95 protein-coding genes, 2 tRNA genes and 1 pseudogene (2 of these 98 only partly in view) are annotated in these 115,071 nt (G+C 72.1%); 50 read left to right on the top strand and 48 right to left on the bottom strand.

Annotated elements, in window-relative coordinates; genetic code table 11:
- Together ACIP5K_RS23250 and ACIP5K_RS23245 are read left to right on the top strand one after the other, a co-directional pair.
- Window positions 1–830: the 3' portion of a TIGR03619 family F420-dependent LLM class oxidoreductase gene (locus ACIP5K_RS23250; protein ID WP_401412227.1), read on the top strand. The gene continues 7 nt to the left of window position 1, outside the view; only the last 830 of its 837 coding nucleotides appear in the window; its start codon lies off the left edge, out of view; its stop codon occupies window positions 828–830.
- An 83-nt stretch (window positions 831–913) separates the two neighbouring features.
- Window positions 914–3,523: a bifunctional FO biosynthesis protein CofGH gene (locus tag ACIP5K_RS23245; RefSeq protein WP_401412225.1), complete on the top strand. Its 2,610-nt coding sequence runs from the start codon at window positions 914–916 to the stop codon at window positions 3,521–3,523.
- 39 nt (window positions 3,524–3,562) lie between these two features.
- Here the strand turns inward: ACIP5K_RS23245 and ACIP5K_RS23240 are convergent, their stop codons facing one another.
- Window positions 3,563–4,654, bottom strand: coding sequence for a tyrosine-protein phosphatase (locus ACIP5K_RS23240; RefSeq protein WP_401412224.1), 1,092 nt, complete (start codon window positions 4,652–4,654; stop codon window positions 3,563–3,565).
- A 232-nt stretch (window positions 4,655–4,886) separates the two neighbouring features.
- Here ACIP5K_RS23240 and ACIP5K_RS23235 point away from each other — a divergent pair, with 232 nt between their 5' ends.
- The gene (locus ACIP5K_RS23235; RefSeq protein WP_401412222.1) at window positions 4,887–5,999 is read left to right on the top strand and encodes an ADP-ribosylglycohydrolase family protein; all 1,113 of its coding nucleotides are present in this window, start codon (window positions 4,887–4,889) and stop codon (window positions 5,997–5,999) included.
- 23 nt (window positions 6,000–6,022) lie between these two features.
- Here ACIP5K_RS23235 and ACIP5K_RS23230 read toward each other — a convergent pair whose 3' ends face one another.
- On the bottom strand, window positions 6,023–7,597 hold the full coding sequence (locus ACIP5K_RS23230; RefSeq protein WP_401412220.1) for a sodium:solute symporter family protein: 1,575 nt from the start codon (window positions 7,595–7,597) through the stop codon (window positions 6,023–6,025).
- A gap of 333 nt (window positions 7,598–7,930) precedes the next feature.
- Window positions 7,931–8,725, bottom strand: coding sequence for an SDR family oxidoreductase (locus ACIP5K_RS23225; RefSeq protein ID WP_401412304.1), 795 nt, complete (start codon window positions 8,723–8,725; stop codon window positions 7,931–7,933).
- 106 nt (window positions 8,726–8,831) lie between these two features.
- Here ACIP5K_RS23225 and ACIP5K_RS23220 point away from each other — a divergent pair, with 106 nt between their 5' ends.
- A complete protein-coding gene (locus tag ACIP5K_RS23220; RefSeq protein ID WP_401412219.1) occupies window positions 8,832–9,689 on the top strand; it encodes a hypothetical protein in 858 nt (285 codons plus the stop codon).
- Between the two features lie 162 nt (window positions 9,690–9,851).
- On the opposite strand, the gene ACIP5K_RS23215 is transcribed toward ACIP5K_RS23220, so the two are convergent.
- From ACIP5K_RS23215 to ACIP5K_RS23205, 3 genes are all read right to left on the bottom strand, one after another.
- The gene (locus tag ACIP5K_RS23215; protein ID WP_401412218.1) at window positions 9,852–10,052 is read right to left on the bottom strand and encodes a DUF397 domain-containing protein; all 201 of its coding nucleotides are present in this window, start codon (window positions 10,050–10,052) and stop codon (window positions 9,852–9,854) included.
- Window positions 10,053–10,289: 237 nt separating this feature from the next.
- Entirely contained in the window at window positions 10,290–11,147 is an 858-nt protein-coding gene (locus ACIP5K_RS23210) for a helix-turn-helix domain-containing protein (RefSeq protein ID WP_401412216.1), read from the bottom strand.
- A 356-nt stretch (window positions 11,148–11,503) separates the two neighbouring features.
- Window positions 11,504–12,241 carry a GPP34 family phosphoprotein gene (locus tag ACIP5K_RS23205; RefSeq protein WP_401412215.1) on the bottom strand — a complete coding sequence of 246 codons (738 nt, stop codon included), beginning with the start codon at window positions 12,239–12,241 and terminating at the stop codon, window positions 11,504–11,506.
- Window positions 12,242–12,550: 309 nt separating this feature from the next.
- Between ACIP5K_RS23205 and ACIP5K_RS23200 the strand changes: the two genes are divergently transcribed.
- Together ACIP5K_RS23200 and ACIP5K_RS23195 are read left to right on the top strand one after the other, a co-directional pair.
- The gene (locus ACIP5K_RS23200) at window positions 12,551–15,433 is read left to right on the top strand and encodes a D-alanyl-D-alanine carboxypeptidase (protein WP_401412213.1); all 2,883 of its coding nucleotides are present in this window, start codon (window positions 12,551–12,553) and stop codon (window positions 15,431–15,433) included.
- 138 nt (window positions 15,434–15,571) lie between these two features.
- Window positions 15,572–17,395 carry an MFS transporter gene (locus tag ACIP5K_RS23195; RefSeq protein WP_401412212.1) on the top strand — a complete coding sequence of 608 codons (1,824 nt, stop codon included), beginning with the start codon at window positions 15,572–15,574 and terminating at the stop codon, window positions 17,393–17,395.
- Between the two features lie 31 nt (window positions 17,396–17,426).
- Here ACIP5K_RS23195 and ACIP5K_RS23190 read toward each other — a convergent pair whose 3' ends face one another.
- Genes ACIP5K_RS23190 through ACIP5K_RS23180 form a run of 3 tightly spaced genes read right to left on the bottom strand, consistent with a single transcriptional unit; the run spans window position 17,427 to window position 19,718 of the window.
- On the bottom strand, window positions 17,427–18,056 hold the full coding sequence (locus ACIP5K_RS23190) for a bifunctional 4-hydroxy-2-oxoglutarate aldolase/2-dehydro-3-deoxy-phosphogluconate aldolase (RefSeq protein ID WP_401412211.1): 630 nt from the start codon (window positions 18,054–18,056) through the stop codon (window positions 17,427–17,429).
- Window positions 18,044–18,790 carry an IclR family transcriptional regulator gene (locus ACIP5K_RS23185; protein WP_401412210.1) on the bottom strand — a complete coding sequence of 249 codons (747 nt, stop codon included), beginning with the start codon at window positions 18,788–18,790 and terminating at the stop codon, window positions 18,044–18,046. The genes ACIP5K_RS23190 and ACIP5K_RS23185 overlap by 13 nt, the downstream gene beginning before the upstream one ends.
- 4 nt (window positions 18,791–18,794) lie before the next feature.
- The gene (locus tag ACIP5K_RS23180; RefSeq protein WP_401412208.1) at window positions 18,795–19,718 is read right to left on the bottom strand and encodes a sugar kinase; all 924 of its coding nucleotides are present in this window, start codon (window positions 19,716–19,718) and stop codon (window positions 18,795–18,797) included.
- A gap of 177 nt (window positions 19,719–19,895) precedes the next feature.
- On the opposite strand from ACIP5K_RS23180, the gene ACIP5K_RS23175 reads away from it, so the two are divergent.
- A complete protein-coding gene (locus ACIP5K_RS23175; RefSeq protein ID WP_401412206.1) occupies window positions 19,896–20,477 on the top strand; it encodes a GNAT family N-acetyltransferase in 582 nt (193 codons plus the stop codon).
- Window positions 20,478–20,555: 78 nt separating this feature from the next.
- Here ACIP5K_RS23175 and ACIP5K_RS23170 read toward each other — a convergent pair whose 3' ends face one another.
- The gene (locus tag ACIP5K_RS23170) at window positions 20,556–21,341 is read right to left on the bottom strand and encodes an SAM-dependent methyltransferase (RefSeq protein ID WP_401412302.1); all 786 of its coding nucleotides are present in this window, start codon (window positions 21,339–21,341) and stop codon (window positions 20,556–20,558) included.
- Window positions 21,342–21,579: 238 nt separating this feature from the next.
- On the opposite strand from ACIP5K_RS23170, the gene ACIP5K_RS23165 reads away from it, so the two are divergent.
- A complete protein-coding gene (locus ACIP5K_RS23165) occupies window positions 21,580–21,747 on the top strand; it encodes a hypothetical protein (protein WP_401412205.1) in 168 nt (55 codons plus the stop codon).
- Window positions 21,731–23,515: an RNA polymerase sigma factor gene (locus ACIP5K_RS23160; protein WP_401412203.1), complete on the top strand. Its 1,785-nt coding sequence runs from the start codon at window positions 21,731–21,733 to the stop codon at window positions 23,513–23,515. The genes ACIP5K_RS23165 and ACIP5K_RS23160 overlap by 17 nt, the downstream gene beginning before the upstream one ends.
- Before the next feature lie 213 nt (window positions 23,516–23,728).
- Here ACIP5K_RS23160 and ACIP5K_RS23155 read toward each other — a convergent pair whose 3' ends face one another.
- From ACIP5K_RS23155 to haaT, 8 genes are all read right to left on the bottom strand, one after another.
- Window positions 23,729–23,932, bottom strand: a complete 204-nt coding sequence (locus ACIP5K_RS23155) for a hypothetical protein (protein ID WP_401412202.1) — start codon at window positions 23,930–23,932, stop codon at window positions 23,729–23,731.
- A gap of 95 nt (window positions 23,933–24,027) precedes the next feature.
- Window positions 24,028–24,252 carry a cold-shock protein gene (locus tag ACIP5K_RS23150; protein ID WP_401412200.1) on the bottom strand — a complete coding sequence of 75 codons (225 nt, stop codon included), beginning with the start codon at window positions 24,250–24,252 and terminating at the stop codon, window positions 24,028–24,030.
- Window positions 24,253–24,712: 460 nt separating this feature from the next.
- Entirely contained in the window at window positions 24,713–25,156 is a 444-nt protein-coding gene (locus ACIP5K_RS23145) for a hypothetical protein (RefSeq protein WP_401412199.1), read from the bottom strand.
- 251 nt (window positions 25,157–25,407) lie between these two features.
- Window positions 25,408–25,480, bottom strand: a tRNA-Arg gene (locus tag ACIP5K_RS23140).
- Between the two features lie 1,169 nt (window positions 25,481–26,649).
- Window positions 26,650–27,123 (bottom strand): cyclophane-containing RiPP N-acetyltransferase HaaN, encoded by a 474-nt coding sequence (haaN, locus tag ACIP5K_RS23135; RefSeq protein ID WP_401412197.1) that lies wholly within the window; start codon window positions 27,121–27,123, stop codon window positions 26,650–26,652.
- A 74-nt stretch (window positions 27,124–27,197) separates the two neighbouring features.
- The gene (locus tag ACIP5K_RS23130; RefSeq protein ID WP_401412196.1) at window positions 27,198–28,352 is read right to left on the bottom strand and encodes an FxsB family cyclophane-forming radical SAM/SPASM peptide maturase; all 1,155 of its coding nucleotides are present in this window, start codon (window positions 28,350–28,352) and stop codon (window positions 27,198–27,200) included.
- Window positions 28,353–28,365: 13 nt separating this feature from the next.
- Window positions 28,366–28,557 carry a HaaA family cyclophane-containing RiPP peptide gene (gene haaA, locus ACIP5K_RS23125; protein ID WP_401412194.1) on the bottom strand — a complete coding sequence of 64 codons (192 nt, stop codon included), beginning with the start codon at window positions 28,555–28,557 and terminating at the stop codon, window positions 28,366–28,368.
- A gap of 107 nt (window positions 28,558–28,664) precedes the next feature.
- On the bottom strand, window positions 28,665–31,451 hold the full coding sequence (gene haaT / locus ACIP5K_RS23120) for a cyclophane-containing RiPP biosynthesis TPR protein HaaT (protein ID WP_401412192.1): 2,787 nt from the start codon (window positions 31,449–31,451) through the stop codon (window positions 28,665–28,667).
- Window positions 31,452–31,992: 541 nt separating this feature from the next.
- Between haaT and ACIP5K_RS23115 the strand changes: the two genes are divergently transcribed.
- Window positions 31,993–33,114 (top strand): EcsC family protein, encoded by a 1,122-nt coding sequence (locus ACIP5K_RS23115; protein ID WP_401412190.1) that lies wholly within the window; start codon window positions 31,993–31,995, stop codon window positions 33,112–33,114.
- Window positions 33,115–33,185: 71 nt separating this feature from the next.
- Here ACIP5K_RS23115 and ACIP5K_RS23110 read toward each other — a convergent pair whose 3' ends face one another.
- Window positions 33,186–35,309 carry an ATP-binding protein gene (locus ACIP5K_RS23110; protein WP_401412189.1) on the bottom strand — a complete coding sequence of 708 codons (2,124 nt, stop codon included), beginning with the start codon at window positions 35,307–35,309 and terminating at the stop codon, window positions 33,186–33,188.
- Window positions 35,310–35,541: 232 nt separating this feature from the next.
- Between ACIP5K_RS23110 and ACIP5K_RS23105 the strand changes: the two genes are divergently transcribed.
- Window positions 35,542–37,245 (top strand): class I adenylate-forming enzyme family protein, encoded by a 1,704-nt coding sequence (locus ACIP5K_RS23105; protein WP_401412188.1) that lies wholly within the window; start codon window positions 35,542–35,544, stop codon window positions 37,243–37,245.
- Window positions 37,246–37,679: 434 nt separating this feature from the next.
- Here the strand turns inward: ACIP5K_RS23105 and ACIP5K_RS23100 are convergent, their stop codons facing one another.
- Window positions 37,680–38,954 carry a M6 family metalloprotease domain-containing protein gene (locus ACIP5K_RS23100; protein ID WP_401412186.1) on the bottom strand — a complete coding sequence of 425 codons (1,275 nt, stop codon included), beginning with the start codon at window positions 38,952–38,954 and terminating at the stop codon, window positions 37,680–37,682.
- A 221-nt stretch (window positions 38,955–39,175) separates the two neighbouring features.
- On the opposite strand from ACIP5K_RS23100, the gene ACIP5K_RS23095 reads away from it, so the two are divergent.
- On the top strand, window positions 39,176–39,838 hold the full coding sequence (locus ACIP5K_RS23095; protein ID WP_401412184.1) for a TetR/AcrR family transcriptional regulator: 663 nt from the start codon (window positions 39,176–39,178) through the stop codon (window positions 39,836–39,838).
- A gap of 119 nt (window positions 39,839–39,957) precedes the next feature.
- Window positions 39,958–41,499: an MFS transporter gene (locus ACIP5K_RS23090; protein ID WP_401412182.1), complete on the top strand. Its 1,542-nt coding sequence runs from the start codon at window positions 39,958–39,960 to the stop codon at window positions 41,497–41,499.
- An 18-nt stretch (window positions 41,500–41,517) separates the two neighbouring features.
- Here ACIP5K_RS23090 and ACIP5K_RS23085 read toward each other — a convergent pair whose 3' ends face one another.
- Complete coding sequence (locus tag ACIP5K_RS23085) at window positions 41,518–42,048, bottom strand: MarR family winged helix-turn-helix transcriptional regulator (protein WP_401412300.1); 531 nt, start codon at window positions 42,046–42,048, stop codon at window positions 41,518–41,520.
- 118 nt (window positions 42,049–42,166) lie between these two features.
- Between ACIP5K_RS23085 and ACIP5K_RS23080 the strand changes: the two genes are divergently transcribed.
- From ACIP5K_RS23080 to ACIP5K_RS23070, 3 genes are all read left to right on the top strand, one after another.
- Window positions 42,167–42,928: a dioxygenase gene (locus tag ACIP5K_RS23080; protein ID WP_401412298.1), complete on the top strand. Its 762-nt coding sequence runs from the start codon at window positions 42,167–42,169 to the stop codon at window positions 42,926–42,928.
- 354 nt (window positions 42,929–43,282) lie between these two features.
- On the top strand, window positions 43,283–43,804 hold the full coding sequence (locus ACIP5K_RS23075) for a GNAT family N-acetyltransferase (RefSeq protein WP_401412180.1): 522 nt from the start codon (window positions 43,283–43,285) through the stop codon (window positions 43,802–43,804).
- A gap of 327 nt (window positions 43,805–44,131) precedes the next feature.
- The gene (locus tag ACIP5K_RS23070; protein ID WP_401412178.1) at window positions 44,132–45,151 is read left to right on the top strand and encodes an RNA polymerase sigma factor RpoD/SigA; all 1,020 of its coding nucleotides are present in this window, start codon (window positions 44,132–44,134) and stop codon (window positions 45,149–45,151) included.
- A 201-nt stretch (window positions 45,152–45,352) separates the two neighbouring features.
- On the opposite strand, the gene ACIP5K_RS23065 is transcribed toward ACIP5K_RS23070, so the two are convergent.
- A complete protein-coding gene (locus ACIP5K_RS23065) occupies window positions 45,353–46,348 on the bottom strand; it encodes a helix-turn-helix transcriptional regulator (RefSeq protein ID WP_401412177.1) in 996 nt (331 codons plus the stop codon).
- 41 nt (window positions 46,349–46,389) lie between these two features.
- Between ACIP5K_RS23065 and ACIP5K_RS23060 the strand changes: the two genes are divergently transcribed.
- Entirely contained in the window at window positions 46,390–47,931 is a 1,542-nt protein-coding gene (locus tag ACIP5K_RS23060; protein ID WP_401412175.1) for an MFS transporter, read from the top strand.
- A 13-nt stretch (window positions 47,932–47,944) separates the two neighbouring features.
- Here ACIP5K_RS23060 and ACIP5K_RS23055 read toward each other — a convergent pair whose 3' ends face one another.
- The gene (locus ACIP5K_RS23055; protein WP_401412174.1) at window positions 47,945–49,144 is read right to left on the bottom strand and encodes an extracellular solute-binding protein; all 1,200 of its coding nucleotides are present in this window, start codon (window positions 49,142–49,144) and stop codon (window positions 47,945–47,947) included.
- Between the two features lie 235 nt (window positions 49,145–49,379).
- Between ACIP5K_RS23055 and ACIP5K_RS23050 the strand changes: the two genes are divergently transcribed.
- From ACIP5K_RS23050 to ACIP5K_RS23030, 5 genes are all read left to right on the top strand, one after another.
- Window positions 49,380–50,144 carry a glucose 1-dehydrogenase gene (locus ACIP5K_RS23050; RefSeq protein ID WP_401412172.1) on the top strand — a complete coding sequence of 255 codons (765 nt, stop codon included), beginning with the start codon at window positions 49,380–49,382 and terminating at the stop codon, window positions 50,142–50,144.
- Window positions 50,145–50,347: 203 nt separating this feature from the next.
- Window positions 50,348–51,109, top strand: a complete 762-nt coding sequence (locus tag ACIP5K_RS23045; protein WP_401412170.1) for a DeoR/GlpR family DNA-binding transcription regulator — start codon at window positions 50,348–50,350, stop codon at window positions 51,107–51,109.
- Between the two features lie 52 nt (window positions 51,110–51,161).
- Complete coding sequence (pfkB, locus tag ACIP5K_RS23040; protein ID WP_401412168.1) at window positions 51,162–52,109, top strand: 1-phosphofructokinase; 948 nt, start codon at window positions 51,162–51,164, stop codon at window positions 52,107–52,109.
- Window positions 52,110–52,218: 109 nt separating this feature from the next.
- Entirely contained in the window at window positions 52,219–54,312 is a 2,094-nt protein-coding gene (locus ACIP5K_RS23035; RefSeq protein WP_401412167.1) for a fructose-specific PTS transporter subunit EIIC, read from the top strand.
- 119 nt (window positions 54,313–54,431) lie between these two features.
- Window positions 54,432–54,680 carry a hypothetical protein gene (locus ACIP5K_RS23030; RefSeq protein ID WP_401412166.1) on the top strand — a complete coding sequence of 83 codons (249 nt, stop codon included), beginning with the start codon at window positions 54,432–54,434 and terminating at the stop codon, window positions 54,678–54,680.
- A 65-nt stretch (window positions 54,681–54,745) separates the two neighbouring features.
- Here the strand turns inward: ACIP5K_RS23030 and ACIP5K_RS23025 are convergent, their stop codons facing one another.
- The 4 genes from ACIP5K_RS23025 to ACIP5K_RS23010 form a co-directional block, all read right to left on the bottom strand.
- Window positions 54,746–55,684: a DUF6227 family protein gene (locus ACIP5K_RS23025; RefSeq protein WP_401412164.1), complete on the bottom strand. Its 939-nt coding sequence runs from the start codon at window positions 55,682–55,684 to the stop codon at window positions 54,746–54,748.
- Between the two features lie 204 nt (window positions 55,685–55,888).
- A complete protein-coding gene (locus tag ACIP5K_RS23020; protein ID WP_401412163.1) occupies window positions 55,889–57,082 on the bottom strand; it encodes an Ig-like domain-containing protein in 1,194 nt (397 codons plus the stop codon).
- Window positions 57,083–57,237: 155 nt separating this feature from the next.
- Window positions 57,238–58,413, bottom strand: a complete 1,176-nt coding sequence (locus ACIP5K_RS23015; protein WP_401412161.1) for a P1 family peptidase — start codon at window positions 58,411–58,413, stop codon at window positions 57,238–57,240.
- A gap of 26 nt (window positions 58,414–58,439) precedes the next feature.
- Window positions 58,440–59,603, bottom strand: a complete 1,164-nt coding sequence (locus ACIP5K_RS23010; RefSeq protein WP_401412296.1) for a low temperature requirement protein A — start codon at window positions 59,601–59,603, stop codon at window positions 58,440–58,442.
- A gap of 397 nt (window positions 59,604–60,000) precedes the next feature.
- Here ACIP5K_RS23010 and ACIP5K_RS23005 point away from each other — a divergent pair, with 397 nt between their 5' ends.
- From ACIP5K_RS23005 to ACIP5K_RS22990, 4 genes are all read left to right on the top strand, one after another.
- Window positions 60,001–61,431 (top strand): MFS transporter, encoded by a 1,431-nt coding sequence (locus ACIP5K_RS23005; protein WP_401412159.1) that lies wholly within the window; start codon window positions 60,001–60,003, stop codon window positions 61,429–61,431.
- A gap of 219 nt (window positions 61,432–61,650) precedes the next feature.
- On the top strand, window positions 61,651–63,933 hold the full coding sequence (pflB, locus tag ACIP5K_RS23000) for a formate C-acetyltransferase (RefSeq protein WP_401412157.1): 2,283 nt from the start codon (window positions 61,651–61,653) through the stop codon (window positions 63,931–63,933).
- 96 nt (window positions 63,934–64,029) lie between these two features.
- Window positions 64,030–64,833 (top strand): pyruvate formate-lyase-activating protein, encoded by an 804-nt coding sequence (gene pflA / locus ACIP5K_RS22995; protein ID WP_401412156.1) that lies wholly within the window; start codon window positions 64,030–64,032, stop codon window positions 64,831–64,833.
- A 67-nt stretch (window positions 64,834–64,900) separates the two neighbouring features.
- Window positions 64,901–65,113: a hypothetical protein gene (locus tag ACIP5K_RS22990; protein ID WP_401412155.1), complete on the top strand. Its 213-nt coding sequence runs from the start codon at window positions 64,901–64,903 to the stop codon at window positions 65,111–65,113.
- A gap of 4 nt (window positions 65,114–65,117) precedes the next feature.
- Here ACIP5K_RS22990 and mscL read toward each other — a convergent pair whose 3' ends face one another.
- From mscL to ACIP5K_RS22960, 6 genes are all read right to left on the bottom strand, one after another.
- Window positions 65,118–65,597, bottom strand: coding sequence for a large conductance mechanosensitive channel protein MscL (gene mscL, locus ACIP5K_RS22985; protein WP_401412154.1), 480 nt, complete (start codon window positions 65,595–65,597; stop codon window positions 65,118–65,120).
- Between the two features lie 150 nt (window positions 65,598–65,747).
- The gene (locus ACIP5K_RS22980; protein WP_401412152.1) at window positions 65,748–66,275 is read right to left on the bottom strand and encodes a hypothetical protein; all 528 of its coding nucleotides are present in this window, start codon (window positions 66,273–66,275) and stop codon (window positions 65,748–65,750) included.
- Between the two features lie 322 nt (window positions 66,276–66,597).
- Window positions 66,598–67,452 carry an S-methyl-5'-thioadenosine phosphorylase gene (locus tag ACIP5K_RS22975; RefSeq protein ID WP_401412150.1) on the bottom strand — a complete coding sequence of 285 codons (855 nt, stop codon included), beginning with the start codon at window positions 67,450–67,452 and terminating at the stop codon, window positions 66,598–66,600.
- A gap of 85 nt (window positions 67,453–67,537) precedes the next feature.
- Window positions 67,538–67,891 carry an FmdB family zinc ribbon protein gene (locus tag ACIP5K_RS22970; protein ID WP_401412149.1) on the bottom strand — a complete coding sequence of 118 codons (354 nt, stop codon included), beginning with the start codon at window positions 67,889–67,891 and terminating at the stop codon, window positions 67,538–67,540.
- A gap of 69 nt (window positions 67,892–67,960) precedes the next feature.
- Window positions 67,961–69,253 carry an MFS transporter gene (locus ACIP5K_RS22965; RefSeq protein WP_401412147.1) on the bottom strand — a complete coding sequence of 431 codons (1,293 nt, stop codon included), beginning with the start codon at window positions 69,251–69,253 and terminating at the stop codon, window positions 67,961–67,963.
- A gap of 295 nt (window positions 69,254–69,548) precedes the next feature.
- Complete coding sequence (locus ACIP5K_RS22960; RefSeq protein ID WP_401412295.1) at window positions 69,549–71,051, bottom strand: potassium/proton antiporter; 1,503 nt, start codon at window positions 71,049–71,051, stop codon at window positions 69,549–69,551.
- A gap of 208 nt (window positions 71,052–71,259) precedes the next feature.
- Here ACIP5K_RS22960 and ACIP5K_RS22955 point away from each other — a divergent pair, with 208 nt between their 5' ends.
- On the top strand, window positions 71,260–74,076 hold the full coding sequence (locus ACIP5K_RS22955; protein WP_401412145.1) for a penicillin acylase family protein: 2,817 nt from the start codon (window positions 71,260–71,262) through the stop codon (window positions 74,074–74,076).
- An 82-nt stretch (window positions 74,077–74,158) separates the two neighbouring features.
- Here ACIP5K_RS22955 and ACIP5K_RS22950 read toward each other — a convergent pair whose 3' ends face one another.
- Complete coding sequence (locus ACIP5K_RS22950) at window positions 74,159–74,779, bottom strand: 5-formyltetrahydrofolate cyclo-ligase (RefSeq protein ID WP_401412143.1); 621 nt, start codon at window positions 74,777–74,779, stop codon at window positions 74,159–74,161.
- Between the two features lie 94 nt (window positions 74,780–74,873).
- Between ACIP5K_RS22950 and galU the strand changes: the two genes are divergently transcribed.
- The 7 genes from galU (at window position 74,874) to ACIP5K_RS22915 (ending at window position 80,517) form a co-directional block, all read left to right on the top strand.
- Window positions 74,874–75,776, top strand: a complete 903-nt coding sequence (galU, locus tag ACIP5K_RS22945; RefSeq protein ID WP_401412141.1) for a UTP--glucose-1-phosphate uridylyltransferase GalU — start codon at window positions 74,874–74,876, stop codon at window positions 75,774–75,776.
- Between the two features lie 64 nt (window positions 75,777–75,840).
- Window positions 75,841–77,190 (top strand): gephyrin-like molybdotransferase Glp, encoded by a 1,350-nt coding sequence (glp, locus tag ACIP5K_RS22940; protein WP_401412139.1) that lies wholly within the window; start codon window positions 75,841–75,843, stop codon window positions 77,188–77,190.
- Window positions 77,191–77,286: 96 nt separating this feature from the next.
- On the top strand, window positions 77,287–77,778 hold the full coding sequence (moaC, locus tag ACIP5K_RS22935; RefSeq protein ID WP_401412137.1) for a cyclic pyranopterin monophosphate synthase MoaC: 492 nt from the start codon (window positions 77,287–77,289) through the stop codon (window positions 77,776–77,778).
- The gene (locus ACIP5K_RS22930; protein ID WP_401412136.1) at window positions 77,775–78,335 is read left to right on the top strand and encodes a molybdenum cofactor biosynthesis protein B; all 561 of its coding nucleotides are present in this window, start codon (window positions 77,775–77,777) and stop codon (window positions 78,333–78,335) included. The genes moaC and ACIP5K_RS22930 overlap by 4 nt, the downstream gene beginning before the upstream one ends.
- Window positions 78,336–78,352: 17 nt before the next feature.
- Window positions 78,353–79,000, top strand: a complete 648-nt coding sequence (locus ACIP5K_RS22925) for a GNAT family N-acetyltransferase (protein WP_401412134.1) — start codon at window positions 78,353–78,355, stop codon at window positions 78,998–79,000.
- Between the two features lie 171 nt (window positions 79,001–79,171).
- Complete coding sequence (glpR, locus tag ACIP5K_RS22920) at window positions 79,172–80,374, top strand: gephyrin-like molybdotransferase receptor GlpR (RefSeq protein WP_401412132.1); 1,203 nt, start codon at window positions 79,172–79,174, stop codon at window positions 80,372–80,374.
- 69 nt (window positions 80,375–80,443) lie between these two features.
- Window positions 80,444–80,517: transfer RNA gene (locus ACIP5K_RS22915), tRNA-Ala, on the top strand.
- 235 nt (window positions 80,518–80,752) lie between these two features.
- Here ACIP5K_RS22915 and ACIP5K_RS22910 read toward each other — a convergent pair.
- The 7 genes from ACIP5K_RS22910 to ACIP5K_RS22880 form a co-directional block, all read right to left on the bottom strand.
- Window positions 80,753–82,378: a hypothetical protein gene (locus ACIP5K_RS22910; protein ID WP_401412131.1), complete on the bottom strand. Its 1,626-nt coding sequence runs from the start codon at window positions 82,376–82,378 to the stop codon at window positions 80,753–80,755.
- 191 nt (window positions 82,379–82,569) lie between these two features.
- Entirely contained in the window at window positions 82,570–83,877 is a 1,308-nt protein-coding gene (locus ACIP5K_RS22905; protein WP_401412129.1) for a hypothetical protein, read from the bottom strand.
- Window positions 83,878–84,094: 217 nt separating this feature from the next.
- Window positions 84,095–84,682: a hypothetical protein gene (locus ACIP5K_RS22900; RefSeq protein ID WP_401412128.1), complete on the bottom strand. Its 588-nt coding sequence runs from the start codon at window positions 84,680–84,682 to the stop codon at window positions 84,095–84,097.
- Between the two features lie 186 nt (window positions 84,683–84,868).
- Entirely contained in the window at window positions 84,869–86,104 is a 1,236-nt protein-coding gene (locus tag ACIP5K_RS22895; RefSeq protein WP_401412293.1) for a hypothetical protein, read from the bottom strand.
- Window positions 86,104–86,931 carry a YwqG family protein gene (locus tag ACIP5K_RS22890; RefSeq protein WP_401412126.1) on the bottom strand — a complete coding sequence of 276 codons (828 nt, stop codon included), beginning with the start codon at window positions 86,929–86,931 and terminating at the stop codon, window positions 86,104–86,106. Before ACIP5K_RS22890 ends, ACIP5K_RS22895 begins: the two co-directional genes overlap by 1 nt.
- A gap of 105 nt (window positions 86,932–87,036) precedes the next feature.
- Window positions 87,037–87,483 (bottom strand): DUF4265 domain-containing protein, encoded by a 447-nt coding sequence (locus ACIP5K_RS22885; protein WP_401412291.1) that lies wholly within the window; start codon window positions 87,481–87,483, stop codon window positions 87,037–87,039.
- Between the two features lie 100 nt (window positions 87,484–87,583).
- A complete protein-coding gene (locus ACIP5K_RS22880; RefSeq protein WP_401412125.1) occupies window positions 87,584–88,189 on the bottom strand; it encodes a DUF6461 domain-containing protein in 606 nt (201 codons plus the stop codon).
- A gap of 212 nt (window positions 88,190–88,401) precedes the next feature.
- Here ACIP5K_RS22880 and ACIP5K_RS22875 point away from each other — a divergent pair.
- From ACIP5K_RS22875 to ACIP5K_RS22860, 4 genes and pseudogenes are all read left to right on the top strand, one after another.
- A pseudogene (locus ACIP5K_RS22875) lies at window positions 88,402–88,827 on the top strand (DUF4259 domain-containing protein).
- A 41-nt stretch (window positions 88,828–88,868) separates the two neighbouring features.
- Window positions 88,869–89,282 (top strand): hypothetical protein, encoded by a 414-nt coding sequence (locus tag ACIP5K_RS22870; RefSeq protein WP_401412123.1) that lies wholly within the window; start codon window positions 88,869–88,871, stop codon window positions 89,280–89,282.
- A gap of 60 nt (window positions 89,283–89,342) precedes the next feature.
- Window positions 89,343–90,104 (top strand): DUF4253 domain-containing protein, encoded by a 762-nt coding sequence (locus ACIP5K_RS22865; RefSeq protein ID WP_401412122.1) that lies wholly within the window; start codon window positions 89,343–89,345, stop codon window positions 90,102–90,104.
- Window positions 90,105–90,341: 237 nt separating this feature from the next.
- A complete protein-coding gene (locus ACIP5K_RS22860) occupies window positions 90,342–92,375 on the top strand; it encodes a S9 family peptidase (RefSeq protein WP_401412120.1) in 2,034 nt (677 codons plus the stop codon).
- Between the two features lie 3 nt (window positions 92,376–92,378).
- Here the strand turns inward: ACIP5K_RS22860 and ACIP5K_RS22855 are convergent, their stop codons facing one another.
- Window positions 92,379–92,900 carry a GNAT family N-acetyltransferase gene (locus tag ACIP5K_RS22855; protein WP_401412118.1) on the bottom strand — a complete coding sequence of 174 codons (522 nt, stop codon included), beginning with the start codon at window positions 92,898–92,900 and terminating at the stop codon, window positions 92,379–92,381.
- Window positions 92,901–92,968: 68 nt separating this feature from the next.
- On the opposite strand from ACIP5K_RS22855, the gene ACIP5K_RS22850 reads away from it, so the two are divergent.
- Window positions 92,969–93,769: an exodeoxyribonuclease III gene (locus ACIP5K_RS22850; protein WP_401412117.1), complete on the top strand. Its 801-nt coding sequence runs from the start codon at window positions 92,969–92,971 to the stop codon at window positions 93,767–93,769.
- Here ACIP5K_RS22850 and ACIP5K_RS22845 read toward each other — a convergent pair.
- Entirely contained in the window at window positions 93,760–94,395 is a 636-nt protein-coding gene (locus tag ACIP5K_RS22845) for a MerR family transcriptional regulator (RefSeq protein ID WP_401412290.1), read from the bottom strand. The genes ACIP5K_RS22850 and ACIP5K_RS22845 overlap by 10 nt on opposite strands.
- 188 nt (window positions 94,396–94,583) lie before the next feature.
- Between ACIP5K_RS22845 and ACIP5K_RS22840 the strand changes: the two genes are divergently transcribed.
- The 4 genes from ACIP5K_RS22840 (at window position 94,584) to ACIP5K_RS22825 (ending at window position 98,252) form a co-directional block, all read left to right on the top strand.
- Entirely contained in the window at window positions 94,584–96,125 is a 1,542-nt protein-coding gene (locus ACIP5K_RS22840) for a flavin-containing monooxygenase (protein WP_401412115.1), read from the top strand.
- Window positions 96,122–97,063: an alpha/beta fold hydrolase gene (locus ACIP5K_RS22835; RefSeq protein ID WP_401412113.1), complete on the top strand. Its 942-nt coding sequence runs from the start codon at window positions 96,122–96,124 to the stop codon at window positions 97,061–97,063. The genes ACIP5K_RS22840 and ACIP5K_RS22835 overlap by 4 nt, the downstream gene beginning before the upstream one ends.
- A complete protein-coding gene (locus tag ACIP5K_RS22830) occupies window positions 97,060–97,935 on the top strand; it encodes an SDR family oxidoreductase (RefSeq protein ID WP_401412111.1) in 876 nt (291 codons plus the stop codon). The genes ACIP5K_RS22835 and ACIP5K_RS22830 overlap by 4 nt, the downstream gene beginning before the upstream one ends.
- 116 nt (window positions 97,936–98,051) lie before the next feature.
- Window positions 98,052–98,252: a hypothetical protein gene (locus tag ACIP5K_RS22825; RefSeq protein ID WP_401412109.1), complete on the top strand. Its 201-nt coding sequence runs from the start codon at window positions 98,052–98,054 to the stop codon at window positions 98,250–98,252.
- 87 nt (window positions 98,253–98,339) lie between these two features.
- Here the strand turns inward: ACIP5K_RS22825 and ACIP5K_RS22820 are convergent, their stop codons facing one another.
- Window positions 98,340–101,636 (bottom strand): S41 family peptidase, encoded by a 3,297-nt coding sequence (locus tag ACIP5K_RS22820; RefSeq protein ID WP_401412107.1) that lies wholly within the window; start codon window positions 101,634–101,636, stop codon window positions 98,340–98,342.
- A 143-nt stretch (window positions 101,637–101,779) separates the two neighbouring features.
- Here ACIP5K_RS22820 and ACIP5K_RS22815 point away from each other — a divergent pair, with 143 nt between their 5' ends.
- Both ACIP5K_RS22815 and ACIP5K_RS22810 read left to right on the top strand, forming a co-directional pair.
- Window positions 101,780–102,367 (top strand): TetR/AcrR family transcriptional regulator, encoded by a 588-nt coding sequence (locus ACIP5K_RS22815; protein ID WP_401412106.1) that lies wholly within the window; start codon window positions 101,780–101,782, stop codon window positions 102,365–102,367.
- A 119-nt stretch (window positions 102,368–102,486) separates the two neighbouring features.
- Window positions 102,487–104,700: an MMPL family transporter gene (locus ACIP5K_RS22810; protein ID WP_401412104.1), complete on the top strand. Its 2,214-nt coding sequence runs from the start codon at window positions 102,487–102,489 to the stop codon at window positions 104,698–104,700.
- A 12-nt stretch (window positions 104,701–104,712) separates the two neighbouring features.
- On the opposite strand, the gene ACIP5K_RS22805 is transcribed toward ACIP5K_RS22810, so the two are convergent.
- Window positions 104,713–105,069 carry an SsgA family sporulation/cell division regulator gene (locus tag ACIP5K_RS22805; RefSeq protein WP_401412103.1) on the bottom strand — a complete coding sequence of 119 codons (357 nt, stop codon included), beginning with the start codon at window positions 105,067–105,069 and terminating at the stop codon, window positions 104,713–104,715.
- Window positions 105,070–105,198: 129 nt separating this feature from the next.
- Between ACIP5K_RS22805 and ACIP5K_RS22800 the strand changes: the two genes are divergently transcribed.
- The 5 genes from ACIP5K_RS22800 to ACIP5K_RS22780 all read left to right on the top strand — a co-directional run bounded on the left by ACIP5K_RS22800 (window position 105,199) and on the right by ACIP5K_RS22780 (window position 109,892).
- Complete coding sequence (locus ACIP5K_RS22800) at window positions 105,199–106,293, top strand: energy-coupling factor ABC transporter permease (protein WP_401412100.1); 1,095 nt, start codon at window positions 105,199–105,201, stop codon at window positions 106,291–106,293.
- The gene (gene cbiQ / locus ACIP5K_RS22795; RefSeq protein ID WP_401412098.1) at window positions 106,293–107,054 is read left to right on the top strand and encodes a cobalt ECF transporter T component CbiQ; all 762 of its coding nucleotides are present in this window, start codon (window positions 106,293–106,295) and stop codon (window positions 107,052–107,054) included. The genes ACIP5K_RS22800 and cbiQ overlap by 1 nt, the downstream gene beginning before the upstream one ends.
- The gene (locus ACIP5K_RS22790; protein WP_401412096.1) at window positions 107,042–107,848 is read left to right on the top strand and encodes an energy-coupling factor ABC transporter ATP-binding protein; all 807 of its coding nucleotides are present in this window, start codon (window positions 107,042–107,044) and stop codon (window positions 107,846–107,848) included. Before cbiQ ends, ACIP5K_RS22790 begins: the two co-directional genes overlap by 13 nt.
- The gene (locus ACIP5K_RS22785) at window positions 107,845–109,014 is read left to right on the top strand and encodes a serine hydrolase domain-containing protein (RefSeq protein ID WP_401412094.1); all 1,170 of its coding nucleotides are present in this window, start codon (window positions 107,845–107,847) and stop codon (window positions 109,012–109,014) included. Before ACIP5K_RS22790 ends, ACIP5K_RS22785 begins: the two co-directional genes overlap by 4 nt.
- Window positions 109,015–109,118: 104 nt before the next feature.
- Window positions 109,119–109,892: an SDR family NAD(P)-dependent oxidoreductase gene (locus tag ACIP5K_RS22780; protein ID WP_401412092.1), complete on the top strand. Its 774-nt coding sequence runs from the start codon at window positions 109,119–109,121 to the stop codon at window positions 109,890–109,892.
- Between the two features lie 58 nt (window positions 109,893–109,950).
- Here ACIP5K_RS22780 and ACIP5K_RS22775 read toward each other — a convergent pair whose 3' ends face one another.
- The 3 genes from ACIP5K_RS22775 to ACIP5K_RS22765 all read right to left on the bottom strand — a co-directional run.
- Window positions 109,951–111,648, bottom strand: coding sequence for a penicillin-binding transpeptidase domain-containing protein (locus ACIP5K_RS22775; protein ID WP_401412091.1), 1,698 nt, complete (start codon window positions 111,646–111,648; stop codon window positions 109,951–109,953).
- 170 nt (window positions 111,649–111,818) lie between these two features.
- Window positions 111,819–113,471 carry a penicillin-binding transpeptidase domain-containing protein gene (locus tag ACIP5K_RS22770; protein WP_401412090.1) on the bottom strand — a complete coding sequence of 551 codons (1,653 nt, stop codon included), beginning with the start codon at window positions 113,469–113,471 and terminating at the stop codon, window positions 111,819–111,821.
- Window positions 113,472–113,597: 126 nt separating this feature from the next.
- A protein-coding gene (locus ACIP5K_RS22765; RefSeq protein WP_401412088.1) for a dolichyl-phosphate-mannose--protein mannosyltransferase crosses the window boundary here: on the bottom strand, window positions 113,598–115,071 show its 3' portion. The gene runs 317 nt beyond the window's last position; 1,474 of the gene's 1,791 nt are visible here — the last part of the coding sequence; the start codon falls outside the window, past its right edge; its stop codon occupies window positions 113,598–113,600.

Here is a 115,071-nt window from a genome sequence, read left to right as displayed (position 1 = left end):
TCTCGACCACGATCTTCCTGACCGACGAGACCATCACCCCCGTGCACCTCGCCCGCGAGCTCGAACAGCGCGGCTTCGCCGGGCTCTACCTGCCCGAGCACACCCACATCCCCGTCGAGCGCACCACCCCGTACCCCAACGGCGGTGACCTGCCCCGCGAGTACACCCGCACCCTCGACCCGTTCGTCGCGCTCGCGCAGGCCGCCGCCGTCACCGGACACCTCGCCCTCGGCACCGGCGTCGCCCTCCCCACGGAGCACGACCCGATCGCCCTGGCCAAGCAGGTCGCCACCCTCGACCACCTCTCCGGCGGCCGCTTCACGCTCGGCGTCGGCTTCGGCTGGAACCGCGAGGAGGCCGCCGACCACGGCGTCACCGAGTGGCGCACGCGCCGCGACCTCGTCCTGGAGCGGATGGGCGTGATGCGGGCCCTGTGGGCGGCCGAGCCCACCGCGCACCCGGGCGGCCACGGGCCCGGCGTCCGCGCCAGCCTCGCCTTCCCCAAGCCGGTGCGCGGCGGCGCGCCCCGGATCCTCGTCGGCGGCGCGGCCGGACCCCGGCTGTTCGCCCACATCTGCGCGTACGCCGACGGCTGGATGCCCATCGGCGGCGCGGGCCTGGGCCGGACCGTGCCCGAACTGCGGGAGCGCTGGCAGGAGGCCGGCCGCGACCCCGGCGCGCTGGAGATCGTGCCGTATGCGGTGCTGCCCACCCCCGGCAAGCTGGCGCACTACGCGGACCAGGGCATCGAGGAGGTCGTGCTGCAACTCCCGCCGGGCGACCCCGCGACCGTCCTGAAGGCGCTCGACGCCCACGGCCGCCACCTGTGAGGCCGAGTGCGCCCCCCCCGGAACGGCGCGGGTCACCCGACGCGCTCTCGAAGGGCCCGGGGCCCCGCTCGTATGCTCGATCCATGAGTGATCAGGACGCCGTACCCCAGACGCAGCAGACCGACGACCGTCCCACGGCCAACGCGATGCGCCGCGCGCTGAAACGGGCCAGGGACGGTGTCGCGCTCGACGTCACGGAGGCCGCCGTGCTGCTGCGGGCGCGCGGCGCCGACCTGGACGACCTCACGGCGTCGGCGGCCCGGGTGCGCGACGCGGGCCTCGCCGCCGCCGGGCGGCCCGGCGTCATCACGTACTCCAGGAGCGTCTTCGTGCCGCTCACCCGGCTGTGCCGCGACAAGTGCCACTACTGCACGTTCGTGACCGTCCCCGGCAAGCTGCGCCGCGCCGGGCACGGGATGTTCATGTCGCCGGACGAGGTCCTGGACGTCGCCCGCAAGGGCGCCGCACTCGGCTGCAAGGAAGCCCTGATCACCCTCGGCGACAAGCCGGAGGACCGCTGGCCCGAGGCCCGCGAGTGGCTGGACGCGCACGGCTACGACGACACCATCGCCTATGTGCGGGCCATATCCATCCGCATCCTGGAGGAGACCGGGCTGCTGCCGCACCTCAACCCGGGCGTCCTGTCCTGGACCGACTTCCAGCGGCTCAAGCCCGTCGCACCCAGCATGGGCATGATGCTGGAGACGACCGCCGAGCGGCTGTGGTCCGAGCCGGGCATGCCGCACCACGGCTCCCCGGACAAGGAACCGGCCGTGCGGCTGCGCGTCCTGGAGGACGCCGGCCGGTCCTCGGTCCCCTTCACCAGCGGGCTGCTCATCGGCATCGGCGAGACGTACGAGGAGCGCGCCGAGTCGCTGTTCGCGCTGCGCCGCACCGCACGCTCCTACCACGGCATCCAGGAACTGATCATCCAGAACTTCCGCGCCAAGCCGGACACGGCGATGCGCGGGATGCCCGACGCCGACCTCGACGACCTGGTCGCGACCGTCGCCGTCGCCCGCCACATCATGGGCCCGTCCGGCAACCTCCAGGCGCCGCCGAACCTCGTCGACGGCGAGTACGCCCGGCTCATCGGCGCGGGCATCGACGACTGGGGCGGGGTCTCCCCGGTCACCATCGACCACGTCAACCCCGAGAAGCCGTGGCCGCGCCTCGACGAGCTGGCCGCGCAGTCGGCGCTGGCCGGCTTCGAGCTGCGCGAACGGCTGTGCGTGTACCCGGAGTTCGTGACGCGCGGCGAGCCGTGGCTCGATCCGCGGCTGCTCCCGCACGTCCGCGCCCTCGCCGACCCGGACACCGGTCTCGCGGTCGCGGACGCGCCGGTCGTCGGCCGGCCGTGGCAGGAGCCCGACGAGGGGTACGTCGCCGCGTCCGGCCGCACCGACCTGCACCGCACCATCGACACCGAGGGCCGCACCACCGACCGCCGCGACGACTTCGACGAGGTGTACGGCGACTGGGAGGCGCTGCGCGAGCAGGCCGCGCCCGGCATGGTGCCCTCGCGCATCGACGGCGACGCGCGGGAGGCGCTGGCCGTCGCGGCGGACGACCCGACGCGGCTCACCGACGACCAGGCGCTCGCCCTCCTGCACGCGGACGGCCCGGCGCTCGACGCGCTCTGCCAGGTCGCCGACGACATCAGGAAGACGGTGAACGGCGACGACGTCACGTACATCGTCACCCGGAACATCAACTTCACGAACGTCTGCTACACCGGCTGCCGGTTCTGCGCCTTCGCCCAGCGGCGCACGGACGCCGACGCGTACACCCTCTCCCTCGACCAGGTCGCCGACCGCGCCCAGCAGGCGTGGGAGGTCGGCGCGGTCGAGGTCTGCATGCAGGGCGGCATCCACCCGGACCTGCCCGGCACCGCCTACTTCGACATCGCGAGGGCCGTGAAGGAGCGCGTGCCCGGCATGCACGTCCACGCCTTCTCGCCGATGGAGGTCGTCAACGGCGCGAGCCGCACGGGCCTGTCGATCCGCGAGTGGCTGACCGCCGCCAGGGAGGCGGGCCTCGACTCCATCCCCGGCACGGCCGCCGAGATCCTCGACGACGAGGTCCGCTGGATCCTCACCAAGGGCAAGCTGCCCACGGCGACCTGGATCGAGGTCGTCAGGACCGCCCACGAGCTGGGCATCCGCTCCTCGTCCACCATGATGTACGGGCATGTGGACCAGCCCCGCCACTGGCTCGGGCACCTGCGCACCCTGGCCGGCATCCAGCAGGAGACCGGCGGCTTCACGGAGTTCGTGACGCTGCCGTTCATCCACACCAACGCGCCGGTCTACCTCGCGGGCATCGCCCGCCCCGGCCCGACCACCCGCGACAACCGCGCGGTCACCGCGATGGCCCGCGTCCTGCTGCACCCGCACATCCCCAACATCCAGACCAGCTGGGTCAAGCTCGGCACGGAGGGCGCCGCCGAGATGCTCCGCTCCGGCGCCAACGACCTGGGCGGCACGCTGATGGAGGAGACCATCTCCCGGATGGCGGGCTCCTCGTACGGCTCGTACAAGTCGGTCAAGGACCTGGTCGCGGTCGCCGACGCGGCGGGCCGCCCGGCCAGGCCCCGCACGACGCTGTACGGCACCGTCCCGGAGGAGCGGGTGCGGGCCGCCGCCGCGTCGGACGGGCATCTGCCGGAGCTGCTGCCGGTGCTGGAGAACTGAGCGGGCCGGGGAGGGGCCGGCCCGGCCCCTCCCCGCGGCTCAGACCAGCAGGTCGCGCTTGAGGTCGCGCACGTCGCGCGCGCTGAGCCCGAGGCCCCGGCGCTCGTACCCGGCGAACGAGCCGTACGCGTCGCGGACCTCGGCGAAGCCGGAGTTCAGGTACGCCGTGCGGACGTCCAGCAGCGGCTTGTAGACCTTGGCCTGCTCCGGCGGCATCGAGGCGAGCGCCGCCGCGTTGGCCGCGGCGCGGTAGTCGTTCGAGGCGAGGTAGTCGGCCAGCACCGTCTCGCGGGGGACGCCGAGCGCGGTGAGCAGCGCGGCGTTCGCCCAGCCGGTGCGGTCCTTGCCGGCCGTGCAGTGGAACAGCACGCCGTCGCCGTCGGCGATGCCCGCGAACACCGTGCCGTAGGCGGCCTTCGCGGAGGCGCCGCTGACCATGTACTTCTCGCCGTCGGTCATCATCGCGACGGCCTCGGCCTCCGTCGTGGGCATCGCCGTGTGGGCGGGGGAGCCCGCGAGGACGTCCGCGACCACGTACGAGGTGCCGGCCGGGACGCGGTCCGGCGCGGCGGACCGCTCGGAGGCCATGCGCAGGTCGAAGTCCGTGCCGATGCCGAGCCGCTCCAGCTTCGCCAGGTCGGCGGGGGTCAGCCTGTCCAGCGCGTCCGAGCGGTAGATCTCGCCCATCTTCACCCAGTGGCCGTCGGCGGTGCGGTAGCCGCCCGCGTCGCGGAAGTTCACCGCGCCGTCGAGCTTGACGAGCCGGTCGGCCAGGTGCAGGCCGCGGCCGCGGTCGGGCACGAGGTCGAACCACTGCCGGTCGACGTGCGCGGGCAGGCCGGTGACCCGCACCGTGCCGGTGGCGCCGCCGCGCGCGACGGTGCGGCCGTCGGCCCGGACGCTGACGTGCCGGGTGCCGGGCGCCTTCCAGGAGATCTCGTAGGTGCCCGGGTCCGCGGCCGCCGTGACGACGGCCCGGGTGAAGGGGATCCGGGCGGACGGCGCGTGGTGCCCGGCGGGTGCGGGGTGCGCGGCGGCCGCGGGGGTCGCGAGGGCGGCCAGGAGGGCGGCGGCCGACAGCGCGGTGACCGTGCCCCTGACCCGCGTCGTCTGCTGCTTGGTGTGCGTCATGAGGCGGATGTTTCGGCCCGTCGGAGAGCGGGGCGCGTCGGCCCGGTGAACGGCGCGGGAACCTCGGGAAGCGGAATCCTCTGTACCTTCGCGAACTGGGCAAATGTGGCCCGATGTGACCACAAGGGCGTCTTGGCCCCTATCAGTTGAGGTCGCGTGGATCGCTGAAGCGAACGTTCCTGGTCGATTACAGTGCTGCGAGTCGAGGGCCGCAGGGCAGCGAAGGAGAGCCATGGGCGCACCACCCGCCGCCGGGGCCGTCTGGGGCCGCGCCGAACAGCAGGACTTCCGCAGCCGGGTGCGCGGCGCGCTGCTCGGCTCCGCGCTCGGGGACGCGCTGGGTGCCCCGCTCGACGAGAAGGCGCCGCCGGACGCCCCGGCGGCGCGCGGCGCCGAGCTGCTGCCCGCCTACGGCCGCGCGGGCGCCGTCACGGCCGCCACCCAGCTCGCGCTGTTCACCGTCGACGGGCTGATCCGCGCGCAGGTGCGCCGCGACACCGGCGCCTGGCATCCGCCCACCGATGTGCACCGGGCCTATCTGCGGTGGGCGGCCACCCAGCGCGACTGGGGGCCCGACGAGCGGCGCAAGGAGGACGGCTGGCTGGCTCGCGAGGAGTGGCTGTACTCGCGGCGCGGGGCCGCCTCCGCGTGTCTGCTGGGGCTCGGCAACGACGTCATGGGCACCCTGGACACGCCCAAGAACCCGGAGGCGGACGGGCCCGAGGCGGTGACGCGGTCGGCCGGGTTCGGGCTGCTGGTCGGCTGGGAGCCGCAGCTCGTGCTCCAGCTGGCCGTCGAGTGCGCGGTCCACACGCACGGGGCTCCGCAGGCGTATCTGTCGGCGGGCGCGTACGCCGTGGTCGTGCACGCCCTCGCGCGCGGGGAGTCCCTGGACGCGGCCGTGCAGCGCGCGCTGGCCCTGCTCGCCGCCCGGCCCGGCCATCCGCCGGTCGCCGACGCGCTCAAGCAGGCGCTGGGCGCCGTGCGGCAGGGGATGCCGAACGCGGCGCGGGTCGGGGAGCTGGTCGGGGACGGCGGGGCCGTCGGGGCGCTCGCCGCCGCCGTGTACTGCGCGCTGGTCGGGGAGGACATCCGGCACGGGCTCGGGCTCGCCGTGCACCACGACGGGCCCTCGGCGGCCGTCGGGGCGCTCTGCGGCGGGTTGCTGGGGGCCATGCACGGGGAGACCGCGCTGCCTCCGGCGTGGGTGGTGGAGCTGGAGGGGCGGCCCACCATTCTGGAGCTGGCGGACGACTTCGCCATGGAGATGACCCAGGGGGCCGCGCTGCACGGCCCCGCCGGGGCGTCCGAGGGGTGGCTGGCCCGGTATCCCCGGGGCGCCTGACCCCGGGGAACCGCGCCGGGGGGCTACCGCTGCCGGGCGTCGTCCTGGGCGCCGGCCGGGGCCGGGACCTGGGCGGCGGTCGAGCCGGCGCCGGGGCCGTCCCCGTCCGTGTTGATGCGCTCGATGATGTCGTCGCGCTCGGGGGTGTCCTCGGGCTTGACGAGGCCGATGACGATGTAGAGGACGAGCGAGACGGCCAGCGGGATCGAGACCTGGTACTGGAGCGGCACGCCCCCGTCGACGTTCCAGCTGATCGGGTAGTTGACCAGCCAGAAGGCCAGCAGTCCCAGCGCCCAGCTGGAGAGCGCGGCGGTCGGCCCGGACTTGCGGAACGTGCGCAGCAGCCCCAGCATCATCGGAATCGCGATCGGCCCCATCAGACCGGCGACCCACTTGATGACGACGGTGATGATGTCCTTGAACGTGGGCGAGTTGACCTGGGTGGCCACCGCCATGGACAGGGCGAGGAAGACGACGGTGGTGAGCCGGGCCGCGATCAGGCCCCGCCGCTCGTTCCAGGAGCGCGCCCTGGCGGAGAGCACCGGCGCGACGTCCCGGGTGAAGACGGCCGCGATGGCGTTGGCGTCGGAGGAGCACATGGCCATCGTGTGCGAGAAGAAGCCGACGATGACGAGGCCCAGCAGGCCGTGCGGCAGCAGCTGTTCGGTCATCAGGCCGTAGGAGTCGGAGCCGTCCGGCTTCTGCGCGTGGACGAGCAGCGGCGACATCCACATGGGGAAGAACAGCACCACGGGCCACACCAGCCACAGCACGGCGGAGAGCCGGGCCGAGCGGGTGGCCTCCTTGGCGGAGCCGGTGGCCATGTAGCGCTGGGCCTGGTTCAGCATGCCGCCGTTGTACTCGAAGAGCTTGATGAACAGGAACGCGAGCAGGAACACGGCGCCGTACTGGCCGACCAGCGGCTTGCCGTGGCCCTGGAGTTCGGGCTGGTTCCAGGCGTCGAGGAAGCCGATGTTTTTGTCGTCGAGCTTGACGACGACCGCGACGAACATCGAGACGCCGGCGAGCAGTTGGATGATGAACTGCCCCAGCTCGGTGAGGGCGTCGGCCCACAGTCCGCCGATGGTGCAGTAGACGGCGGTGATGGCGCCGGTGATCAGGATGCCCTGGTTGAGCGAGATGCCGGTGAACACGGAGAGCAGGGTGGCGATGGCCGCCCACTTCGCCGCCACGTCCACGATCTTCAGCAGCATGCCGGACCAGGCGAGGGCCTGCTGGGTCGGCAGGTTGTAGCGGTTCTTCAGGTATTCGAGGGGCGAGGCCACGTGCAGCCGGGAGCGCAGCCGGTTGACCCGGGGCGCGAACAGGGTGGCGCCGATGGCGATCCCGATCGCGATCGGGAAGGACCAGGTGACGAAGGACGTCACGCCGTACGTGTACGCGATGCCGGCGTATCCGGTGAACATCACCGCGCTGTAGCCGGACATGTGGTGCGAGATGCCCGACAGCCACCACGGCATCTTGCCGCCCGCGGTGAAGAAGTCGGAGACGTTGTCCACGCGTTTGTGGGACCAGACGCCGATCGCGACCATGATGCCGAAATAGCCGATGAGCACGACCCAGTCGAGACTGTTCATGTGCCCCCTCCAGGGGTCCGCCTTGTGAACGTTGCGGCTCTTCGTCAGTACGTCCGTTTCAGCGGGCGCCCCCGTACGGGTGTGGGGACTTCGGGGATTGAACCCCTTGCCCGGTGGGCCGGTCAAGAGCCTCTGCGGTCATGGATGTGAACCGAGATCAGCAAGGCGAACGATTTTGCACTTTCGTGACCGGGTGGGGAGTTGTCGTGAACGTGACCGGGGCCACACCATGAGCGGGCCCTTCGTCAGTAGCCGCACACGGTGCACGGACGCGAAGGACCGCACGGGATGCGGGTCCCGTGCGGTCGCGTGGAAGGAGTGGGTGAGGTCTGGTCAGTGCATGAGTTCGCCCGCATTCACCAGGAGTTGCTGGCCGGTGATCGCGCGGGCCCGGTCCGACGCGAAGAACACCGCCGCGTCCGCCACGTCGCCGTCCGTGGCGAGTTCGGGCAGGGCCATGCGCGCGGTGAGCCGCCCGAGGACCTCGTCCTCCGGCACCTTCTCGGTGTGCGCCGTGAACTGGACGAAGGCCTGCACCGGCGGGCCCCACATCCACCCCGGCAGCACCGTGTTCACCCGGATCCGGTGCGGCCCGAGCTCCCGCGCAAGCGAGTACATCGCGCTGGTCAGCGCGCCCTTCGACGCCGCGTACGCCGCCTGGCGGACCTGGGTCGGCGCGGCCACCGCCGACTGCGTCCCGATGATGACGACCGAGCCGCCGCGCTCCTTCAGGGCGGGCAGGCAGGCCCGGGTCATGCGCAGCGTGCCGAGCAGGTTCACGTCCAGCACGCCGCGCCAGGTCTCGAAGTCGGCGTCCTCCAGGCCGCCGAAGCAGCTGTCCCACGCCGCGACGTGGACCACCGCATCCACCCCGCCGAACCGCTCCCGGGCCAGCCCGGCGAGGGCCGCGCACTGCTCCTCGTCGGTGATGTCCGTGGCCCGGTACGCGGTCCGGGCGCCCGCCGGGTCCAGCTCGGCCGCCGCCTTGGCCAGATTGGCCTCCGTGCGCGCCCCGAGCACGGCGTTGCCGCCGTCGCGCAGCACGGCCGCGGCCACCTGGTGGCCGAGGCCCGCGCCGACCCCGGAGACGATCACGGTCTTCCCGGTGAGCGGTCCACCGCTGCCCATCCCGCTGTCCATCGGTTGCCTCCCGGCTCTGGCCTTCTATCTGACGGGGCGTCAGAGTAGGGGCGCGGTGCGCAAGTCGGAACCCTCGCGGCGAAAGGGCGGCGGCATGAGCGAGTTCCACGACCCCTACACCCCCCACGGCGACGCGTACGCCGAGCTGGCGGCCGTCGGGCCCTACGGGGTGCGGCCCGGGCACGCCCTGATCACCATGGTCGAGCCGCACCCGGGGCACGAGTACGCGTACAACCGCTGGTACGAGGACGACCACTACTACGCCGGCGCGATGGCGATGCCCTGGATGTACGCCGGGCGCCGCTGGGTCGCCACCCGCGACCTCCAGCTGCTGCGCGTCCCGGAGAAGTCGGCGGTGGCCGAGCCGGTCACGGCGGGCTGCTACCTCTCCACGTACTGGGTCACCGAGGGCCGCTACGACGAGCACATGCGGTGGACCGTCGGCATCAACCAGCGGCTCAACCGCGACGGCCGGGTCTACCAGGACCGCACGCACGTCTTCACGGCCTTCCAGGACCACGCGGCGACCGTCTACCGGGACGGCGCGGCGGGCCCCCGGGACTTCCACGCGCTCGACCACCCGTACGCCGGGCTGGTCCTGGAGGTCATCGACGTCGAGCGGCCCGAGCAGCGGCCCGAACTGCTGGAGTGGCTGCTCTCCCGGCACCTGCCCAAGGCCCTCAGGGGGTCGCCGGCGGCCATGGTCACGCTCTTCGGCCCGACCCCGCTGCCGGGCGACCGGATGACGTACGTGAAGCAGGTCGAGGGCGTCGGCACCCGGCTGACCCTGCTGTGGTTCCTGGAGGCGGACCCGCGCGCCTGCTGGCAGGAGCACTTCGCGGGGCTGGGGGAGCGGGTGGCGCAGGCCGGACTCGGGGCGCGCGTGGAGCTGCTGGCGCCGTTCGTCCCGACGGTGCCGGGGACCGACACCTACGTGGACCGGCTGCGCTGACACGGCCGAGCCCCCTCGGCCAGGACGGCGGACCAGTCGAGAGGGCTCTCACAGTGGTGCTAGACCGTGCGTACGCGGTGGTGGAACCGACCGCGGTGGAGCTGTACTTCGGTGGAGCTGTACTGCGTCGGCACCGGTGGTGCCGCGGACCTCTCGGTCCGGTCAGAACGTGCTCGTGCTCACTTCCTGCACGAACGCGGTCCACGAATCGGGTGCGAAGCCGATCGAGGGCCCTTCCAGGACCTTCGAGTCGCGCACCGCGATCGCGTGCGCGACGGGAGACTTGACCTCGACGCACGCGCCGTTGCCCGTGGAATACGAGGACTTGATCCAGGATTCCGTGGCGCCTTGCTGGATTGCCATGTTCGCTCCGGTTCAGCAGTGATCGACCAGTGGCCGAATGACGTCCCGCCCTGAGATCCAGAGCGGTTCTCGCCAACAGTGGTGTCCTGATGGCGTGATCGACGCTACTCGCCAACTCGCCCGCATGAAGCGGGCATTCACTCGACCGGATGGCATATTCCACCGGGGTCTTCCGTTAGCCGGAGACGAAGGTGTACCGTGCCGCGCCGTCGCGTTTCGCGAGGCCGCCGCGGGGCGTCAGCGGGCGTACTCCTTGGCGATCTCCGAGATGAACTGCCGCGACTGGTCCACGTTCAGCGCCTGGGCCCGCAGATGCTCGTACATGACACTGTATTTCTGTACGTCGTTGGCCTTCTCCAGGTACAGGTCGCTGGTGACGCCCTCGATGTAGACGACGCTGGAGTCCGCCGCGTCGGGGAACTCCAGGATCGCGTACTGCCCGTTGAGCCCGGGGTGCGCGCCCATCTCGAACGGGATCACCTGCACCGTCACGTGCGGCAGCTGCGACTGCTCGACCAGGTGCTCCAGCTGCTCGCGCATGATGCCCCGGCCGCCGACGGTGCGCCGCAGCGCCGCCTCGTCCAGCACCGTCCACAGGCGCAGCGGGTTCTCGGGCGCCTGGATGCGCTCCTGACGCCGCATGCGGACCTGCACGCGCTTGTCGATGTCCGACGGCGTGGTCTCCGGCAGCGCGCCGTTGATGAGCGACTCCGCGTAGCCGCGGGTCTGGAGCAGGCCGGGGACGACCTGGGGGTCGTAGACGCGCAGGCTCGCCGCGTCGGTCTCCAGGCCGATGTAGACGCTGTACGGGATGTCGCCGAAGGAGTGCCACCAGCCCTGCTGGCGCGAGTCCTTGGCCATCTGCATCAGCGAGTCCACGATGCGGTGGTCCTCGACCTCGTAGACCCCGCACAGGTCGCGCACGTCGCGCTGGCTGATGCTGCGCCGCCCGTTCTCCAGGCGGCTGATCTTCGACTGCGACACCAGCAGGCGCTCGGCGACCTCTTCGGCGGTCATGCCCTTGAGCTCCCGGAGCCTCCGCAGCTCCTGGCCCAACCGGCGTCGCCTGACGGTGGGATTGACGTTGGACGCCACGGGACGTGCACCTCCGGCTGCGTGCATTTTTTTGTACGTTGCGTATCTGCTGCTCAGCAGATTGCCACCAACGCGCCGTCAGCGCTGCCAAACAGCGGATATGTACGGGGCACGCAACCGGAACGCGACCGCGCGGGGCGATGCCCCGGGGTCCGCTCCGCAGGGCGGAGGTCGGACGTCCGGAGCATCACCCCGCGCGGTACAGCGGCTCCCGAACCGGGTCTTGGGGACTGCGGTGCGGCGCTGGTGCGGTTGGTGCGCTCGGTACGTTCACTGCGTTCGGTACGTTCCGGTACGGCGGGTGTCCGTGGTGCGCGGGGCACGTGTGGTGCTGTGCCGTCGGCCCCCGAGTCTCCTCAGTGGGCCGCCACGCGTGCCATGGAACCGTGGTGCTGCTGCATCGGAACGCCCCTCGCGGGCTCCGGTGCGCCCCGGCCCGCCGGAGCGGCGGGCGACCGGCGTGGCTGCGCGGCCACCCCGTTCTGGACGTCCATCACGGCGTGCGCCACGAGGCCGCCCATCGGGTCGTGCCTGATCAGGTCCCGCAGCCGGGAGCGGGACGATCGTCCCTCGTTCCCCGGGTACAGGTGCTTGCCGAGTCCGACCGCGTGGGCCAGTGCGGCGAGCGCCGCGGTCCGTGGGTCCGGCGGGACGCCGGTACGGATCGCACTGTCCAGCCGGGACCTGATCTCCCGGCTGATCGCCGTGTCCGTCGCCTGGTAGCGAGTCGTCGGCAGTACCCCGCACATCTGGCCGGCCACGGCATGCACCATGCCGCACCGCTCCAGGTGCGAGAGGTAGGTCTGGCGGAGCCCCAGTCGTGGCCCGCCAATCCAGTGGACTGCCCGCACGGGAGCGCCACGCCTTCGCAGCAACTCCAACGCGCAGTCCAGAGTCGGATCTCCGGTCGGCCGTGGTGCCACCACGGCGATACGATCCCCGTCTGGGGCTATCCGTCCGGCCAGCGCCAGCTCTACTAGCTGTGCTCCGGCCAGACCTAGGTCGAGCGACTGCGGCTGCGCTGTGGTACCCGTGGCCGGGTCCAGAGCGAGCAGCAGAAGCTCCTCCGGAATGGTTCTGCGGCTCCTGCCCATCCATGCCTCCCCGCGTGGATGAATGACAGGGTGACCCCTCTCACATTGGTCTGTCGAGAGTGCGTGGGGGCTTTGGGCGGGAACCAGTAGGTATGTCGTTCTCGTCTACCACGAGGGTGAAGCCCCCACACAGGACACTGGTACATGGTTCGGACAGCGCTGGTTTGCGTCGGCGTCTAGTGGTTAGCGGTCGAGGAGGCATCGGTGGCGGGGACCCCCGACAGGTCGGGAGAGCAGCAGGCGTCGGGAGGCCCGGGCTCGCAGGAGCGCGATCCGCGCCTTGCGGTGGCGCGGGAGACGGGCCCGGACGTGGATCGCGCTACGGCGGTCTTCTCGGTCCGTGACGCGGCGGGGACGGGGTCCGGTTCCGGATCCGGTGCCCCGGCCGGCGAGCGGGCCGGTGCGGACCCGGAGGCGGGGCCGGCCCCCGGGACCGGTTCCGGGCCGGCCGAGCCCGGCGACGCGCGGCTGCGCGCCGCCGTGGCCGCGTGGGTGAACGGCGGCGGTACCGGTCCGGGTGACGGTTCCGAGGAGCCGTCCGACGGCGAGCCCGCCGGGGACGGCGGGGCGGTCGCGGCGCGGGCCGCTGCCGGGTCCGGAGGTGGCAAGGGTTCTGGCGGTGCGGGTTCGGCCGATGGGCCTGCCGATGCCGATGCCGATGCCGAGCCGTCCGGCGCCGGGGCCGGCGCCCGGGAGGACGCCTCGTCCGGTGCGGCGGAGGCGGCGGCCGATGCGGCCGCGGCCAAGGTCGCTGCCGCCGAGGCGGTGGCCAGGAGCGCCGACGCGAAGGCCGACGAGGCGAGGAGCGCCGAGCCTCTCGCCGAGGACGCCGAGGATGCCGCTGTGAAGCCCGGGGGCAGCGAGTCGGCCGACTCGAAGGACACGGAAGCAAAGGTTCCGGACGCAAAGGTGGCGGACGCCAAGTCCACGGGCGGCAAGTCTGCCGACCCGCGAGCCGCCGATGCCGCGGCCACGGGCGCTGGTGCCGCGAGCGCGGGCGCGGGGTCCGTCGGAGCCGGGGCCGCCGGTGCGAGGGCCGGGGTCGACGAGCCTGCGGGCGCCGAGTCCGCCGGCGCGAAGACCAGGGGCGACGGGCCCGCGGGCGCCAAGCCCGCAGACGCCGCGCCCGCGGGTGCGAAGGCCGGGGCCGACGAGCCCTCGGACGCCAAGCCCGCAGATGCCACGCCCGCCGGTGCGAAGCCCTTGGGCGGTGAGCCCGCTGGTGCAAAGGCCGGGGTCGACGGGCCTGGGGGCGCCGAGTCCGCCGGTGCGAGTACCGCGAACACTAAGCCCGCTGGTGCGAAGCCCTCGGGCGACGAGCCGTCGGGCGCCACGCCCGCAGACGCCACGCCCGCCGGTGTGAAGGCCGGGGTCGACGAGCCTGCGGGCGCCGAGTCCGCCGGTGCGGAGCCCTCGGACGCCAAGCCCGCCGGTGCGAAGCCCGGTGGTGGTGGCCGTGTGGAGGGGGGGCCCGTCGATCCGAGGGGGGCCGGGGCGGCGGCCGCCGGGGCCGGTGGCGTCGGGGCCAAGGGGCGGGGCTCGAAGCCCGCCTGGGCGAAGGGCGCGGACGACGCGGCCCCCGCCGACGCGAAGCCCGCGAAGGCGAAGGCCGCCGACGAGGCCGAGCAGAAGGACAGGCCCGGCGCCGACGGCGGGCGGGCGGCCGTCGATCAGCCGACCTCCGTGTTCAAGGCCGTACCGCCGCCGGTCGACCAGCCGACCACCTCGCTGAAGTCCCCCGCCGCCGGGAAGCCCGGGAGCAAGGGCGAGAGCGAGGCCGAGCGGACCAGCCGGTTCGTGCCGCTGAAGCCGCTCGACGGGGCCACCGGCGCGGGCGCCGCGAAGGCGGAGACGCCCGCGGTCGCCGAGCCGGAGCGGACCCGTCAGCAGCCGCTGCCGCCGAAGCCGCCGCTGGACCTGCTCGCCGAACTGACCAACACCCCGCCCCCGCCGGAGACCCGCGTCCGCACCGCGGTGCGCCGGGTCAAGGTGTGGACGCCGATCGTCCTGCTCCTGATCGTCGCGTTCGCGATCGTGCAGGCCGTCCGCCCGCTGCCGACCCCGACGCTCGCCCTGACCGCCGACGACTCGTACTCCTTCGACGGCGACAGCACGAAGCTGCCGTGGCCGTCCGAGGGCCAGGGCTGGATGGACGTCCAGGGCATCGGCACCATGGACGACTTCGGCAAGCAGACGCCGGTCCCGATCGGCTCGGTCGCCAAGTCCATGACCGCGTACATCATCCTGCGCGACCACCCCCTGAAGGCGGGCACGGGCGGCCCCGAGATCACCGTCGACAAGACCGCCGAGAAGGAGGGCGGCTACGACGCCGACGGGCAGAACGAGTCGACGCTGAACACGGTCAAGGAGGGCGACAAGCTCACCGAGCAGGACGCGCTGTCCGCCGTCATGATCCCGTCGGCCAACAACATCGCGCGGCTGCTCGCGCGCTGGGACGCCGGTTCCGAGGAGGCGTTCGTCAAGAAGATGAACGCCACCGCCAAGAAGCTCGGCATGAAGAACACCACGTACACCGACCCCTCGGGCCTGAAGGAGACCACCGTCTCCACCGCCGAGGACCAGGTGAAGCTCGGCAACGAACTGGTGCAGATCAAGGCCCTGACGGACATCACCAAGCTGCCGGTGTGGAAGGACCCGTCGGGCAAGAAGTGGACCAACTACAACCGGCTCGTCCCCTACGACGGCGCCATCGGCATCAAGACGGGCACCACGACGAAGGCGGGCGGCAACCTGCTGTTCGCGGCCACCAAGGAGGTCGGCGGCGAGACCGTCACCGTCGTCGGCGCGATCCTCGGCCAGCACCGGTCGCCGATCATCGACACCGTCAACGCGGTCAGCAAGACCGCGATGATCGGCGCCCAGGACGCCCTGAAGTCGGCGACCATCCTCAAGAAGGGCGACGTCGTCGGATACGTGGACGACGGCCTCGGCGGGCACACCCCGGTGGTGCTGACCAAGAACGTCACCGCCGTCGGCTGGGCCGGCAAGACCGTCCGGCTGGAGATCGCCGACCAGAGCGGAAAAACCGTTCCGCACACCGCGAAGGCGGGCACCCCGGTCGGCGTGCTCAAGGTGGGCGACGGGGAGGGCGGGGCCGTCGAGGTGCCCGTCGCGCTCCAGAGCGACCTCGCCGAGCCCGGCTTCGGAGCGAAGATCAAGCGCATCGGCTGAGGCCCGCGCGGGAGGCCGGTGCCCACCGGCCTCCCGCGGCGCCCGGGCGCGGGCGCCGTGCTAGCGTCGCGAGACCGGGGCGTTCGGGACGTTCCCTCCGGTCGTTCGTCACAACGGTACGTACGGGGAGAGTCAGCAGTGGCCACAGCGGAGCCGACGCGCGCCGACGACGCGGACGCGGAGCCGGGCTCGGAGCGCGTACGAATACGGCCCGCGCAGCGCACACGCGACACCTTCTGGGCCGCGTCGGCACGGCGCGCCGCACGCCACCCCGTGCTGGTCGCCACGGCGACCGCCGGGATCCTCCACCTCATCTGGTTCTTCACGTTCGCGAACAGCGGCGGCGACCTCGCGGCCCAGGACGCCTGGGCCGAGTTCGTGGGCCGGCACCCCGACTCCGCGTACAACCTCGCCTGGTACGGCGGCATGCACCCGGTCTCGTACAGCGTGGTGTCGCCCTATCTGATGTCCGTGCTCGGCGTGCGGACCACCATGATGATCGCGGGCACGCTCTCCGCCGCCCTGCTCACCCTCCTGCTGATCCGCACCCGCGCCGTCGCCCGGCCGCTGTGGCCCGCGCTCGCCGGGGTCTTCGCGCTGCTGTGCAACGCCGCGTCGGGCCGCGTCACCTTCGGGCTCGGCATGATGTTCGGGCTCGGCGCCGTCGCCGCCGTCTTCTGCTGGCCCCACCGCTGGCGCTACAGGCGCTGGGCCAAGGCCGGCGTCGCCGCGCCGCTGGCCGGCATCGCGACCGCCTGTTCGCCGGTCGCCGGGCTCTTCGTGGGGCTCGTCGCCGTGGCGCTGTTCCTCCAGAAGAGACGGCCCGGAGCGTACGCGCTCGGCCTCGCGCCCGCCGTCGTGGTCGGCCTCTCGGCGTGGCTGTTCCCGTTCTCGGGGACGCAGCCGATGTCGTTCTGGTCGGCGCTGCTGCCCATGGTCTACGGCGTCCTCACCTACGCCCTCGTACCGAAGGAATGGCTGACGGTCCGGATCACGTCCGCCGTCTACACCCTCGCCGTGCTGCTGGTGTGGCTGATCAGCTCGCAGATCGGCTCCAACATCACGCGGCTGCCCATGCTGTTCGCGGGCGTCGCGCTGCTCGCCGCGCTGCCGTTCACGGTGCCGCGCTCCCGCAAGTGGTACGTCACCGTCATCGCGTTCGTCGGCTTCAACGTGTGGATCGGCTTCAAGTCCGTCGACGACGTCGTGCACACCACCCCCGCCGCCTCCTGGGCCCGCGAGCTGGCGCCGCTCGTCAACGAACTCCAGGAGGTCAGCGCCGAGCGCGGCCGCGTCGAGGTCGTGCCCGCCCGCTCGCACCGGGAGGCGTCCGCGCTCGCGCCGTACGTGAACCTGGCCCGCGGCTGGAACCGGCAGGCCGACATGGACCGCAACCCGCTCTTCTACGACGACACCCTCAACTCCGCGAACTATCACGAATGGCTGAAGCGCTGGGCCGTGCACTACGTGGTGCTGCCCAAGGGCGAGCCCGACGGCTCGGGCGGCGAGCGGGAGCGGGAGCTGGTGCAGCGCGGGCTGCCGTATCTCAAGCAGGTGTGGGGCGACGCGAACTGGCAGCTGTTCTCCGTCACCGACCCGACACCGCTCGCCGAGCCGCACGCCATGGTCGACGCCGCCGAGCAGGGGGAGCTGACCATCGAGGTGACGCAGCCCGGGCGGGTGCTGATCCGGATCCCGTACTCGCCGTGGCTGTCCGTCGTCGACGCCGACGGCAAGAGTCTCGGCACGCCCCAGGAGACCGGCGCGTCGAAGCGGGCGCGGGAGCGGGACGACAGCCTGCCTCGGGCGTTCGACAACGTGCACGGGTGCCTGATGGAGACCGACAAGGACGACTCCGGCGACCAGTGGACCGTCCTCCTCGCCCCGAAGCCCGGCACCTACCACCTGGCGGCCCCCTACCAGTGGTCCCGGGGCACCCCGTGCCCCGAGGAGCTCCGCTGACCGTCCGCCCGGCGCCGGCCGCGGCCCCGCCTCAGCGGCGCAGCAGCTCGGCGAGGCGGGGGAGCTGGGCGGGGTCCTCCAGGGCCGACCCGACGGCGACGACCCGGGCGCCCGCCGCCAGATAGGCGGCGGCGTTCCCGGCGTCCATCCCCCCGGTCGCCACGAACGGCACCTCGGGGAACGGCCCCCGCATCGCGCGGAACCACTCCACCCCCAGCACACTCGCCGGGAACGCCTTCAGCCAGTCGAGTCCGAGCCCCCGCGCGGCCTGCACGTCGGTGGGCGTCGCCACGCCGGGCAGATGCGGCAGCCCGGCGGTCGCGCTGGCCCGCACCACGGCCGCGTTCAGCCCCGGCGCCACCGTGAACGCCGCCCCCGCCGCCACCGCCCACCCCAGCCGCTCGGCGCTGGTGACGGTCCCGGCCCCCACCGGCTTCCCCCGCTCGGCACCGGCGGCGGCCACCGCCTCCAGCACCCGCGCGGCCCCGGCGCTCTGCACCGGCACCTCGACGCACTCGATGCCCAGGTCCCAGGCCCGCACGGCCAGCTCCACCGACCTCTCGGCGGACATCCCGCGCAGGATCGCCATCACCGGCACCCCGGCGAACAGCGTGTCGAAGGTGGTCGCGGCGGGGTTCTCGTCGGTTTTCACGGTCGCCATCCCAGCTCCTTGGAGATCGTCTCGGCGGTGGTCAGCAGATCGGGCAGGACGTCACGGATCAGCGCGTCGAGGCCGGCCCGCGCCTTGAGCGCGGTCACCGACACCGCCGCGACGACCTCGCCGCCGCAGTCCCGCACGGGGACGGCGACACAGTTCACGAAGGACTCGTACTCGCCGTCGTCGACGGCGAAGCCGCGGGCCCGCACGGTGGCGAGGGCGGCCCGGTAACCGGCCGGATCGGTCAGGGTGGTGCCGGTGCGCGGCGCGAAGTCGCAGTCGGCCAGCAGCGGTTCGGCCCGCTCGGACGGCAGGTGGGCGAGGATCGCCTTGGCGGCGCCGGCGGTGTGCAGCGGCACGGGCCGCCCGATCTCCGCATACAGCCGCGGCCCGTCCTCGGGGTCGGCCTTGTCGGCGTAGACGATCCGCTCGTCCTCCAGCGCGGCCAGGTGCACGGTGTGCCCGCACGCCGCACCGAGGGCCCGCAGCGGCCCGGCGGCGACGTCCCGCAGGCCGAACTGCTCCCGGGCCAGGTGGGCGAGTCCGGCGAGCCGGTATCCGACCGCGTACCGCCCGTCGGGCAGCCGGCGCGCGAGGCCGCCCGCGGTGAGCGACTCCAGGATGCGCAGCGCCGTCGAGCGGTGCACGCCCAGGTGGTCGCCGACCTCGGTCTGGGTGCGCGGGCTGCGGGCGACGTACTCCAGGATGTCGACGGCCCGCCGAACGGTCTGGGACACGGGCTCACCGGCTCTCTTCGGCGCTCGCGGGGACGTAGTCCTCGATGCTGCGCAGGGTGCGTGCGGCGAGCCGGTGGCCGAGGGCGAGCCGGTCGGCCTGCGCCGCCCCGGCGAGCAGCCCGCCCAGATATCCGGCCGCGAAGGCGTCCCCCGCGCCGACCGCCTCGACGACCTCGACGGCGGGCGCGGCCACGAACTCCCGTACCCCCGGGGCGAACGCGGTCGCGCCGACCGCGCCGTCCTTCACCACGAGCGTGCCGCGCGGCGCGAGCCACGCGTGCAGGGCGTCGGCGGTGGCGGGACCCCACAGCGCCTCGCCCTCGTCGCGCCCGACGAGCACCAGGTCCGCGCGCCGGGCCAGGCCGAGCAGCGTCCGCGCCGCGACCGCCTTCGCACTCCACAGGCCGGGCCGGTAGTTGACGTCGAAGGAGAACAGGGCGCCGTGCGCGGCGGCCCGCTCGGCGAGGACGCGCACGGCCTCGGCGCAGCCCGCGGACAGGGCCGGCGTGATCCCGGTCAGGTGCACGAGCCGTACGCCGTCCAGGGCGATCCGCTCCGCGTCGGCGGCCGTCATCCGGGAGGCGGCCGAGCCGCGCCGGTAGTAGTGGACGCGGGTGGTGCCGTCCGGGCCGGGATCCTTGAAGTAGACACCGGTCGGGGCGTCCTCGTCGACGGACACCTGCCCGACGTCCACACCGCGGCCCGCGACCGCCGCGACGATCCGCCGCCCGAACGGATCGTCGCCGACCCGGCTCGCCCAGGCCGCGCGGTGTCCCAGGTCGGCGAGGTACTGCGCCACGGTCGACTCGGCGCCCGCGACCGCGAGCCGCACCTGCCGACTGTGCTCCAGACCCGCACCGTCGGCCGGGGTCAGCTGCGCCATGGTCTCGCCGAGGCAGATCACCTCGGGGCGGTGCGGGGGCGGCACGGTCGGCTCCTGTCCTGTGACGTGCGGGGGCTGCGGGGCCCGGGCTGCGGGCTCGCTCCGCCCGACGCTAACAGCCGCTCCGCAACGGGCGTGCACATGCTGCAACAGCCCCCCGGCCGTCGCCGCTCGTCCCGGAAACCGGATGCGGCCGCCCGCCCCACCCGGCAGGCTGCGCCCATGCCCCTGCTGATCCAGCCCGCCATCGCGCCGGGCACCTTCTCCCGCACCCCGCAGCCGACCCTGCGCACGGCCGACGGCGAACTCGCCCTGCGCCCCTTCGTCCCCGGCGACGCGGCCGCCGTGCACGCCGCCTTCCAGGACCCGGTGCTCCAGTACTGGCACCTTCGCTCGATGGACTCCACGGAGGAGGCGGCGCAGTGGGTGGAGTCGGTGCGCGAGGACTGGCTGAAGGAGACCGGCGCCCAGTGGCTGGTGGTCCGGGCCGCCGACGGAGCGCCGCTCGGCCGGATGGCGCTGCGGCTGATGGACCTGGAGGAAGGGACCGCCGAGGTCGGCTACTGGGTCCTCGCGGACGCCCGGGGCCTCGGTGTGGCGCCCAGGGCGCTGACCGCGATGACGGACTGGGCGCTGGCGGCCGGATTCCACCGCGTCGACCTGGAGCACTCCACCGGCAACGAGCCCTCGTGCCGGGTCGCGGAGAAGGCCGGCTACCCGCTGGAGGGCACCCGGCGCAGCTCCGCCCTGCACCCCGACGGCTGGCACGACATGCACGTCCACGTCCGCATCCAGCAGACCTGAGCGGCGGGTCTGAGCGGCGGGCCTGAGCGGCGGATCTGAGCGGCGGGCCGGGGCCGGTTCCGGGGCCGGTTCCGGGGCTCAGGCCTTGCGGCCCACGCCTCCGTAGAACCCGATCCGCGCCGCGTCCGCGGGCGGCGGGGAGTCGGGCCGCCAGTAGGAGATCTGCGCGAGACCGGGCTCGACCAGCTCGAACCCCGCGAAGAACCGCTCCACCCGCTCCTTCGCCCGCAGGTTCAGCGAGGCGGAGGCCTTGCTGCTGTAGCCGGCCTCGGCGTTCCTGCGGTCGGCGAAGTCGCCCGTGGCGTGCGAGAGCACCAGATAGCTCCCGGCGGGCAGCGCGTCGCGCAGCTCGGCGGCGACGCGCTCCGGCTCGTCGGCGTCGGCGAGGAAGTGCAGCACCGCGACGAGCAGCAGCACCACCGGCTCGTCGAAGTCGATCAGCCGCCGCACGTCGGGATGCCCGGTGATGCTCCCCGGATCCCGTACGTCGCCCAGGACGATGCCCGTCGAGCCGGTGCGGCTGAGCAGGGCGTCTCCGTGCGCCTTCACGATCGGATCGTTGTCGACGTACGCGACGCGCACGCCCCCGGCGGCGACCGACTCCGCGATCTCGTGCACGTTCGGCGTGGTCGGCAGCCCCGTCCCGATGTCCAGGACCTGGCGCACCCCCTGGCCGACGGCGAACCGCACGGCGCGCTCCATGAACGCCCGGTTGGCCCGCACCCCGTCGCGCGCCTCGGGCGCCACGGCGATGAGGTCCTCGCCGGCCTGCCGGTCCACGTCGTAGTTGTTCTTGCCGCCCAGCAGGTAGTCGTAGATCCGAGCAGGGTGCGGCCTGCTGGTGTCGATCACCCCGGCCCGCATGTCGTCCTGCCGCACGGTGAGCTCCCTCCGCGATCAGATGCGGACAGCTTCGCACATCAACTGGTCAGGTGCGGATGCGGAGTTGGGTGCGCGGCAGAATCCCGACCGGTACGTCGGCCGGTACGTCGGCCGGTTCGCCGGTCGGTACGTCGGCCGGTTCGTCGTCGGGTACGTCAAGAGAACGGCGTGCTCGGCCCTCTCCTCTCTGAACGCCCGGCACATTCAAGGAGGTTGAACGTTGGAGCTGGCAGCCGCACTCCTCACCGTCATGGCCCCGCTGACCCCCGCGGTCAAGGACTGGCTCGACAGCGTCGCGTACCGCAATCGGGCCCTGGCCAGGGCCGAGGTCATCCGGGCCCGGCGCCCGCGGCACGAGGGCGGGAGCGGGCGTGAGGGACGTGCCTGAGCGGAATCCCGTACCCGAGCGGTACTCCGTGCCCGAGCGGAATCCCGTGCCCGAGGAGGGGACGACGGCCGCCGCGCTGGGGGCGCTCTATGCGAGTCACCGGGGCGCGTTCCTGGTGGCGGCGCGCAGGTCGCTCGCCGCCCACGGGGTGCCCGAGTCGGTCGCCTCGGCCGAGGACCTCGTGCAGGACGCCTTCGACAAGGCGCTGCGGAACCCCTCGGTCATCCGCCACCCGTCCGCCTACCTGCACCGGCTGATCCGCACCGACGCGGCCGGCCGGGCCCGCCGACAGGCGAACCGGCGCCGGCTGGACGCCGTCCGCGCCGCGGACCCCCTGCGCCGCGACCCGGTGCGGGTCGCCGACTTCTCCACCCTGGTCGTGAACCGCTGCGCCCTGCAACAGGCCATGGCGAGGCTGACGCCGTCGCAGCGCACCGCCGTGTGGACGACGAAGGCGATGGGCCGCACCCAGGCGGAGACGGCGGCCCTGATGGACAGGTCCCCGGGCACCGTGGCCACCCACGTCTCGCGCGGCATGGCGCTGCTGCGCGCGGGCCTCACCGCGGTGCTGGTGGCCGGCATCGCGTGGGCGGCGGCCGGACGGCACCTCGGGGGCCACCGGCGACGTACCGGCCCGGCCCGGTCCCCCGGCACGGGGGTCGACCTCCAGGCCCTGTGCGACCGCTGGCCGCTGCTCGCCCCCACGCTCGCGGTGTCGCTGCTCCTGGCGGCCGCGTACGGCACCACGGCCCGGCCCGGACGGCGCTTTCCGGCCGACGCCCTCGCGGCGACGGCGCTCGGCCGCCGGATCGCGCTGTGGCGCACGCGGCGGGCCTGGTCGAGGGCGACGGGAGAACTGGGCCTGCCCTTCCACGCCCGTACCCTCACCCGCGATTCGATCGTGTTCACGGCGCCCCGGGAGCTGGACCCCGACGCGGTCGCGCGGGGCGCGGAACAGCTCGCCGCGCACCTGCGGACGGCCCTGGGCCGCACGGTCCGCGTGACGGCGGCGCCGGCCCCATCCCGCGGCCCCCACCCCGCCGCCAACACCCGTCTCGCCGACGTCCTCGCCCGGTCCGGCTGGGCCAGGGGCGAACTGGCCGTCCTGATCAACCGCCGGGCGGCGGCTCTGGGCCACCCGCGGCTCGCGACGGACACCTCGCGGGTCCGGCGCTGGCTGGACCAGGGAGAGGTCCCGCGCGCCCCGGTGCCGGGCGTGCTGGCGGCGCTGTTCACGGAGCGGCTGGGCCGGACCGTGACGATCGAGGACCTGGGCCTGGCGCGCGGCGGGGGCTCGGGACACGGCGGGGGCACGGGAGGGGGCCATCGCCTCGCCGACCGCTCCGGCGACGGGCTGCCGTGGGCTCCGGAGCGTACGGCGGCCGTCCTCACCGAGTTCACGGGGATGGACCTGATGCTGAATCGCGCGGGGGCGGTGCGGGAGGCGTTCTCCACGGGGACGGCGACGGCGCTCTCCAAGGCGGCGCTCTCCAGGGCGGTGCCGAAGCGGGCGGTGGAGGGGGAGTCAGCGCGGCGGTCGGTCCGGGATTCGCTGCGCGTCCTGGAGGCGGTGTGCCGGGCCCCGAGCGGCCCCGTCACCGCGTCCCAACTGGCGGGCTCCCTGCCGGACATGGACCCGGTGCGCACCGAGCTGCTCCTCGCCGTGCTCGTGCGGGAGGGCCACCTGCACCGCCTACCCGGCTACAGGTACATGCTGGGCGGACGCCTGCCGACCGTGCCCACCTCGCCGCGCGGCCCGCGGCACTGAAGCGTGCCGCGTGCCGCGGCTGCCGCCTAGGGCGTGTCCGGCGGATCAGGTCGTAGTCGGGTGGCCCGCGTATTTCTGTGCTGGTGAGCGGGGTCTGGTGCGTCGGGATGCAAGGCGGAGGAGGGCGTCAACGCGGAGCGTTGGCAACCGACGACAACGCCGCAGGTCGGCGTGCCAGACCCCGCGCCCGCGACAAGATCCGCCGGACAGGCCCTAGTCCCGCCAGACGGCGACCAGCCGCGCCACGACGGCGAGCGCCACCGCCGCCACGATCAGATACATCCCGAGCCGTGCCTCGGGCACGTCCGGCGACCAGAACCGCCAGGGGGAGGGGTCGGGCCCGCTGTACACGGACCCGAAGACGGAGCCCGACAGGGTGGGTGCGGAACGGACATGACCGCGGACGCGCAGCAGCACGCCCAGGGCGCCGCAGGTCGCCGCGACCGTGTAGAGGACGGTGGCACCGCGAGAGCTCCGCCGGTCTGCGGGCCCACTCCCTTCCCCGCGCGCCGTCATGCCGTGCGGGGCACGATGGCGACCGCCCTGAACGGGTACCCGTCCTGCAGGAACCCCGGCGCCTCCCACTTCAGGTCCACCGTCTGACCGGGCGACAGCGTGCGAAAGCCCGGTCGCTGGATGTCGGAGTAGTGCCCCCAACACCCGCCGGGCGTCTCGGAGGAGTCGAGCACTCCCCACCCCTCCTCGTCCCACCACTCACGGACCGTCGCTGTCACCATGGGGCGAACAGTACGGGTTCTCGCTGGTCAGGCCCATAGGGTCGGGGAAGGCCAGCCGTCGGCTGAACCCGGCGCCGCGAGGCCGCCCCACAGCCGCGGCCCGCCCCCCTCCGCGCACCTCACCGATCACGAGATCGACGCCCGCCCCACCCGCCGGCAGCGCCGCCGCACCCCGGGCTCGTTCCTGCGGTGGATCGTGTCCAGGGAGGCGCCCACGGGCTCGTACGCGTCGAGCCTCGCCGTGAGCCCCCAGGGTCTATGACTAGTGATCGTCCCGCGAACCGTCACGCCTTGCCGAAGCTCACTCAGCGGCCGCGCCTCGCTCCTTCTGCCCTGCGGGGAGTCTGCCCTCACCGGGCGCTGTCAGCTTGGCCTAGCGTTTCCTACGTATCGCGCGCTTCTTAGCCTTGGCCTCCTCATGGCGAGGGATGCCGTCCCACTGCCGACCGCAGCTGGACACTCAGCGTGGTTCTTCCCTGCCGGCCTGGTCGGTTGACTGATTCCAGGCTCCGCGCTCGTGCAGCGCGACGAGTTCGCCCAGGTCATTGGAGACCATGACGCGAGCGAGCCGCCCTGCGACGGCCACGACCTCGGGCCACTGGGCCGACTGAAGATGCTGTTCGTCAGTGTCGTCGGGCGCCTGCGCCGCCGCCGCGTTGAGGGTAACGCCCAACTCGCGCATCAGAGTCACCTCTTCCTCGGTCCTGAGGCTGATGCCGAGGAACCGCTCGGGCTCGTCGGCATCACAGAAGTCGTCGAAGAGGGTGTGGAAGACGTGATCCAGGCTTTCGAACGTGGACGTGTCCAGCCATACGTCCCGTTGCCAGGGCGGGTTGGCCAGAGCCAGGACTGTCGGCACCACGTGGACTCGGCAGTTGGCCAAGAGTTGCGAATCCTCGTTCATGGGCCGAGCTTAGGCGCCTCAGCGGTGCGGACAGCGCTGCTTGAAGAGTGAGGGTGGGCGATCGGCGCGAGGAGGAAGGCGGGCCTCACGGTGGATGCCCACTCTCACGATCTTCGCCCCAGGGCAACACGCCGTGATCGCGAGATCGTCGACCCGCTCGGCTCGATGGTCCAGAAGGAGCACGGGACCGTAGATTCATGGCAAAGGGCCAGTTTCAGAAATCATGACTCCGAAACTGGCCCTCAGTGCTGTGCCCCCGGCAGGATTCGAACCTGCGACACCCGCTTTAGGAGAGCGGTGCTCTATCCCCTGAGCTACGAAGGCGGGGATCTGTCGGAACATGTGTAGGAAATTACGGCGGAAGCCGCAATCCCGGACACGTCGATCCGCTGATCCAGCGGTGCGCCAGTGGCCTGGCGCGCCGTCGCCAGTGTAGCGGGTGAGGGTGCGCAGGCGAGGGGGATGCCCGCCCGGCCCTGCGGTGACAGCTACCCGGCCGCCAGTCAGGCAGCGGCCTACCTGTGTGGCTCACCCACAGTGCAGAGGGCGATCGGAGGTAGATGAGCAGGGCTCCGGGGGCGCCATAGGCCGGCAGGCGCTGGTCTTGGTGGGAGTGGTCGGGGGTGCAGTCGGTGGACTCGCTGTCTTGGCGGAATCCCTTGAGGCGGTCCCCGAGGGCGGCGTTCGGCGAGATCTGGCGAAGGGGCTCGCACCAACAATTTGATTCGCGCCAGCACTGGCGGTGGGTTTTGCGTGTCATCTGCGCTGCGTTTGGACAGACCGCGCGAGGCGGCCGACCCAAGCGTGAGATGGAGCTCAGTCGCTAGTGAAAGATCACTAGAGATTCCTTTCCGGACCCGCTCCTCCAGGGGTGCTCCATCCGTGGCGTGCGTGAGATGGGTCCGCATTCCGACCAAAGGCTGAGCGCCAATGCCCTTGCTTGCAGGAACGGCGGCGATCGACAGGTGATCGCCTGATCCTGTGGCCCGATCACTTGCAGTGGCGCATTCCTACAGGCGGCGAGGCTCCGAGGGCTACAACGATGAGGCGGAAGAGGCATCCGCCGCAGGTTCGAGTGCACCGGACAGCGTGGGATGAGCGAGGCCGCCGGACTTTGGTCATGGCCGGTTGGGACGGGACGCCAGAGGGGAGCGTCGCAGCGCTGTCTGGCAATCCTTGCACCGCCGTACCGCCTGGCGTGCCGAATCGACCAGTCCCAGAGCTTGGCCGGTGGTGAGTGAATCCAGCCCCAGCGTGGCGGATGACCAGATCTTCGGGCAGGTGGCTGACGGCTCCGCGAAGGTGCGCGCACTGCGTGGGGGAGATCAGAACCGAGATCAGAACCGTGTCAGCAGAAAAGTGCTGCCGCGACAGTCGGGACGAGGTCGCTGTCCGCGCCCTTGGTGTGGACCCGTCGGGCGCCACGCACAGCCCAGACCGATGACGAAGTCACAGCGATCGGAGCATTCTTCCGACACGGAACTGCCCCACCCTCACCTCGCGTCGCTGTCCACGCGGTAGACGATCTTCCCGTCGAACTCCGTGAACCCCAATGACTTGTAGAAGGCCCGCGCCCCGGAGTTGTCGTGGTCCGTCATCCATTCGACCCGGCTGCATCCGGGACGTGCGGCGGCCAGGGCGCGGAGCTCGCCCATGAGCCGGGCGCCAACGCCCTGGCGGCGGAGGGTGTCCCGGACGTACAGCTCTTTCAGGAACAGGGAGTGGGAGGACCCGGCTGCCGGCCAGAGAAACGAGTAGGCGGCGAGCCCCACGAGAACGCCAACCTCATCCTCGACCACGAGTGCGGAGGCCAGCGGCGGGGAGCCGAAAAGTGCCTCCTCCACCTGGGAGCGGCGCTCTTCGAGGGGCTGGATCTCGGTCGATCCGTAGAACCGCTCGATTTCCTCGATCAGTTCGGCCAGAGCCTCGATGTCGCTCCTGCCGGCCGGGCGAATAGTCACGGTCACCGAGATCTCCTGTCGCTCTTCGCTTCGCTCGCTCGTTCCAACGCCTGATCCTGCTGTGACGGCACGGCTTGTGGCTACGGGGGCGTCACAGTATGCGGTGCCCAGCCGTGCTGGCGCAGAGAGCCCTGAACATGCCGAATGAGGTACTCCAGATCTGCGCAGTAGACGGAGGGATTCCGATAGCCGTGGTCGGTACTGAAGCGGTGAGGCAGGTAGCCTCCGCCGCACACCTCCACCAGAGGACAGCTCTGGCACTGTCCGGCGAGTGCGGCCTTCCCGCCTCGCCGGTGGAGGAGCTTCGGATGGTCAAGGACCTCGTCGAAGGACTGCCCGAACACATCGTGCCCCAGCCAGGAGGCACCCTCCTCGACCGACCTCAGGGTGTCCACGCCCTCGATCGTTCCGTCCGACTCCACCACGACGCTCGTCGACGGGGCCAGGCCGAGGGACTCCACCGAGCCGCGCACACCGGAGATCAGCCCCACGATGTCCTCCAGCATTCGCACGCTGTGCCGATTCTCAGGTCGGGTGAGCCAGACGTCATAGACGCGGCTCATCCACAGCCCGTACTCGGGCACGCGTGGATCGTCACGAGGCGGCGGCTCGTCGTGCGTTCCGTGCGGCAGACCGAAGTCGATCACCGGTGGCTCGAACGATGCCAGGTAGTCATGGACCTCGACCGGATCGTTGGCCAGGTCGACGACGGCGAGCAGCCCCGCGAACAGCTGCGGTCGGGACCGCAACAGTTCGATTCCGCGGACGGCCGAGGCGGCGCTCGACCGTGAGGTGCGAGTGAGCCGATGCCGGTCATTCGTGGCAGGCGGCCCGTCGAGACTGACGCCCACGACGACCTCGTACTGCTCGAAGAGGTCCAGCCACTGATTCGTGAGAAGGGTCCCGTTGGTCTGCAGTTCGAAACGGATAGCCACCCCTGCCGGCACACCTGCCCGTACGGCGCTGAGCAGGTCCGCCATGTGCCGGGGGCCAGTGAGCAGGGGTTCACCGCCGTGCAGCACGACATGCACGTCCCGCAGCCCGTGTGCTGCCGCATGCTCACCGATCCGTCGTCCCGCGGCCCGGGCCACGGCCGTACTCATCCGGGCGGGCAGATGCCGCCACGCCTGGTCCGCGGAGTTGAAGACGTAGCAGTAGTCGCAGTCGATGTTGCAGCGGTTGGCGACCTTGAGAATGAACGACCGGAAGGGAGCGATGTCCTCGCGAGGTGTCATCGCGGGGTAGGGCTCACAGAGGCCGGGTCCAGATCAGCGAAGCCTGGTGGCCACCCTCACCGACGCGGTTGGACGCGGACTGCTCGGCTGCCAGCCGTTGCCGTACGCGGACGGCGACACGGTCCAGGACGACCGATCCGTGCGCGGGTTCCGCGACGAGGGGTGCTGAGACGTCCTGCGCGGGAACCGGCGTGCGTGACGGCATTCGACGCTCCTCGGGGCAGTGCAGCGGCAACTGAGTGAGCAGACCAGCCCGCAACGTAGCAGCACCGGCAGTTTCGCCGGCATACCGGATCAGGCCACGTGCCCGGCTCACCCGGCGCGCGGTGCGAGTAGTCTCTCGACGGCATCTCCCGCCCCGCCCACGCCCAACCGCCGGTACACATCGAGTGCTTCACGCAGCGATTCCTCGGCCTGCGCCCGCTCGCCGGCCATCCAGTCGCAACGGCCGATCCCCTCCAGGGCCCGTGCCTCTTCCAGCGGGCAGCGGATGTCCCGGGCCAACTCCACCGCCTGTCCGAAGAGTTCGCGTGCGGCGGCCCAGTCGCCCGAGGACCGCAGCAGTGCCCCCCAGTGGTTCAGGACCTCCGCCTCACCGCACCGGTCGCTGAGCTCCCGCAGGATCTCCAGACTCCGCCGGAACGACTCGACGGCACCGTCCCGCTCTCCAGCGTCCCCTCGCGCCACACCGAGCTCGCCGAGCGAGGCGGCCTCCCCGCTACGGCTGCCGAGATCGCGGTACGAGCCCAAGGCGTCATCCAGCAGCTGGATCGCCTCGGTGACGTTCCCGTCCATGCGGTCCAGCACCCCGAGGTGGCGGATGCTGTTCGCGCACCCGAACCGTTCGCCGAGCTCAGAGAAGTACTCCAGTGCCCGGCTGTGGGCCTCGCGCGCTTCGGCGAGATCGCCGGTCAGGCGCCGCACCACTCCGAGCTCGTTGAGTGCGTACGCCTGGTGGGCCCGGTCGTCGAGCTCCCGGTAGATGTCGAACGCCTCACGATGGTGCTGCGCGGCCAGCCGGTACTCGCCCAGGAGGCAGTGCACGATTCCAAGGTCCCGCAGGGAGTTGGCCTCCCCGTATCGGTCTCCCAGCTCACGGTAGATCGACAGCGCTTCGGTCTGCGCTTCCACCGCCGCGTCGAAGCGGCTGGTCTGCCGGCGCACCATGCCGAGGTCCGCGAGAGCGTTCGCCTGGCCGAGCCGGTCGCCGAGCTCGCGGTAGAGCGCGAGGGAATCGATCTGGGCCCGTGCGGATGCTTCGTTGTCCGCGATCATGTACCAGACGATGCCCACCTGGTTGAGGGCGTCGGCCCTGCCCTGTTTCTCCCCGGCCATCTCGTACTCCGTCACCGCCTCGTTCAGTGCCTCGATGGCCTCGGGGTAGGCCGCCATGAAGCGCCGTACGACTCCGAGCTCGGCCAGCGCGTCCGCCAGGGCCCGTCGGTCTCCAGTGCGCCGAGCGGCTTCGGCGGCTGTTCGGTGGAGGCCGACGGCCTGGTCCCAGGGGCCGGCCTGGCGGAGGAAGGGTGCCATCGCCGCAGCCATGTGGATCACCAGCTCGTACAGCCCGAGGTCGTTCGCCCTCCGAATGGAGGCCAGCACGTTGGCCCGCTCGTCCTCCAGCCAGCGCAGGGCCGCTGTCCGCGACTCGACGGGCGGGGTTTCGACCGCGGTGGCGCCGCCCTGAGGCGCCTGAGGTGGTGGACAGGTCGCGCCACTGCGGCCGATGTGGCGGTTCGTGACAGCGAGGGTGGCCAGGTAGTAGGTGCACACGCGTCGAACGGCCTGAACGGCTTCCATGGTGCCTCCCTCGTCGGCGAGACCGCGGGCGTAGTCGCGTAGGAGATCGTGAAGCCGGAAGCGGCTCCCAGGGTGCTCATCGATCAGATGGGCGTCGTAGAGCCCGTCGAGTCGCTCGCGTGCCACCGCCACGGAAACCGAGCCGAGCGCGGCCCCGGAAAAGGCGTCGAGGTCGGTGCCGGGGTAGAGGCCGAGACACCGGAAGAAGTGTTGCCGCTCAGGTGTGAGGTCCTGGTAGGACAGGTTGAACGTTGCGGCGACCCCACGTTCCCCGGCCTGGAGTTCTCCCGGCCGGTCCCGGGTCGCGGCCAGGCGGGTACGCAGATCCTCGGCGCCCCACGACGGATGATGGCGCAGCCGCGCGGCGAGCAGTGACACCCCGAGTGGCAGGTATCCGCACAGCGCCACCAGCTGTTCCAGGACGTCGCGATCGAGTGAGGCCGCCGGCCGTCCACTGAGCCGTACGAACAAGTCGATCGCATGCTCCGGTGGGAGCGCCTCCACCGCCAGGACCACCTCTTCGTACGCGGCCAGTCGCTTCCGGCTGGTCACCAGCACGAGACAGCCGCTTCCGCCGGGGAGCAGGGGCTCCAACTGCCGGTAGCTGGTCGCGTTGTCGAGGATGAGCAGCGCTTTCTTGTCCGCGAGCTGGCTCCGCCACATGGCCGCCCGTGCCTCGGTGACCGCACCCAGATCGTCGCCGACGGGGATCCGCTGCGCCGGCACTCCGGACGCCGCCAGCAAGGAGGCCAGCGCCTCGGTGGCCTGGACGGGCGGCCGGCCCGTGGTGTGCCCGTTGAGGTTCACGAAGAGCTGGCCGTCGGGAAACCGCTCCGACAGCACATGCCCCGCGTGCACGGCGAACGTCGTCTTCCCCACCCCTGGCATTCCGTCGATCACATGCACAGGCAGCGCTTCGCCACTCTCCTGCGAGTTCTGTACGGACCGCACCAACGCCTCCAGCTCGGCGGTCCGATTGGTGAACGCGGTGGTATCGCGTGGCAGAGACCGCAGCACGAGCGCGGCATCCGGAGGCTCCGCGCCTTCCCCTGCTCGCGGCGCCGGATCAGCGGGACGTTCCGGTGTACCTGATTCCGACAGCGCCGCAAGAAGCACGGTCAGCCCGACCAGAGCGCCGCCCAGTACAGCGAACGAGAACCAGGCATGGTGCTGTAACCACCCCAGCCACCCTGGCCACTCCGACTCGGACACCGCATTCGTGACGAGACCGACCAGCAACGTCGTCACGGCTCCGCCGGCGGCCACGACGGCGACCGTGATCCCTCGCTGGAGCCTCATGCCCGGGTTGCCTTGCCGGAGCAGGAATTGCCGCGCCCTGGCTGGTCACCTGTGACACGGCATCGCCCAACCGTTGTGGATCTGGTCACGAAGGCAACCCCCGAATCCGACGCCTCGACGCGCACAAGCGGACCAGCTCTCGCGGAACCTGGTCAAGGTCGGCTCCCCGCCATACAGCGGCCCCTATCAGCCAATTCGTATGTGCCCGTGGATCGGGCGGGCTGACGCCGCATGCGGGGCGTCAGCCGGAAGAGACAGAGGAGGTGCTGCTGGTGGTGAACAGAGAGTGATCACCCGCCGCAGTTGTGTAGCTCGGACGTAGCTCGGACCCACGTACGACCAGGTGCGGGCCTGGCGGACCGAGGTCGACGCCCTCGTCCGCGAACTGATTCACTGACTGGTCGTCAATGTCTGGTCTTTGGCTGCTGTTTCACCGGGGTACGGCCGGTTCATGCTCCGTCGTCCCCGCTCGCCGGGCCGCGGTGAACCGGCGTATGACGTTTCCGCCCCGTGCTCGGGGGAGCGCCATTACGATCGCGGGATGGCGGATCCCTCGGACTACGAAATCGCCGCGTGGCGTGACATCCAGGCGTTCAGGGGGCGTCCTCTGTCCCGCGTGGTGAGGAGCGCCGGGGAGCAGGTGGCCGCCGGTGCCGCGCAGGTCGGCAAGCGGGCCACGAAGTACCTGGAGAACCATCCGCGGGCCCGGTCCGCGGTGGCGCGCGGGCAGGAGATCGCCGCCAAGGGTGCGCGCAAGGTCGGCGACGGGGCCCGCGGGGCCTCCGAGGCGCTGCCCGAGTGGAGCGGCACCGCCCTTCGGTCCGTGCGGCAGACCGTGGGGCGCGTCTCACGGGCGGGGCTGTCCTCCCGGCGCGTGGTGGCCCTGCACGAGCGGCGGGGGCACGGCGTCTCCCGGCTGTCCGATCTGCGCCGGCTCGACCTCGAGGAGATCGACGCCGTCCGCGGGCGGGCTTCGAGCTGGTACTACCCGGCCGCCGCGGCCCTGTCCGGTGCGGGCGCGGGGCTGGTGATCTCGGGCGGGCAGCTCGCCGTGGCCGCCTCCGCCGGCGCCGCGGCCGCGCCCTCGGGAGGCGCGATCGCCGGTGCGTTCACCGCCGACGCGGCGCTCGTCCTCGGCCTCGCGTCCCGTTCCGTGGGCCAGATCTCGCTGCTCTACGGCTACGACCCCGACGAGCCCGCCGAGAAGCTCTTCGTGATGTCTGTCGTCAATGCCGGAACGGCGACGTCGGCCAGTGCCAAGAGCGCCGCGATGGCCGACCTGTCCCGCCTCACCCAGGCGCTCGTGCGCGGCAGGACGTGGGAGGTCCTGAGCGAGTCCGTGATCACCAAGGTCTCCCAGCAGTTCGCCAAGGCGTTCGGCTTCCGCCTCACCAAGAAGGGGCTCGGCAAGGCCGTGCCCGCGTTCGGGATCGTCGTCGGAGGCGCCCTCAACTGGACCACCTTGGAGGGGATCGTCGACGCCGCCGACCTCGCGTACCGGCGGCGCTTCCTCCTGGAGAAGTACCCGCAGCTCGCCGCCGACGAGGAGGCCGGTGCGTTCCCCGACGTCGGCCCGGACACGTCGGACGCCCCGGACGGGAGCGACGAGGAGATCAGCCTGCTCGGCAAGCTCGCCGAAGCCGGCGGCCCCGACCTCCGCTGATCCGCCGGAGGGACCGGAGGGGCCGGAGGGGCCGGTGGGGCGGGGAGGTCCTGGTGGGTCCTGGAGGCTCGTCAGGGGGCGTCCAGTGTCTCCAGCAGGTCGGTGACGCCCCGGTGGATCGTCGGGGCGTCCGCGCCCTCGGTGTAGAGGGCGGTGAACGTCGTCGGCGACAGCGTCGTGCGCACCGCCGATTCGCAGGTGCGGCGGTGTTCGGTCATCTCCGGGGAGCCCAGGTGCGGGGTGCCCAGGACGTTCCAGGCGCGGTCGACCAGGCCGAAGATGCGGGCCGCCAGCTCCGGTCGGCTGTCGCCGGTGGCGGCGAGGGCGAGGGAGTCCAGGGTGACCGCGACTCCGTAGAGGTCGTCCAGGTGGCACTTGGCCTCCAGGGACGAGCACAGCGGGGCGATCGCCTCGGCGGGGCTGCCCTGGGCGATGCACTGGTTGCCCCACACGTAGTCGGCGTAGGCGCCCGCCCACCGCTCGCCGATCGGGGCCGTCAGCTCCTTGAGGCGGTCGACGCGGGCCCGCACGCCGTCGGCGTCGCCGAGCATCATGTGCGCGTAGCCCCACACGGGCAGCGAGATCAGCTCGATGATGCGCGGGCCGGTCCGCGCGGCCTGCTCGTGGGCCGCCGCGTAGAGGGGCAGGGCCCGGTCGGGGGCGCCCTGCAAGGTCAGCGCGCTGGCGTGCACGCACAGGGCGCCGGCCAGCGCGGGTTCGTCGGCGTACCGCTCGGCCAGCGCGCGGGCCTCCGCCGTCAGCCGGCTGGCGGCCTCCAGGTCGCCCTGGCCGACGGCGACCATGCCGCACGACCACAGCGCCCGCGCCGCCTCGCGCGGGCGGTCGGGGGTGAGCGCCAGGGCCGCCTCCGTGTAGTGCCGGCCCTCCCGCAGGTGCCCGCAGCAGAACCAGAAGTAGACGAGGTCGCTCGTCATCTCCAGGGCCGTGTCGGGCTCGGTGAGCAGGCAGGTGTCGAGGGCGGCCCGCAGGTTGGGCAGTTCGGTGACGGTGCGGGCCTGCCACTGCGCCTGGTCGGGGCCGATCCACTCCTGGTCGCCGCGGTGCGCCAGGTGCCGGTAGTAGTCCCGGTGGCGCAGCCGCAGCCGCTCGCTCTCGCCGAGCCGGTCGAGCCACTCGGCGCCGTACTCGCGCACGGTGTCGAGGAGCCGGTAGCGCGCGTCCTGCGGCGGGCCCTCCCGCAGCAGGACGGACTTGGCCACGAGGCCGTGCAGGACGTCGGTGAGCGCGCAGTCGGCGAGCGGTTCCGCGCTGCACACGAAGTCGACGGCCCGGGCGTCGAAGCTGCCGGGGAAGACGGAGAGCCGGGCCCACAGCAGCCGCTCCTGCGGGGTGCACCACTCGTGGCTCCAGCCGATCGTGGTGCGCAGGCCGCTGTGCCGGACGGGCCGCTGGACCGTCGGCGCCTCGCCGTCGAGGGTGACGTCGGGCGCGGGCGGCTCGGCCCCGGCGTTCGACGACAGGACGTTCATGCGTTCGTGCAGCCGGGTGACGAGATGGTCGACGGAGGTGGCCCGCAGCAGGCCGGCGGCCAGCTCGATGGCGAGCGGGACACCGTCCAGCAGGGTGCACAGCCGGGCCAGGTCGGCCGGGTCGATCCGGCCGCTCCCCTCGGGCGGGGCGCCGTCCGGCCAGGCGCGGGCGCGCAGCAGCGCCGGGGCCTCGCCCTGCGGGCCGGTGTCCATCGGGCCGACGGCGACGGGGTGCTCGTCGGGGATGTCGAGGGCCTGCCGGCTGGTGGCGAGGACGCGCAGGCCCGGGGCCGCCGCGAGCAGCGTCCGCACCAGCTCGGCGCACTCCTTGACCAGGTGCTCGCAGGTGTCGAGGACGAGGAGCAGGTCGCGCTCGCGCAGATAGGCGGAGAGGACGTCGACGAGGGGCCGGTTCGTCTGGTCGGCCACGCCGAGGACCCCGGCGACGGTGTGTTCCAGCAGGTCGGGGGAGAGGACCGGGGACAGCTCCACCAGCCAGGCGCCCTGGGCGAAGCCGGGCGCGGTCCGGGCGGCGGCCCGCAGCGCGATCCGGGTCTTGCCGATGCCTCCGGGGCCGGTGAGGGTGACGAGCCGGGAGGTGCCGAGCGCCTCCAGGACCTCGTCGGTCTGCCGGGAGCGGCCGATGAACGCCGTGGTCTCCAGGGGCAGGTTGCCGTGCTCGGGGTTGTTGCTCTGCGTGGCCATGGGGGGAACTCACCTCTCCCGGCGGGACTCCGGAGGACTCCACTGGTGGACCGGTTTCCAGACACGGAGCGTTGCACACCCCGACACCGCCTGTCACTCGAACGGGGGACACCTGTCGGATGTGCCCGGGAGGCGCCCGGAGGCACGCCCGCGCGGTGTGACGTTCCTTCCCGGAAAGGGCGCGGGCGCAGGCACCTTGACGCGGGCCGGGCCCGGGGACGTACCGTCCGGTATGGCCTCGTCACCGGAAGATCTGAGAGCCCTGGAAGCCCTGCTCACCGCCCCCGGCGCGCCCTTCGCCGTCGAACGCGACGAGGGCGGACGCCTGTCCTACGCCGAAGGGCCGCGCACGCTGCGGGAGTTCGCCGAGACGACCTGGGCGTTCGGCGACACGCCCTTCCTGATCGCCGACAGCGGCCGGCTCACGTACGGCGAGTTCTTCGCGGGGGCGTGCGCGCTGGCCCGCCGGTTCCTGGCCGCCGAGGACGAGGGCGGGTACGGGCTGCGGCCCGGCGACCGCGCCGTCATCGCCCTGCGCAACCATCCCGAGTGGCAGGTCGCCTTCTGGGCGGCCCAGTTGGCGGGGCTCGTCGCGGTGCCGCTGAACTCCTGGTGGACCGCCGCCGAGCTGGCCCACGCCCTGGACGACTGCCGCCCGCGCGTGCTGGTCGTCGACGGGGAGCGGTACGAGCGCGTCGCGCCCTGGCTGGCCGGCGCCGCGGCCGGTGCGCGGCCCTGGACGCTGGTCTGCCACGAGGAGGGGCGGGAGGTGGCCGGGCCGCGCGTCGAGCGGTACGCGGATCTGCCCGTCGCCGATCCGCTGCTCGGGCCGCCCGACGTCGAGGTCTCCCCGGACGCCGACGCCACGATCCTCTACACCTCCGGCACCACCGGCCGCCCCAAGGGCGCCGTCGCCACGCACCACGCGCACATGGCGGCCATCGCCAACCCCCGCTATTTCGCGGCCCTGTCGTCCCTCGGGCGGGGCGTGATCCCCGGCCAGGGGCCGCTCCTTCCCGGGCTGCTCACCTTCCCCTTCTTCCATGTCGCGGCCTTCACCGGGTTCTACGGGGCCATGGCGGCGGGCGGCACGCTCGTCCTGATGCGCAAGTGGGACACCGACGCCGCGCTCGCCCTGATCCGCGAGCACGGCATCGGCAGTTTCGGCGGGGTCCCGGCGACGGCGCTCCAACTCCTCGCCAGGGCCGACGAACTGGACGACGACCTGCCGACCCTGACCATGTTCAACACCGGCGGGGCCGCCGCGCCGCCGGAACTGGTGGCCCGGCTCACCGCCCGCTTCGGCGACCGGATCGAACCCCGCAACGGCTACGGACTCACCGAGACGCTCGGCGGCGTCAGCGCCAACTTCGGGGAGCAGTACCGGCGGGTGCCCGGCAGCGTGGGGCGGACCGCGCCCGCCGTCGAGGCGCGGGTCGTCGGTCCGGGCGGGGCGGTGCTCGGGGCGGGGGAGGTGGGGGAGCTGTGGTTGCGCGGGCAGAGTCTGATCCGGGGCTACTGGGGTGATCCGGGGGCGACGGCGGCCGCGTTCGGCGAGGACGGGTGGTTCAGGACCGGGGACCTCGCCGAGATCTCCGACGGGCTGATCAGCGTCGTCGACCGGATCAAGGACATGGTGATCCGGGGCGGGGAGAACGTGTACTGCGTCGAGGTCGAAGGGGTGCTGCACGGGCATCCCGACGTGCTGGAGGCGGCGGTGGTGGGGGTGCCGCATCCGGTGCTGGGGGAGACGGTCGCCGCCGTGGTGCGGGTGCGGGGTGGGTCGGGGCTCGATGCGGGTGGGGTGCGGGAGTTCGCTGCGGGGGCGCTGGCCGCTTTCAAGGTGCCGGAGCGGGTGGTGGTGCAGGGTGACGCGTTGCCGCGGAACGCCACGGGAAAGATCCTGAAACACAAGATCCGCCACACCCTCCTGTGACCCGCACTCCGCCTCGGGGTGATCTTTTACGCGCGCCACCGTGGGGGCTGGTCGCGCAGTTCCCCGCGCCCCTGGGTAGTTGTTCGTCTGCGGGCCGGTGGCCTCTTCTCGCGCAGTTCCCCGCGCCCCTGAGGCGTGCGCTGCGCGCAGCCTCCCCCTGAGGCTGCGCTTCGCGCGCCTCTCCGCCCGGGGGCGGGGGCGGGGGCGCGTCGCTCGCCCTTGGGGGTGCGCCTCTCTTGATGAGATGGCGCACGCAGTGCGCATCTCAGGGGCGCGGGGAACTGCGCGAGAAGAGGCCACCGGGCCGCGGACGAGATGCGACCTGGGGGACCAGCCACGACGGTGGCGTGGACGAGATGTGACCTGGGGGCGCGGGGAACTGCGCGATCAGCCCCCACCGGGCCGCGGGCGACGTGCGGCCCAGGGGACGGGGGTCAGTTGCGGGTGATCGTGATTCTGTAGTCGCCGGACGCGTCCACCCCGGTCACCGCGATACGCACCCCCGCCCCCCGATCCCGGAACACCTCGCCGGGCCGCCACGTGGCGTCGGAGAGTTCGGCGTGGACGTTGGGGCGGCGCGTGCAGCCCCCGGAGTCGGGCGTCGCGTCCTCCACGGTGACGGGTCCGTGCCCGGTGTCCACGTCGGCGTCGACCCGGTAGATCAGCGCCCCGGGCCGGCACACGGCCTCGTCGTTGCCGCCGGGGGTGCGCACCTCGACCGCGAACCCGGTCTTGGCGGTGAGCGGCACGAACGCCATCTTCGTCCCGCCGTCGCGCACGGACATCGGCGAGATCACGTGCTGGGTGGTGCCCGGCTGGGCGGCGCAGCGGATCTGGGAGTCGTCGAGCCAGCCCAGCTTCCACTTGTGCCAGCCGAGCAGATCGTTCCCCACGCCCCAGTCCTCGCTCATGATGTCCCAGTGCCCGACGGCGCCCCCGCCGTCCTGGGTGTAGAGGTCGGGCAGCCCGAAGACGTGCCCGTTCTCGTGCGGCAGCACCCGGTACCCGGTCTCCGCGTACGAGCCGGAGCCGTCGTCCTGCCGGGAGTACACGAAGGACGCGTTCGACAGCGGCACCCCGTCGGCGACCGGCGCCTCCTGGTTCCCGGCGAAGGTCACGGACAGCACGGTGTCCAGGGCGGACGGCCCGGCGTTCGGGGTGACGAGGATGTTCACGAGGTCGTAGTCGCGGAAGTCCACGTCGGGGTCGGCGGCCGCCACGATGTCGTCGACCAGCTCGCGGTAGCCGGGATCGAAGGGGGCGCCGCGCTCTATCCCGTACGCGCTGAACGCCTTCGGCATCCGCAGCCAGTGTCCGACGGGGGCCTCGGGCACGTAGTCGAGCCGGCCGTACGAGGCGGTGGCGAACCAGCGCTGGGTCTGCGGGAAGAACTCCGCGAGCCGGTCCGTGGCGCTGCCCTCGCCGGGGGCGTCGGGGAAGTCGACCATCAGGTTGAGCGCGTGGACGGTGCCGGTCGAGCGGGCGTAGCCGGTGGCGGTGGGGACGCCCTCGGACATCTGGACGCCGAGCGCGCCGCGGATCATGCAGGAGCCGAGGGAGGTGGACCGGGCCAGGGCGACCGGGCCCGCGGCGGTGGTCCGGCCCTCGACGGTCCGGCCGGTGCTGGCGGACATGGTCAGCGCGAGGGCCACCGCGGTGGCCCCGGCGAGCAGCGCGCCGCGCCGGCCCCTGCGTATCTGCTGCCGCATCCGATCCGCCTCACCGTCGTGGTCCGGGGTCCGTTTCGATCACCCTGTGACGAGGTGCGGCGGGTCGCGCGCTGGGTGCGCCGATCGTGGGTTTCTGCCTCCAGGAGGTGTGACTCAGGTCACATGGGATCGGGGAAATAACCGGGGACGCTTTCCCCGTTTGACCAGATGTCCCGCAAAGCGGGGACCAGATCCCCACTTCCCGTACCGAGGAGACCGCCGTGGCCACCGCCCCCGTGACCGAGCAGCCGCAGCGCCGCGTCCCGCGCCCGCGGGCCGACGCCGTGCGCAACCGGGAGCGGATCGTGGCCGCCGCGCGCGAGCTGCTCGTCGAGCACGGGACGGAGCTCCCGCTCGACGAGGTGGCCCGCCGCGCGGGGGTCGGCAACGCGACGCTCTACCGGAACTTCAAGGACCGGGGAGAGCTGCTGCACCACGTCGTCCTGTCGGTCACCGACCACGTGACGGACCACGCGGAGCGGGCACTCGCCGCCGAGGACGCCGGCGAGGACCCCTTCACCGTGCTGCGCGGCTTCGTGCACGCCGCCGCGGACGAGCGCATCGGCGCGCTGTGTCCGCTGCTCAACGCGACCTTCGACAAGGACCACCCCGAGGTGGTCGCCTCCCTGGACCGGCTCACCGCCGCCATCGAGGACCTCATCGGCCGCGCCCACGCGGCCGGGCGGCTGCGCCCCGACGTCGGCGTCGGGGACCTCATGGTCGCCCTCTCCCAGCTCACCAGGCCGCTGCCGGGCACGGCATGCCTCGGCTTCGACCGCTTCGTCCACCGTCATCTCCAGCTGTTCCTCGACGGCCTGATGACACCCGCCCGCTCGGAACTCCCGGGTGCGGCCGCGACCTTGGAGGACCTCCGCCAGGACTAGCTCCTCGCTCCCGGCTCCGCACCCGAGCCCCGCGTTTTCCGTACACCCCGGGCACACCCCGGGCACGTATGCACACGGCCGCCCGGCGCCCGTACGCACCCGAATTCTCACGCTTATTCATGACTTGGAGTCCCGCTGTGGGTACGCCCTTGCCTGTCACGGCACCCGACGCGCGACGCTGGAAGGCTCTCGTCTTCATCGCGCTCGCCCAGCTGATGGTGGTCCTCGACGCCACCATCGTGAACATCGCCCTGCCCGCCGCCCAGAGCGACCTGGGCATATCCGACGGCAACAAGCAGTGGGTCATCACGGCCTACGCGCTCGCCTTCGGCGGCCTGCTCCTGTTCGGCGGACGCATCGCCGACCTGTGGGGCCGCAAGCGCACCTTCGTCACCGGCCTGCTCGGCTTCGCCCTCGCCTCCGCGATCGGCGGCGCGGCGCAGAACGAGGCCATGATGTTCGGCGCCCGGGCCCTCCAGGGCCTCTTCGGCGCGCTGCTCGCGCCGGCCGCGCTGTCCCTGCTCGCCGTGATGTTCACGGACGCCAAGGAGCGCGCGAAGGCGTTCGGCATCTACGGTGCGATCGCCGGTGGCGGTGGCGCCGTCGGCCTGATCCTCGGCGGTTTCCTCACCGAGTACCTGAACTGGCGCTGGACCTTCTTCGTGAACATCCCGTTCGCGATCGTCGCCGCCGCCGGTGCCTACTTCGTGATCCGCGAGCCGGTCGGCAGCCGCAACCGCTCGCCGCTCGACATCCCCGGCGTGCTGCTGTCCACGCTCGGCCTGGTCTCGCTGGTCTACGGCTTCACGCGCGCCGAGGCCAACGGCTGGTCGGACGCCACCACCATCGGCCTGTTCGTCTCCTCGGCGGTGCTGCTGTTCGCCTTCGTCGCCGTCGAGGCCCGGGTCAAGCACCCGCTGCTGCCGCTGCGCGTCGTCGCCGACCGCAATCGCGGCGGTGTCTACGCCTCGCTCGGTCTCGCCGTCATCGGCATGTTCGGCCTGTTCCTCTTCCTGACCTACTACCTCCAGATCGTGAAGGGCTTCTCGCCGGTCAAGACCGGTTTCGCGTTCCTGCCGATGATCGCGGGCATGATCGCGGGCTCCACCCAGATCGGCGCCCGCCTGATGACCCGGGTGCCGCCGCGCCTGCTGATGGGCCCGGGCTTCCTGGTCGCCGCGCTCGGCATGGGCCTGCTGACCCAGCTGTCGGTCGACGCGTCCTACCCGGCGCTGGTCCTGCCGGCCCAGCTGCTGCTCGGCCTCGGCATGGGTACGGCATTCATGCCCGCCATGTCGCTCGCCACCATCGGCGTCGAGCCGCGGGACGCCGGTGTGGCCTCCGCGATGGTCAACACCTCGCAGCAGGTCGGCGGCGCCATCGGCACCGCGCTGCTGAACACGATCGCCGCCTCGGCCACCGCCTCGTACCTGGCGGACCACGCCGCGGGCGCCCGCAGCCAGAAGCTGCTCCAGGCGCAGGGCATGGTGAGCGGCTACACCCACGCCATCTGGTGGGCCGTCGGCATCCTGCTGGTCTCGGCGACGATCGCCTTCACCATGATCAACACCGGGGTCCCGGGTGTCGGCGCGGCCTCGGCCACGTCCGGCGACACGGACGGCGCCGAGGACGAGTTCAAGGTGCCGGTGATCGCGCACTGATCCGCGCCGCGGCGGACCTCACCTGAGCCAGGGGAGGTCCGCCCCGGCCGCCTCCGGCTGGAGTCCCTCGGCGACGATCCGCATGATCTCGCCGAGGGACTTCCGCTGTTCCGCGTCCAGCCGGTCGAAGAGCGCGTGCCGGACGGCGGCCACATGGCCCGGCGCGGTCCGCTCCAGGACGCCGAGGCCCTCCTCGGTGAGCACCGCGAACTGGCCCCGCTTGTCCGAGGGGCAGTCCTCGCGGCGCACCCAGCCGTTCGCCTCCAGGCGGGCGATCGCGTGCGAGAGGCGGGAGCGGGTGATCTTCGCGTCCCGCGCCAGCTCCGTCATCCGCAGCCGCCTGCGCGGCGACTCGCTCAGCTTGACCAGCAGCCCGAAGTAGACGTGCGGCATCTTCGCGTCGCGCTGGAGCTGGCGGTCCAGGTGGTCCTCCAGGAGCGTGGTGGCATGGAGGTACGCCCGCCAGACGCGCTGCTCGTCCTCGGTGAGCCACTCGGGCCCGGTGCTGTCGGGCCCGGTGCTGCTGTCCGCGCTGTTCTTCGGCTCCATGGCGTCCATCGTAGAGACCTCCTTCTTGAATATTAAACAATTGGCGCGTACTTTCGTGTACAGCAGCACTTGAATCTTCAAGGAGGTTGTCGTGACCGCCCCCCTCGCCCCCGAGCGCATGCCCGCGCTCTACCTCTCCCACGGCGCCCCGCCGCTCGCCGACGACGCGCTCTGGCCCGGCCAGCTCGCCGCCTGGTCGGCCGGTCTGCCCCGCCCCACGGCGATCCTGATCGTCTCGGCGCACTGGGAGGAGGCCCCGCTCGCGCTCGGTGCCGTCGAGACGGTCCCGCTGGTCTACGACTTCTGGGGCTTCCCCGAGCACTACTACCGAGTGACGTACGCGGCCCCGGGCGCGCCCGCGCTCGCCGCGTCCGTACGCAAGCTGCTGCGCGCTCCGGGGACGCCGGTGCAGGACGTGCCGGACCGCGGCCTCGACCACGGCGCGTACGTTCCGCTCGTCGAGATGTACCCGGACGCCGACATCCCCGTCCTCCAGGTCTCCATGCCGACGCTCGACCCGCGGAAGCTGATGGACATCGGGCGGCGGCTGGCGCCGCTGCGCGACGAGGGCGTGCTGATCGTCGGCTCCGGCTTCTTCACGCACAACCTCGCCGCGCTGCGGCAGGGCGGCGTCCCCTCCTGGTCGGCGGAGTTCGACGACTGGGGGCAGCGGGCGCTGGACGCCGGGGACGTGGACGCGCTCCTCGACTTCACGCGCAAGTCGCCGGCCGGTGCGCTGGCGCATCCGCGCACCGAGCACTTCGCTCCGTTGTTCGTGACGCTGGGCGTGGCCGAGGCCTCCGGTGAGCTGGCGGTGCAGCGCTCCGTGATCGACGGTTTCTGGATGGGCCTGGCCAAACGCTCCCTGCAATTCGGCTGACGCGCGGCCGGTGTCGGGGTTCCCCGCGCCTCGCTGGGTGAGTTCTTCGTCTGCGGCCCGGTGGGGGCTGGTCGCGCAGTTCCCCGCGCCCCTGGGTGGTTCTTCGTCTGCGGCCCGGTGGGGCTTCTCGCGCAGTTCCCCGCGCCCCTGAGATGCGCACTGCGTGCGCCATCTCATCAGGAGAGGCGCGCCCCCGTCCCGCCCCTCAGTGGAGGCGCGCGGAGCGCAGCCTCTGCGGGAGGCTGCGCGTCAGCGCATGCCTCAGGGGCGCGGGGAACTGCGCGGGAAGAGGCCACCGGCCCGCAGGTGAAGTGCGACCCAGGGGCGCGGGTGGTGGCGGCTTAAGGTTCGGGGATGGGTGATGTGGTGATCAGGGACGGGCGCGAGGCGGATCTCGGGGCGCTGACCCGGCTGTACAACGAGTACGTCCGCACGACCCCGATCACCTTCGACACCGAACCGTTCACCGAGGAAGCGCGACGCCCCTGGCTGCACGCGCACCCACCCCACGGCCCGCACCGCCTCCTGGTCGCCGAGGATGGAGACCGCATTCTCGGGTACGCGACCTCAAGCGCGTTCCGGCCGAAAGCGGCGTACTCCACATCCGTCGAGGTCACCGTCTACTGCGCCCCGGACGCAGGCGGACGCGGCATCGGAACCCGGCTGTACGAGGCGCTGTTCGAGGCGCTGAGCGGCGAGGACGTGCACCGGGCGTACGCGGGCGTGACCCAGCCCAACGAGGCGTCCGTGCGGCTGCACACCCGCTTCGGGTTCCGCCCGATCGGCACCTACCACGAGGTGGGGCGGAAGTTCGGCCGGTACCACGACGTCGCCTGGTTCGAGAAGGATCTCGGCGGCGCCGACTCCGACGGGTGACGAAAGGCCCTGGTTCTCGTGACCTTTGCGGGCGGCACGCCGGCCCGGAACAGGCAACCATCGGAGCACCAGGGTCGTCTCAGGTGACAGAGGCCCGCCGCCGACCGTGGGTGACGTCGCCCGCGCATCACGGCTTGACCTGCGTTTCTGTGGACCCCGGCGGTATCGCGCCGGCCTCCTCGCGCAGTGTGGCGCGACAGGGTACTGCATGATCACAAAAAAGATGGGCGGCTTGGGAATTCTGTCCGGATTCCAGGCGTTGATTCCTTCGGATGCAGGGCACCCGTGAAGGGCGACAAGCCGACCTACCACCGCAAGGGAGCACGCATGGCAACCCGTGCCGTAGCCCGTCGTAAGTCCGCCGCCTCCGGCGAGACTGATGCGGCACGCAGTGTTCGCGCCGTAGGCGGGGAGATCGCCGACCGCGACCTGGTCGGCATGTACCTCGACGAGATCGCGCGGACACCGCTGCTCGACGCCGCCAAGGAAGTAGAGCTCTCGCAGACCATCGAGGCGGGCGTGTACGCCCAGCAGATCCTCGACGGCCGGCTGGGCGATTTCGGCGACAGCGAAGCCGCGGGGAAGGCGTCCCGCGAGGAGCTGGAAGCGCTGGTCGCCGAGTCCGAGAAGGCCAAGGACATCTTCATCCGGTCGAACCTGCGGCTGGTGGTCGCGGTGGCCCGGCGCTACCCGCGCTCCGGCCTCCCCCTGCTCGACCTGATCCAGGAGGGGAACGCCGGCCTGGTCCGCGCCGTCGAGAAGTTCGACTACCGCAAGGGCTTCAAGTTCTCGACGTACGCGACGTGGTGGATCCGTCAGGCCATCACCCGTTCCATAGCCGACCAGTCCCGCACCATCCGCCTCCCCGTCCACCTGGTCGAGGAGCTGGGCCGGATCCGCCGGGTGCAGCGCGAGTTCAACCGCGAGCACGGGCGCGAGCCGGAGCCCGCGGAGATCGCCGCGCAGCTCGACAAGACGACGGCGGAGCGCGTCACCGACGTGCTGGACTGGGCCCGCGACCCGGTCTCGCTGAACATGTCGGTGGACGACGAGGGCGAGACGCAGTTCGGGGACCTGCTGGAGGACACCTCCGCGGTCTCCCCCGAGCAGTCGGTCCTGACCCTGCTGCGCAGCGAGGAGCTGGACGATCTGATCGGCCGGCTCGACCAGCGCACCGCGTCGATCATCAAGATGCGGTACGGGATCGAGGACGGGCGCGAGCGCACCCTCACCGAGGTCGGCAAGGAGCACGGGCTGACCCGCGAGCGCATCCGGCAGATCGAGAAGCACGCGCTGCTGGAGCTGAAGAAGCTGGCCCGCGACACCGGCTTCGACGCGGCCGCGTAGCCCCTCCGGGGACGGCGGGGGCACCCTCCTGGCCCCGCCGTCCCGATCGGCCCCGCCCCGCCCAGCCGCTTCCGACCAGTCGCCCGACCAGATGCTGAAGAGCCGCGGGCGCCCCCGCTCACGTACCGCGTACCGGGTACCGACCCGAGTACCGAGCACCCCGCACCCCATACGGAGTCACGGAGTCACGGAGTCACGGAGTCACGGAGCGGCCCGCACCAGGCGGCCCCCCAACTCCCGCACGGCGGAGATCAGTTCCTCGGGGCCCCGGACGCGGAAGTCGAACCCGGTCATCGCCAGGCGCACGGCCATCCACTCCACGGGGTCCGGCACGGACCCGCGCAGCCGGCACCCCCCGCCCGGCAGCGCGTCGAGCGTCCCCACCGCGCCGGGAATCCGTTCGGCGACCGCGTCCACCGGCGCCGAGAACTCCACGTCCAGCCGATAGGGGACCGCGCCCCGCGACGACACCGACCGCCGCACGAACGCGGCCGCGTCCCCGTCCGGAATCTCCCGCGGCGTGAACCGCGCCCCGGTGGCGAACGGCTCGGTGAGCCGGTCGACCCGGAACGTCCGCCAGGCGTCGCGATCGATGTCGTACGCCACGAGGTACCAGCGGCGCCCGGTGGAGACGAGCCGGCTCGGCTCGACCAGGCGGCGCGTCTCGGAGCCGTCGGCCGCCCGGTAGTGGAAGCGCAGCCGCTCGGTGCCGGCCGTCGCGGAGGCGATCACCGTCAGCGTCTCGGGCGCGATGGTGGCACCGTCCCCCGAGGTCAGCGGGATCGTCGCCGCCTGGAGGGTGGCCACCCGGTGCCGCAGCCGGCCCGGCAGCACCTGCTCCAGCTTGGCGAGCGCGCGCACCGACGCCTCCTCCACCCCCTCGACCGCGTGCCCGGCACCGGCGCGCAGCCCCACCGCGATGGCGACGGCCTCCTCGTCGTCGAGCACGAGCGGGGGCAGCGCCTTGCCCGCGACCAGCCGGTAGCCGCCATCGGCGCCCAGCGTCGCCTGGACCGGATAGCCCAGGTCGCGCAGCCGGTCGATGTCGCGGCGGATGGTGCGCCGCGAGACCCCCAGCCGCTCGGAGAGTTCGCCGCCGGGCCATTCGCGCGGGGTCTGCAACAGGGAGAGGAGGTGGAGGAGCCGGGCCGGAGTGTCCGTGCTGGGCGTCGTCATGTCCTCCAGGATGCCTGCCATCTAGGACACGCTCTGGCCTAGATGGGTCCTACCGTGGGGGCATGACCTCAAGCGCAGCAACCGCGGCCGGAGCGACGGCCGGTACGGACCACGGCGACCGGCGTCGCTGGTTCGCCCTCGCCATCGTGATGACGGCGGCGTTCATGGACCTGGTGGACGTCACGATCGTGAACGTCGCCCTGCCCACCATCCAGCACGACGAAGGCGCCACCTCCGGCCAGATCCAGTGGATCACCGCCGGGTACGCGCTCGCCTTCGCGGCCCTGCTCATCACGGGCGGCCGGCTCGGTGACGTGTTCGGCCGCAAGCGGCTGTTCCTGCTCGGCATAGGCGGCTTCACCGTCGCCTCCGCGCTGTGCGGGTTCGCCGTGGACCCGGAGATGCTGGTCGCCTCCCGGATCCTCCAGGGCGGCATGGCGGCGATGATGGTGCCGCAGGTCCTGTCGATCGTGCATGCCACGTTCCCCGCCCACGAGCGCGGCAAGGTGTTCGGCCTGTTCGGCGCCATCGTCGGACTCGGCGCGGTTACCGGCCCGCTGCTCGGCGCGCTGCTCACCGAGTGGAACATCGGCGGCCTGGAGTGGCGTCCGATCTTCCTCATCAACCTGCCCGTCGGCATCGCCGCGCTGGTCCTCGGCTCCCGCGTCATCACCGAGTCGAAGGCGTCCCGGGCGCTCAAGCTGGACCTGGTCGGCGTCGTCCTGGTCACCCTCGCGATGCTCGCGCTGGTCTATCCGCTGACCGAGGGCCACGAGAACGGCTGGCCGGTCTGGGGGTTCGTGATGATGGCGGCCTCCGTGCTGATCGTCGCCGCGCTCGTCGCGTACGAGAAGGCCAAGACCCGGCGCGACGGCTCCCCGCTCGTCGAGCTGTCCCTGTTCCGGGTGAAGAGCTTCGCGGCGGGCATCGCCGTGCAGACCGTCTTCGGCGTCACCACCGGCATCTTCTTCCTGACCTGGACGCTCTACATGCAGCTCGGCCTCGGCTGGAGCCCGCTGCGGGCCGGGCTGACCGGGGTGCCGTTCTCGATCGCGGTGTCGGTCGCCGCGGGGATGTCGGTGCAGAAGCTGGTGCCGCGCTTCGGCCGCAAGGTGCTCCAGGCGGGCGCTCTGCTGATGGCCGCCGGTGTGCTGATCTACGTGGGGGAGGCCGGGCACTACGGGCTCGGGATCGCCTCCTGGCAGATGGCGCTGCCGCTGGTCGTCATGGGTCTCGGCATGGGGCTGATCGTCGCGCCGCTCACCGACGCGGTGCTGTCCGAGGTGCCGCGCGAGCACGCCGGATCGGCGTCCGGGCTGATCAACACGGTGATGCAGATGGGCAACGCGCTGGGCCTGAGCCTGGTCTCGGTCGTCTTCTTCACGGTCGTCGAGGACCATGCCGCGCAGGGCGGCACGGCCTTCGTCGACGGGTTCCGCGGCGCCCTGCTGTGGGTGGCCGGGATCCTCGTCGGCATCTTCCTGCTGATGTTCGCCCTGCCGAAGCGGGCGGCCGCCGAGGGACCCAACGGACCCGAGGGACCGGAGGGGCCCGCCGGGTCGGCGGAGCCGGAGAGCGGGCGGGAGCTGGTCGCGGCCCCGTAGCGGCGCGCGGGCCTCAGGCGCTGGACCCCACCTGGTCCAGCGCCTGAAGCACGTGCGCGGGGCTCCCTCCGGGCGCCACGGCCTGCCCGATCCGCTGCCGGACGGCGGCGCGCACCGTGGCCCACGACCGCAGCCCGACCGGATGGAACTCGGCGTCCGGCAACTGCCGCACGAACGGCCACAGCTCCCGCTGCGCGCGGTCCTCCTGCAACTCCTCGGAGTCGCTGACCGTCGCGGGCAGGGTGCCGGTGTCCGAGCCGTAGGTGCGGGCGGCGTGCGAGGTGAACAGGAAGGTCAGGAAGGTCTTCGCCGCGTCCAGCCGCCCGTTGTCCTTGAACGCCATCAGCCAGTCGTTGAGGCCGACCGGCGGCGCGGCCCCACCGCCGTCCCGCTTCGGGAAGGGCGCGGTCGCGAACGCCAGGCCCGCCCGCGCGGCCGCGGGCAGCAGCACCGGGTGGGCCAGCAGCATGCCGGCCCGGCCCTTGAGGAACAGCGCGTACGCCTGGGTGCGGGTGAGCTTCGCCGGGTCGGGGCCCGCCAGGCCCGGGGCGACGAGCTTGTCGCGCAGCCAGGTCAGCGTCGCCACGTTCTCCGGCGCCGCGAAGTCGTACCCGGACAGCGAGGCGTAGCCGCCGTCGCCCGCGAGCAGCCAGGCGAGCAGTTCGTCCTCGGCGGCCTCGGGGCCGAAGGTGAGCGCGTACGGCGTGGCGACCCCGATCCGCCGGAGCGCGTCCGCGCACGAGCGCAGCTCGGCCCAGGACGTGGGGGCCGCGGTGAGCCCGGCCTGGGCGAACAGGGCCTTGTTGTAGAACAGGCGCGGGGCGCTGGCCTGCGTCGGGATGCCGTACTGGATGCCGTCGACCTTGCCCGCGGCGGCGAACGAGGTGATGAAGTTCGCCTGCACCGGCACGTCGAACAGCTGCTCGGCCCGGTAGAGCCTGCCCTCCTCGGCGTACGGCGCGAAGAAGTTGCCCTCGGAGATGTCGGGGGCGCGGCCGTCCTTGACCCGGCGGGCGAGCGTGGCGTCCAGCGTGAGGAAGGGGACGCGCTCGACCTTCACCGTGATCGCCGGGTGCTTCTTCTCGAAGGCCCGCACCGCGCCGGTCCAGCGCTTCTCGATGGACGTGCCGACCGTGCCGTCGTACCCGGCGAGCAGCAGCTCCAGCGTGACGGCGTCCCCGCCGCCGGCACCGCCCGGGCCGCAGCCGCTCATCGCCAGGGCGCCCGCCCCGCCCAGGCCCGCCGTGTGAAGCGTGTGAAGAAGGAACCGCCGTCGCCGCACTGCGCTTTCCCCGCTGTTCTGTTGTGAGTTCCCCAGGTCTTTCGTCCGTGGCACATTGTGCCACACGGGCATATCCTGACGGTGTGGCAGGCATGGCCGCCCGGCGGCCGTGCCGCCCCTCTCCGGTGCACCGCACCGGCACATCCCCAGCGAAGTGGAGCCTGTGATGAACGACCTGACCGGCAAGACCGTCCTCGTCTCCGGCGGAGCCCGCGGCATCGGCGCGGAGACGGCCCGCCACGTGGTGGCCGCGGGCGGCGCCGTCGTGATCGGCGACGTCCTGGCGGACGAGGGCCGCGCGCTCGCCGCCGAGCTGGGCGAGCGGGCGCGCTTCGTCCCCCTCGACGTGACCTCGGAGGAGGCGTGGCAGTCGGCCGTGGCGTACGCGGTCCAGGAGTTCGGCGCCGTCCACGGCCTCGTCAACAACGCGGGCGTCTCCACCGGGACGCCCCTGGAGCAGGAGAGCGTGGAGCACTTCCGCAAGGTCGTCGAGATCAACCTGGTCGGCGTCTTCGCGGGCATGCGGACCGCGATCCCGGCGATGAAGGAGGCGGGCGGCGGCTCCATCGTCAACATCTCCTCCGCCGCGGGCCTGATGGGACTCGCGCTCACCTCCTCGTACGGCGCCTCGAAGTGGGCCGTGCGCGGCCTCACCAAGATCGCGGCGGTGGAGCAGGGCACGGCGCGGATCCGCGTGAACTCCGTGCACCCCGGCATGACGTACACCCCGATGACCGCCCAGCTCGGCATCCCGCGCGGCGACGGCGGCTACCCCAACACCCCGATGGGCCGGGTCGGCGAGGCCGGGGAGATCGCCGCCGCCGTGGTGTTCCTGCTGTCGGACGACGCGGCGTACGTGACCGGCGCCGAGCTGGCCGTCGACGGCGGCTGGACCACGGGCCCGACGGTGAAGTACGTCATGGGCCAGTAGGACCGGAAGAACCCGCGGAGTCCGCGGAGTCCGCGGAGTCCGCGGAGCCTGCGGAGGTCCGTGGAGTGCTCAGGGCCCGCCTGGACGCCCGTTCATGTCTGCTTGATGCCCGAGTCTGTTTACTTTCTGGACATTTGGCCGTAGCCTGCCAGTGAAGCCACAGATTCGGGCACACTCGCAGGTGAAAGCACAGGTATACGGGCATGTACGCACCGGAGCGGCAGCAGGAGATCCTCCGACTGGCACGGGACGGGGGCCGGGTGGACGTGCTGTCGCTGGCCGAGGAGTTCCAGGTCACCGCCGAGACGATCCGGCGCGACCTGAAGGCACTGGACCGCGCCGGACTCCTGCGCCGGGTGCACGGCGGCGCCATCCCGGCCGGCCGCCTCGACTTCGAGCCCGACCTCGCCGAGCGCGAGTCCACCGCGGCCGACGAGAAGGACCGCATCGCCCGCGCCGCGCTCGCCGAGCTGCCGGGCGAGGGCAGCGTCGTCCTCGACGCGGGGTCCACGCTCGCCCGGGTCGCCGGCCTCCTGCCGCCGGAGTCGGGCCTGACCGTGGTCACGCACGCGCTGCCCGTCGCCGCCCGGCTCGCCGACCACCCCGGCATCCAGCTCCACCTCGTCGGCGGCCGGGTCCGCCACCGCACGCGCGCCGCCGTCGACGCCTGGGCGCTGCGGGCCTACGCCGAGATCCGCGCGGACGTCGCCCTGATCGCGGCCAACGGCTTCTCGGCCGCGTCCGGCCTGACCACCCCCGACCTCGCCGAGGCCGCCGTCAAGCGGGCCGCCGTCGCCGCGGCCCGCCGGGTCGTGCTGCTCGCCGACTCCGCGAAGCACGGCCAGGAGCACTTCGCCCGCTTCGGCGACCTCGCCGACGTCGACCTGCTCATCACCGACACCGGCCTCGGCGACGCCGACACGGCCGCGATCGAGGCGGGCGGCACGGAGGTGATCCGCGCGTGAGCGGCACCAGCACCCCCGGCACGGCCCCGAGTTCGGAAACGGCGATACGCGCATGATCCTCACCGTCACCCCCAATCCCTCCCTCGACCGCACGTACGAGATCCCCGGCCTGGACCGCGGCGAGGTCGTCCGCGCCGCGGGCGAGCGCATGGACCCGGGCGGCAAGGGGGTGAACGTCTCGCGGGCGGTCGCCGCCGCCGGCGCCCCCACCCTCGCGGTGCTGCCCCTGGGCGGCGCCCCCGGCGCCCTGGTCGCCGACCTGCTCGCCGCGCAGGGCATCGCGGTGGCCCCGGTGCCCGTGGCGGGCCTGACCCGTTCGAACATCGCCCTCGCCGAACCCGACGGCACCCTGACGAAGATCAACGCCCCGGGGCCCGAACTCAGCCCGCGCGAGGCCGAATCGCTGCTCGCCACGGTCGCCGAGCGGTCGGCGGGCGCCGACTGGATCGCCTGCTGCGGCAGCCTGCCGCGCGGCCTCGACCCCGCCTGGTACGCCGAGCTGGTGGCCCGCGCGCACCGTGCGGGCGCCCGGATCGCGCTCGACACCTCGGGGCCGGCCCTGCTCGCGGCCCTCAAGGAACGCCCCGACGTCGTCAAGCCCAACGCCGAGGAACTGGCCGAGGCGGTGGGCCGCCAGCTCACCACGATCGGTGACGCCGTCGCGGCGGCCCAGGAGCTGCGCGGCGCGGGCGCCACCGCCGTCCTCGCCTCCCTCGGCGCCGACGGCCAGCTCCTCGTCGAGGCGTCCGGCACCTGGTTCGCCGCCGCCGAGGTCGCCGCCGTCCGCAGCGACGTCGGCGCGGGCGACTCCTCCCTCGCCGGGTTCCTGATCGCGGGCGGCACCGGCCCCGACGCCCTCGCCTCGGCGGTGGCCCACGGCGCGGCGGCCGTCCAGCTTCCGGGCAGTGCCATGCCGACCCCGGCCGACCTGGCGCCGGACGCGGTGACCCTGACCCGGACCGTCCCGACCACCCGCCTCCTGAAGACCCCGGCCCCGTGACGCGCCCGGTGACGCGCCCGGCCCCCGCCCCTCTCCCTCTCCCCCTCCCTCACCCGACCCCCACCCCCGAACGAGCCAGCCAGCAGGCGCGTAGGCAAAGGAGCCCGCGATGACCACGGCCCAGATGATCACGGCGGACCTGGTCGACCTCGACCTGACCGCCGAAACGAAGGACGCGGCGACCCGCTCCCTGGCAGAGCGCATGACCCGCCTCGGCCGCGTCACCGACCTGGACGGCTTCCTGGCCGACGTGGCGGCACGGGAGGCCCAGATGCCGACCGGCCTCGACGGCGGCATCGGCATCCCGCACTGCCGCAGCACCCACGTCACCGAACCCACCCTCGCCTTCGGCCGCGCCCCGCGCGGCATCGACTTCGGGGCGCCGGACGGCCCGGCCGACCTGATCTTCCTGATCGCCGCGCCGGCCGGAGCCGACGACGCCCACCTGACGATCCTCTCCGCGCTGGCCCGCCAGCTGATGGACGAGGACTTCAAGACGGCGCTGCGCACGGCGACCGACGCACGGGAGACGGCGGCACTGATCCGCGGAGACACCCGGCCGCCCCAGAGCGACGACGCCGACAGCATCCGCGACGCCGAGAACCCCCGCGACGCCGACAACCCCCGTGACGCCGACACCACCCCGCCCGGGCCCGACCGGCCCGCACCCGCGCACCCCGGCACTTTCAAGATCGTCGCCGTCACCTCCTGCCCCACCGGCATCGCGCACACCTACATGGCGGCCGAGTCGCTGGAGAACACGGCCCGCGACACCGACGGAGTCGACCTCGTCGTCGAGACCCAGGGCTCGGCCGGGTTCACCCGCCTCGACCCGGCGGTCATCGCGGCGGCGGACGGCGTGATCTTCGCGCACGACGTGCCCGTGCGCGAGAAGGAACGCTTCGCCGGGAAGCCGACGGTCGACGTCGGCGTGAAGGCGGGCATCAGCCGCCCCGCCGACCTCATCACCGAGGTGCGCGACAAGGCGGCCCGCGGCGAGGTCACCGGAGCCGGAGCCGGAGCAGGGGCCGGATCGGGCGACGGGCCCGACGCGTCATCCACAGCTGTGGACAACTCCGGTGAAGCCGGGGACGGATACGGGACGAAACTCCGCAAATGGCTGATGTCCGGCGTCAGTTACATGGTGCCCTTCGTCGCCGCCGGAGGCCTGCTCATCGCCCTCGGTTTCGCGATCGGCGGCTACGAGATCGCCGACGTGAAGGTCGAGACCCTGCTCAACGGCTTCGACTGGACCTCGTCGACGAGCTGGGCCGCGCTCCTCTTCTACACCGGCCAGGCCGCCTTCGCCTTCCTCGTCCCGGTCCTGGCCGGCTACATCGCGTACGGCATGGCGGACCGGCCGGGACTCGTCCCCGGCTTCGTCGGCGGCTCCATCGCGCTGACCGTGAACGCGGGCTTCCTCGGCGGTCTCGCGGCGGGCCTCATCGCGGGCGGTGTCGTCATGGCGATCCAGAAGGTCAACATCCCGGCGGTGCTGCGCGGCATCATGCCGGTCGTCGTGATCCCGCTGCTGTCGTCGATCGTCGTGGGCTTCCTGATGTTCGTCGTGATCGGCAAGCCGATCGCCTCGCTCCAGAGCGGGCTGACCGACTGGCTGAACTCGCTGTCCGGCGCCAACGCGCTGCTGCTCGGCGGCCTCCTCGGCCTGATGATGTGCTTCGACCTGGGCGGTCCGCTCAACAAGGTCGCCTACGCCTTCGCGGTCGGCGGCCTCGCCGACCCCACCGACGGCTCGCTGAAGATCATGGCCGCCGTGATGGCCGCCGGCATGGTGCCGCCGCTGGCGATGGCCCTGGCCACCACCGTGCGCGGCGGGCTCTTCACCCGCGCGGAGCGGGAGAACGGCAAGGCGGCCTGGGTGCTCGGCGCCTCCTTCATCACCGAGGGCGCGATCCCGTTCGCCGCCGCCGACCCGCTGCGCGTCATCCCCGCATCGATGGCGGGCGGCGCCGTCACCGGCGCCCTGTCGATGGCCTTCGGCTGCACGCTGCGCGCGCCGCACGGCGGGATCTTCGTGGTCCCGCTGATCGGCAACCCCTGGCTCTACCTCGTCGCCGTCGCGGCCGGAGTCTGTGTCGCCACCGCGCTGGTGGTCGTCCTGAAGGGGATGCGCCGGAACGCCCCGAAGGGGGCCGGGACGGCGGCCACCCCGACGGAACCCCAGGTCCCGGCCGCCGCCTGAACCGACCGGCCGAAGTGTCCGCTCCTGCGAGGACTGCGACGACTGCGTGAACTGCGCGTACTGCGAGATACGTCACGGTCCGGGACCAAAGTCCCGGACCGTGGTGTTCACTGGACCGCATGCCTGAGCACGTGTCGATCCTTCAGCAGATGGGCCTGGCGATCCTCGCGCTCGCCACTGTGGCCTGGGTGGTCGGTCTGGTCCGCCTGGTACGTGTCGTCGCGATCGCCCCGCCCGAGCCGCCCCGGCCGCTGCCGCTGGGTGTGCTGCCCGGTCAGGGGCGGGCGCCGGCCGTGGAGTCGGTGCCGCTGACCGCCGACGAACAGGACGCGTTCGCCGGACTGGTACGCCAGTTCAGCCGCCGCTAGCCACCAGCCACCGGCCACCGGCCACCAACCACCGGCCACCAGTCGGTCGTCCGGTGCCTGCCCGGTCAGCGCCGGACGCGGGAGGCGGCCCTGCGGTCGATCGCGGCCCGCGCGGCGTCCTGGTTCAGGTACACCTCGCAGCGGTGCGAGCCGTCCGGCGTCGCCGTGTGCTCGACCTCCCACAGGCTGACCTCGCAGCCGTCGCGCAGCAGGAACGCGTGCTCGTACAGCGCGAACCCCGGCCCGAGCCGGCAGCCGAACGCCTGCGTGATCTGGTGCGCGCACGCCTCCCGCAGCAGCCGGGCGGTGCCGGGCCCCGGGCGCGTCTCCGCCTCCGGGTTCTCCGCGCGGCGCAGCAGGCGGCGGGCGTGGTCGACGGAGCTGTCCGGGTCGGCGGGCCCGAAGGCGGGACGCGGCGCCGGGACCGGCGGCAGCCGCACCTCAGCCTCGGGGACGTCGACCGTGAACCCCGGGAACTCCGCCGTGAACCCCGGCAGCTCCGCGTACGGGAAGGACCCGGTGACATGGGTGAACCCGTCGAGGACGGCGGCCTCGTGGGCGTCCGGCGCCTCCGGGTCCGCATCCGGGAAGGCCGTGAAGGTCTCGGCGGAGACGGACACGTCGAGGGCGAAGCCCGGCGCGGCCTCCGGCGGCATCGGCAGCCGGCCGGTCGCCAGGTGCACCTCGTCCGCCGTGACGTAGACCTCGTACTGGGTGAGGCCGTCGCGGCCCGTGTTGTGCACCAGCTCCCACAGGGTCAGCGGGCTGCCGTCGACGAGCAGCCAGGTGTGCCGGTAGGTCTCGCGGTGCAGGCCCGCGCTGTGGTGGGCCGAGTGCAGGGAACTGTCGTACGCCAGCGCGCAGTCGATGCCCTCCAGGGTCTCGTCCGGCAGCTCGAAGGAGTTGATCGAGCGGCCCAGGAGCCGTGTCAGCTGCTCCTCGGGCGAGCGGGGAGACGGGACGTCGTACGGATGGCAGGACTCGTCGTCGTACGGAACGCTCAAGACCCCTCCCGGCATTGCTGCATGTCACCTAGTGGGTGCATACCGTAGCGCCTCGGTCGGACATCGTGTCCGTGAAATCACAAACAGGGAGGGGGATTTGGTCGCACCCCGCACCGCCTCCCGCTTCCACCCCGACAACGTGCGGGCCGCGCGGTATGTTCCTGCGCGGCCCGCACGTCCTCGGGGCACCCGGGCCCGGGGCGGTCAGCCGTTGCCGGCGGCGGTCCACTGGCTCCACGGCATGTTCCAGCCGTTGAGACCGTTGTCCGCCGGGATCGTCTTGTCGTGGGAGTTCTTCACGACGACGACGTCACCGACGAGGGAGTTGTCGAAGAACCACTTCGCCGTCGTGTCGCCGCCCGCGCCCCGCACGTCCTGCAATCCGACGCAGCCGTGGCTGGTGCCCTGCGCGCCGAAGATCGACGGCGAGCTCCAGTAGTTGCCGTGGATGAACGTGCCCGACTGCGACAGCCGCATCGCGTGCGGCACGTCCGCGATGTCGTACTCGCCGCCGAAGCCGACCGTGTCGCCGTTCATCCGGGTCTGGACGAACTTCTCGGAGATCACCATCTGGCCGTTGTAGGTGGGGTGGGCCGCGCTGCCCGTGGAGACCGGGACCGTCTTGAGGGTCCGCCCGTCGCGCACCACGGTCATCTTCTGCGTGTTCACGTCGACGGTGGAGACCTGGGCGCGGCCGACGGTGAAGGTGACCGTCTTGTGCTGCACGCCGCGCACCCCGTCCGCCCCCTCGACCCCGTCGAGGTCGATCTTCATCGTGACCTTGGAGCCGGCCTTCCAGTACTCCTCGGGCCGGAAGTCGAGGCGCTGCGCGTTGAACCAGTGGCCCACCACCCGCTGCCCGCTGCTGGAGGTCACCTTGATGTGCGCCCGCACGTCCTTCTGGCGGGTGATCGCCTTGTCGAACGTGAACGACACCGGCATGCCCACCCCGACCGTCGTGCCGTTGTCGGGCGTGTACGTGCCGATGAAGCTGCCGGCCGTGGACACCGTCGTGAAGATGGAGTTGGCGGCCGCCCTGTCCCCGTCGCCGTCCACGGCGGTCGCCGAGACGCGGTACTTGGTGCCGCGCTCCAGCTGCCCCTTCGGTTTCCAGGACGCGCCGTCCGCGGCGATGGCCCCGGCGACCCGCTTGCCGCCGGCCACCTCCGTCATCTTCACGGCGGTGAGCCGGCCGTCGGCGACCTCGACCCCGGTGGCGTTGATGGACGCGCCGGTGGAGCCGTCCTTGGCGGAGATGGTGATGCGCGGGGCGTCCGCGCCCTTCCCGCCCCGGCCGCCCTTCTCGTCGTCCGCGGTGGCGGCGCCCCCGCAGGCCGTGAGGGTCAGCGCGCCGAGGGCGAGGGCGGCACCGATGACGGCTATGTTCTGCCTGCTCACGGTCTGCTCCTTCTAGGTGTCTTCTACGGCTTTTCCGCCGCTCCCGGCGGTTTCTCCGGTACGAGGAGAGAGTCCGAGAAGAGCGGAAGAGTTCCTTCCGTTTGTTGTGAAGGCAGCCACAGGGACAGTTCTGTTACGTCTGTTACCCAACCGTCCTACGCTCCGTAGAGATCGCTGTACGCCAGGTGCGCCCCGCCGGGCGTGACCAGCGACTCCGCCGACCGCACCGCCCGCACGATCGCCCGCGTCACCAGGTCCGCGCCCGCCGCCAGGATCTCGTTCAGCGCCAGCGGGTCCGCGGCGTCGAGCGGCCGCTCCCCGGTGGCGAGGGCGAAGACCGTGTCGCCGTCGTTCAGCAGGTGGACGGGGCGCACGGCCCGTGCGATGCCGTCGTGCGCGGTGCCCGCCACCTTCTGCGCCTGGGCGCGGGTCAGGTCGGCGTCGGTGGCGACGACGGCGAGGGTCGTGTTCAGCGGAGGCGGGGAGGACGGCGCGTCCCCGTCCGCGGCCGGCCCCCGCGGTGTCGTCGGCGTGCCCTCGTCCGTGGCCGGCCCCCGCCGCGTCGTCGGCCCGTCCGCGTCCGTGGCCCGGCGCTCGGTCAGGGGCGCCGGGCCGTGCGCCGCCTCGGCCTCCGCCCGGGCCCGGGCGAGCCGCCGCCCCGCCGCCTCGTGCACGGCGGGGGAGGGGTACGCCACCGGGCCGCGCCCCGCGAAGAACTCCCCGTAGAGCGCCCCCGTCGCCGGGTCGACCGCCGAGCCCGCCGCGTTGGCGACGACCAGCACCCCGACCGTGATCCCCGAGTCGAGCACGACCGACGCGGTGCCGACGCCGCCCCGCACCGCGCCGACGAGCGCCCCGGTGCCCGCGCCCACGCCGCCCTCCGCGACGGGGGCGCCGAGCGCACTGCGCGCCGCCGCCTCCACCGCCGCGCGGCCGGTGGCGGCCCCGGGCCGGGCCCGCCAGTCGCCGCCCCGGCCCAGGTCGAACACACAGGCCGCCGGCACCACCGGCACCACCTGCCCGGGCCCGCCCACCGGCACCCCGCGCCCCTGCTCCTCCAGCCAGGCCACGACCCCCGACGCCGCGTCCAGGCCGAACGCGCTGCCGCCCGTCAGGGTGATCGCCTCGATCCGCTGCACCAGATTGCGCGGGTCCAGCGCGTCGGTCTCCCGGGTGCCGGGCCCGCCCCCGCGCACGTCGACCGCGGTCACCGCGCCTCCCTCGGGCGCGAGCACCACCGTGGTCCCGGTCAGGAAGCCGTCGCCCGCGCACGTGGCGTGCCCCACGCGCAGCCCGCGCACATCGGTCAGGGCGTCATGAGAAAGCGTCATGGTCCATGCCTAGCACGGCAGTTGAGCTACCGGCTCGCAGCCGGGACCGCCTCCTCCCGCGCGCCCCGCGCCGACAGCGTCATCGACACCGCCACCGTCAGCGCCGTCACGATCCCGGCCGCGAGCACCGCCCAGTGCCCGGCGAACGTGCAGGCGAGCACCGCCAGCGCACTCACCGGCAACGTCAGTTGCTGGGCCGGGCCCACCTTGAAGAACCGCGCGTGCAGCGCCCACACCATCACGAGGAACACCGCGCACGGGACGGTCACCGCGGCGGACGCGGCCGTCCTGCTCAGGTGCGCCTCGCCGACGGCCTGTTCGACCGAGACCTCGATGCCGGCGCCGATCGCCGCCGCCGACGCGAAGATCAGGTAATGGCCGTACCCCCACACGAACGCCTGCCGGTTGTCGTGCAGCCGGTCGTGGATCGGCACCGCGAAGTAGATCCACCACGCGGCGAAGACGATGAGCAGCCCGCCGGCCGCGATCGGCAGCAGCTCGCCGAGCGCGTCGTGCTCCTCGATGCCCGACTTCACCGCGACCGTCGCCGCGGCGATCGTCTCGCCGATCACGATGATCGTGAACAGGCCGTACCGCTCGGAGATGTGGTGCGCGTGCCAGGACGTCTGCCGGTCCCGCTCCGCGTACACGGGCACGCACATCTCCAGCACCGCCATCGCCAGGAACACCCAGCTCTGCACGGCCCAGTCGGGCGTGAGCATCAGGGCCAGCCAGCCCACCTGGCACAGCAGCACCCCGCCCGCGTACCGCAGGGCGACCCTGCGCTCCGCCCCCTCGCTCGCACGGGCGGCCCGCAGCCAGTGCGCCGCCATCGCGACCCGCATGATCACGTAGCCGAGCCAGACGACGGTGAAGTCGTCGTCCTCGAAGGCCCGCGAGACACCCGCCGCGAGCACCAGCACCCCCGCGATCTGGACGAGCGTGACGAGCCGGTAGATCACGTCGTCGTTGTCGTACGCGGAGGCGAACCAGGTGAAGTTCATCCACGCCCACCAGATGGCGAAGAAGATCCGCGCGTAGTTCACGACACCGCTGCCCGCGTGCCCCTCGGCGACGGCGTGCACCAGCTCCACCCCGCCCTGGGCGACCGCCACGACGAAGCAGAGATCGAAGAACAGCTCCAGCGACGAGGCCACCCGGTGCTGCTCGTCCCGCCCCCGCTCGACCATGCGGCGGACGGGGGAGCGCCGGGCCGGCTCCCCCCGCTCCCGGGAGGCGGCGGGCGAGGCGCCGGACGCCGGTGCCCCGGGCCTGTCCCGGCCCTGGCCCTGGGCTTGGTCCTGGTCCTGGTCCTGGCCCGGGTGCGGGTGCGGGTGCGGGTGCGGATCGTGCGGTGTGGACGACGTCATGGGGCAAGCACAGCAGATCAGCCGCGCCGCGGGCCCGCGCCACGGACGAACCGGTGCCGTCGACGCGCCGTCCGCGGCGGGACCTTGGTCGCCCCCGGGCCCGTACTTTCGGGGCGCCCGACACCCGACCAACTCCCCTTACGGCCCCCTTACCCCAGCGGGACGCTTGAGGAGCAGCAACTGTCAGGAAACCCCTTCTCACCATCGGGAACACGTCATGAGTCCTGCCGTCAGGGACGCCGCGGTCGACGACGTCACCTCTTCCTACGACCCGGGGCAGTACCGGCCGGGCCGCACCATCACCGACTGGGAACCCGAGAACGACCTCTTCTGGAAGTCCATCGGCAAGCGGGTCGCCACCCGCAACCTCTGGATCGCCGTCCCCGCACTCCTCGTGGCCTTCGTGGTGTGGCAGGTGTGGAGCGTCACCGCGACGAACCTGACGGACGTCGGCTTCGCCTACAGCACCTCGCAGCTGTTCTGGCTGACCGCGATCCCCGGGCTCACCGGCGGTACGGCCCGGATCTTCTACACCTTCCTCGGCCCGCGCATCGGCCAGCGCCGCTTCACCGCGCTGTCCACCCTGGTCCTGGTGGTCCCGCTGATCTGGCTCGGCGTCGCCGTGCAGAACACCGGCACCCCCTACGGCGTGATGGTCGCCATCGCCGCGCTCTGCGGCATCGGCGGCGCCAACTTCGCCTCCTCCCTCGCCAACATCGGCTTCTTCTTCCCCAAGCGGGAGAAGGGCAGCGCCACCGGCATCAACGGCGGCCTCGGCAACCTCGGCGTCTCCGTCGTCCAGCTGCTCACCCCGATCGTCATCACCAGCTCGGTGCTCGCGATCGGCTCCGCCCAGCACAAGGGCGACGGCACCCCCGTCTACTTGCAGAACGCGGCGTTCCTCTGGGTCCCCGTGCTCGTCGTCCTCGCCGCGATCGCCTGGGTCGGCCAGAACGACCTCAAGGTCGCCTCCACCCCCTTCAAGCAGCAGAAGGTCATCTTCAAGCGCAAGCACAACTGGCTGATGACCTGGCTCTACGTCGGCACCTTCGGCTCGTTCATCGGCTTCGCCGCCGCCCTGCCCATGCTGATCAAGACCACGTGGACGCCGATCGACGCGGCCTACACCGCCGCCACCTACGCCTGGATCGGCCCGGCCATCGGCGCCCTCGCCCGCTGGGGCGGCGGCTGGCTCGGCGACAAGCTGGGCGGCGCGCGCGTCACGATCATCTCGTTCGTCGGCATGGCCGCCTCGATCATCGGCGTCATCAACTTCATGCCGTCCAACGGCGCCGGCGGCTCCTTCTGGGGCTTCCTCGCCTGCTTCTACCTGGCGTTCCTCTTCAGCGGCGTCGGCAACGGCTCCACGTTCCGCCAGATCCCCGTGATCTTCCGCGGCCAGCACCTGAAGAACCTGACGGAGGGCACCCCCGCGTACGCGAAGGCGCTCAAGCAGGCGGAGATGGAGTCCGGCGCCGTCACCGGATTCACCTCGGCGATCGCCGCCTACGGCTTCTTCTTCATCCCCGCGATGTTCGCCAACTTCGCCGTCACCAGCGCCCTGTGGTGCTTCGTCGGCTTCTACGCCACCTGTGTCGTCGTCTGCTGGTGGTTCTACGCCCGCAAGGGCGCCGAGTCCCCGAGCTGATTTTTTCGGGAAATTCTTGTGAATGCGTTCACAAGCGAACCTGGGTCGAAAGTCCCGAAAGAAACCCCAGGTCAGACGGCGAATCGCCGCCGCGGCCGCCCCGGAAACAGGCCCAATGGTCCCGCATTCAGGACCATTGCGGCCCCCGGCGGCGGCCCGGCGGGAGTCCAATGAATACGTAGCAACGAACCGGTCGAAGAGATGGGGAAGGTGCCGCAGATGACTGCCACTCCCGCGGAGAAGACGACGCAAGAGATGACCCACGGCGAGGCCTGGGACGGCTTCAAGGGAGGCCTGTGGCGCGACGCCGTCGACGTCCGCGACTTCGTCCAGCAGAACTACACCCCCTACGAGGGCGACGGCTCCTTCCTCGCCGGCCCGACCGAGCGCACCACCGCCGTGTGGAACAAGCTGCTGTCGATGTTCCCCACGGAGATCGAGCGCGGCATCTACGACGTCGACGCGAAGACCCCCTCCCGCATCGACGCCTTCCGGCCCGGCTACATCGACGGCGACGCCAAGGACCACCAGGACCTGATCGTCGGCCTCCAGACGGACGGCGCGCTCAAGCGCGCGATCATGCCCAACGGCGGCTGGCGCATGGTCGAGGGCGCCCTCAACGCCTATGGCTACGAGGCCGACCCCGAGGTCAAGGAGATCTACACCCACCTCCGCAAGACCCACAACGAGGGCGTCTTCGACGCCTACACCCCCGAGATCCGCGCCTGCCGCTCCTCCGGCATCATCACCGGCCTGCCCGACGCCTACGGCCGCGGCCGCATCATCGGCGACTACCGGCGCGTCGCCCTCTACGGCGTCGACCGCCTCATCGCCGCCAAGCAGGCCGACAAGGACCGGCTCGGCGCCGAGTGGGCCACCGAGCACGTCATCCGCGACCGCGAGGAGATCTCCGAGCAGATCAAGGCGCTCGGCGAGCTGAAGGCCATGGCCCAGTCGTACGGCTACGACATCTCCGGCCCCGCCCGCACCGGCCGCGAGGCCGTCCAGTGGCTGTACTTCGGCTACCTCGCCGCCGTGAAGGAGCAGAACGGCGCGGCCATGTCGATCGGCCGCATCGACAACTTCCTCGACATCTACCTCCAGCGCGACATCGACAACGGCCTGCTCACCGAGTCCGAGGCCCAGGAGTTCATCGACGACTTCGTCATCAAGCTCCGCATCGTCCGCTTCCTGCGCACCCCCGAGTACAACGACCTCTACTCCGGCGACCCGACCTGGGTGACCTGGTCGATGGCCGGCATCGGCGAGGACGGCCGCCCGCTGGTCTCGCGGACCACCTTCCGCGCCCTCCAGACCCTCTACAACCTCGGCCCGGCCCCCGAGCCGAACCTGACGGTCTTCTGGTCGCGCGACCTGCCCAAGGGGTTCAAGGACTTCGCCTCCCAGGTCGCCATCGACAGCTCGGCCATCCAGTTCGAGTCCGACGACCTGATGCGCCCCAAGTACGGCGACGACACCGCGATCGCCTGCTGCGTCTCCGCGATGGCCGTCGGCAAGCAGATGCAGTTCTTCGGCGCCCGCGTGAACGTCGCCAAGGCCCTGCTCTACGCGATCAACGGCGGCCGCGACGAGAAGTCCGGCAAGCGCGTCGTCGAGGGCTTCGAGCCCGTCGAGGGCGACTACCTGGACTACGACACCGTCGCCGAGCGCTACGACGCGATGCTGGACTGGCTGGCGAAGACGTACGTCCACGCGCTCAACGTCATCCACTACATGCACGACAAGTACGCCTACGAGCGCATCGAGATGGCCCTGCACGACCAGGACATCCTGCGCACCATGGCCTGCGGCATCGCGGGCCTGTCGGTCGCCGCCGACTCCCTCTCGGCGATCAAGCACGCCAAGGTCAAGGTGATCCGCGACGAGACCGGCCTGGCCGTCGACTACGAGATCGAGGGCGACTACCCGGCCTACGGCAACAACGACGACCGCGCCGACCAGATCGCCAAGGCGATCGTCCACGGCTTCATGGAGAAGGTCCGCAAGCACCCCACCTACCGGGACGCGGTCCACACCCAGTCCGTCCTGACGATCACCTCGAACGTCGTCTACGGCAAGAAGACCGGCAACACCCCCGACGGCCGCCGCGCCGGCATGCCGTTCGCCCCCGGCGCCAACCCGATGAACGGGCGCGACGAGCACGGCTACATCGCCTCCGCGCTGTCGGTCGCGAAGCTCCCCTACGACGACGCCGAGGACGGCATCTCGCTGACCAACACGATCACCCCGGACGCCCTGGGCCGCACGCCCACCGAGCGGATCGGCAACCTCTCCGGCGTGCTCGACGGCTTCATGGCCAGCGACGGCTTCCACATGAACGTCAACGTCCTGGACAAGGCGACCCTGGAGGACGCCATGGCCCACCCGGAGAACTACCCGCAGCTCACCATCCGGGTCTCGGGCTACGCGGTGAACTTCGTCCGCCTGACGCGCGAGCAGCAGCTGGACGTCATCAACCGCACCTTCCACGGCTCCCTGTGAGCCTCCGCTGATCCGCGCCCCCGGGGCCGGGCCCTCACCCCGGCCCCGGGCGGCGCGCACCCCCCACCTCCACCTCGGACGTCGAGGAGCCCTGCCATGACCGTGCTGCTCACCCAGAACCTGACCGCGACCGACGCCGCCACCCCGGCCGCCGCCGCGACGCACCGCCCCACCGAGGGCTCGGTGCACTCCTGGGACCTGTCGACCGGCGTCGACGGACCGGGCACACGCTTCGTCACGTTCCTCTCCGGGTGCCCGCTGACCTGCCTGTACTGCCACAACCCCGACACCTGGCGGATGCGCGACGGCAAGCGCACCTCGGCCGACGCGATCGTCGCGGAGGCCGCCAAGTACACCCGGTTCATCGAGGCCGCGGGCGGCGGCGCCACCATCAGCGGCGGCGAACCCCTCCTCCAGCCCGTCTTCGCCGGGGAACTGCTGCACCGCTTCAAGCACGAACTGGGCCTGCACACCGCCCTGGACACCTCGGGCTTCCTCGGAGTGCGCGCCACCGACGCCCTGCTGCGCGACGTCGACCTGGTGCTGCTCGACATCAAGTCCTGGGACCGCGACACCTACCAGAAGGTGACCGGGCGCCCGCTGCGGCCCACCCTCGACTTCGCGCACCGCCTGGCCGCCCTCGGCAAGAACGTCTGGGTGCGCTTCGTGCTCGTCCCCGGCCTGACCGACGACCCCGCCAACATCGAGGGCGTCGCCTCCTTCGCCGGCTCCCTGGGCAACGTCTCCCGGGTCGACGTGCTGCCCTTCCACAAGCTCGGCGAGGCGAAGTGGGAGGCGCTCGGCAAGGACTTCACCCTGCGCGACACCCCCTCGCCCAGCCCCGAGCAGATCGCCGCGGCCAGGTCGGTCTTCGAGGCCCACGGCCTCACCGCCGTCTGACCCCGGTGTCCCCGGGCCCGGATCCCGGCCCGGCTCCGGGCCCGCCCCCGCGACGTACCCTGGAACCATGAGCCCCGCCCCCGAGCCCCCGCAGCACGACGCACCGCAGCGCGATCCGAGGAAGCGTGACCCGAAGGCCGCACTGATCTTCGACGATCCGCTCACGGCCCAGTCCGCTGACGACTCGGACCGCGGGTGGGGCGAGCGGCCGACGGCGTCCGACAACAGCGCCGCCGACCTGGCCCGCTTCCTCGACGAGAAGCCGCCCCACCACATCTGATCCGCTACGGGGTGTCGTGCCCCGTGCCCCGGCCGCGCTGCGCGACGAGCGCGTCGCGGATCTCCTTGAGGACCTCCAGCTCCGAGACCTCGATCGTCTCCTGGGCGCCCTCCTTCGCCGCCTTCCGGGCCGCCGCCCTGGCCAGATACTTGGCCATCGGCAGCACCATCAGGAAGTAGACGACCGCGGCGGTGATCAGGAAGCTGAGGACGGCGCTGAGCACCGTGCCCCACATGATCGGGATACCGCTGGTGACCTCCCCCGCCGCGTTCACCTTGCAGGGGGCCTTCAGGCACGAGCTGTAGTGGTCGAGGTCCTGGGTGCCGAACGCACCCACCAGCGGATTGATCACTCCCTTGACCACGGAGTTCACGACGTTCGTGAACGCGGCGCCGATGACGACCGCGACCGCGAGGTCGACCACGTTGCCACGGAGCAGGAAGGCTTTGAAGCCGTCCAGGACGCTTGTCTTTTCCTCGGTCACTCTGGAGCCCTTCTCGACAGGTGGGGGAGGGGTGCGAGACCCCCGCGTCACCTAAGTCGGGCTGTTCCGGGCATGTCCAATTCCGTACTCCGAGCGGGTGACCAGGGCGCAAGGCCGTCTCAATTCCGGTCCCCTGCGCGGCGCCCGCGCTCACCACACCGTCACCGCCAGCCGGGAGGCGGCGCCCGCGCCCGCGAGCCGCGCGGCCGTCCCGCGCTCCACCGACAGCACCACCAGCGCCCCGCCGTCGGCCGCGACCTCACCGGGCCCGCCGGACCGCCCGACCCTCGGCACCGAGGCGACCCGCGCCCCCGAGGCCAGCACCCGCGCCCCCGGCACGCCGTCCGCCCGCGCCGCCACCACATCGACCCGGTCACCGGGCCGCAACAACCGCACCGCCCCCGCGTCCGCGATCCGCACCGGGGCCGACACCACGGCCGCGCGCGACGCCCCCGCCCGCGCACCCGGCGGCGCCTGCGCCCGCCCGTGCCCGGGCCCCGACCCCGATCCAGTCCCCGGAGCGGGCTCCGACGCGGGCACCGCCGCCACCAACGCCGCCGCGGTCAGGGCGAGTCCGGCCCCGATCACGGCCCGCCGCCGGCGCCCCGCACCGGAGCACCGCCGCCCGCCCCGCACCCGTACCGGCGCGAAGGCGGGCACCACCGAGGTCGGCGGCACACCGATGCCGCACCCGGCCGACGTGACCGCCGGCCCGGAAGCGGAGGCGAAAGCGGAAGAGCCGACGGAATCACTGCGACGACCAGAACCAGGATGAGAACCAGGACCAGAACCAGAACCAGGACGAGTCAGGGGGCGAGAGCTGGAGTCAGCGAACACGGACGTCACCGCCAGGCGGTCGGAGGGAGGCCGGGACCGGCCGAGCCGGGCACCGCGCCCGTCTCGCCGACCACGATCCGCCTCCGCCCCGCCTCCCGCCGCGCCCCGTGCACTACCGAGCGGTTGTGGAAATCCCCCTCACCCGAAGGAGGCCGTCCGCGTGCTACGGCAGCCGGAACCCGGGGTCCGCCCCGCCGAGCGCGTTCGCGCACAGGCAGTCCCGCTCCTCGGTCGCCGGCAGTCCCGCCACCGCGTCGAACAGCACGGTCCGCAGCCGGTCCACGTTCTGCGCGAACACCTTGAGCACCTCCTCGTGCGAGACCCCCTCGCCGCTCTCGGCGCCCGCGTCCAGGTCGGTGACGAGCGTCATCGACGTGTAGCAGAGCTCCAGTTCACGGGCGAGCATCGCCTCGGGGTGGCCCGTCATGCCGACCACGGACCAGCCCATGGCGGCGTGCCACCGCGACTCGGCGCGGGTCGAGAAGCGCGGCCCCTCGACGACGACGAGGGTGCCGCCGTCCACCGGCTCCCAGTCCTTGCCGCGGGCCGCGGCCACCGCCGCCCGCCGTCCCGCGGGGCAGTACGGGTCGGCCGCCGACACGTGCACGACGTGCGGCACGGAGCCGTCCGGCAGCGGATGCCCGTCGAAGTAGGTCTGCGCCCGGGCCTTCGTGCGGTCCACGAACTGGTCCGGCACCAGCAGCGTCCCCGGCCCGTACTCCGGCCGCAGTCCGCCCACCGCGCACGGGCCGAGCACCTGGCGCACCCCCACCGAACGCAGCGCCCACAGATTGGCGCGGTAGTTGATGCGGTGCGGCGGCAGATGGTGGCCGCGCCCGTGGCGGGGCAGGAAGGCGACGCGGCGCCCGGCCACCTCGCCGAGGAAGAGCGAGTCGCTCGGCGGACCGTAGGGCGTGTCCACCTGGACCTCGGTCACGTCGTCCAGGAACGAGTAGAAGCCGGAGCCGCCGATCACGCCGATCTCGGCGCTGGCACTTGTGTTCGCGTTCGTCGCCATGGTCAGCACAGTAGCCAAACCCGGCAACGCCGAAGACCCCGCCGTCGGGGACGGCAGGGTCTCGTGGGACGTCCGAGCGGTGCGCCTAGGCGGCGGACGACGAGCTGGACGAGCTCGACGTGCTCGACGAGGACGACTTCGAGTCCGACGACGACGAAGCGGACGAAGAGGTCGACGACGTCGAGGAACCCGACTTCGTGTCCGTCTTCGAATCGGACTTCGCCTCGGACTTCGACGACGCCGGGCTGCTGCTCGACGAGGAGCCGCGGCTGTCATTGCGGTAGAAACCGGAGCCCTTGAACACGATGCCGACGGCCGAGAACACCTTCTTCAGGCGGCCACCGCAGTTGGGGCACTCGGTCAGGGCGTCGTCGGTGAACTTCTGCACCGCCTCGAGGCCCTCGCCGCACTCGGTGCACTGGTACTGGTAAGTCGGCACTGTGTCTTCCTCCTGGCACTCTCACTCAATGAGTGCTAACGACGCTCCATAGTGGCCTATTCCACGGGATCAGTCCACTGCCACCGGCACGCGGTGACCCACGCCACGTGCCACGGTCCGCCCCGCGGGCGGCGGGACGAGCCGCGAACGCAGCAGGAACATGACCACCAGGGCGAGCACGGTGCCGCCCATCGGGACGAGGAACCCCGCCCCGTCCCAGAAGCCGTCCTCCAGCTGCCCGGCCACCGTGACGGCGGCCGCCTGACCGAGCGCGACCGCGCCGGTGAGCCAGGTGAAGGCCTCCGTGCGGGAGGTCGCCGGCACGATCTTCTCGACGAGCGTGTACCCGGTGATGAGGGCGGGCGCGATGCACACGCCGACCAGCAGACCGAGCCCGGCGAGCACGACGACGGACTGCGCGGCCCACAGGCCGGACGCGGTGACCGCGAGCGCCGTGTAGCCGATGAGCAGCCGGCGCTGCGGGGCGATCTTCCAGGCGACGGCGCCGCAGACGAGCCCGGAGAGCATGTTCCCGGCGGCGAAGATCCCGTACAGGACGCCGTTCAGGCCGGGCCGGCCGATCGCCTCGGAGTAGGCGGCGAGCGAGACCTGCATGCCGCCGAAGACGGCGCCGATGCCGAGGAACGTGACGATCAGGACGCGCACGCCGGGCACCCGCAGCGCGGAGGCGTGCTCCACGCGCGCGTGCTCCTCGAAGGTGCGCACCGGGGGCTGGGTGCCCTTCTGGGCGGCGAACAGCAGGCCGCCCACCAGGGTGAGCGCGGCCTCGGTGAACAGGCCGGCGGCCGGGTCGACGCCGGTGCACAGGGCGGTGGCGAACAGCGGCCCGAGGACGAAGGTGAACTCGTCCGTGACCGACTCGAAGGCCGCGGCGGTCTGCACCAGGGGCGAGCCCTGGAGCTTCACGCCCCAGCGGGAGCGGACCATCGGCCCGATCTGCGGCGTGGAGGCACCGGTCGGCACGGCGGCCAGGAACAGCGTCCAGGTGGGCGCCCCCGACAGGGCGAGCAGCGTCAGGGTGAGACCGGCGGCGCAGTGCACCAGGACGCCGGGCAGCAGGACGGCGCGCTGGCCGAAGCGGTCGGCCAGCTTGCCGCTGTAGGGCGCGAACAGCGCCATGGAGACACCGGTCGTCGCGGAGACCGCGCCTGCGGTGCCGTACGAGCCGGTGGTGTGCTGGACGAGCAGGACGATCGAGATGGTCAGCATCGCGAACGGCTGGCGCGCGGCGAAGCCGGGCAGCAGGAACGTCCAGGCGCCGCGGGTGCGCAGCAGCTGGCCGTAACCGGGGCGCTTGGTCCGCCCCTCGTCGGGTCCGGTGACCGTGTCCTTCTGTGGCACGGCCCTTGCCTTTCTGCCGCCTGGTAGTGCCCGCCTCCCGGTCGGGGAGGAGGACACCGAGAGCCGTCCTCATGCGCCGGGAACCGAGTGATGCCGGCGGTCCGCGCCAGGTGGGGCCGCGCCAGGAGAGGCCCTGGCCGAGCGGTTCGCGCGCGTGGTGCGGGCGCCGCAGGGGGACCGCGGCCGCTTTGCGGTCGCGCCGGCTCTACTTCAGGCAGAGTCGGTGGTACGTCGGTGGTTCGTGGGGACGCGTACGGCTTACGGAGAACGCCGTACGTGCGTCCGGACATCCATGTTAACGGCCGGTTTCCGGTCCGGTGCCCAGCCAGCCGGCGAGCTTGCCGCCGTGGCCGATGGCGCGCAGCCGGGCCTCGGCCGCGTCCCGTACGGGGTCGGTCGCGACCACGAGCAGTTCGTCGCCGCGCCGCAGCACGGTCGTCGGGCCGGGGACGAACGACTCCCCCTCGCGCACGACGAGCGTGACGGAGGCGCCCTTGGGTAGTCGCAGCTCCCCGACCTCCACGCCGTGCATCCGCGAGCCCTTGGGCACGGACACGGACAGCAGGTGCCCGCGCAGCCGCTCCAGGGGCGCCGATTCGATGCCGAGGTCGGCGGCCTCCGCGGAGTCGCCCAGGTTCAGCTTCCTGGCCAGCCAGGGCAGCGTGGGGCCCTGGACGAGGGTGTAGACGACGACCAGCACGAAGACGATGTTGAAGATCCGCTGGCTGTCGGCGACGCCGGTCACCATCGGGATGGTCGCCAGGATGATGGGCACCGCGCCGCGCAGCCCGGCCCACGACATGAGGGCCTGCTCCTGCCATTTCATGCGGAACGGCGCGAGGCTGACCAGTACCTCCAGCGGTCTGGCGACCATGGTGAGCACGAGTCCGATGAGCAGCGCGGGCACGATGTCGTCGGCCAGCTCGTGCGGGGTGACCAGCAGGCCGAGCAGCACGAACATGCCGATCTGCGCGATCCAGCCGAGCCCCTCGGCGAAGCCGCGGGTGGCCGGCCAGTGGGGCAGTTTGGCGTTGCCCATCACCATGGCGGCCAGATAGACGGCGAGGAATCCGCTGCCGTGGGCCATGGCGCCCGCGGCGTAGGCGACGGTCGCGATGGCCATCACGGCGATCGGGTAGAGGCCGGAGGCGGGCAGCGCGACGTGCCGCAGCCCGTAGGAGCCGAGCCACCCGACCGCGAGGCCCGTCGCGGCGCCGATGGCCAGCTCCAGGGCGATCTCGCCGACGAGGACGTACCAGTGCTCCACCGGGCCGGCGGCCGAGAAGGCGACCACGAGGATCACCACCGGGGCGTCGTTGAACCCCGACTCGGCCTCCAGGATGCCGGTGATGCGGGCCGGCAGCGGCACCTTGCGCAGCACCGAGAAGACGGCGGCGGCGTCCGTGGAGGACACCACCGCGCCGATGATCAGGGACGGCCGCCAGTCCAGGCCCACCACGTAGTGCGCGCCCGCCGCGGTCACGCCGACGCTCACCGCGACGCCCACGAGCGACAGCGCGACCGCCGCCGGGAGGGCGGGCCTGATCTCCTTCCACTTCGTGCCGAGGCCGCCCTCGGCCAGGATCACGACGAGCGCCGCGTATCCGATGACCTGGGTCATCTCGGCGTCACTGAAGGAGACGTCGCCGATGCCGTCCTGGCCCATGGCGACGCCGATGCCGAGGTAGAGCAGGAGGCTGGGCAGCCCGCTGCGCGAGGAGACGCGCACCGCGGCGACCGCGATGAGCAGCACCAGGGCGCTGACGAGCAGGAGCTGGTTGAGGTGGTGGACAGTCAGGGGCCGTTCCTTCCGGGAGGAGGCTTCGCACGGTCGGCGTGGGGGAGTTACTTCGTTACCTTACCTAATCTTTGACGCTTTCTTGACGCGAGGGCGGATCCGCCGACCGCTTGCGGACGCCTCCTTCCTGACTCCGCGTCCGAGCGCGCGGCGCACTGCTCGTATGGTTGCTCTCGCCCGCCGCTAGCGAAGGACAGCAAGGATCGCGATGCCCTCCACTACGAACGCCTCTGCCGGCAGCAAGCCCGGCAAGAAGAAGGGGCGCCGAGCCCGACTGATCGTGATCGTCCTGGTGTTGGCGGTGATCGCGGGCATCGGGTACGGCGCCTACTGGAGCGTCGACAGCGTCCGTGCCTCCCTGCCGCAGACCACGGGCTCGGTGAAGATCGACGGTCTCGACGGGCCCGTCCAGGTCAAGCGGGACGGCTACGGCATCCCGCAGATCTACGCCTCATCGGACCGGGACCTGTTCATGGCCCAGGGCTTCGTGCAGGCGCAGGACCGGTTCTACGAGATGGACGTGCGCCGCCACACGACCTCGGGCCGGCTCTCCGAGATGTTCGGCAAGGGGCAGGTGAAGACCGACGAGTTCCTGCGCACGCTGGGCTGGCACCGGGTGGCGCAGAAGGAGTACGACTCCGAGCTCGCACCGGCGACCAAGAAGTACCTCCAGGCGTACTCCAAGGGGGTCAACGCCTACCTGTCGGGCAAGAGCGGCAAGGCGATCTCCGCCGAGTACGTCGCCCTGGGCTTCGAGAACGACTACAAGCCGCAGGCGTGGACGCCGGTCGACTCGGTGGCCTGGCTGAAGGCGATGGCCTGGGACCTGCGCGGCAACATGCAGGACGAGATCGACCGCTCCCTGATGACGAGCCGGCTCGGCCCGAAGCAGATCGCCGATCTCTACCCGGCGTACCCGTACGACCGGAACAAGCCGATCGTCCAGGAGGGCGCCTTCGACGCGGCCACCGGGACGTACGACCCGGACGCCACCGGCAGCTCGTCGCAGTCCGGGCAGACCGGGCAGTCCGGGCAGTCTGGGCAGTCCGGGCAGTCTGGGCAGTCCGGCACCACCACCGGCGGGGCGGCGGGCACCGGCCTCACGGGCGGCACCCAGGCCCCCAGCGGCCTCCAGGGCCAGCTGGGCGGCCTCTCCGACGTCCTGGACCAGATCCCCGACTCCGCGGGCCTGGGGCCGAACGGCAACGGCATCGGGTCGAACTCCTGGGTCGTCTCGGGCCGCCACACCGTCAGCGGCAAGCCGCTGCTGGCCAACGACCCGCACCTGGCGCCGCAACTTCCGTCGGTCTGGTACCAGATGGGCCTGCACTGCACGAACGTCAGCGCGAAGTGCCAGTACGACGTGACGGGCTACACCTTCGCCGGGATGCCGGGCGTGGTCATCGGCCACAACCAGCACATCTCCTGGGGCCTGACCAACTCCGGCGTCGACGTCACCGACCTGTACCTGGAGAAGTTCAGCGGCGACGGCTACCTGTACGACGGCAAGACCAGGCCGTTCACCACCCGCAAGGAAGTCATCCGGGTCGCGGGCGGCGACTCCAGGACCATCACGGTCCGCGAGACCAACAACGGGCCGCTGCTGTCCGACCGCAACGACGAGCTGGTGAAGGTCGGCAAGAAGGCGACCGTCGGCTCCTCGGCGCCCGACCGCGGCGACGGCTACGGCATCGCGCTGCGCTGGACCGCGCTCCAGCCCGGCAACACCATGGACGCGGTCTTCGAGATCGACAAGGCGTCGGACTGGAGCGAGTTCCGCAAGGCGGCCACCGACTTCCAGGTGCCCTCGCAGAACCTCACGTACGCCGACACCGAGAACAACATCGGCTACACGCTGCCCGGCCGCATCCCCGAGCGCGGAGCGGGCGACGGCTCGCTGCCGTCGCCGGGCTGGGACTCGAAGTACCGGTGGACCAAGTACATCCCGCAGTCCGCGCTGCCCTACGAGTACAACCCCGAGCGGGGCTACATCGTGACCGCCAACCAGGCGGTGGTCGGCAAGGACTACCCGTACACGCTCACCACGGACTGGGGCTACGGCACCCGCAGCCAGCGCATCTCCGACCTGATCGCGTCGAAGATCAAGGGCGGCGGCAAGATCTCCACCGACGACATGCGCACGACCCAGATGGACAACAGCAGCGAGATCGCCAAGCTGCTGGTGCCCTACCTGCTGAAGATCGACGTCCAGGACAAGGACGTCCGCCAGGCCCAGCAGCTGCTGGAGAACTGGGACTACACCCAGAACCCGGACTCGGCGGCCGCCGCCTACTTCAACTCGGTCTGGCGCAACGTCCTCAAGCTCGCCTTCGGCAACAAGCTGCCCAAGGAGCTGCGGGTCGAGGGCCAGTGCCTGACCGTCGACCCGGTCGACAACACGGGCCCGGCCGACGAGGACCGCAAGGTCCGCGAGTGCGGCGAGCGCGACACGGACTCGGCGCAGCCCGACGGCGGCGACCGCTGGTTCCAGGTCGTCCGCAATCTCCTCAAGGACGAGAAGAACGACTGGTGGACCTCGCCCAAGTCGCGTACCGACCAGGCCACGCACACCCGTGACGAGCTGTTCGGACGCGCCCTGGAGGACGCCCGCTGGGACCTGACGGCCAAGCTCGGCAAGGACATCGACACCTGGAGCTGGGGCCGCCTGCACAAGCTGGAGCTGAAGAACCAGACGCTCGGCACCGCGGGCCCGGGCTGGCTCCAGTACGTCCTCAACCGCGGGCCCTGGAAGCTCGGCGGCGGCGAGGCGGCCGTCGACGCGACCGGCTGGAACGCGGCGGGCGGCTACGGCGTCGACTGGGTGCCCTCGATGCGCATGGTGGTCAACCTGGACGACCTCGACAAGTCCCAGTGGATCAACCTGACCGGCGCCTCGGGCCACACGTTCAGCGCGCACTACACGGACCAGACCGACAAGTGGGTCAAGGGCGAACTGCTGCCGTGGTCCTTCACGAAGGACGCCGTGGACGACTCCACGTCGGACACGCTGCTCCTGAAGCCCTGACACCGGGGTGCATGACCACGTGAGGGGGGCCGTCGCGCGCGCGACGGCCCCCCTCACGTGCTCCCGCACGCGTCCTCGGAACCTAGAAGCGGCGCGTTCCGGACGGGGTCACCACCGCGTGCACGGCCTGGTCGTGGGCCTCGTGCGGAAGCCGCTCCACGACCTCGCTGTCGTAGAGCAGCACGACCAGCGCCGGGTGCGCGCCCGCGGCCTCCAGGCGGGCCAGGACGCGGTCGTAGGAGCCGCCGCCGCGGCCGAGCCGCGTGCCGCGCGCGTCCACCGCGAGCCCGGGCAGCAGCACGGCGTCCGCCGCGAGCACCGCGTCCCGGCCGAGGCGCTCCCCGGCCGGCTCCGCGAGCGTCATCCTGCCCGGACGCGGTACGTCGACGAGCGAGCCGGGCCCGTCGTACGCGCCCCAGTCCAGGTCGTTGTCGGGCAGCAGCACCGGCAGCAGCACGCGCGTCCCGCGCGCGTGGAGCGCGTCCAGCAGGGCGCCCGTGCCGGGCTCGGTGCCCACCGAGACGTACGCCGCGACGGTGGAGGCCGTCGCCAGCTCGGTGAGACCGAGGGCGCGCCGGGCGAGAACCGTGCGCGCCTCCTGGACGTCATCCACTGGCAACGCGTTCCTCACCGCCAGGAACTCCCGCCGCAATGTGCGCTTGTCAGGCTCTGCGTCACGCGCGTCACGCGGGTCGGGACTCATCGGGAACTCACAAACCTCTCCTCATCCGCTCATCTACGCATCAACAAAGCGGACCCACAGATTCCGCCCATTGAGGCCGGATATGGTGACCGGCATGACTGACTCGCACGCCAGGATCACCAAGGCTGTCATCCCCGCCGCCGGCCTCGGAACCCGGTTCCTGCCGGCCACCAAGGCGACTCCCAAGGAGATGCTCCCGGTCGTCGACAAGCCCGCGATCCAGTACGTGGTCGAAGAGGCCGTGTCAGCGGGTCTCGATGACGTACTCATGATCACAGGCCGCAACAAGCGCCCTCTTGAGGACCACTTCGACCGCAACTACGAACTGGAGTCCGCCCTCCAGAAGAAGGGCGACGCCAGCCGCCTCGCCAAGGTCCAGGAGTCCAGCGACCTCGCGACCATGCACTACGTCCGCCAGGGCGACCCCAGGGGCCTCGGCCACGCCGTCCTGTGCGCCGCCCCGCACGTCGGCCACGAGCCCTTCGCGGTCCTCCTGGGCGACGACCTCATCGACCCGCGCGACCCGCTCCTCGCCCGCATGGTCGACGTCCGCGAGCGGCACGGCGGCAGCGTCGTCGCGCTCATGGAGGTCGAGCCCTCGCAGATCCACCTCTACGGCTGCGCCGCCGTCGAGACCACCGCCGACAGCGACGTCGTGCGGGTCACCGACCTCGTCGAGAAGCCGGACCCGGCGGACGCGCCCTCCCACTACGCGGTCATCGGACGCTACGTCCTCGACCCGAACATCTTCGACATACTGCGCAAGACCGAGCCGGGCCGCGGCGGCGAGATCCAGCTCACCGACGCCCTCCAGAAACTCGCCGCGGACGAGACGATCGGCGGTCCCGTGCACGGCGTCGTCTTCAAGGGCCGCCGCTATGACACCGGTGACCGCGGCGACTATCTGCGTGCCATTGTCAGACTCGCGTGCGAACGTGAAGACCTGGGCCCGGACTTCCGGACCTGGCTCCGCAGTTACGTCACCGAGGAGATGTAGCACCTTGAGCAGCGCGACCCCGCCGTCAGCGTCGTCAGCGTCGTCAGCGACGTCAGCGTCGTCCGTGTCCGTGGCCCCCGCCGGCCACGGCCAGCTCTGGACGGTGGACGAGCACCTGGACGACATCCTCACCACCGTCCAGCCGCTCGACCCGATCGAACTGCAACTCCTCGACGCCCAGGGCTGCGTGCTCGTCGAGGACGTGACGGTGCCGGTCTCGCTGCCGCCGTTCGACAACAGCTCGATGGACGGATACGCCGTCCGCGTCGCCGATGTCGCGGGCGCGAGCGAGGAGTTCCCCGCCGTGCTCACCGTGATCGGCGACGTCGCGGCGGGCGCGGCGGGACCCGACGGCCGGCTCACCGTCGGCCCCGGCCAGGCCGCCCGCATCATGACCGGCGCCCCGCTGCCGCCCGGCGCCGAGGCCGTCGTCCCCGTGGAGTGGACCGACGGCGGCCTCGGCGCCGGCCCGGTCACGTCCATGGCGGCCCACAGCGCGGCCCCCGAGGGCGCCTCGGGCGACGTCCGCGTCCACCGCCCCGCCCCGGCACGCGCACACGTCCGCGCGCAGGGCAGCGACGTCAGGGCCGGCGACAAGGCCCTCGCCGCCGGCACCGTGCTCGGCCCGCCGCAGATCGCCCTGCTCGCCGCCGTCGGCCGCGGCTCCGTACGCGTACGCCCGCGCCCGCGCGTGGTCGTCGTCTCCACCGGCAGCGAACTCGTCCAGCCCGGAGAGCAGTTGGCCGACGGCCAGATCTTCGACTCCAACAGCTTCGCGCTGACCGCCGCCGCCCGCGACGCCGGAGCCATCGCCTACCGGGTCGGCGCGGTCACCGACGACGCCGAGACGCTCCGCTCCACCATCGAGGACCAGCTGATCCGCGCCGACCTCATCGTCACCACGGGCGGGGTCAGCGTCGGCGCGTACGACGTCGTGAAGGAGGCCCTGACCTCCATCGGCGACCCCGACGACGAGGGCGGGCTCGGCGCGGGCAGCGGCGTCGAGTTCCGCAAGCTCGCCATGCAGCCCGGCAAGCCGCAGGGCTTCGGCTCGGTCGGCCCCGACCACACCCCGCTGCTCGCCCTGCCGGGCAACCCGGTCTCCAGCTACGTCTCCTTCGAACTGTTCGTCAGGCCCGCCGTCCGGACGCTGATGGGACTGCCCGCCGAGACCGTCCGGCGCCCGCGGGTCCGCGCAGAGCTGGCCGTCGACAAGGCGCTGACCTCGCCCGCCGGCCGCCGCCAGTTCCTGCGCGGGGTCTACGACGCGGAGGCGGGCCGGGTCGAGCCCGTCGGCGGGTCCGGCTCCCACCTCGTCGCCGCGCTCGCCCGGGCCGACGCGCTGATCGTGGTGCCCGAGGACGTCACGTCCGTGGAGCCCGGCACCGAGGTGGACGTGGTTGTCCTGGGCTGACCGGCCCGGCCGTCGCGGGCTCGCGATACCGTGTCGCGCACAACAGTCCGGCGCGCCCGCACCGCGCACGGCTCGGATCGGGAGCGCCACCACGTCATGAGCACTTCGCAAGACCGGCCCACGCGGCTCACGCACCTCGACGAGGCGGGCGCGGCCCGCATGGTCGACGTGTCCGGCAAGGACGTCACCGCACGCACCGCGCGGGCCAGCGGGCGCGTGCGCGTGTCGTCGCGCGTGGTCGAGCTGCTGCGCGGCGAGGGCGTGCCCAAGGGCGACGCCCTCGCGACCGCGCGGATCGCCGGGATCATGGGAGCCAAGCGCACCCCCGACCTGATCCCGCTGTGCCACCCGCTCGCCGTGTCCGGCGTCGAGGTCGACCTGTCGGTGGCGGACGACGCCGTGGAGATCGTGGCCACCGTGCGCACCACGGACCGCACCGGCGTCGAGATGGAGGCCCTGACGGCGGTCTCGGTCGCCGCCCTCACCGTGGTCGACATGGTCAAGGCGGTCGACAAGGGCGCCGTGATCTCCGACGTGCGGGTCGAGGAGAAGACGGGCGGCAAGTCGGGTGACTGGAGCCGGGCGTGACCGTGACCCCACCGCCGGGCGGGCAGTCCGGCACGGCTGACGGATACCGCGCGCTCGTCGTCACCGCCTCCAACCGGGCCGCCGCCGGCGTCTACGCCGACACGGGCGGTCCGCTGATCGCCGACGGGCTGCGCGCGCTCGGGTTCCAGGTCGAGGGGCCGCAGGTCGTCCCGGACGGCGACCCCGTCGAAGCCGCGCTGCGGGCCGCCGCGGAAGCCGGGTACGACGTCGTCGTCACCACCGGCGGCACCGGCATCTCGCCCACCGACCGCACCCCCGAGGCGACCGCCCGCGTCCTCGACCACGAGGTCCCCGGCATCCCCGAGGCCATCCGCGCCCACGGCCGGCGGAAGGTGCCCACGGCCGCGCTCTCCCGCGGCCTCGCCGGCGTCGCCGGACGCACTCTGATCGTGAACCTGCCCGGGTCCAGCGGGGGAGTGAAGGACGGCCTCGCCGTCCTGGCCCCGCTGCTCGTCCACGCCGTGGACCAGCTCCGCGGCGGCGACCACCCCCGCCCGGACGGCGGACCGGACGCGCACGCCGGGGGTGCGCCCTGAACAGCCCGTCCTGGCCCGTGGACCTGGTGGACGGTGATGTCGTCCTGCGCCCGATAAGGCTGCGCGACCAGCGAGCCTGGCGTGAGGTGAACCGGCGCAACCGCGACTGGCTGCGCCCCTGGGAGGCGACGATCCCGCCGCCGACCCCCAGCGGCCCGATCACCCACCGCCCGACCTACCGTCAGATGGTCCGCCACCTGCGCTCGGAGGCGGGCGCGGGCCGGATGCTGCCCTTCGTCATCGAGTACCAGGGCCAGCTGGTGGGCCAGTTGACCGTCGCCGGGATCACCTGGGGCTCGATGTGCTCGGGGCACGTCGGCTACTGGGTCGACCAGTCCGTGGCCGGGCGCGGGGTGATGCCGACGGCCGTCGCGCTCGCCGTCGACCACTGCTTCCGCACCGTGGGCCTGCACCGCATCGAGGTCTGCATTCGCCCGGAGAACGGGCCGAGCCGCCGCGTCGTGGAAAAGCTCGGATTCCGCGAGGAGGGGCTGCGCCCGCGCTATCTCCACATCGACGGCGGCTGGCGCGATCACCTGGTCTTCGCGCTCACCGCCGAAGAGGTCCCCGAGGGGATGCTCCGCCGCTGGCGCCGCGAACGGCCCGGCAACGGCGCAGGTCCGGGGGCACCCGACCGGGCGGACCCGGGAACCCCCTGGAAATAAAATAAATGTTCGAATTTGATCGCGGGTGGACCGGGAGAGCCATTAAATTCCCGCCCCGGTCAGCCAGTTGATCGCACGAGTCGCAAAAAAAGCTCGAAATATCAGCCAGATCGTGCGACACACCGGCCCAATTGGCGGATGGTCTCACGGAAACCCCTCTACGGTGTGACCGTGAGCAGCAGCGGCCTCATCTACGCAGTCATTGTCGGGGCCTGGGCCGCCTACTTGGTGCCGATGTGGCTCCGTAGGCAGGACGAGCTGAACGAAGCACGTCCTACGGAACGCTTCAGCACCGCGATCCGACTTCTCTCCGGTCGGGCGGGCATGGAGCGCCGGTACGCCAAGGACCTCCAGGCTCGCTCGCCCGAGGACGAGCGGCGTGGCGACCCGGCCGACCCGGACGTGCCCACCGATCCGGTGGACGTCCGGGCCTTCATCACGCCTCCGTCCGGCGAGCGATCCCCGGTCGACGACCGCCCCCCGACCCCGCAGCGCCCCCCGGCCGCCCAGCGCCCCGCACCCGCGCAGCGGCCCCCGGCCCCCGCGCGCGACCAGCCCGAGCCCGCCCGCGACCCGGCGACCGAGGCCGCCAGGTCCCGCGCGGCCCGCGCCGCGTCCGCGGAGGCCCAGGCCCGCGCCCGCCGCACCAAGGTGCTCGCCCGCCGTCGCCGGACGACCGTGATGCTCTTCATCGCGTTCAGCATCGGCGCGATCGTCGCCGGGGTCGGCGGCATCGCCTTCCTGTGGGCGCCCGCCGCGCCGGCCCTCCTGCTCAGCGCGTACATCGTCTATCTGCGCGCCCAGGAACGCCGCCGCTTCGCCTACGTCATGGACCGGCGCCGCGCCGAGATCGCCGCCCAGCGGCTGCGCGAGCGCCAGCCCCGCCGCCGCCAGCAGGCCGCGGGCCGCGCTCCCGCCGAGTACACCGAGTACCCGGACACCGCGGAGGACGGACCAGACGCCGAGGACCTCGCGACCGACCCCGGTCTCGAAGCGCTCGCCGCGGACCGGCGCGCCCTCGTCGAGCAGACCGACCACGCCGAGTGGGTCGACCAGCAGCGCGAGCGCCAGCGGCGCCCCGGCTCGGGCGACAGCTGGGACCCCGTCCCGGTCCCGCTGCCGACGTACGTGACCGCGCCGGTCGCCCCGCGCGCGGGCGGCGGCATCGACTACGGCGCCCCCGAGACGTGGAGCGCCGCCCGCTCCTCGGCCGTCGAGGAGGAGCGGGCCGAGGAGTCGCCCGTCGCCGACGACGGACGCAGCGACGCCCGCCGCGCGGCCTCCGCCCGCCGCTCGCGCGAGCGCGGCCGCACGCCGCTCTTCGACCAGTACGACGAGGGCGCGGACGGCCGCCCGCGCGCCGCCAACGAGTGACCGGGCTGACCAGCCCGGAACGGATTTCCAAGCACCTCGATCGGGGTGCTAGAGTTTCACTCGTTGCAAGGGCCTGTGGCGCAGTCTGGTAGCGCACCTCGTTCGCATCGAGGGGGCCAGGGGTTCGAATCCCCTCAGGTCCACTGCACGACAGTTCTTGAGTTAGCTCAGGAATGGTGACGAGATCCCGTCCGATCGCAAGATCGGGCGGGATCTTCGTCGTTTCGGGGGTCGTTCGATGCCTGTTCGGGGTGGTGGATGGCGGCGTATCGGGTCTGGCGGGTTGCTCGGCAGGTGCCTCACCGCTGCCGGGGCATGCGAACTGGCCCCGGTCGCCCGGGGCTGGTGATGGTGCTGTGCGGCTGTGACGCTGCCCGATCAGAGGTTGGCCGGCGGATGCCGCCCCATGTCGAGTGGGGTGGGCATGTACGCCAGGTCATGATCTGGGGCAGCTGGAACGGATTCGAAGTCTGCGTCGGAGAGTCGGCTGCCAGTGCGCTCGTAGAGCCAGGTTTCCAGGATGTCCAGGTTTCCGATGGCCAACATGATCGCGATCAGGATCGTCTGGGCCACCTGGCCGGGCGCTCGGCGGTGCATCGGGTTCCCGATGTCCATGTAGGCGCCCTTGAGGCGGCCGTTGAGGCCCTCGTTGTGGGAACGGATCGGCTTGTAGATCCGATCCCAGGCGAGGCTGAGGTAGTGGCTGTCCTGCCGGAACTTGGCGATCTTCAGGTCTCCGGCCGCGTCGACGGGGACGCTGATCGCGGAGGCCCCGCAGACGGCGGGCAGCGCCTCCTTGCCGGGAGGGTCCGTCCACTCTCTGTCAGGGAGCTGGACGGTCGGGCGAGCCGAGGCGTGGCTGGCGCGGGAGCGGAGATCCGCCAGTTTGATCACGGTCTGAGGCGGGCCCGAGGCGGTCGGTCGAGCAGGGCGGAGGCGTTCTCGGCGTGGACAGTTCACCGAAGGGGACGGCCCGGCCGCCGGGCATTGCAGGCGCACGGTTCCGCGGGCGTCGGCGTTCTGCTTGAGCTTGAGGAAGTAGGGCAGTCGCTCGGCGACCAGAGGTTTCAGATCGTCGAGCCGTCGGCGGAAGGTCTTGTCGTCCATGCCGTGAGTGGCCTGAGCCAGGGCGTTGGGGATGTGTGGGCAGGCGAGGGAGCCGTCGATCAGTACGGCTCCTTGCCAGCTGCCCTGGATGCCACGGTCGGCCGCCTTGTAGTCCAGGGCCAGGCGGTAGCCGAGTCGGCGTACCGGAACCTGAAAGTTCTCCGGCGAGCAGCCGGTGTAGGCCCGATCTGCGGCACAGGTACCTGTCGGCAGTCGAAGCTCGGCGAGGTGCTTCAACACGGTGACCGCGTTCTCGCCCGTACGGACGGTCGGAGTGTCCAGGCTGAGGCCGAGGCAGAGTTGCGGGTAGGAGGGCGCGCGGCGGCCCTTCGTGGCTCCTTCGCCCGTGCGGGAGTGGGCGGCGACGAGCAGGCTCGCGCTGTAGCCGAAGATGCCCTTGTCGGAGCCGCCGCTGAAGTGCCAGCCGGCGGTGATCTCGACGGAGGCCGTGCCCGAGTAGTCGCTATCGGGGTTGGCCAGAACCGGGATGGAGGTGGCGTCCACGCCCACGTCACCGGCCCAGTTCCGAAGGTATCCCCGTTGCTGTGCCAGCCGGACCGGGACCAGTACGAGATCGTTCGCCAGCCGTTGGAGCCGGTTCGCGGCCGCGCGGCCGACAGCCTCGTCCCAGGCAGCGGAGTGGATGTCCGCCTCCGCTTGGTCCAGGCGCCGGCGCCGGTCGCAGCGTGCCGGGTCGAGCGCGGTGGTGATCCGGTCCAGCCCCCGGTAGAGGCGACGACTGGCAGCTATGCACGCACGTGCCGTGGACGGCGGAACCTCGGGGATGCCGAGCCACGCGCGGGCTGCGGGCTGGAGACGGAAGTGCAGGATCCGCCAGGCGTCGGAGACCGTGGCTCGGCCCGTGTAGTACACGGCGAGCATCAGGCCGGCCAGCACGGTCCTCGGCCGCACGCCTGGTGGCCCAGGACGGCCTCGCAGCATGTCCTCCAGCTGCTGTGGCAGGCCGGAGCGTTCGAGGACGGTCAGCAGCTGTCCGACCTTCGAGTCTGGGATCTCGGTGAGCCGTCCAGGCCGCAGTCGGGGCCGCGCATGGCGGGCGGCCAGCTGATCGGCTTCAGGCCGTGCCCTCACGAGCGGCGGCCACGCAGCAAGCGGATCACCTCCGCCCTGGGTAGTGGGGGCACCCAGTGGTGGTAGCCCGCCAAACCGGCAGGGGAGGCCATGCCCGCGGCGGAAGCGACCGCCTCCGGACTGATGCCCTCGGAAAGCCGGCCCACGATCCACGTCGACCGCAACCGCCGAGCGGAGAGCGGCGGCAGACCCGCGTGGGGCCGATGGCGGGCAGGCCAGGACGAGACGAGGTTCTTGGCTGCCGCGACCTTCCGTCCCGGCCGGAAGAGGAATCCGGGTCCGGAGGTCTCTGCGAGCTCGGCCAGCGTGCCTTCCCAGTCGGAGTGGCACGCCACGAGTCGGGCGAGCAGCTTCTCCTCCAGCACCGCGACCCCGCCGGAGGTCACGCGAACATGGCTGCCTCGCATGGGCGGGACCTCGCCCGGCATCAGGCCACACCCGGCTCCGAGCGTCATGAGGGCGAGGCCGTCGAGTCGAGCTTGGGCCGGCAGATGATTCGCCCAATCCCGCAGGCGAGCCAACTCCCCCGCACCATAAGGCGGCTGAGGCGTGCGAGGCGAGGAAAGCCGAGCCGGAGGGGCCTCTCCGCGCTGGACCCACACCAGAGCCTCCCGCGCCCGCCGCAGCCAGGTTCGGTAGGTCAGTACTGTCGAGTCCTTTGCCGCAACGCAGCCCGACAGGATGAAGGCGTCGATCGTCTCGGTCCGCAGCCAGGTTCCCGGGTCGCGCGGCAGCCCGCTCCGGTCCGCCCAGACCGCGATCCGGCCGATCACATGCAGCAGATGCTCCGCGGCGTAGCAGGTGGCCGGAGCTGTCGCCGCCACGGTGGCTCTCACCAGCTCGGCGACCGGTCCCCACTGCCGGTGCGGCAGCCGGGGCCGGTAGTCGCGGATCTTGCTGGAGACCTCCGAGCTCAGTGTCACAGACCAACAGAACCGGCTGGACAAGCAGCCAGTGAAGACGTCGAAGGCGATCTTCACGGAAAGGAGTGCATCGACATGGTCGGAGGTTTGGCCCGTAAGACCGCGCCGCGAAACCTTGCCCGCGATCCGGAATCCTGGCCCGACTCCGCCGTCGACGACGTCGCCGCCGGAGTCGTCCAGGCCATCGCCCGCGCGCTCGCGCTCGCCCTGGAGCGCGAGAAGCGAAGCCTGCGGAAGGTCGCTATCGGATCCGGGGTCAACCGGCAGGCCATTGCCGACCTGCTCGCCGGCCGGTGCTGGCCGGACGTCGTCACCGTTGCCCGCCTGGAAGACTTCCTCGCCGTCCCGCTGTACCCGCGGGACGGAATGTGCAGTACGCATCAAAATCGGCCTTCCCGTCCCCAGGGAAACCCGCCCCAAGGAACGACGAAATAGGCCACGCGCCCCCGAGGCGAGGCGGATTGCTCTAGCCTCGGGGATGCGTGAGCCACTACGAGGGTCCACGTCACTGGCTCCGAAGAGGGTCCAAGCTCAACGGAGCCCGTCCCCTTCTCCCCGCAATGGGAGGAGGGGGCGTCTCATGTTCAGGGCGGCGGCGTCAGGCGTCCCCTCCCTGCGATTCCGTGACCCGGCGGGCGGCGAAGGTCCCGACCGGTTTCTCCACGGCCCGGCCGTTCTTCACCAGCCGCTTGCACGTCGCGCGGGTCGTCTCGATGGGCGCCCGCCCTTCGTCGCCCTTCGTCGGACGGCCAAGGGCCTCTGTGATGTCTTTGACCTTCATCGGCCGTCCGGCGCCCACGAGGATCTGCTCGACCGCCTGCATCAACTGCCCGGACGGCGACCGCGAAGGCCCGCCCTGCCCGGCACGCGTCTCCTCAGACGGCTCGCTCGGTTCCGACTCGTCACCGGCGGACGCATCGCCGTCCTCGTCCTCCGCGTCAGCGTCCTGCTGGGGGTTTTGGTCGCCCTCGGACGGCGCCGAGCGGCCTGCGAGGAGCTCGGAGAGAGCTTCGCTCAACTGATCGCGAGTGCTCGCGTACTTTGCCGCCTCGACTCGAAGGTCCGCGAGCTCTGCTTCGAGCTCCGAGATCCGAGCCAGCGTCCGATCGGTCTTGCCGGAGTAGATCCCAACAGCCGTCCGCAACCCGGGAGCCGCATCCGGCTCGCCCGCCTCTGTGAAGTCCATCCGCCCTCCTCGGCCCTCCCGTACGACAGGACAACGGCAGTCATCGTAGGGAATGCCAGTCGTGCCCGGCAGTCAAATAGCCAACGAAGTCTGGCAGTTGAGGCGCGGCGGAGCCTGAATCTGACGTCTGGCGCCCCTGACCTGCGTGTCTGCGATGCCAGTCGTAATTCTTTACGTCGTTAACAGTTATGGCAGATCACGCTCTGCTGCGATTCCTGATGCCACGTCTTCGAGGACGAGGTCCGGAAGGATGGCCAGTCCCAGAGTCTGAGGGTCCACGTTCGGGCTGGCTGCCTTCTCTGCAATGCGGGGCGACCAGGAGGCCAGCCCGTCCAGTGCAGGTACCAAGTCTTCTCGGTCGTCACTGAGCAGGGCTGCCACGAGGGACACGACATCGGCGCGGGAGCTGCCTGTTGGAGTCGGGAGAGCGGCCAGCCCTGAGAGTGCGCGCTGGTCACGAGTGCCACAGAGTGCCGTGAGGGCGGCAAGAGCGAATCGGACGGCATCGCTCTCGTTCTCCCAGCGGGACAGCAGTCTCGGCAGCTCGCTGCCGATGGCCCGCCGTGTCAGGTACTCAGCTGCAGACTCCTCGCAGGCACCCCCGAGCGCGGTGATGCGATCGGCCAGGGAGACCTCTGCAGTCGGCCCCGAAGCAGCAAGCCGCAACAGGTCGCCGAGCAGAACCAGCCGGCTGCCGGGCGCGACGCTGTCGTCGCAGATCAGCTCCATGAGGAATGGGACAGCCTCGACGGTGGTGTCGGTGCAAGTGCCTTGGTGGGCCACGGCATCCGCGAGATCGCTGAGGAACTCGCCCGTTGACCCGTAGGGCTCGCCGAACGCGAACTCCTCGTCGAGCAGCCACCCCACGGCGTCCGGAGCATCCTCCGCGCTGCCGTACGTGCGCTCTGCGACCGCCACTACGGCCTGGACCACCGCTGCGGGCTCACCGACCTCACTGCACTTCCACGGCGGACCGGCCGGAGGCCGCGCGGGATCCTCGGGCAGAGGGCTCGGAAGGGCGACGTCGGCGCCGGCCTGCTCATGGACCAGGCCGTCCCGTGGGAAGACTCCTTCGAGAGTCGCAGCATGGCCCTCGCTGCACCCCTGCTGAAAACCAGCGTGGGCACGGGCCACGCCGGCCACCCGAATCCGTTCACTCCGGAAGAACGGCTCGAGAGCCATGCGCTCGTACCCGCTGTAGACGGCCAGCGAGAAGACCTGCCACCACCCCTCCAGCTCCGGGTCCATCGACGGCTTTCCGTACCAGAAGCTCGACGGAACGAACCGGAAGTGATCGTGGACGCGCACTGCCGTCAGACGGTGGCCCATCCCGGAAAGCTCGGCCGCGGCGGCGCGGGCAGCGTCCTCACTCGGCAGGCTCAGCGTGTACTGGACTCCCCAGGCGGGAGGCGCCGCGCTCATCAGCTGCACTGCCAGGTGAACATCGCCCGCTCGAAGCGCCGCTCGGCCAGGTCTTCCGGGCGGATCAGCCAGTACAGGGCTCCGGCATCGCCCCACATCATGTCTGCGGCGTCCTCGCTGTCGAACTGGGCCAGCAGCACCCAGTTGCCGGCCTCCTCGGACAGCCGAGGGTCCTCCCAGGACACCTGGCCGTCCAGGACCGCCTCCGCGATCTCGATCTCCACAGGGTTCTGAACGGAGTGAGCGTGGCCGCCGATCTGATGCCCCACCTCGTCGTCGAACTCCCACAGCGCCTCGAGGAACTCCTGTGAGCAGACAGGGTGGTCGTACCGGTTCCCCAGCGGGGCGCCCGGGGCGAAGGCGGCCCGGACGGACGGATGCCAGGGCTCGGTCGCCGTCATCTCCACCCGAGCGGTCAGAGGCACCACCGGATACGGCTTGAGGCCTGCAGGCGTCCCGCGCTCCGCCACCTTCTCGTCAGCCGTCACATAGAGCACTCGGGCGCCCGCCCAGCTCTCCCGGTCCTCGGCCAGAACGAGAGCTTCACCGCCGTCCAGCTGTCCGTCGAAGTAGAAGAACAGCAGTGTTCCCGGTGCGGGCAGATCGATGTCCAGCGCAGCCGTCGGCAGGTGCCCGCAGTCGATCGAGGCGACGAAAGAGAGCGGACCGTGCTCATCCCACACCGGCCACTCCGAGGCAGCCGGCAAGGCTGGAAGGCCACCGAGGCGACCCACCACGTCGTCAGAGCCAGTCGCTACCTCAAGACGCACGCCAGGGCGAAGCAGACCGATCCACGTCTCAGCATCCTCGGGCGACAGATGCTGCAAGACAAGGGAGCGAAGGGCATCCCGGGAACCATGTGTCATGCGCCCGATCATCCACGGCGCCACTGACAGAGACCTCGGCGGCCCTCCCACAGCACGCGCAGCCAGTCAGTCCGTGGCCGTGGACCTCCAGGCAGCGGTGACGCACCCTTCCTCCCAGTGCCACCAGCCCTGCGCCGCACCGTGTTCCAAAAGCTTGCGGATCCGCGGCAGGTCCGCCTCAGGCGGGACATCCAGCGCCACCATCCGGACCTGCTCGATGCCCTCGCCCGTCGTGCCGAGCTTGTGGAAGATCTCCAGAACGCTCTGCCGGGCAGCGGCCGAGCCGCCGTCCTTCAACACGATCAGCCGGATCGTGCAGTTCTGAGACGGACGGACCGTCTCCCCAGCCCAGAAAAGTCCGTCGTCATCGAGCTCCACCTTGACGATGTCTCCGCTGGCGATTCCACGTACGAACCATGGCGTGTTGTCCAACCGCACTGTGCCGTCACTAAGGTCCACTGCCCACAGGCTCTCGACACTCGCCGGCGGCCAGCCGTCCTCACCTATGTTCATCCGGAAGTGGACCTTCACGTGGGCGTCCCTGATGTTCGTCACCGCGCCATCATCCACACCGCACTCACAGGGAAGGACCGGGGAGGGTGGTCGCGCGATGTCATCGGACCTGGACAGTGGCGCAGGTGAAGGTCGTGTCCTGGAGCAGCTCCGGAGTGATGGCCACGCCGGTCAGGTGCTCTGCCAGAGCGAAGGCCGTTGGTGAGGACAGATCCGTTTCCGGGGACTCGTCCTCGAGGTGGAAGCCGATCCGCACCATGACGTCCAGGAGCTCGTCGGGTGCGGTGCCCCATCGGTCCTCCGGGAACATGGGGTCGAAGCAGAGTCGCAGGACCCGGTCCTCCGCCCAGAGGAACGTGCCGACGGCGTTGATGTTGACGAAGTGAGAGACCCAGCTCGCCCCGGCCGAGGCCGGCAGGGCTCGATCTTCGGTGACTCCGATGTACCCGTTGGGCTCGATCAGCAGCGTCCAGGCGCCCACAGTCGTCATGGCGACCAGCTGACGGTCGCCCTCCTCCAGGTCGTACTGGGCGAAGGCGGCGTCGACGACTGCGGCTATGCCCTGAAGGGGCGCCTCCGGTCGTCCGTCGAGCCGAGATACCACCTCAGCAGGTGAGAGGCCCCGCACCAGGGTGAAGCAATACGCCTCGGCGATTTCTGGAAAGTCGTCTTCGAACCACGCGTAGTCCGCTCCGGTCTTCGTCATGCCGTCCATCCTGGTTCGTGTCACTGACACCGGAGGGGCCTTGGGGCCGCCGGCAGGGATCGGACGGGACATCCGCCGGTTCAGGAAGCGCTCTTCCTCTCTGCTTGAAGCATCACTGGAGGGGCTCGCGGACATCCCTTCGACTGCGCGGCTGCTGTCAGTGGCCTCTGTCAGGATGCCTCGGTCAAGACCAAGGCTGATCTGGAGAGACCATGGGCACTTGGGATGTCGGCCCCTTCGATAACGACACCGCAGCGGACTTCTGTGGCGACCTCGATGAGGCAGCCGCAGGCGAACGTGAGGGCATCGTCCGCGGCATTCTCACCCGTGTGATCGACACTGCGGGCTATCTGGAAGCACCCGAATCTGAGGAAGCCGTTGCTGCCGCCGCCCTCGTCGCCGCGCAATGCCCCGGCGGCGAGCCTGCCGATCCCGTTTATGGGCCGGAAGAGCCCCTTCCTGATCTCACCGGCCTGCGCGATCTCGCCCTTCAGGCCCTTGACCGCGTCATGACCGACCTGTCCGAGCTGATGGACCTACGGGCGGAATCCGATGGCGGCCCCTAGCGCGTGAATGTCCGCCGCCTGCAGAACGTGCTCCTGCCACAGCCGCTCGGAAAACAGCTCAGCCTCATCTGACCGCACCGCAACCACTATCTGATTCCATCTGGAAGGCCGCCATGAGCTGGGATGTACTTCTCCTCCGCCTTCCCGACAACGTGACCTCGGTCCATGAGATCCCAGGCGATCACACCTCGCCCCCGCTCGGCCGCCTCCACGACGTGCTCGCGGCCGTCGCCCAGGCCGCCCCCGACGCAGATCTCTCGGACCCATCCTGGGGAGAGCTCCTCGGACCCACCTGGTCCATGGAACTCAACATCGGCGACGAGGACCCAGTGGACTCAATCATGTTGCACATCCGGGGCTCCGGCGACGACGTGCTCACACCCGTCTTCCGGCTTGCCGAAACTCTCGGCTGCAAGGTCCTCGACTGTGCCGAAGGCGACTTGATCACTGCCGGGCAGACGTCGGGCTGGCATGCGTTCCAGCAGTTCCGCGACCGCGTGTCCGGCCCCGCCGAGCCACACCACTAGCATCCACCCGTGCACCCTGAACCCCGACTGAGCCTTGCGGCCCCACCCCCGCCCGGACGGATGATCACATCCGACGAAGGCGATGGAGACGAGCAGCCCCTGTGGCTCAGCGATCGGCCGGCCACGGCCGGACTGTGGGCCCAGATAGATGCCGAGCACACTCGCTCCGGCCTGTGGCCGCTGCTGCTCGACGCGCTGGATCCGGACGATGATGAGTTCCGGCCGTGGGGATCGGGAGAGCTCATGCCCGAGCGGATGTCTTCTCCGGCGAGCCACGACCCGGCTGGTCTTCTCCAGGAGTGGTGGGCGACGTACACCGCCGTCGATGAAGACGACGACATGCTCTCCGCTAAGAAGCGCCTCGCCGTTACGGCTCCCTTCGGGCAGGACTGGCCCGGCATCGCTCCCGCTCGGTCGGCCGCGACCGACCCCGACGAACTGGCAGCCGAGTACGCCCAGGTGTTTCTCGCCAGCCGTCCGCAGTCCCGGCTGGGACTGGTCGCAGCCGCATCCGGCGCTGAGGCCCTCGCGGTTGCAGGCTGGTGCGGCCCCCTCAACTACGACAACGACACCGCCAAGTTCTCTGCGGTCATCCGCGACTGGGAGCACCGTTTTGGCGTCCGGGTTGTCGCGGTCGGCTTCTCCACCCTGCACCTCAGCGTCGCCGCGCCACCACTGAACGAGGAAGACGCCCTCCTGGTCGCGGCGGAGCACTTCGCCTTCTGCCCAGACAACGTATGGCAGGGCAGCCGACCGTACACGCTGACCGCGTACGCCGAGCAGATCATCGGAGCCCACAGCTGGGACTTCTGGTGGGACTGATCCATCCCCGTCTGGGAAACGATCACCCGCCCCACGGGAAGCGATCTCCAAGCGCTTCGTGAGCCCCTGGTCAGCGGTACTCGTGAACACCCCACTGCAACACCGCTTGTGAGGCGACTCGCAGACGGTGGACAAGATCCCGTCCGGTCTTCAGACCGGGCGGGATCTTTGCGTGGGCGGTCAGGCGGCGGTCAAATCCCCTGGTCCGCACGGCTGTCGCGAGCGACAATCGCGTCCATGCCCCAGACTCCTGACACTCCCGGGACCACCCCCGGCGCCTCCGTCTTCCACGACCTGTCCGCCTTTCTCGCCCGGCCCCGCGTCAACTCCCTGGCGCTGTCCGCCGACGGCGGCCGGCTCGTCGCCGCCGTGCAGAACCTGTCGGGCGACGGCACCCGGTTCGTCTCCGCGCTGTGGGACATCGACCCGGCCGGCGTGCGCGAGCCGGTCCGGCTGACCCGGTCCGGGAAGGGCGAGTCCGGGCCCGCGTTCGGCCCGGACGGAGTGCTCCACTTCCTGTCGGGGCGCCCCGGTGACGACGAGGACGACGGCGAGCACGAGGGCGCCGCCGTGTGGGCGCTGCCCCCGCGCGGCGAGGCCGCTGTCGTGGCCCGGCATCCGGGCGGCATCGCCGCGTACGCCGTCGCCCGCGACAGCGGCGCGCTCGCCCTCACCGCGGGGCTGCTGCCCGGCGCCGCCGACGCCGCCGCGCACGGCAGGCTCCGCACGGAGCGCAAGGACGCGAAGGTCACCGCGATCCTCTACGAGTCCGGGCCGACCCGCGCCTGGGACCGCGACCTCGGCCCCGAGGACCCGCACGTCCTCGTCCGCGCCCGGGACGGCGCCGAGCCGGTCGACGCCGGCGGCCAGGGCGCCGCCCTGGAGGCCCCCGGCGACGCCGTGCTCTCGCCGGACGGCACGCGGGTGGCGTACACCCGGTTCGTCACCGGCCGGGTCCCGGACTACAACCGCACCGCCGTGGTGATCGCCGACGCCACCACCGGCGCGCAGCTCCACCTGCTCGGCGACACGGTCCACCTCTACGAAGCGCCCGCCTTCACCGCCGACGGCGCCGCCGTCGTGTGCTCCCGGATGCGCTTCCCCACGTACGACGAACCCTGGGACGCCACCCTCGTGCGCGTCGACATCGACAGCGGCGAGACCGTCGACCTGCTGCCCGGGTTCGACAACTGGCCCGTCGGCGCCGTCTGTTCACCGGCCGACGACACGCTCTTCTTCACCGCCGACGAGCTGGGCCACCACCCCGTCTTCCGGCGCGACGCCGACGGCACCGTCACCCGGCTCACCGCCTCCGGCGCCTACGGATCCCTGTGCGTGGCCCCCGACGGCCGCACCCTGTACGCCCTGCGCAACGCGATCGACGCGCCGCCGCGCCCGGTCCGCCTCGACGCGGCGGCGCCCGGCCAGGTGCCCGCCGAACTGCCCGCCCCCGGCGCGGTCGGCGCACTGCCCGGCACCCTCACCGAGGTGCACGTCGAGGCGGACGACGGCTTCCCGCTGCGCGGCTGGCTCGTGCTCCCCGCGGGCGCCGGTCCCGAGCGGCCGGCGCCGCTGCTCGTCTCCGTCCACGGCGGACCGCAGAGCAGCTGGAACGCGTGGACCTGGCGGTGGAACCCGTGGCCGTTCGCGGCGCGCGGCTACGCGGTGCTGCTCCCGGACCCCGCGCTGTCGACCGGCTACGGGCAGCTCAACCACCGGCGCGGCTGGGGGCAGTGGGGCGGGCGTCCGTACGACGACGTGATGGCGCTGACCGACGCGGTCGAGGGCCGCGCCGACATCGACGCCACGCGCACGGCGCTCGCGGGCGGCTCCTACGGCGGCTACATGGCCAACCGGGTCGCGACCAGCACCGACCGGTTCCGGGCGATCGTCAGCCACGCGGGCCTGTGGGACCTGCGGATGTTCCAGGGCGACAACGACGTGCCCTGGTACTTCCAGCGGATCTTCGGCGACCCGCTGACCCGCCCCGAGCGCTACGAGGCCGACTCGCCGTACGTGGACGTCGCGAAGATCCGCACCCCGATGCTGGTCATCCACGGCGGGAAGGACTACCGGGTGCCCGTCGGCCAGGGCGCGGCGCTCTTCCAGGACCTCCAGCGGTTCGAGATCCCCGCGAAGTACCTCTACTTCCCGGACGAGGGCCACTGGATCCTCGCGCCCGGTCACATCGAGGTCTGGTACGAGACGTTCCTGAACTTCCTCGACCACCACGTCACCGGCGCCGAGTGGCGCCGGCCCGGGCTGCTGTGACGCTCAGCCTCGGAGCGGCTTGGCGTAGCAGCGGCTGAGCTGCTCGAACCGGTAGTGGCCGAACTTGGCGCACGCCTCGTACCCGCTGGACAGGTACAGGGCTATGGCCTCGGGCTGCTTGGTGCCGGTCTCCAGCACCATGCGGGTGCGGCCCGCCGCGCGGGCGTCCTCCTCCAGGGCGGCCAGGATGCGGCGGGCCAGCCCGAGCCCGCGCGCCTCCGGGGTGACGTACATCCGCTTGAGCTCGGCGTCCCCGTCCGCGTACCCCTCGTCGTTCTCGTCCTGGGTGCGCCACCCGCCGGTGGCCAGCGGCGCGCCCGACGCGTCGTACGCGATGAGGTAGCGCCCGCGCGGGGCGTCGAACATCGTCGGGTCGAGCGGGGTGACGTCGCCCTCGTCGCCGTAGCGCTCCGCGTATTCGAGCTGGACGCGGTCGTTGAGCGCGACCGCGTCGGGGTGGCCGAAGGAGACGGGGCGCAGGGTGATGCCGGCGGCGGTGGCGGCCGGCGCGGACTGGATACTCATACAGTCTATCGTAACTCTATGCTGACGGGTGTGGTCGGGTCCGTCCAGTGTGCCGGTACCGTGGCCGGGTGCTGACTGTGACCTCTGTGAATGTGAACGGGCTGCGGGCCGCCGCCAAGAAGGGCTTCGTGGAGTGGCTCGCCGAGACCTCCGCCGACGTCCTGTGCCTCCAGGAGGTGCGGGCCGAGCCGCAGCAGCTGCCCGACGAGGTGCGCGCGCCCGAGGGGTGGCACGTCGTGCACGCCCCGGCCGCCGCCAAGGGGCGGGCCGGTGTCTCCCTCTATACGCGGCGCGAGCCGGAGCGGGTCCGGATCGGGTTCGGGTCGGCCGAGTTCGACGGCAGCGGGCGCTACGTCGAGGCGGACCTGCCCGGCGTCACCGTCGCCTCCCTCTATCTGCCCTCCGGCGAGGTCGGCACCGAGCGGCAGGACGAGAAGATCCGCTTCATGGGCGAGTTCCACGCCTATCTGAAGGACCTGCGCGAGCGGGCCGCCGCCGACGGGCGGGAGGTCGTCGTCTGCGGCGACTGGAACATCGCCCACCAGGAGGCCGACCTCAAGAACTGGAAGGCCAACCGGAAGAACTCCGGCTTCCTGCCCGAGGAGCGGGAGTGGCTGGGCCGGGTCGTCGACGCGCAGGACGGCGGGTACACCGACGTCGTGCGCGCGCTGCACCCGGACGTCGAGGGGCCGTACTCGTGGTGGTCGTACCGCGGGCGGGCCTTCGACAACGACGCGGGCTGGCGCATCGACTACCAGATGGCGACGCCGGGCCTCGCGCGGCGCGCGGTCAAGGGCTTCGTGGAGCGGGCGGCGACGCACGCCGAGCGCTGGTCGGACCACGCCCCGGTCACCGTCGTCTACGAGTAGGGCGGACCCTGCGGCGGGCTGAGCCTGCGGTCCAGGGCCATCGAGAGCTCGGCCTCCACCACCGACCTGGCCAGCGGGCGCAGGCGCTGGGCGTCCTTCTCGTCGCCGTGGGCGAGGATCAGGTCGTGGAAGAGGGCGGCCAGCGACTCCGCGTGCTCGCGGACCGTGCGGGCCGCCGCCAGCACCTCGGCGAGCGGGATGCCCTCGCGGACCAGGGCCGCGGAGACGTCCAGCAGCCGGCGGCTGACGTGCACGATCTCCTCGCCGTCGGTGCCGAGATAGCCGAGGTCCAGGGCCGCCTGGAGGTTCTCCGGGGTGACGTCGCCCGCGAAGTGGTCGGCGAGTTCGGTGGCGGTCAGGCGGACCGGGACCTCCTCGGTGGGTTCGCCGATGCCGAGCAGCTCGGCGACGTCGCGGCCGCGGTCGAACGCCTCGGAGAGTTCGGCGATGCCGGTGAGGGTGTGGCCGCGCTCCAGGAGCTGGGCGATCGTGTGCAGGCGGGCCAGGTGCGTGTCGTCGTACCAGGCGATGCGGCCCTCGCGGCGCGGCGGCCTGATGAGGCCGCGCTCGCGGTAGAAGCGCACGGTGCGCACCGTGATGCCGGCCGCCCTGGCCAGCTCCTCCATGCGGTACTCGCGCTGCTCGCCGGGTCCTGTCGCGGGTTCCGTCGCTTCTGTGGGCACGCCCCGAGCCTATGTTGTACCACCGGTAACTTTCCTCGGTCCTACCCCTACCGCTCGGTAGGACGCTGCTCTAGTCTCCGGACTACGCCAGTGTTCACTGGCAGAGTCGTGCGGCACAGGGAGGCCCCGGGATGACCGAGCACGAGCATGTACGGGTGGCGGTGATCGGGTCCGGGTTCGGCGGGCTCGGCGCGGCGGTCAGACTGCGCCGTGAGGGCATCACCGACTTCGTGGTCCTGGAGCGGGCGGGCACCGTCGGCGGGACCTGGCGGGACAACAGCTACCCGGGCTGCGCCTGTGACGTGCCCTCGCACCTGTACTCGTTCTCCTTCGCCCCGAATCCGGACTGGCCGCGCACCTTCTCCGGGCAGGAGCGCATCCAGGAGTACCTGGAGGGCGTCGCCGACACCTTCGGGCTCCGCCCGCACCTGCGCTTCGACTCCGAGGTGCGGCGGGCGCGATGGGACGCCGAGAAGCTGTGGTGGGAGCTGGAGACCGCGAGCGGCACGCTCACCGCCGACGTCGTCGTCTCCGCGACCGGACCGCTGTCCGACCCGAAGATCCCGGACATCGCGGGGCTCGACACCTTCCCCGGCAAGGTCTTCCACTCGGCGCGCTGGGACCACGACTTCGACCTGCGAGGCAAGCGCGTCGCGATGATCGGGACCGGCGCCTCCGCCATCCAGATCGTGCCCGCCGTCCAGCCGGTGGCCGGGCACCTGACCCTGTTCCAGCGCACGCCCCCCTGGGTCATGCCGCGCGCCGACCGCGCCATCACCCCGGCCGAGCGCTGGCTGCACCGGCGGCTGCCGTTCACCACCCAGGCGCGCCGCGGACTGCTCTGGGGCATCCGGGAGTTGCAGGTCCAGGCGTTCACCAAGCGGCCCGACGAACTGGGCCTGGTCGAGCGGCTCGCCAGGCGGAACATGCACCGGGCGATCAAGGACCCGGCGCTGCGCGCCCGCCTCACCCCGGACTACCGCATCGGCTGCAAGCGCATCCTGCTCTCCAACGCCTACTATCCGGCGCTGGCCCGGCCCAACGTCGACGTGGTCGCGTCCGGGCTCGCCGAGGTCCGCGGGAGCACGCTGGTCGCCGCCGACGGCACCGAGACCGAGGCCGACGCGATCGTGTTCGGCACCGGGTTCCACGTCACCGACATGCCGATCGCCGAGCGGGTCGTGGGCGCGGACGGGGTCAGCCTCGCCGAGAGCTGGAAGGGCGGGATGGCGGCGCTGCGCGGCGCCACGGCCGCCGGGTTCCCGAACTTCATGACGATCATCGGCCCGAACACCGGCCTCGGGAACTCCTCGATGATCCTGATGATCGAGTCCCAGCTGAACTATCTGGCCGACTACATGCGGCAGTTGGACGTGCTCGGCGGCCGGGTCGCCCTCACACCCCGGGAGACCGCCGTCACCGGCTGGAACAACCGGGTGCAGGACCGGATGAGGCGCACGGTGTGGAACACCGGCGGCTGCGACAGCTGGTACCTCGACGACAACGGCCGCAACACGACGGTCTGGCCCGGCACCACGACCGAGTTCCGGCAGGCCACGCGCCGGGTCGACGTGGGGGAGTACGAGGTGCTGCGCCCGCCGGCCGCAGCGGTGTCCACGGCGTCCGGTACGACGTCCCGTACGGAGAAGAAGGCAGAGGTGAACGCGGCGTGAGCCGTCTCATGCATGTGCGGACCGGGCCCTACGCGCCGCCCGTGGCCGCCGAGGAGCTGACCGTCACCTCGGCGGACGGCGCCCGGCTGCACGTCGAGGTGCACGGCCCCGCCGACGGGCCGGCCGTCGTGCTGGCCCACGGCTGGACCTGCTCGACCGCCTTCTGGGCGGCGCAGACCCGGGCCCTCGCCACCGACCACCGGGTGATCGTGTACGACCAGCGCGGGCACGGCCGCAGCCCCGCCGCCGAGGTCCCGTACACCACGCAGATGCTGGCCGACGACCTGGAGGCGGTGCTGGGCGCGACACTCGCCCCCGGGCGGCCGGCGGTGCTCGCCGGGCACTCCATGGGCGGCATGACGCTGATGGCCGCCGCGGGGCGGGCGAAGGTCGCCGAGCACGCGGCGGCGCTGCTGCTGTGCAGCACCGGCAGTTCGCGCCTGGTCGCGGAGTCCACCGTGGTGCCGCTGCTGCCCCCGGGCGGGCTGCGCACCCGGCTGACCCGGGCGGTCCTCGGCTCGAAGGCGCCGCTCGGGCCGGTCACTCCGGTCGGCAAGAAGGTCCTCAGGTACGCGACGATGGGCCCGGGCTCCTCGCCCGACAAGGTCGAGGCGTGCGCGCGGATCGTGCACGCGTGCCCGCGCGGGGTGCGCCACGGCTGGTCGCAGGTGCTCGAACAGCTCCAGGTGGACGCCGGGGTGGGCGAGTTGACCATGCCGGTGGCCGTGCTCGCCGGCACCGCCGACCGGATGACGCCCGTCGTGCTGGCCCGGCGGATCGCCGCCGCGCTGCCGAACTGCGTGGGCCTGACCGAGCTGCCGGGACTCGGCCACATGACGCCGATCGAGGCACCGGAGGCGGTCACCGGCAGGATCCGGGAACTGTCCCGTACGTACATACAGGTGGAGAAGGATCGGGAAGGGGTGGACGCCGCATGAGCAAGGTCAGTCTCGAAGGGCAGGTCGCGGTCGTCACGGGCGCGGCGCGCGGGGTCGGCGAACTGCTCGCCCGCAAGCTGTCGGCGCGCGGCGCCAAGATCGCGCTGGTCGGTCTGGAGCCGGACGAGTTGAAGCAGGTCGCGGGGCGGCTGCACGCCGACGCCGACTGGTGGCACGCCGACGTCACCGATCACGAGGCGATGGCGCAGGTCGCACGGGAGGTGAAGGACCGGTTCGGGAAGGTCGACATCGTCGTGGCGAACGCGGGGGTGGCGACCGGCGGCCCCTTCGTCGACTCCGACCCCGTCGCCTGGCGGCGCGTCATCGAGGTCAACCTCATCGGGTCCGCCGTCACCGCCCGCGCCTTCCTGCCGGTCCTCATGGAGTCGCGCGGCTATCTGCTCCAGATCGCCTCGCTCGCCGCGATCACCCCGGCGCCGATGATGACCGCCTACTGCGCGTCGAAGTCGGGCGTGGAGGCGTACGCGCACAGCCTGCGGGCCGAGGTCGGCTACCGGGGCGTGCGGGTCGGCGTCGGCTATCTGTCGTGGACCGACACCGACATGGTGCGCGGCGCGGACCAGGACGACGTGATGCGCGAGCTGCGCCAGCGGCTGCCGTGGCCGTCCAACAAGACGTATCCGCTGGGCCCGGCGGTCGACCGGATCGTGGACGGCATCGAGCGGCGGTCCTCGCACGTGTACGCGCAGTGGTGGCTGCGCGGCATGCAGGGCATCCGGGGGTCGCTGCCCTCGCTCATCGGGACCGTCGGGCAGCGCGAGATGCGCCGGTTCGAGGGGCGGCTCGCCCAGGTCCCGAAGGGTCTGGTGGGGGCCGGCGGGGCCGCCGACGAGTCGGTGCGGGCCCGCTGAGCTGCCGTTCTCCCGGTCCCACACGGTCCGTTAATGATCGAAATGCGGCCCATGTCGCCCCGTGTCAGTCTGGTCGAGGCCCCAACCCCCCTCACCCACCACGGGAGTGAACAAGCATGGGCATCAAGGACCAGTTCAAGGACAAGGCCGACCAGCTCCAGGAGCAGGCGAAGGAGAAGTTCGGCGGCGCCAAGGACGAGGCGGGCGAGCGCTCCCGGCAGGCCCGGGACCAGGCCGGTGAGCGTGCTCAGCAGGCCGGGGACGAGGCGGGCGAGCGCTCGCAGCAGGCCCGGGAGAAGTTCCAGCAGGACTCCTGACCCGGGCGCTCCCCGAGCGCCCCGCGGATCCACGCATCGGGCCCCACCCGGCACCAACGGGTGGGGCCCGATCGCGCGTTCACCGGTTCACCGGGGCGGCAGGGGCGGCCGTCGCCGGTCGGGTACGTCCGTGTAGTCGGGCGGGGTGAGGGCGCCCTGCTCGCGCAGCAGGTCCAGGGCGAGTTCGACGGCGTCGTCGAGCTGGGCGTGCCGGCCCTCCGCCCAGTCCAGCGGGGTGCGCAGCGCCTCGATGTCGGGGTCGACACCGCGGTTCTCGACGGACCAGCCGTACTCGGGGAACCAGGCCGCGTTCATCGGCACCGTGATCGCCGTGCCGTCGCCGAGCTTGTGCCGTCCGGTCATGCCGACGACGCCGCCCCAGGTGCGCTGGCCGACGACCGGGCCGAGCGCGAGCAGCTTGAACGCGGCGGTGATCATGTCGCCGTCGGACGAGGTCGCCTCGTCGGCGAGGGCGACCACCGGGCCGCGCGGCGCGTTGGACGCGTACGACACCGGCTGCGCGTTGCGGGTGAGGTCCCAGCCGAGGATGCGGCGGGACAGCTTCTCGACGACGAGTTCGCTGATGTGGCCGCCCGCGTTGCCGCGCACGTCGATGATGAGGGCGGGGCGGGAGACCTCCATGCGCAGGTCGCGGTTGAACTGGGCCCAGCCCGAGCCGCCCAGGTCGGGGATGTGCAGGTATCCGCACTTGCCGTTGCTCAACTCCCGTACGACGGCCCGGCGTTTGGCGACCCAGTCCTGATAGCGCAGCGGCCGCTCGTCGACCAGCGGGACCACCGCGACGCGGCGCGCCCCGCGGCCCTCCTCGGCCGGGTCGAAGGTCAGCTCCACCGTGGTGCCGCCGGCGCCCGCGAGCAGCGGGAAGGGGCCCGTGACCGGGTCGACCCGGCGGCCGTCGACGTGGGTGAGCGCGGCGCCCTCGCGGATGCCGGTGCCGGACAGCGGGGAGCGGGCCCGGGAGTCGGAGGAGTCGCCGGGCAGGATCCGGCTGATCACCCAGCTGCCGTCACGGCAGACGAAGTTGGCGCCGAGCAGGCCCTGGGCGCGCTGGTAGTGCGGCGGGCCCTCGTTGCGGCGGGCCGGGGAGACGTAGGCGTGCGAGGTGCCCAGTTCGCCGAGCACCTCGCGCAGCAGGTCGGCGAACTCGTCGGGGGAGGCGACCCGCTCCACCAGCGGCCGGTACTGGTCGAGGACGGCGTCCCAGTCGATGCCGCACATCCCCGGTTCCCAGAAGTAGGCGCGGATGATCCGGCCCGCCTCGTCGAAGGCCTGGCGCCACTCGGCGGCCGGGTCGACCTCGTGCAGGATGCGGCGCAGGTCGATCCAGACCGTGGAGTCGCCGTCGCCGGCCTCGGTGGCGGGGACGGCCTGGAGGTCGCCCTCGTCGGCGACGACGAGCCGGGTGCCGTCGCCGCTGACCGCGAACCAGTCCATGTGGTCGACGAGCTGCGTCTTCTTGCCCTTGCTGAGGTTGAAGTGTTCGAGGGTCGGCTGGGAGGAGGTGTCGGCCGGGTTGGCGAACGTCTCGCCGAGCGCGCCGGAGATCGGCCAGCGCAGCCAGACCAGGCCGCCGCCGGCGACCGGGTGCAGCGCCGAGTACTTGGAGGCCGCGACCGGGAACGGCACGACCCGGTTGGCCAGGCCCTCGATCTCGACCGTCGGGGTGCCGTCGCCGCCGGTGTCCTCCACCGGGTCGAGGCCGCCGGCGGCGGTGCGCCCGTCGGGCGACAGCGCGAAGGGGGACGGCGTCGCCGAGGAGAGCGGTACGAGGTAGGGGCGGCAGCCGAGCGGGAACGACAGGTCGCCGGTGTGCACGTCGTAGACGGGGTCGAAGCCGCGCCAGGACAAGAAGGCGAGGTAGCGGCCGTCGCGGGTGAAGACCGGGTTCTCGTCCTCGAAGCGGCCGTTGGTGACGTCGACGACCGTGCGCTCGCCGGGGCCGGTGATGCGGGCCATCTTGATCTGGCGCAGCGAGCGGCCGATGCCGGGGTGCGACCAGGTGAGCCAGGCGCCGTCGGGGGAGAAGGCGAGATCGCGGACCGGGCCGTTCGTGGACCGGATCAGCTCGGTGACCTCGGCGGTCTCCGTGGTCCCGGTGGCCGTCACCTCGGTGGCGCCGTCGCCGGGCACGGTGAGCAGCAGCAGGCGGCCGTCGTTGGAGGCGACGGCGAGGCGCCCGCCGTCGGGGTCGGCGACCAGCTCCTGCACCCGGCCGAGGCCGCCCGAGGCGAGCCGCCGGGGCGGGCGGTCGCCGCTGGCCCGGGGCAGGTAGGCGATCTCGACGGCGTCCTCGCCCGCCGCGTCGGTGACGTAGGCGACCTGTCCGCCGGAGCCCAGCATCTCGGGCAGCCGCACCCGCACGCCCGGGGTGTCGGCGATGGTGCGGGCCGGGCCGTCGCGGTGGGTGAGCCAGTACAGGGAGCCGCGCACGACGACCGCGCTGGCCCGGCCGGTCTCGTCGACGGACAGCGAGTCGACGTGGCGGGCGGCCGGCACCTGGTGGCAGCGGCGCCCCGCGCGCGGCCCGCCGAGCCGCACCCGCAGCCGGCGCGGTCGGGAGTCGGGGCGCAGCGAGTCCAGGATCCACAGCTCGCCCGCGCACTGGTAGACGACCCGGGTGCCGTCGGTCGAGGCGTGCCGGGCGTAGAAGGCGTCGTGGTCGGTGTGCCGGGTGAGGCCGGAGCCGTCGGGCAGGCAGGAGTAGACGTTGCCGATGCCCTCGTGGTCGGAGAGGAAGGCGATCCGGCCGGCCACGAACATCGGGGCGTCCAGGTGGCCGTCGAGGTCGGCGAGGATGCGCTGACCGTGCACCCACAGGCGGCCCTGGGCGCCGCCCCGGTACCGCTTCCAGGCGGCCGGTTCGTGCGGGGGCGTGCCCGTGAGCAGCAGGGTCCGCCGTTCGCCGGCGATGTCGGCGACCTGGATGTCGGAGACCGGGCCCCAGGGCAGCTTGCCGCCGGGGGAGCCGTCGGTGGGGACGCTGTAGGCGAAGGTGAAGTAGGAGAAGGGCTCACCGTGCGAGGCGACCGCGAGGATGTCGGTCCGCCCGTCCTTGTCGGGGGGCGACCAGCCGCGGACCCGCGTGTCCACGCTGCCCCAGTACGTGAGCCGGCGCGCCGAGCCGCCGTCGACCGGTGCCACGTGGATCTCCGGGTCGAGGCTGCGCCAGCTCGTGTACGCGATGTGGGTGCCGTCGGGCGAGAAGCGCGGGTGGCTGACCTTCGTGCGGTCGACGGTGAGCCGCCAGGCCCGGGCCGAGCCGTCGAGCGGTGCGGTCCACAGATCGTCCTCGGCCGCGAAGCACAGCCGCTCGCCGTGCAGGTGCGGGAATCTCAGGTACGCCTCGGCTGCATCTTCAGTCACCTCACCATGCTTTTCCGCGCAGGGGCCTGCGGCAACCGGGACCCGCCGGGGAGCCGGATGTGGCGCAGCACACGAACGAAACCGTTTCGTTTCGTTAGGGGGCGGGGTATGTTCTGAGCGTACGAACCCGGAGAGGTGAGGTCATGGTGGCCGAAGCGACGGCGCGACGCAGCCGGATCACGCCCGAGCGCGAGGCGGAGCTGTACGCGGCCGTGCTCGACCTGCTCCGGGAGGTCGGCTACGACGCCCTGACGATGGACGCCGTGGCCACCAGGACGCGGGCCAGCAAGGCGACGCTCTACCGCCAGTGGGGCGGCAAGGCCGAGCTGGTCGTGAAGGCGCTGCGGCACCAGAAGCCGCACTTCGACGAGGTCGACACGGGGTCGCTGCGCGGCGATCTGCACGCGATGGTGCTCCGTGACGACGACTGTCACATGGAGCAGAACAGCGCGCTGATGCGCGGCCTGATGGTGGCCGTGCACGCCAACCCCGATCTGCTCGCCGCCTTCAAGGAATGGATCGTCGAACCGGAGATGTCCGGCGTGGACCGGGTGCTGCAAAGAGCGGTGGACCGGGGTGAGATGCGGGCCGACAACCCCGCGCGCGCCTACATCATCCACATGCTGGTCGGCGGCTTCGCCACCCGGACCCTCATCGACGAGCAGCCGCCCACCCAGGCCTACCTCACCTCGTACATCGACGCAGTGGTCCTCCCCGCCCTCGTCGCCTGAGCTCCTCCCGGAGATCAGTCACGTTCACCTGACGCGCACCGCTCAACGTCGTCGGGCTGATTTTCCCTGCCCCGGGGGCCCGGAGCCCCGCCCCCACGACCTGACCGGAGTACGCCTTCGTGGCCACCTTCCTCTACCGACTCGGCAAGCTCGCCTTCCGCCGACGGCACTTCGTCGCCCTGATATGGGTGGCGCTGCTGACGCTCGCGGGCGTCGGCGCGGCCTCCGCGCCGACCGCCGCCTCCAGCTCCTTCTCCATCCCCGGCACCGAGGCGCAGAAGGCCTTCGACCTCCTCGACCAGCGCTTCCCGGGCTCGGCCGCCGACGGCGCGACCGCCCGGGTCGTCTTCAAGGCGCCCGCCCACGAGAAGCTCACGGACGCCGCCAACAAGGCGGACATCCAGGACACCGTCTCCGCGATCCGCTCCAGCTCGAAGCAGGTCGCGTCCGTCGCCGACCCGTTCGAGGGGAACACGGTCAGCAAGAACGGCACGATCGCGTACACCTCGGCCTCGTACAAGGTCTCCTCGATGGAGCTGACCGACGACGACCGGGACGCGCTCCAGAAGGTCATCGACGACGCCCAGGACACCGGGCTGACCGTCGAGGTCGGCGGCGACGCGCTCCAGGCCATGCCGGAGACCGGCGCGACCGAGGTCATCGGCATCGCGGTGGCCGCCGTCGTCCTCGTGATCACCTTCGGCTCGCTGGTCGCCGCCGGACTGCCGCTGCTCACCGCGCTGATCGGTGTCGGCATCGGCGTCTCGACCATCACCGCGCTCGCCAACGCCCTGGACCTGGGCAGCACCACCTCCACCCTCGCCATGATGATCGGCCTCGCGGTCGGCATCGACTACGCGCTGTTCATCGTCTCCCGCTTCCGCGCCGAGCTGGCCGAGGGCCGCACCCGCGAGGAGGCCGCGGGACGGGCCGTCGGCACCGCCGGCTCGGCCGTCGTCTTCGCCGGGCTCACCGTCGTCATCGCGCTCGTCGGCCTCGCCGTCGTCAACATCCCGATGCTGACCAAGATGGGCGTCGCCGCCGCCGGCACCGTCGCCATCGCCGTGCTCATCGCGCTCACCCTGATCCCGGCGCTGCTCGGCTACGCGGGCAAGCGCGTCCACGGCCGCAAGGCCCGCAAGGCCGCCGCGTCCGGCGCACCCGCCGACGCCAGGCCCAACATGGGCACCCGCTGGGCCCGCTTCGTGCTGCGCCGCCCGGTGCTGGTCCTCGTCGCCGGGGTCATCGGCCTCGGCGCCATGGCGGTCCCGGTCGCCTCGCTCGAACTCGGCCTGCCCGACGACGGCAGCCAGCCCACCAGCACCACCCAGCGCAAGGCGTACGACCTGCTCTCGGAGGGCTTCGGTCCCGGCTTCAACGGCCCGCTGATGACGGTCGTCGACGCCCGCGGCGCGGACGACCCGAAGGCCGCCGTCGACGACGTCGTCTCGACGATCAAGAAGACCGAGGGGGTCGCGGCCGTCGCGCCCGCGACCTTCAACAAGGCGGGCGACACCGCCATCGTCAGCGTGGTCTCGAAGTACAAGCCCTCCTCGGTGCAGACCGAGGACGTCGTGCACGACATCCGGACCGCGGGCCGGGACATCGAGGCCGACACCGGCGCCGAGCTGAGCGTCACCGGCTCCACCGCCATGAACATCGACGTCTCGCAGAAGCTCAACGACGCGCTCGTGCCGTACCTGGCCCTGGTCGTCGGCCTGGCGTTCCTGCTCCTGATGGTCGTCTTCCGCTCGGTCCTGGTCCCGCTCAAGGCGGCGCTCGGCTTCCTGCTCTCGGTGCTCGCCGCGCTCGGCGCCGTCGTCGCCGTCTTCCAGTGGGGCTGGCTCGGCTCGCTCTTCGGCGTCGAGCAGACCGGCCCGGTCATGTCGATGATGCCGATCTTCATGGTGGGCGTGGTCTTCGGCCTCGCGATGGACTACGAGGTGTTCCTCGTGACCCGGATGCGCGAGGCGTACGTCCACGGGGAGCGCCCGGCGCAGGCGATCGTCACCGGGTTCCGGCACGGGGCCCGGGTGGTCACCGCCGCCGCCGTCATCATGATCGCGGTGTTCGCGGGCTTCATCGGCTCGTCCGAGCAGATGGTGAAGATGATCGGCTTCGGCCTCGCCATCGCCGTCTTCTTCGACGCGTTCGTCGTCCGCATGACGATCGTGCCCGCCGTCCTGGCGCTGCTCGGCAAGCGGGCCTGGTGGCTGCCGAAGTGGCTGGACCGGGTGCTGCCGAACGTCGACGTGGAGGGCGAGGGCCTGGCGGCCGCCTCCGGCGCGTCGGGCGCGGACGACGACGGTGACCGGGAGCTGGTCTCCGCCTAGTCAGCCGCCTGGTCAGCCGCGGGTCGTCACCGGGGTGGTGGCCGTGTACGTACGACGCAGGAAGCGGATCAGCGGCTTCACGTCGAACTGCACGACCGCCACCCCTTCGCGTGCCGGGAACTCGATGACCGCCTGGACCCGGCCGCACGGCCAGATCCGGATGTCGCCGCCGGTGGCGGGCGCGCGCAGCCCGCGTTCGAGCAGCTCGCGCGGGAAGGTCCACTCGCCCTCCGGCGCGGGCAGCGCGACCCGGACCTGCCCGTCACCGCCGTAGCGGAGCACCACCGGCACGGGCCGGTGCCCGTCCGCGGTGCCGGTGACGAGATGGGCGCGGGCGTACTGCTCGACGTACTGCTCGTCGGCACTCATGAGTCAAATGTCCCATATATACGGATATTCGGGCCAGGAGTAATTGACGGACGGGCGCTCTTGCGAGCAGTTTGCAACAAGGCACTATCATCGAACGGTTCATCAACTGCCGAGCGCCGGAGATCCGCCATGCATGTCCCCGACGGATTCATCAACGCCCCCGTCTCGGCGGCCGCCGGTGTCGTCGCCGCGGGCGCCGTCGCCGTCAGCCTGCGCGGCGCCCGCCGTGAGCTGGACGAACGCACCGCGCCGCTGGCCGGGCTCGTCGCCGCGTTCATCTTCGCCGTGCAGATGCTCAACTTCCCGGTGGCGGCCGGTACCAGCGGCCACCTCCTGGGCGGGGCGCTGGCCGCGATACTCGTCGGCCCCTACACCGGGGTCCTCTGCGTCTCCGTGGTCCTGCTCATGCAGGGCGTGCTCTTCGCCGACGGCGGCCTGACCGCCCTCGGCGTGAACATCACGGACATGGCGCTCACCACCACCGTCGTGTCCTACCTGCTCTTCCGCGGCCTGGTGAAGGTGCTGCCCCGGGGGCGCCGCTCCGTCACCGTCGCCTCCTTCGTGGCCGCCCTCGTGTCGGTCCCGGCCGCCGCCGTCGTCTTCACCCTCGTCTACGCCATCGGAGGGACGACCGACGTCTCCATCGGCAAGGTCGCCACCGCGATGATCGGCGTCCACGTCCTCATCGGCATCGGCGAGGCCGTCATCACCGCGCTCACCGTCGGCGCGGTCGTCGCCGTCCGCCCCGACCTCGTGCACGGCGCCCGCGGCCTGACCGCGCCGCTGAAGCTGCGGGTCGGCGGGGAACTCGTCGACGCGCCGGCCGCGGCCCCCGCCGCGCCGGCCGCCGCCCGCTCGCACCGCAGGATCTGGATCGCCGGCCTGATCACCTCCCTCGTGCTCGCCGGATTCGTCTCCTTCTACGCCTCCGCGAACCCCGACGGCCTGGAGAAGGTCGCCCACGACAAGGGCATCGACCGCAGGACCGAGGAGCACGCCTCCGCCGACTCCCCGCTCGCCGACTACGGCGTCAAGGACATCACCGACGCCCGGCTCTCCGGCGGCCTCGCCGGCGTCATCGGCGTCGGCGTGACCGTCGTCGCGGGCTCCGCCGTCTTCTGGGCCCTGCGCAGGCGCCGCACCGCCGACGCCGCGTCCACCGCGACCGCCGCCCCCGACAGCGCCCCCGACCGCGCCCCCGCGGGCCGCTCCGGCGACCTCTGATGGGCGCGGGACACGCACACCGGCTCTACCGGCACGGACACTCGCCCGTGCACGGGCTGCCCCCGCACACCAAGCTCGCCGCCGTCTTCTGCTTCGTCGTCGTCGTGGTCTCCACGCCCCGCGAGGCGATGTGGGCGTTCGCCCTGTACGCCGTGCTGCTCGCGGCGGTCGCCCGGGCGGCGCGGGTCCCGGCCGGCTACCTGCTCAAGCGGCTGCTCATCGAGATCCCGTTCGTGGCCTTCGCCGTGCTCATGCCGTTCGTCGCCGAGGGCGAGCGGATCCAGGTCCTCGGGATGTCGCTCAGCGAGAGCGGCCTGTGGGGCGCCTGGAACGTGCTCGCCAAGGGCACCCTCGGCGTCGCCGCCTCCGTGCTGCTCGCCTCCACCACCGAACTGCGCGAGCTGCTGCTCGGCCTCCAGCGCCTGAAGCTGCCGCCGCTCCTGGTCCAGATCGCGTCCTTCATGATCCGGTACGGGGATGTCATCACGGACGAGATGCGGCGCATGCGGATCGCGCGCGAGTCGCGCGGCTTCGAGGCGTCCGGCGTCCGGCACTGGGGCGTGCTCGCCAAATCGGCGGGCGCCCTCTTCATCCGCTCCTACGAGCGCGGCGAGCGCGTGCACCTCGCCATGGTCAGCCGCGGGTACGCGGGTTCGATGCCGGTGATCGACGAGGCGACGGCGTCGCGTGCACAGTGGTCGTCCGCGCTCGCCCTGCCGGGTGCGGCGCTCGTGGTGTGTCTGCTGGGATGGATGCTGTGACTTCTGCTTCTCTCGCCTCTCTGGACGTCTCCGGACTCGCCTTCGCCTACCCCGACGGCCACCAGGCCCTCTTCGGCGTCGACTTCACCGTCGGCCGCGGCGAGCGCGTCGCCCTGCTCGGCCCGAACGGCGCGGGCAAGACCACCCTCGTCCTGCACCTCAACGGCATCCTGACCGGCGGCGCCGGAACCGTGCGGGTCGCCGGCCTGCCCGTCGACAAGCGCAACATGGCGGAGATCCGGCGCAAGGTCGGCATCGTCTTCCAGGACCCCGACGACCAGCTCTTCATGCCCACCGTCCGCGAGGACGTCGCCTTCGGCCCGGCCGCCGCCGGGATGAAGGGCGCCGCACTGGAGGCCCGGGTCCACACGGCGCTCTCCCGGGTCGGCATGGCGGAGTTCGCGGACCGCCCCCCGCACCACCTCTCCTTCGGCCAGCGCCGCCGGGTCGCCGTGGCGACCGTCCTCGCGATGGAACCCGAGATCCTCGTCCTCGACGAGCCGTCGTCCAACCTCGACCCGGCCTCGCGCCGCGAGCTGGCCGACATCCTGCGCGCCCTCGACGTGACGGTCCTCATGGTCACCCACGACATGCCGTACGCCCTCGAACTCTGCCCGCGCTCGCTGATCCTCAGCGAGGGCGTCATCGCCGCCGACGGCCCCACCGGCGACCTCCTCGCCGACGACGCCCTGATGCGGGCCCACCGCCTGGAACTCCCCTTCGGCTTCGACCCGCGCACGGTCTCCGGCGGCGCGGACGGGGGCCTGCTGCCGCCACCGTGGACAGCGCGGTGAACGGAACCGTCGCCGACGGCTTCGAGGGCGTGCGGGAGGCCTTCCGCGCGAACATGGCGGCCCGCGGTGAGCGCGGCGCCGCCGTCGTCGTCTACGCCCACGGGCACAAGGTCGTCGACCTGTACGCGGGCAGCCGCGACGTCGACGGCGAGGGACCGCCCTGGGAGCCCGGCACCGCCCAGATCCTGCGCTCCGCCACCAAGGGCGTCGCCGCCGCCGCGCCGCTGCTCCTGCACCAGCGCGGCGTCCTCGACCTGGACGCGCCGGTCGGCGCGTACTGGCCGGAGTTCAAGGTCCACGGCAAGGAGCACGCCCGGGTCCGCGACGTCCTCGCGCACCGCGCCGGGGTGCCGGCCCTGGACCGCCCGCTGACGCCCGCCGAGGCCCTCGACCCGGACCGCGCGGCCGCCGCCGTCGCCGCCCAGGCCCCCGTCTGGGCGCCCGGCACCGACCACGGCTACCACGCGCAGACCTACGGCTGGCTCGTCGCCGAGCTGGTGCGGCGGGTCACCGGACGCGACATCGGGACCTTCGTCGCCGAGGAGATCGCCGCTCCGGCCGCCGCCGACGTGTGGATCGGGCTGCCCGCGGCGCAGGCCCACCGGGCCGGGCGGATCGGACCCGTCGCGGCGCCGGCCGCCCCGGGCGGGCTGCGCGCCCGGCCCAGCCGCCGGCTCGCCGAGGCGTACGGGGACCCGGACTCGCTCACCCGCCGCGCCTTCGGGGCGGTCGACCCGGCGCCGGACGAGAACGACCCGGCGTACCGCGCCGGCCTGCTCCCGGGGGCCAACGGCATCGGCACGGCGGACGGCCTCGCCCGCTTCTACGCCGCGCTCATCGGCGACGTCGACGGCGGCACCCGGCTGTTCACCCCCGAGACGCTCCGGCTGGCCCGCGCCGAGGCGTCCGCGGGCCCCGACCGGGTCCTCGTCGTCCCCACCCGCTTCGGCCTCGGCTACCTGCTGCACGGCGTCGCCTCCCCGCTCCTCGGCCCGCACTCCTTCGGCCACCCGGGCCGCGGCGGCGCCCTCGGCCTCGCCGACCCCGAGTCCGGCATCGCCCTCGGCTACGTGACGAACGGGATGCGGCGGGGCGTCACCGCCGACCCGCGCGCCCAGGCCCTGGTCGGGGCCGTGCGGGCGGCGCTGGGCCGCCACGGCGCGTAGCCGGCCCGCAGGGGCCCCGGCGCGGCGCGCGTCGCGCCGGGGCCAGGACGGCCGCGACGGACCCCGGGGGATCACCCGGCGATCTTCCGGGTAGCGTCCCGGCCATGACACGTTTCGAGGGGTACGCGGCCCTGGTCACCGGCGCCGGACGCGGAATCGGCGCCGCCGTCGCCCAGCGGCTCGCCGCGGAGGGCGCGCGCGTCCTGGTCACCGACATCGACCTGCCCGGCGCCCGCGGCACCGCCGCCGGAATCCGCGAGAAGGGCGGCGCGGCCGAGGAGTTCGGCTGCGACGTCGGCGACCGGGAGTCCGTGCGGGCCGCCGTCGCGCACGCCGTCGACGTCTTCGGACGGCTCGACGTCCTGGTGAACAACGCCTACGGGTGCCACCCCGACGCCCCGCTCTTCGAGGACGAGGACGACGAGGGCTGGGCCCGCGACCTCGACCTCACCCTCTCCGGCGCCTACCGGTGCAGCCGCGCCGCGCTCCCGCACCTGGTGGCCTCCGGCCGCGGCGCCATCGTCAACATCGGCTCGGTGAACGGCATCCAGGACTTCGGCAACCACGCCTACAGCGCGGCGAAGGCCGGCCTGGCGTCCCTGACCCGCACCCTCGCCGGGCACGCGGGCCCGCGCGGCGTGCGGGTCAACCTCGTGGCACCGGGGACCGTCCGCACACAGGCCTGGACGGACGGCGGGCGCGACCCCGACACCGTGCGCGGCCTGTATCCGCTGGGGCGGGTCGGGGAGCCGGAGGACATCGCGGCGGCCGTGGCGTTCCTGGCGTCGGCGGACGCCGCATGGGTGACCGGGACCGTGCTGCCGGTGGACGGGGGCCTCACCGCCGTCCACACGGGCTTCAAGGGCGCCAGGCCCTGACGCGCCGGGGACATCACCCCCGTACGTCGAGGACGAGCACCGGCACCCCCGGGGCGGCTCAGCCGCCGGTGAGGAACATCTGCCGCACGACCGGGCCCGCCGAGTCGCCGCCGTGCCCGCCCGCCTGCACCACGGCCGCCGCCGCCAGGTCGCCGCGGTACGCCGTGAACCAGCCGTTCGGCTGCTTCTGCCCGTCGACCTCCGCCGAACCGGTCTTCGCGCCCATGTCCGCCCCGAGCCCCGACATCGGCTCGACGGCGGTGCCCGCGACCGCCGTGTAGTGCATCAACTCCCGCAGATCCGCGAGGGTCTTCGCGGACAGCGAGCGCGAAGCCCTCGCGACCGTGCGGTGGTCGACGTCCGGCGACACGAGGTACGGCTGGTGGAACGTGCCGTTCTTCACGGTCGCCGCGACCGACGCCATGTTCAGCGGGTTCATCCGCACGCCGCCCTGCCCGATCAGCGAGGCGGCCATCTGCGCGTCGGACTGCACCGGCACCGAACCGTCGAAACTGGGCACGCCCACCGCCCAGTTGTCCATGCCGAGCCCGAACACCTGCTGCGCCTGCTTGGTCAGCGAGTCGTCGTCCAGCTTCGGCGCCTGGCTGATGAAGGCCGTGTTGCAGGACCGGGCGAAGCTCGCCCTGAAGGTGCCGCCCTTGATCTGGAACTTGTCGTCGTTCTGGAACTTCCAGTGCCCGTACGTGAAGTACTTCGGGCACGGGTGCACCTTGTCGACGCCCGCCAGCCCCTTTTCGAGCAGCAGCGACGACGTGATGACCTTCATCGTCGAGCCGGGCGCGAGGGAGCCCTGGAAGGCCGTGTTGAACCCCGGGTCCGTGTTGGCGACGGCGAGGATCTCGCCGGTGGACGGCCGGATCACCACCACCGAGGCCCGCTTGCGCGCGGCGACCTGCTTCTCGGCCGCCGCCTGGAGGGTGGGCGACAGCGTGGTCGTGACCTTGCCGGGGGTGCCCTCGGAGAGGGTGAGCAGGGTCTTGTCCGGCTGGGCGTCCTTCTTCTTCGTGTCCTTGCGCACGATGCGCAGTTCGACGCCGGCGGTGCCGCCCGCGGTCCTGCCGAACTTCTCGCGCAGCCCGTCCACGACCGTGGCCAGCGACGGGTACTTCTTCACGTCCAGCTCGGCGCCGGTGCGGTCCACGGCGTCGACCGGCGGATCGCCCGCCTCGCCGGTGACCAGCCGGTCGCCGTCCCGCAACTCCGGGTGCAGCACGGCCGGCCGCCAGTCGACGAGCACCTTCCCGTCGTTCTTGCGGCGCACGGCCGTCAGCGCGGAGTCGTAGGCGAGGGGCTTGCTGAGCTTCTCGCCCTTGTCCGGCTTGCCGGCCTTCCACGTGACCGTCGACGTCACGTGGAACGGGACCTTCGCGCCCGTGCGCCGCCCCGGCGTCAGCTTCACGTCCGTGAGGTGGGCGTCCTTGGCCAGCCCGGTGAGCGCCTTCTCGGCGGCCGCCGCGTCGTCGGTGTACGCGGCGGCCTTCGCCGCGTCGCCGTGCTGCCAGGCGGTCAGGAAGCCGTCGGCCGCCGCGCGCACCTCCGCGGCGGCGGGCGGGCCCGTCCTGACCCGCGGTCTGCCGTCGGCCGACGCCGAGCCGCCCTCCCGGTCCCCGGAGCCGTCCATCAGGGCGTAGGCGCCGACGCCCGCCCCGACGACGGCGACGACGGCGCCGCCGAGCACCAGCGCGTTCACATGGCGGCGCGCCGCGGTATCGGGGCGCTTGCCTCTGGTGCCCACGGTTCCTCCGGGAGTTGTGCGAACGGCAAGGGTAAGGCCCCCTGAGGGGGCGCGCGGACCGGTGCGCCCGGCCGGGGACGAGCCGCACGAGCCGTACGCGCCGTACTCCATAACGCCGTGGAGGCCCCCGCGGTTTCGTCGCGGTCGCTCGCGCGGCCTCCCCGCGCCCCCTACCGGGCGCTCTTGAGCACCGCCGCCACGACGGGCCCGGCCGCGGTGCCGCCGTGGCCGCCGTTCTCCACCATCGCCGCGGCGGTGGCGACCCCGTCGCGGAAGCCGGTGAACCAGGAGTCGGAGACCGCCTGCCCGTCGCTCTCCGCCGAGCCCGTCTTGGCGCCGATGTACCCGGGCACCCCGGCCATCGCCCGGGTGGCCGTGCCGATCGAGGAGGTCGCCGTGGCGTGCATCATCGCCCGCAGCTGGGTCACCGTCGGGGCGGGCAGCCCCTGCGCGGTGGCGAGCCTGCGGTCGCCGTAGTCGGGGGGGACGAGGATCGGCTGGCGGAACGTGCCGGTGATGGCGGTCGCGGTGACCGACGCCATGTTCAGCGGGTTCATCTGCACATTGCCCTGCCCGATCATCCCGGCCGGGTCCTGCGCGTCGCCGTTGACCGGGACGGAGCCGTCGAACGACTCGATCCCGGACTGCCAGTCGTCGCCGCCGAGGCCGAACCGCTGGGTCGCCTCCGCCGCGAACCTGTCGGCGCCCAGGTCGTCGGAGAGCTTGATGAAGGAGGTGTTGCAGGAGCGCTGGAAGCTGCTGCTCAGCGTCGCGTGGTCGTCGGGGGCCATGCCCGTGAGGTTGTGGAAGGTCTGGCTGAGCGCCAGCACCGAGTCCGGGCAGGGAGCGCTCCCGTCCATGGACGGCACGACGCGGTTGTCGAGCAGCGCCGCCGCGGTGATGATCTTCATGGTGGAGCCGGGCGCCCGCTTCCCGAGGAACGCGGCGTTGAACTCCCCGTACCCGTGGTTGGCGACGGCCAGCACCCCGCCGGTCTGCGGCTGCACGGCCACCACGGCCGCCTTGGGGTACTTCGTCACCGCCTGCTCGGCCGCGGCCTGCGCGCTCGCGCTGATCGTCGTCCGGAGCCTGCCGGGTTTGCCCTCGGTGAGGGTCAGCAGCGTCTTGGTGGTCGTCGCCGAGCCGTCGGCGTCGGTCCGCTCGATGGACGTCTCCACGCCCGGCGAACCCCCGGCCTCCTCACCGAACTTGGCCCGCAGCTGGTCCAGGACCGGGCCGAGGGACGGGTACTTCGCGGCGGTCAGCACCGCGCCGTCGCGGTCCACGGCCTCGATCGGGGGCGCCGCCGCCTCTCCGGTGACGAGCCGCTCGCCCTTGCGCAGGTCCGGGTGGAGCACGGACGGCTCCCAGTCGACCAGGGCGCGGCCCGTGGTCCGGCCGCGGACGACGGTGAGCGACGAGGCGTACTTCAGCGTCCGCTTCTTCCCGTCCCAGGTCACCGTGGCCCGCACGGTGAACGGGACCTTGGCGCCGGCCGCCCTGCCCGGCGTCAGCACGGTGCGCGTGACGAACGCGTCGTCGCGCCAGCCCCCGATCGCGGCGAGCGCGCTCTCGGCGTTGTTCGTGTAGTGCGACGCCTCGTCCGGATCGTTCCTCGCCCACGCCGTCAGGAACTTGTGCGACGTCTCCTTGATCTCCCCGGCCGTCGGCGGTCCGGTCCGCCTGGCCGGCGACCCGCCCAGCGACGACGACCCGCCGTCGTCCGTGACGGCCGACACGATGTTGAAGGCTCCGTACCCGGCGCCGCCCACCATCACGGTGAACACCCCGCCGACGATGGCGACCTTGACCCCCCTGCGCATCAGCGCTCCCCCTCCCCAGGACTACCGAAGGGACTCTAGGCACGTCCGGGGTCACCAGGTCGGTGTGTTGTCCACTTGGTGTCCGAAGGTGTCCGAAGAGTGATCACAAATGAGGCTGAAAGTCCGCTAGACCCAGGTATCCAGCCACATCCGTGAACGCCAGGAGTCGATCGGGATGGCGGTGCCCGTGTAGATCGGCCAGAAGTACACGAAGTTCCACACGATCAGCAGGACCAGCACCCCCGCACCCGCCGCGCCGACCATTCGGCGGCGCTCGCCCGATCCGGGTCTGCCGATGATCCCGCCCAGCATCATCGCCAGCGCCAGACAGAGGAACGGCGCGAAGACGACCGCGTAGAAGTAGAAGATCGTCCGCTCCTGGTAGTTGAACCAGGGCAGATAGCCGGCGGCGATGGCGCCCACCAGCGCGCCCGCCCGCCAGTCGCGCCGGAACACCCAGCGCCACAGCAGGTAGAGCACCGCGAAGCAGGCCGCCCACCACAGCAGCGGCGTGCCGAGGGCGAGGACCTCGCGGGCGCACTTCTCCGTCGCGTCCGCCGGGCAGCCGTCCCGGCCCGCCGTCGGGGACTCGTAGAAGTACGAGACCGGCCGGCCGTCGACCATCCAGCTCCACGGGTTGGACTGGTAGGTGTGCGCCGACGTGAGGTGGGTGTTGAACTCCCAGACCTCGTGCTCGTAGTGCCACAGGCTGCGCACCCACTCGGGCAGCCAGGTGTGCCCGCCGCCCTTGCCCGCGGTCACCGCCCAGTCGCGGAAGTAGCCGCCGCTGCCGTCGTCGGGGGAGAGGATCCAGCCGAGCCACGACAGCACGTACGTGGCGAGCGCGACCGGCACCGTGACCAGGAACGCCGGGACCACGTCGTGCCGCAGCACCGCGAGGTACGGGCGCTCGGCGCCCGCCACGCGGCGGGTGCCGACGTCCCACAGCACCGTCATGACGGCGAACACGGCGACGTAGATGAAGCCGTTCCACTTCGTGCCGCACGCCAGGCCCAGGCAGAGCCCGGCGAGCAGCCGCCACGGACGCAGGCCCAGGGACAGCGTTGCGGCGACGTGCGGGTCGGGACGGGTCAGGCCGTGCTCGTCGCCGGGCAGCGCCGCCGCCATCCGGGCCCGCGCCCGGTCCCGGTCGACGACCAGGCAGCCGAACGCGGCGAGCACGAAGAACACCAGCACCGAGTCGAGCAGCGCGGTCCGGCTCATGACGAACGCGAGCCCGTCCACCGTGAGCAGCACCCCGGCGAGACAGCCCAGGAACGTCGAGCGGAACAGCCGGCGGCCGATCCGGCACACCATCAGCACGCACAACGTGCCGAGCAGCGCCGTCATGAACCGCCAGCCGAACGGGTCGAGCCCGAAGAGCTGCTCGCCGATCCCGATGACGTACTTGCCGACCGGCGGGTGCACGACGTACGAGGCATCCGAAGGGAGCGGGATGTCGCCGTTGTTCTTGAGGATCAGGTCATTGGCGTTCTTCGGCCAGTTCACCTCGAAGCCGCGGTGGACGAGCGCCCACGCGTCCTTCGCGTAGTACGTCTCGTCGAATATCACGGCCTTCGGGCTGCCGAGGTTCCAGAAG

The sequence above is a fragment of the Streptomyces sp. NPDC088785 genome (assembly GCF_044750685.1).
Lineage (GTDB): Bacteria > Actinomycetota > Actinomycetes > Streptomycetales > Streptomycetaceae > Streptomyces.
The sequence above is the reverse complement of the archived record's forward strand: the minus strand, read 5'-3'. Positions and strand labels throughout refer to the sequence as shown.

Coding starts and splice junctions, on each gene's coding strand:
- ACIP5K_RS22780 (WP_401412092.1), top strand. CDS start 109,119: ATGACACGTTTCGAGGGGTACGCGGCCCTGGTCACCGGCGCCGGACGC.
- ACIP5K_RS23215 (WP_401412218.1), bottom strand. CDS start 10,052: ATGGCAATCCAGCAAGGCGCCACGGAATCCTGGATCAAGTCCTCGTAT.
- ACIP5K_RS23175 (WP_401412206.1), top strand. CDS start 19,896: ATGCCCCTGCTGATCCAGCCCGCCATCGCGCCGGGCACCTTCTCCCGC.
- ACIP5K_RS23070 (WP_401412178.1), top strand. CDS start 44,132: ATGGCAACCCGTGCCGTAGCCCGTCGTAAGTCCGCCGCCTCCGGCGAG.
- ACIP5K_RS23080 (WP_401412298.1), top strand. CDS start 42,167: ATGCCCGCGCTCTACCTCTCCCACGGCGCCCCGCCGCTCGCCGACGAC.
- ACIP5K_RS23220 (WP_401412219.1), top strand. CDS start 8,832: ATGAGCGAGTTCCACGACCCCTACACCCCCCACGGCGACGCGTACGCC.
- ACIP5K_RS22880 (WP_401412125.1), bottom strand. CDS start 88,189: ATGACGAAGACCGGAGCGGACTACGCGTGGTTCGAAGACGACTTTCCA.
- ACIP5K_RS22815 (WP_401412106.1), top strand. CDS start 101,780: ATGGTGGCCGAAGCGACGGCGCGACGCAGCCGGATCACGCCCGAGCGC.
- pfkB (WP_401412168.1), top strand. CDS start 51,162: ATGATCCTCACCGTCACCCCCAATCCCTCCCTCGACCGCACGTACGAG.
- ACIP5K_RS23110 (WP_401412189.1), bottom strand. CDS start 35,309: ATGGCCACGCAGAGCAACAACCCCGAGCACGGCAACCTGCCCCTGGAG.
- ACIP5K_RS22885 (WP_401412291.1), bottom strand. CDS start 87,483: ATGAACATAGGTGAGGACGGCTGGCCGCCGGCGAGTGTCGAGAGCCTG.
- galU (WP_401412141.1), top strand. CDS start 74,874: ATGACTGACTCGCACGCCAGGATCACCAAGGCTGTCATCCCCGCCGCC.
- ACIP5K_RS22825 (WP_401412109.1), top strand. CDS start 98,052: ATGGGCATCAAGGACCAGTTCAAGGACAAGGCCGACCAGCTCCAGGAG.
- cbiQ (WP_401412098.1), top strand. CDS start 106,293: ATGGGCGCGGGACACGCACACCGGCTCTACCGGCACGGACACTCGCCC.
- ACIP5K_RS22865 (WP_401412122.1), top strand. CDS start 89,343: ATGATCACATCCGACGAAGGCGATGGAGACGAGCAGCCCCTGTGGCTC.
- ACIP5K_RS23190 (WP_401412211.1), bottom strand. CDS start 18,056: ATGGCGACCGTGAAAACCGACGAGAACCCCGCCGCGACCACCTTCGAC.
- ACIP5K_RS23130 (WP_401412196.1), bottom strand. CDS start 28,352: ATGACACCTCGCGAGGACATCGCTCCCTTCCGGTCGTTCATTCTCAAG.
- ACIP5K_RS23065 (WP_401412177.1), bottom strand. CDS start 46,348: ATGGCAGGCATCCTGGAGGACATGACGACGCCCAGCACGGACACTCCG.
- ACIP5K_RS23075 (WP_401412180.1), top strand. CDS start 43,283: ATGGGTGATGTGGTGATCAGGGACGGGCGCGAGGCGGATCTCGGGGCG.
- ACIP5K_RS23015 (WP_401412161.1), bottom strand. CDS start 58,413: ATGACGCTTTCTCATGACGCCCTGACCGATGTGCGCGGGCTGCGCGTG.
- ACIP5K_RS23045 (WP_401412170.1), top strand. CDS start 50,348: ATGTACGCACCGGAGCGGCAGCAGGAGATCCTCCGACTGGCACGGGAC.
- ACIP5K_RS23115 (WP_401412190.1), top strand. CDS start 31,993: ATGGCGGATCCCTCGGACTACGAAATCGCCGCGTGGCGTGACATCCAG.
- haaT (WP_401412192.1), bottom strand. CDS start 31,451: ATGAGGCTCCAGCGAGGGATCACGGTCGCCGTCGTGGCCGCCGGCGGA.
- ACIP5K_RS22895 (WP_401412293.1), bottom strand. CDS start 86,104: ATGAGCGCGGCGCCTCCCGCCTGGGGAGTCCAGTACACGCTGAGCCTG.
- ACIP5K_RS23050 (WP_401412172.1), top strand. CDS start 49,380: ATGAACGACCTGACCGGCAAGACCGTCCTCGTCTCCGGCGGAGCCCGC.
- ACIP5K_RS23100 (WP_401412186.1), bottom strand. CDS start 38,954: ATGCGGCAGCAGATACGCAGGGGCCGGCGCGGCGCGCTGCTCGCCGGG.
- ACIP5K_RS22770 (WP_401412090.1), bottom strand. CDS start 113,471: ATGCGCAGGGGGGTCAAGGTCGCCATCGTCGGCGGGGTGTTCACCGTG.
- ACIP5K_RS22805 (WP_401412103.1), bottom strand. CDS start 105,069: ATGAGTGCCGACGAGCAGTACGTCGAGCAGTACGCCCGCGCCCATCTC.
- ACIP5K_RS22840 (WP_401412115.1), top strand. CDS start 94,584: ATGACCGAGCACGAGCATGTACGGGTGGCGGTGATCGGGTCCGGGTTC.
- ACIP5K_RS23085 (WP_401412300.1), bottom strand. CDS start 42,048: ATGGAGCCGAAGAACAGCGCGGACAGCAGCACCGGGCCCGACAGCACC.
- moaC (WP_401412137.1), top strand. CDS start 77,287: ATGAGCACTTCGCAAGACCGGCCCACGCGGCTCACGCACCTCGACGAG.
- ACIP5K_RS23030 (WP_401412166.1), top strand. CDS start 54,432: ATGCCTGAGCACGTGTCGATCCTTCAGCAGATGGGCCTGGCGATCCTC.
- ACIP5K_RS23145 (WP_401412199.1), bottom strand. CDS start 25,156: ATGAACGAGGATTCGCAACTCTTGGCCAACTGCCGAGTCCACGTGGTG.
- ACIP5K_RS22855 (WP_401412118.1), bottom strand. CDS start 92,900: ATGAGTATCCAGTCCGCGCCGGCCGCCACCGCCGCCGGCATCACCCTG.
- ACIP5K_RS23170 (WP_401412302.1), bottom strand. CDS start 21,341: ATGCGGGCCGGGGTGATCGACACCAGCAGGCCGCACCCTGCTCGGATC.
- ACIP5K_RS22800 (WP_401412100.1), top strand. CDS start 105,199: ATGCATGTCCCCGACGGATTCATCAACGCCCCCGTCTCGGCGGCCGCC.
- ACIP5K_RS23205 (WP_401412215.1), bottom strand. CDS start 12,241: ATGGGCAGGAGCCGCAGAACCATTCCGGAGGAGCTTCTGCTGCTCGCT.
- ACIP5K_RS22790 (WP_401412096.1), top strand. CDS start 107,042: ATGGATGCTGTGACTTCTGCTTCTCTCGCCTCTCTGGACGTCTCCGGA.
- ACIP5K_RS22950 (WP_401412143.1), bottom strand. CDS start 74,779: ATGAGTCCCGACCCGCGTGACGCGCGTGACGCAGAGCCTGACAAGCGC.
- ACIP5K_RS23090 (WP_401412182.1), top strand. CDS start 39,958: ATGACTTGGAGTCCCGCTGTGGGTACGCCCTTGCCTGTCACGGCACCC.
- ACIP5K_RS23230 (WP_401412220.1), bottom strand. CDS start 7,597: ATGAACAGTCTCGACTGGGTCGTGCTCATCGGCTATTTCGGCATCATG.
- ACIP5K_RS23105 (WP_401412188.1), top strand. CDS start 35,542: ATGGCCTCGTCACCGGAAGATCTGAGAGCCCTGGAAGCCCTGCTCACC.
- ACIP5K_RS22990 (WP_401412155.1), top strand. CDS start 64,901: ATGAGCCCCGCCCCCGAGCCCCCGCAGCACGACGCACCGCAGCGCGAT.
- ACIP5K_RS23240 (WP_401412224.1), bottom strand. CDS start 4,654: ATGACGCACACCAAGCAGCAGACGACGCGGGTCAGGGGCACGGTCACC.
- pflB (WP_401412157.1), top strand. CDS start 61,651: ATGACTGCCACTCCCGCGGAGAAGACGACGCAAGAGATGACCCACGGC.
- ACIP5K_RS22830 (WP_401412111.1), top strand. CDS start 97,060: ATGAGCAAGGTCAGTCTCGAAGGGCAGGTCGCGGTCGTCACGGGCGCG.
- ACIP5K_RS23055 (WP_401412174.1), bottom strand. CDS start 49,144: ATGAGCGGCTGCGGCCCGGGCGGTGCCGGCGGCGGGGACGCCGTCACG.
- ACIP5K_RS23010 (WP_401412296.1), bottom strand. CDS start 59,603: ATGGTCGAGCGGGGGCGGGACGAGCAGCACCGGGTGGCCTCGTCGCTG.
- ACIP5K_RS23150 (WP_401412200.1), bottom strand. CDS start 24,252: ATGGTGACAGCGACGGTCCGTGAGTGGTGGGACGAGGAGGGGTGGGGA.
- ACIP5K_RS22870 (WP_401412123.1), top strand. CDS start 88,869: ATGAGCTGGGATGTACTTCTCCTCCGCCTTCCCGACAACGTGACCTCG.
- ACIP5K_RS23235 (WP_401412222.1), top strand. CDS start 4,887: ATGGGCGCACCACCCGCCGCCGGGGCCGTCTGGGGCCGCGCCGAACAG.
- ACIP5K_RS23005 (WP_401412159.1), top strand. CDS start 60,001: ATGAGTCCTGCCGTCAGGGACGCCGCGGTCGACGACGTCACCTCTTCC.
- pflA (WP_401412156.1), top strand. CDS start 64,030: ATGACCGTGCTGCTCACCCAGAACCTGACCGCGACCGACGCCGCCACC.
- ACIP5K_RS23225 (WP_401412304.1), bottom strand. CDS start 8,725: ATGGGCAGCGGTGGACCGCTCACCGGGAAGACCGTGATCGTCTCCGGG.
- ACIP5K_RS22860 (WP_401412120.1), top strand. CDS start 90,342: ATGCCCCAGACTCCTGACACTCCCGGGACCACCCCCGGCGCCTCCGTC.
- ACIP5K_RS22955 (WP_401412145.1), top strand. CDS start 71,260: ATGCCCTCCACTACGAACGCCTCTGCCGGCAGCAAGCCCGGCAAGAAG.
- haaA (WP_401412194.1), bottom strand. CDS start 28,557: ATGCCGTCACGCACGCCGGTTCCCGCGCAGGACGTCTCAGCACCCCTC.
- ACIP5K_RS23245 (WP_401412225.1), top strand. CDS start 914: ATGAGTGATCAGGACGCCGTACCCCAGACGCAGCAGACCGACGACCGT.
- ACIP5K_RS23060 (WP_401412175.1), top strand. CDS start 46,390: ATGACCTCAAGCGCAGCAACCGCGGCCGGAGCGACGGCCGGTACGGAC.
- ACIP5K_RS22975 (WP_401412150.1), bottom strand. CDS start 67,452: ATGGCGACGAACGCGAACACAAGTGCCAGCGCCGAGATCGGCGTGATC.
- ACIP5K_RS22905 (WP_401412129.1), bottom strand. CDS start 83,877: ATGCGTACTGCACATTCCGTCCCGCGGGTACAGCGGGACGGCGAGGAA.
- ACIP5K_RS23035 (WP_401412167.1), top strand. CDS start 52,219: ATGACCACGGCCCAGATGATCACGGCGGACCTGGTCGACCTCGACCTG.
- ACIP5K_RS22900 (WP_401412128.1), bottom strand. CDS start 84,682: ATGGACTTCACAGAGGCGGGCGAGCCGGATGCGGCTCCCGGGTTGCGG.
- ACIP5K_RS22845 (WP_401412290.1), bottom strand. CDS start 94,395: ATGGAGGAGCTGGCCAGGGCGGCCGGCATCACGGTGCGCACCGTGCGC.